Annotated in this window: 67 protein-coding genes, 1 tRNA gene and 1 pseudogene; 41 read left to right on the top strand and 28 right to left on the bottom strand. The window is 60.3% G+C overall.

Annotated elements, in window-relative coordinates:
• The 3 genes from FBR05_00880 to FBR05_00870 all read right to left on the bottom strand — a co-directional run.
• A partial coding sequence (locus FBR05_00880; protein MDL1870739.1) for a Nif3-like dinuclear metal center hexameric protein occupies window positions 1-382 on the bottom strand: 382 nt, incomplete at its 3' end.
• Between the two features lie 96 nt (window positions 383-478).
• Window positions 479-1,831 (bottom strand): hypothetical protein, encoded by a 1,353-nt coding sequence (locus FBR05_00875; GenBank protein MDL1870738.1) that lies wholly within the window; start codon window positions 1,829-1,831, stop codon window positions 479-481.
• Window positions 1,832-2,044: 213 nt separating this feature from the next.
• On the bottom strand, window positions 2,045-6,532 hold the full coding sequence (locus FBR05_00870) for a tetratricopeptide repeat protein (protein MDL1870737.1): 4,488 nt from the start codon (window positions 6,530-6,532) through the stop codon (window positions 2,045-2,047).
• Between the two features lie 348 nt (window positions 6,533-6,880).
• Between FBR05_00870 and FBR05_00865 the strand changes: the two genes are divergently transcribed.
• The 4 genes and pseudogenes from FBR05_00865 to FBR05_00850 all read left to right on the top strand — a co-directional run bounded on the left by FBR05_00865 (window position 6,881) and on the right by FBR05_00850 (window position 10,443).
• The gene (locus tag FBR05_00865) at window positions 6,881-7,150 is read left to right on the top strand and encodes a hypothetical protein (GenBank protein MDL1870736.1); all 270 of its coding nucleotides are present in this window, start codon (window positions 6,881-6,883) and stop codon (window positions 7,148-7,150) included.
• Between the two features lie 740 nt (window positions 7,151-7,890).
• On the top strand, window positions 7,891-8,343 hold the full coding sequence (locus FBR05_00860) for a hypothetical protein (protein ID MDL1870735.1): 453 nt from the start codon (window positions 7,891-7,893) through the stop codon (window positions 8,341-8,343).
• Between the two features lie 51 nt (window positions 8,344-8,394).
• Window positions 8,395-9,378 carry an aldo/keto reductase gene (locus FBR05_00855; GenBank protein ID MDL1870734.1) on the top strand — a complete coding sequence of 328 codons (984 nt, stop codon included), beginning with the start codon at window positions 8,395-8,397 and terminating at the stop codon, window positions 9,376-9,378.
• Between the two features lie 873 nt (window positions 9,379-10,251).
• A pseudogene (locus FBR05_00850) lies at window positions 10,252-10,443 on the top strand (Fis family transcriptional regulator).
• Between the two features lie 870 nt (window positions 10,444-11,313).
• Here FBR05_00850 and FBR05_00845 read toward each other — a convergent pair.
• The 9 genes from FBR05_00845 to FBR05_00805 all read right to left on the bottom strand — a co-directional run bounded on the left by FBR05_00845 (window position 11,314) and on the right by FBR05_00805 (window position 20,129).
• Window positions 11,314-12,996, bottom strand: coding sequence for a hypothetical protein (locus tag FBR05_00845; protein MDL1870733.1), 1,683 nt, complete (start codon window positions 12,994-12,996; stop codon window positions 11,314-11,316).
• Window positions 12,993-13,784, bottom strand: a complete 792-nt coding sequence (locus FBR05_00840; protein MDL1870732.1) for a vancomycin resistance protein — start codon at window positions 13,782-13,784, stop codon at window positions 12,993-12,995. The genes FBR05_00845 and FBR05_00840 overlap by 4 nt, the downstream gene beginning before the upstream one ends.
• Window positions 13,768-14,400, bottom strand: coding sequence for a hypothetical protein (locus FBR05_00835; protein MDL1870731.1), 633 nt, complete (start codon window positions 14,398-14,400; stop codon window positions 13,768-13,770). The genes FBR05_00840 and FBR05_00835 overlap by 17 nt, the downstream gene beginning before the upstream one ends.
• 69 nt (window positions 14,401-14,469) lie before the next feature.
• Complete coding sequence (locus tag FBR05_00830; protein MDL1870730.1) at window positions 14,470-16,173, bottom strand: hypothetical protein; 1,704 nt, start codon at window positions 16,171-16,173, stop codon at window positions 14,470-14,472.
• A 237-nt stretch (window positions 16,174-16,410) separates the two neighbouring features.
• Entirely contained in the window at window positions 16,411-16,914 is a 504-nt protein-coding gene (locus FBR05_00825) for a hypothetical protein (GenBank protein MDL1870729.1), read from the bottom strand.
• 161 nt (window positions 16,915-17,075) lie between these two features.
• Window positions 17,076-18,710: a chaperonin GroEL gene (gene groL, locus FBR05_00820; GenBank protein ID MDL1870728.1), complete on the bottom strand. Its 1,635-nt coding sequence runs from the start codon at window positions 18,708-18,710 to the stop codon at window positions 17,076-17,078.
• 56 nt (window positions 18,711-18,766) lie between these two features.
• Window positions 18,767-19,066, bottom strand: coding sequence for a co-chaperone GroES (locus FBR05_00815; GenBank protein ID MDL1870727.1), 300 nt, complete (start codon window positions 19,064-19,066; stop codon window positions 18,767-18,769).
• A gap of 163 nt (window positions 19,067-19,229) precedes the next feature.
• Entirely contained in the window at window positions 19,230-19,502 is a 273-nt protein-coding gene (locus FBR05_00810; GenBank protein MDL1870726.1) for a DUF507 family protein, read from the bottom strand.
• A 345-nt stretch (window positions 19,503-19,847) separates the two neighbouring features.
• The gene (locus tag FBR05_00805) at window positions 19,848-20,129 is read right to left on the bottom strand and encodes a DUF507 family protein (GenBank protein MDL1870725.1); all 282 of its coding nucleotides are present in this window, start codon (window positions 20,127-20,129) and stop codon (window positions 19,848-19,850) included.
• Between the two features lie 43 nt (window positions 20,130-20,172).
• On the opposite strand from FBR05_00805, the gene aroF reads away from it, so the two are divergent.
• The 3 genes from aroF (at window position 20,173) to FBR05_00790 (ending at window position 24,572) form a co-directional block, all read left to right on the top strand.
• The gene (gene aroF, locus FBR05_00800; GenBank protein MDL1870724.1) at window positions 20,173-21,192 is read left to right on the top strand and encodes a 3-deoxy-7-phosphoheptulonate synthase; all 1,020 of its coding nucleotides are present in this window, start codon (window positions 20,173-20,175) and stop codon (window positions 21,190-21,192) included.
• A 105-nt stretch (window positions 21,193-21,297) separates the two neighbouring features.
• Window positions 21,298-23,148 (top strand): uroporphyrinogen decarboxylase, encoded by a 1,851-nt coding sequence (gene hemE / locus FBR05_00795; GenBank protein ID MDL1870723.1) that lies wholly within the window; start codon window positions 21,298-21,300, stop codon window positions 23,146-23,148.
• A gap of 287 nt (window positions 23,149-23,435) precedes the next feature.
• Entirely contained in the window at window positions 23,436-24,572 is a 1,137-nt protein-coding gene (locus tag FBR05_00790) for an alpha/beta hydrolase (GenBank protein ID MDL1870722.1), read from the top strand.
• A gap of 57 nt (window positions 24,573-24,629) precedes the next feature.
• Here FBR05_00790 and FBR05_00785 read toward each other — a convergent pair whose 3' ends face one another.
• Genes FBR05_00785 through hemN form a run of 4 tightly spaced genes read right to left on the bottom strand, consistent with a single transcriptional unit; the run spans window position 24,630 to window position 28,197 of the window.
• Entirely contained in the window at window positions 24,630-25,274 is a 645-nt protein-coding gene (locus FBR05_00785; GenBank protein MDL1870721.1) for a hypothetical protein, read from the bottom strand.
• Window positions 25,275-26,306 (bottom strand): ferrochelatase, encoded by a 1,032-nt coding sequence (locus FBR05_00780; GenBank protein MDL1870720.1) that lies wholly within the window; start codon window positions 26,304-26,306, stop codon window positions 25,275-25,277.
• 40 nt (window positions 26,307-26,346) lie between these two features.
• Complete coding sequence (locus FBR05_00775; protein MDL1870719.1) at window positions 26,347-26,778, bottom strand: CopD family protein; 432 nt, start codon at window positions 26,776-26,778, stop codon at window positions 26,347-26,349.
• A gap of 24 nt (window positions 26,779-26,802) precedes the next feature.
• Window positions 26,803-28,197 carry an oxygen-independent coproporphyrinogen III oxidase gene (gene hemN / locus FBR05_00770; GenBank protein MDL1870718.1) on the bottom strand — a complete coding sequence of 465 codons (1,395 nt, stop codon included), beginning with the start codon at window positions 28,195-28,197 and terminating at the stop codon, window positions 26,803-26,805.
• A gap of 155 nt (window positions 28,198-28,352) precedes the next feature.
• Between hemN and FBR05_00765 the strand changes: the two genes are divergently transcribed.
• The 7 genes from FBR05_00765 to FBR05_00735 all read left to right on the top strand — a co-directional run bounded on the left by FBR05_00765 (window position 28,353) and on the right by FBR05_00735 (window position 38,892).
• Window positions 28,353-30,746 (top strand): PAS domain-containing protein, encoded by a 2,394-nt coding sequence (locus FBR05_00765; protein MDL1870717.1) that lies wholly within the window; start codon window positions 28,353-28,355, stop codon window positions 30,744-30,746.
• Window positions 30,747-30,921: 175 nt separating this feature from the next.
• Complete coding sequence (gene kdpF, locus FBR05_00760; GenBank protein ID MDL1870716.1) at window positions 30,922-31,005, top strand: K(+)-transporting ATPase subunit F; 84 nt, start codon at window positions 30,922-30,924, stop codon at window positions 31,003-31,005.
• Window positions 31,006-31,025: 20 nt separating this feature from the next.
• A complete protein-coding gene (gene kdpB / locus FBR05_00755) occupies window positions 31,026-33,089 on the top strand; it encodes a potassium-transporting ATPase subunit KdpB (protein ID MDL1870715.1) in 2,064 nt (687 codons plus the stop codon).
• 115 nt (window positions 33,090-33,204) lie between these two features.
• Window positions 33,205-34,872 carry a potassium-transporting ATPase subunit A gene (gene kdpA / locus FBR05_00750; protein MDL1870714.1) on the top strand — a complete coding sequence of 556 codons (1,668 nt, stop codon included), beginning with the start codon at window positions 33,205-33,207 and terminating at the stop codon, window positions 34,870-34,872.
• A gap of 15 nt (window positions 34,873-34,887) precedes the next feature.
• Window positions 34,888-35,445, top strand: a complete 558-nt coding sequence (locus tag FBR05_00745; protein ID MDL1870713.1) for a potassium-transporting ATPase subunit C — start codon at window positions 34,888-34,890, stop codon at window positions 35,443-35,445.
• A 49-nt stretch (window positions 35,446-35,494) separates the two neighbouring features.
• Window positions 35,495-38,203 (top strand): sensor histidine kinase KdpD, encoded by a 2,709-nt coding sequence (locus tag FBR05_00740; GenBank protein MDL1870712.1) that lies wholly within the window; start codon window positions 35,495-35,497, stop codon window positions 38,201-38,203.
• Window positions 38,200-38,892 carry a response regulator gene (locus FBR05_00735; protein MDL1870711.1) on the top strand — a complete coding sequence of 231 codons (693 nt, stop codon included), beginning with the start codon at window positions 38,200-38,202 and terminating at the stop codon, window positions 38,890-38,892. The genes FBR05_00740 and FBR05_00735 overlap by 4 nt, the downstream gene beginning before the upstream one ends.
• Here the strand turns inward: FBR05_00735 and FBR05_00730 are convergent.
• The gene (locus FBR05_00730; GenBank protein ID MDL1870710.1) at window positions 38,889-40,709 is read right to left on the bottom strand and encodes a long-chain fatty acid--CoA ligase; all 1,821 of its coding nucleotides are present in this window, start codon (window positions 40,707-40,709) and stop codon (window positions 38,889-38,891) included. The two genes, FBR05_00735 and FBR05_00730, sit on opposite strands and share 4 nt — an antisense overlap.
• 453 nt (window positions 40,710-41,162) lie before the next feature.
• On the opposite strand from FBR05_00730, the gene FBR05_00725 reads away from it, so the two are divergent.
• The 7 genes from FBR05_00725 (at window position 41,163) to FBR05_00695 (ending at window position 47,566) form a co-directional block, all read left to right on the top strand.
• A complete protein-coding gene (locus FBR05_00725; protein ID MDL1870709.1) occupies window positions 41,163-41,639 on the top strand; it encodes a hypothetical protein in 477 nt (158 codons plus the stop codon).
• Between the two features lie 266 nt (window positions 41,640-41,905).
• Window positions 41,906-42,310 (top strand): DUF2384 domain-containing protein, encoded by a 405-nt coding sequence (locus FBR05_00720; GenBank protein ID MDL1870708.1) that lies wholly within the window; start codon window positions 41,906-41,908, stop codon window positions 42,308-42,310.
• Window positions 42,301-42,987 (top strand): RES domain-containing protein, encoded by a 687-nt coding sequence (locus tag FBR05_00715; protein MDL1870707.1) that lies wholly within the window; start codon window positions 42,301-42,303, stop codon window positions 42,985-42,987. Before FBR05_00720 ends, FBR05_00715 begins: the two co-directional genes overlap by 10 nt.
• A gap of 232 nt (window positions 42,988-43,219) precedes the next feature.
• Window positions 43,220-43,843, top strand: a complete 624-nt coding sequence (locus FBR05_00710; protein MDL1870706.1) for a hypothetical protein — start codon at window positions 43,220-43,222, stop codon at window positions 43,841-43,843.
• The gene (locus FBR05_00705; protein ID MDL1870705.1) at window positions 43,836-44,852 is read left to right on the top strand and encodes a nucleotidyl transferase AbiEii/AbiGii toxin family protein; all 1,017 of its coding nucleotides are present in this window, start codon (window positions 43,836-43,838) and stop codon (window positions 44,850-44,852) included. The genes FBR05_00710 and FBR05_00705 overlap by 8 nt, the downstream gene beginning before the upstream one ends.
• Before the next feature lie 614 nt (window positions 44,853-45,466).
• Window positions 45,467-46,639, top strand: coding sequence for a DUF4263 domain-containing protein (locus FBR05_00700; GenBank protein ID MDL1870704.1), 1,173 nt, complete (start codon window positions 45,467-45,469; stop codon window positions 46,637-46,639).
• A gap of 18 nt (window positions 46,640-46,657) precedes the next feature.
• The gene (locus tag FBR05_00695; protein ID MDL1870703.1) at window positions 46,658-47,566 is read left to right on the top strand and encodes a restriction endonuclease; all 909 of its coding nucleotides are present in this window, start codon (window positions 46,658-46,660) and stop codon (window positions 47,564-47,566) included.
• A gap of 17 nt (window positions 47,567-47,583) precedes the next feature.
• Here FBR05_00695 and FBR05_00690 read toward each other — a convergent pair whose 3' ends face one another.
• Entirely contained in the window at window positions 47,584-50,916 is a 3,333-nt protein-coding gene (locus tag FBR05_00690; protein ID MDL1870702.1) for a hypothetical protein, read from the bottom strand.
• A gap of 1,021 nt (window positions 50,917-51,937) precedes the next feature.
• Window positions 51,938-52,008 (bottom strand) — tRNA-Gln (locus FBR05_00685).
• Between the two features lie 72 nt (window positions 52,009-52,080).
• Between FBR05_00685 and FBR05_00680 the strand changes: the two genes are divergently transcribed.
• Window positions 52,081-52,332 (top strand): hypothetical protein, encoded by a 252-nt coding sequence (locus FBR05_00680; GenBank protein ID MDL1870701.1) that lies wholly within the window; start codon window positions 52,081-52,083, stop codon window positions 52,330-52,332.
• A 64-nt stretch (window positions 52,333-52,396) separates the two neighbouring features.
• Window positions 52,397-52,777: a hypothetical protein gene (locus FBR05_00675; GenBank protein MDL1870700.1), complete on the top strand. Its 381-nt coding sequence runs from the start codon at window positions 52,397-52,399 to the stop codon at window positions 52,775-52,777.
• 1 nt (window position 52,778) lies between these two features.
• Here FBR05_00675 and FBR05_00670 read toward each other — a convergent pair whose 3' ends face one another.
• Window positions 52,779-54,149 (bottom strand): hypothetical protein, encoded by a 1,371-nt coding sequence (locus FBR05_00670; protein MDL1870699.1) that lies wholly within the window; start codon window positions 54,147-54,149, stop codon window positions 52,779-52,781.
• 185 nt (window positions 54,150-54,334) lie between these two features.
• Between FBR05_00670 and sulP the strand changes: the two genes are divergently transcribed.
• Window positions 54,335-56,059, top strand: a complete 1,725-nt coding sequence (gene sulP / locus FBR05_00665) for a sulfate permease (protein ID MDL1870698.1) — start codon at window positions 54,335-54,337, stop codon at window positions 56,057-56,059.
• Window positions 56,060-56,071: 12 nt separating this feature from the next.
• Here sulP and FBR05_00660 read toward each other — a convergent pair whose 3' ends face one another.
• Both FBR05_00660 and FBR05_00655 read right to left on the bottom strand, forming a co-directional pair.
• Entirely contained in the window at window positions 56,072-56,644 is a 573-nt protein-coding gene (locus tag FBR05_00660) for a GNAT family N-acetyltransferase (GenBank protein ID MDL1870697.1), read from the bottom strand.
• Between the two features lie 36 nt (window positions 56,645-56,680).
• A complete protein-coding gene (locus tag FBR05_00655) occupies window positions 56,681-57,322 on the bottom strand; it encodes a hypothetical protein (protein MDL1870696.1) in 642 nt (213 codons plus the stop codon).
• Between the two features lie 141 nt (window positions 57,323-57,463).
• On the opposite strand from FBR05_00655, the gene FBR05_00650 reads away from it, so the two are divergent.
• Complete coding sequence (locus FBR05_00650) at window positions 57,464-58,852, top strand: UDP-N-acetylmuramate--L-alanine ligase (GenBank protein ID MDL1870695.1); 1,389 nt, start codon at window positions 57,464-57,466, stop codon at window positions 58,850-58,852.
• Between the two features lie 386 nt (window positions 58,853-59,238).
• On the opposite strand, the gene FBR05_00645 is transcribed toward FBR05_00650, so the two are convergent.
• The 3 genes from FBR05_00645 to FBR05_00635 form a co-directional block, all read right to left on the bottom strand.
• Entirely contained in the window at window positions 59,239-59,769 is a 531-nt protein-coding gene (locus FBR05_00645) for a hypothetical protein (protein ID MDL1870694.1), read from the bottom strand.
• Window positions 59,770-59,793: 24 nt separating this feature from the next.
• On the bottom strand, window positions 59,794-60,573 hold the full coding sequence (locus FBR05_00640; GenBank protein ID MDL1870693.1) for a hypothetical protein: 780 nt from the start codon (window positions 60,571-60,573) through the stop codon (window positions 59,794-59,796).
• A gap of 258 nt (window positions 60,574-60,831) precedes the next feature.
• Complete coding sequence (locus FBR05_00635) at window positions 60,832-61,248, bottom strand: hypothetical protein (protein MDL1870692.1); 417 nt, start codon at window positions 61,246-61,248, stop codon at window positions 60,832-60,834.
• Window positions 61,249-61,603: 355 nt separating this feature from the next.
• Between FBR05_00635 and murB the strand changes: the two genes are divergently transcribed.
• The 4 genes from murB (at window position 61,604) to ftsA (ending at window position 65,582) form a co-directional block, all read left to right on the top strand.
• Entirely contained in the window at window positions 61,604-62,584 is a 981-nt protein-coding gene (murB, locus tag FBR05_00630; GenBank protein MDL1870691.1) for a UDP-N-acetylmuramate dehydrogenase, read from the top strand.
• The gene (locus FBR05_00625) at window positions 62,571-63,503 is read left to right on the top strand and encodes a D-alanine--D-alanine ligase (protein MDL1870690.1); all 933 of its coding nucleotides are present in this window, start codon (window positions 62,571-62,573) and stop codon (window positions 63,501-63,503) included. The genes murB and FBR05_00625 overlap by 14 nt, the downstream gene beginning before the upstream one ends.
• Window positions 63,500-64,288 (top strand): FtsQ-type POTRA domain-containing protein, encoded by a 789-nt coding sequence (locus FBR05_00620; protein MDL1870689.1) that lies wholly within the window; start codon window positions 63,500-63,502, stop codon window positions 64,286-64,288. Before FBR05_00625 ends, FBR05_00620 begins: the two co-directional genes overlap by 4 nt.
• Window positions 64,289-64,355: 67 nt before the next feature.
• Window positions 64,356-65,582 (top strand): cell division protein FtsA, encoded by a 1,227-nt coding sequence (ftsA, locus tag FBR05_00615; GenBank protein ID MDL1870688.1) that lies wholly within the window; start codon window positions 64,356-64,358, stop codon window positions 65,580-65,582.
• A gap of 21 nt (window positions 65,583-65,603) precedes the next feature.
• Here the strand turns inward: ftsA and FBR05_00610 are convergent, their stop codons facing one another.
• Complete coding sequence (locus tag FBR05_00610; GenBank protein ID MDL1870687.1) at window positions 65,604-66,431, bottom strand: hypothetical protein; 828 nt, start codon at window positions 66,429-66,431, stop codon at window positions 65,604-65,606.
• 528 nt (window positions 66,432-66,959) lie between these two features.
• Here FBR05_00610 and ftsZ point away from each other — a divergent pair.
• The 4 genes from ftsZ to FBR05_00590 all read left to right on the top strand — a co-directional run bounded on the left by ftsZ (window position 66,960) and on the right by FBR05_00590 (window position 72,154).
• The gene (ftsZ, locus tag FBR05_00605) at window positions 66,960-68,282 is read left to right on the top strand and encodes a cell division protein FtsZ (GenBank protein MDL1870686.1); all 1,323 of its coding nucleotides are present in this window, start codon (window positions 66,960-66,962) and stop codon (window positions 68,280-68,282) included.
• 118 nt (window positions 68,283-68,400) lie between these two features.
• Window positions 68,401-70,803 (top strand): DNA translocase FtsK, encoded by a 2,403-nt coding sequence (locus FBR05_00600; protein MDL1870685.1) that lies wholly within the window; start codon window positions 68,401-68,403, stop codon window positions 70,801-70,803.
• Between the two features lie 6 nt (window positions 70,804-70,809).
• On the top strand, window positions 70,810-71,547 hold the full coding sequence (locus FBR05_00595; protein ID MDL1870684.1) for an RNA methyltransferase: 738 nt from the start codon (window positions 70,810-70,812) through the stop codon (window positions 71,545-71,547).
• Window positions 71,548-71,851: 304 nt separating this feature from the next.
• A complete protein-coding gene (locus FBR05_00590; protein ID MDL1870683.1) occupies window positions 71,852-72,154 on the top strand; it encodes a hypothetical protein in 303 nt (100 codons plus the stop codon).
• A gap of 86 nt (window positions 72,155-72,240) precedes the next feature.
• Here FBR05_00590 and FBR05_00585 read toward each other — a convergent pair whose 3' ends face one another.
• Together FBR05_00585 and FBR05_00580 are read right to left on the bottom strand one after the other, a co-directional pair.
• Window positions 72,241-73,149, bottom strand: a complete 909-nt coding sequence (locus FBR05_00585; protein MDL1870682.1) for a DUF4114 domain-containing protein — start codon at window positions 73,147-73,149, stop codon at window positions 72,241-72,243.
• A 544-nt stretch (window positions 73,150-73,693) separates the two neighbouring features.
• On the bottom strand, window positions 73,694-74,140 hold the full coding sequence (locus FBR05_00580; protein ID MDL1870681.1) for a peroxiredoxin: 447 nt from the start codon (window positions 74,138-74,140) through the stop codon (window positions 73,694-73,696).
• An 80-nt stretch (window positions 74,141-74,220) separates the two neighbouring features.
• Between FBR05_00580 and FBR05_00575 the strand changes: the two genes are divergently transcribed.
• From FBR05_00575 to FBR05_00540, 8 genes are all read left to right on the top strand, one after another.
• Complete coding sequence (locus tag FBR05_00575; protein ID MDL1870680.1) at window positions 74,221-75,474, top strand: glutamate-5-semialdehyde dehydrogenase; 1,254 nt, start codon at window positions 74,221-74,223, stop codon at window positions 75,472-75,474.
• Between the two features lie 15 nt (window positions 75,475-75,489).
• Window positions 75,490-75,975, top strand: a complete 486-nt coding sequence (gene rsfS / locus FBR05_00570) for a ribosome silencing factor (GenBank protein MDL1870679.1) — start codon at window positions 75,490-75,492, stop codon at window positions 75,973-75,975.
• On the top strand, window positions 75,972-76,445 hold the full coding sequence (gene rlmH / locus FBR05_00565; GenBank protein ID MDL1870678.1) for a 23S rRNA (pseudouridine(1915)-N(3))-methyltransferase RlmH: 474 nt from the start codon (window positions 75,972-75,974) through the stop codon (window positions 76,443-76,445). The genes rsfS and rlmH overlap by 4 nt, the downstream gene beginning before the upstream one ends.
• Window positions 76,438-77,994, top strand: a complete 1,557-nt coding sequence (locus FBR05_00560; protein MDL1870677.1) for a 2,3-bisphosphoglycerate-independent phosphoglycerate mutase — start codon at window positions 76,438-76,440, stop codon at window positions 77,992-77,994. Before rlmH ends, FBR05_00560 begins: the two co-directional genes overlap by 8 nt.
• Window positions 77,871-78,749 (top strand): ComF family protein, encoded by an 879-nt coding sequence (locus FBR05_00555; protein MDL1870676.1) that lies wholly within the window; start codon window positions 77,871-77,873, stop codon window positions 78,747-78,749. The genes FBR05_00560 and FBR05_00555 overlap by 124 nt, the downstream gene beginning before the upstream one ends.
• Window positions 78,746-79,525, top strand: a complete 780-nt coding sequence (locus FBR05_00550) for an inositol monophosphatase (GenBank protein MDL1870675.1) — start codon at window positions 78,746-78,748, stop codon at window positions 79,523-79,525. Before FBR05_00555 ends, FBR05_00550 begins: the two co-directional genes overlap by 4 nt.
• Window positions 79,526-79,712: 187 nt before the next feature.
• Window positions 79,713-80,300, top strand: a complete 588-nt coding sequence (locus FBR05_00545; GenBank protein ID MDL1870674.1) for a hypothetical protein — start codon at window positions 79,713-79,715, stop codon at window positions 80,298-80,300.
• Window positions 80,301-80,365: 65 nt separating this feature from the next.
• Window positions 80,366-81,037, top strand: coding sequence for a hypothetical protein (locus tag FBR05_00540; GenBank protein MDL1870673.1), 672 nt, complete (start codon window positions 80,366-80,368; stop codon window positions 81,035-81,037).
• Window positions 81,038-81,560 lie beyond the last annotated feature (523 nt).

Below are 81,560 nucleotides of genomic sequence, written 5' to 3'. Positions count from 1 at the left end.
GCTTCACCCCCTTGAGGCCGAGGCGTGCGGCCAGTTGGTCGTTGAGGCCGCGCTCGGTCGCGTCGAGGTTGGTATGGAAGGAGACGACGTTCACCCCCATCTGGGCGGCGAGCCGCGCGCAGCGCGAGACGGGCGTGCGGTCGTCGAGGCGCTTGAGCGGCTTGAAGAAGAGCGGGTGGTGGGTGACCAGTAGGTTGCAGTCGTGCTCCACCGCCTCCCAGAGCGCCGCCTCGGTCACGTCGAGGGAGATAAGGACGCCGTGTAGCTCTTCCTGGAGGCTGCCGACTTGGAGCCCGACGGGGTCCCATTCCTCGGCCAGCGAGGCAGGGGCGAGCTTTTCGAGGAAGTCGAAGGCGTCTTGGACGCGAAGCGGTTTTTTCATGGGAGGATTTTTATCGGGAAGCGGCCCGCGAGAGAAGAAAAAAAACCGGCCTCCCTCCGGGAAGGCCGGTTTCGCTCCGCGAAAATGGGTCGAGATTCAGTCTTTGCTGTTGTCCGGATTCATGAAGCGGATGCTGTCCGCGGGAGCGGACATAAATTGGAACGAGTCTTTGGTGTTGGCGCCGTTGACACCTTGCTCGGCGGCCGAATCGGCGCGGAGTTTTTCGTATTCGCGGATCAGGCGGTCGTACTCCGCCTGCAAGGAGGCCTTTTCCGCGTCGCTGCTGGCTTGTCCCATCTTTGCCTTGACGTCGGCGATCTGCTTCTCCAGCTGTTCCATACGGGTCGTTACCGTGCTGTTCGTGCCGAGCGTGGCGGTGGCGTCGACGGCCCTGGCCCGCGAGTATTCTGCGCGGAAGAAGGTTTCCATCAGGTATTTGTTCGCCGTCACCGCGACGTATTGATCTCGTAGGGCGGTGACTTGGTTTTGGTATTCCACCGGATCCATCGTGGCCTGCTTGTCCTTCAGGGCCGTGTATTTCGCCTCGAGATCCTTGTAGGCGACCTCGTTGGCTTTCATCATCTCCTTGGCCGCGACATAATCGGACTCCGTCAGCTTTTGATGGTTCGCGTAGAGCATGGTCTCGGCGGTGACCGGGAGTAACTGCACCTCGATCATCTTGCGAGAGGCGTTGAAGGTGGTGGCCACCACGTAGTCCTTGTTTTCCACCCGGGAGACCGTGAAGCGGGCCGATTCGATCATGCCGTACTCGATCTCGGCCTTCTGAACTGCGGTCAAGGAGGTGGAGGCCGTGACGGCGTCGCGATAGGGTTTCATCGCCGCGGCGATCTCGCCGTCGAGGTCCTTGCCCTCGTACCAGGTGATGCCTCCGGTCATTCCGAAGATGTTGGCGTAGAAGGCGAAGAGCGTCTTCCGCGCCTGCAACATGGTTTGAAGATTGTTGTAGCGAGTTTGGACCTTCGCCCACTCTCCCGCTTGGGCGGCGGTCTGATATTCAACCATCTTCTTCTCGATCTCCACGTTCAGGATTCCGTAGACCCGCTTGTCGGCTTGGACGAAGTAGGTGTGCATCAGCGCCACGTCCTTCGCGGTGTATTGCGCGGGGTTGGCCTGGTAGAGGGAGTGAAAGCCCAAGTCGTTGGAGGTTTTGAAGACGTAATCCCGGGAATTATAAGTGTAGTGGGCGAAGCGAGCGTAGGCGTCGCCCTGACGGTCGCAGATGTCGTTCTCGTTGCCGGTGCCGGAATCCTTGACGTCCAAGCCCGAGCCCGAGCCGCCGCCTGCGGTTGAGACCTTTTCGATGTTGGCCTGCACGTCGGCTTGAGTGGCCTCGCCGCCGCCTTTTTTTCCTCCACAAGCCACCAAGGCGAGAAACACCAAGGCGGGGACGATCGAATTCGCCCAATTTTTTGAGAACCGTGCTTTCATGGAAATCCTCCTGCTGTTGCGATGAATCGAAGGGTGGGGCGAATCCCCGGCAACCCAAGCAGAGGAGATGCAAAAAGAATTCCAATCAAGGAATTGAAAATATAAATAATATTAAACAGTTAAGTGAACTGTTTTAAATGCAGGATTTTCATTTTGATAATTTTCTCAGTTTGAGAGGCCGCGAGGGAGAAGGTACGGGCTCGCCGGGGACATTTAAGAGCGGGGCGCCTTGGTTTTTTCGGGCCTTTCGGGATTGAGTTGGCGGTAGACCGTGCCGACGTTGATATCGAGTTCCTTCGCCACTGCGTAAGGGCTCTCGCCGTTGCGTCGATAGGATTCCAAGATCACCTGTCGTTTGATCGATTCGAGGTCGGCCTTCGGCGCGGCGAGACCCGCGTCCGCGAACTCTGCGGCGCGCGCCTTCAAGCCGTATTTGCGAAGCTTAACGTAGACGGTCGCGACGCCGACGCCCAGATCGGCCGCGGCGCGCTCGCAGTTCATGCCGTTGCGCAGCAGGGCCGAGGCGTAAAGCGACTGCTCGTAGCGCTCCCAGGTCCAGCCGGGGCGGTAGAGGCCGTCCGGCTCGGCGGCGCGGGCGGGCGGCGGCGTCGCGGCCGATGCGGAGCCGGGCTTCGGGGCGGCTTCCGCGGCGGCGCCCTTCTCCTGCAGGCGGCGGCGGAGAAATTCGGGCAGGTCCTGCAGGCGGATCAGGCCGCGCTCGGCGAAGGCGGCGGCGGCGCGCAGGAAATTCTCCAGCTCGCGCACGTTGCCCGGCCAAGGGTAGGCGGCCATCGCCATCATCAGCTCCTTGGACAAGCGCGGCGTCTTCCCTGCGTTCAGCTCTTGCCCGGCGCGCTCCAGAAAATGCTCGGCGAGCAGGAAGAGATCCTCCTTGCGCTCCCGCAGTGCTGGCAGGTTCAAGACCATCTGCGCGACGCGGTAGAAGAGGTCCTCGCGGAATTTCCCCTCCTTCACCCAGCCCTCGAGATGCCGGTGGGTGGCGGCGACGATGCGGATGTCGAGCGTCAGGACCTTGGTGTCGCCCAGCCGGACGATCTCGCGCTCCTGCAGGGCGCGCAGCAGCTTGGCCTGGGTGTTGAGCGGCAGCTCGGCGATCTCGTCCAGGAAGAGCGTCCCGCCGTTCGCCTCTTCCAACAAGCCGCGCTTGTCGCGCGTCGCGCCGGTGAAGGCGCCCGCCTTGTAGCCGAACAGCTCGCTCTCCATCAAATTTTCCGGGATGGCGCCGCAGTTCACCGCCACGAAGGGGCCCTTGCGGCGGCGCGAGTGCTCGTGCAGCGAGCGGGCGATCAGCTCCTTGCCGCTGCCGGTCTCGCCGAGGATCAAGACGCTCAGGTTGGTGTCGCTCACCCGGTCGAGCAGCTGGAGGATTTCGACGATGGCGCGGCTTTTGCCCAGGATCCTCGCGTAGGGGTTCTTCACCTTCGAGCGCAGGTCGGTGTTTTGCAGCCGGGCGTTGAGGGTCTTCAGCTGCTCTAAGTAGCGCAGGTTTTGCAGGGCCAGCCCCGCCTGGTCGCCGTAGGCCTCGAGCAGCTCCAGCGTCTCCGGGGAGAAGAGGCCTGTCTTGTAGCGGTGCGTGAGGTACAGCAGGCCGATCACCTTTTGGTGGGCGCGGATCGGGACGCAGGCGATCGAGCGCAGGTGCAGCGCGACCACCGATTGAAATTGATTGAATCCCGAATCCACTTGCGCGTCGGCGGTGACCACCGAGGCGCCGCCGGTCAGGACCTTGCGCGCGATCTGCTGGCTGATCTCGATCTGTTCGGCGTCGACCTCGGTGTTGAAGGCGTCGCGCACGGCCAGGGCCCCGCCGTCCTCCTCGACCAAGAGCAGCGCGGTCTCGGCGTCGCAGAGCTCGGCGGCGTGTTGCAGGATCTTTTGGAAGAGGAAGCGCGGGTCGTGCTCGGTCAGCAGGGCGCGATTGATGCGCAGGATATTGGCCAGGGCGCCGCCGGCGCCGGACGGCGAAGGCGCAGTCATCGCCGTCGCCTCGCCGCGGCTCGCCGCCGCCCGCGGCGCGGGCCCTCGGCCTTGGCGCAGCTCCTCGGGCGCCTGCGCGAGCAGGTCCGCCAACGCCTTCTTTTCCTCCTCGGTCTCGGCCAGGTAGATCAGTTTCGGCGATAGCTCGCGGAAAGCGGCGAAATCCTCCTCCGCCAGGGCCAGGGTGGCGAGTGCGGCGATGGGGTAGAAGCGGAAGGGCTTGAGGTTGGGGTCTTCCTCCGAACGGTTCTGCGCCTCGGTGTAGGCGGCCCGCGCCTTGGCGAAGTCCCCCTGCTTGCGATAGACCTCGCCCAGCTCGAGGGTGGCCCGCGCCATCAGGCTGCGGGTGTGCGAGGAGGGATGGATCTTGCCGACCAGACGCTTGGAGAGCTCGAGGTCGTGGATCGCCTCGTCGAGGCGGTCGAGCTCGCTGAGCAGGACGCCTCGGTTTTGGGCGACCGTCGCGGCGCTCATGTAGTCCCGCGAATATTCCGCGAGCGAGAGGCTGCGCTGATAGTAGTCGAGGGACTCCAGCGGGCGCTGCTGTTGGGAGCGCACGTTGCCCAGGCCGTTGTAGGCGCGGATCAGATATTCCCAATGCCGCTCGCCGCGCGCCAGCTCCGCGACGCGCAGGTAGGCGTCGGCCGCGGCGGCGACGTTCTTGTCCTTCAGATAGGCCTCGCCCAGGTTGTAGCCGACCTTCATGCGGAAGGAGGGGTTGGCGTGGGTGGCGAAGAAGTCGAGGTCGGCCTCGAGCTGCCGGATCCCCTCGGAGACGCGGCCGGCGGCGAGATAGGCGTTGGCCAACTCGTTGTTGGTCACGCGCCGCCGTTCCTTGGGATCGAGCGCGGCGGCGCGGGCCGCGGTGTCCTCGAAGACGGCGATGGCCTCGGCGAGGCGGCCCTCCTGCAGGTCGAGAAAGGCGATGAAGTTTCTCAGGCGCAGCTCCAGCACGGCCGAGGGCTGTTCGCACTCCCGCAGCAGGGAGAGCCCGGAGGCGAAGTCCGCCCGCGCCTCCTGGTAACGGAGCTGCTTGGTGTAGATCCAGCCGCGGGCCTCGAGGAGGCGCGCGCGCTCGAGCAGGCGTCCGGGGCGCTCGAAGACCGCCTCCAAATCCCCCTCCAGCTTGGCGAGCAGGGCCAGGGCCGCGTCGAACTTCCCCTGCAGCGCCAGGGCCTCGGCGCGCCGCAGCTCGAGGCGCCAGTGTTGTCGGGGATCCGCGCCGAGCTCGCCCTCGAGGGCGTGGGCCAGGGCGCCTTCGGTGAGCTCGAGGCGGGAGAGGTCGGGCCCGGCCTCCTCGAAGACGGCGAGCCGCCACTTGCCGGAGCTGTCGACGATCAAGGGGTCCTTTAGGAGGGAATGCAGCGCCTCGCGCAGCGGGCCGGGATAGCCGCGGCTCCACTGGTGCAGGCCCTGCAAGAGGGGTGCGGGGATCTTCGGATTGCGAGTGACCTCGCGCAGGTAGGCCTCGGTCTCGTCCGCGTTCAGGGGACGCAGGCGCAGGCGTTCCGGCCGCCGGGCGCCGAAGGCCTTTTCGGCCTCCGCCTCCTGCTCCGGCCTTAAGGCGGCGACGAGGGAGGTCTGGGCCAAAAGCTTGTCGAGCGCCCCCGTCTCGCGGTGGGCGGCGAAGGCCTCGGCGCCGAGGAAGCTGACCGCCGGGCGGCGTCGCGCCGCCTCGCCGGGGGCGACCACCTCGATCTCGCGCAGCTCCGCGTCGTATTTCAGCTCGGTGAGCAGGGCGCTCTTGCCCAGACCTTTCTCGCCCGTCACCAGCAGGACCCGGTTCTCATCGGCCCGCGGCAAGCCCTCCAGGAAGGCCTTCGCCCGTTCGAGGATCTCCTCGCGGCCGATAAAATGGTCGGGGAGGTGCTTGGGCGGCGCGGCGCCCAGGGGGATCTCGCCCTGCGTTTCGAGGAAGCGGAGCCCGTCCTCGGCGGAGGCGAGGCGTTGCCGGGGATTCTTCGCGAGCATGCGGTCGAGCAGGGCGCTCCAGACCGGGTCGACCTCTTTGCGCAGGGCCGTCGCGGGGGGCGGAAAGAAATGCAGGTGCGCGCGCAGCGTCGCGAAGACGTTTTTCTGCAGGAAGGGATTGGCGCCGGTGAGCAGCGCGTAGAAGACGACCGCGAGCGAGTAGAGGTCGCTGCGCGCGTCACTGGGCTCTTTCAGGATCTTCTCGGGGGCCATGTAAGGCGGCGTCCCGCCGGTGCCGGCGAGGCTGGGGTGGGAGATCCCGAAGTCGATGATTTTGAGCTGGGGGGCCTCTCGGCCGGCGCCGGTGACGAGGAGGTTTTCGGGCTTGAGGTCCCCGTGCAGCACGTCCTGGGCGTGGAGATAGGCCAGGCCCTGCAGGGCCTGGACGAAGAGCTCGCGCATCTGCGCCGGCATCGCCTCGGCTGCGAAGCGGTCGAGACTGCGGCCGGCGATCAGCTCCTGCGTGAAATAAAAGCGGCGCAGCGCCGTGTCGTAGCCGAAGTCGAAGATGCGGACGATGTTGGGATGCTGGAGGCCCTTCAGCAGACTGAATTCGAACTTGAAGGTCGCGATGCGCTCGTCGTCGGCCAGCCCCTCGACCTCGTGGCGCAGCAGCTTCAGCGCGGCCCGCCCCTCCGGCCCCTCCACCTCGAAGATCTCCCCGGTCGCCCCGGAGCCCAGGGTGGAGAGGACGCGGTAATGTCCGTCGATGAGTGCGGGCGCGGGCATCATAAATTAGGAGTGTAGGCGTCCCGGGAGAAAAGCCAAGCGGATTATTATTGAAAAAGATTAGAATCTAAAAATTAGAATAATTATTATCAAAAATAGATGTAAATGAGATGTCCGGCATCCCTCGCTCCGGGTGGCCCCGGTTCCATTTTATTTCCATGAAGTAAATTAATTAAATAAATTCAATATATTAAACACGAAATGGAATCGGGGGGCCGGGGCTTTTTTCCTTTGGCACTCCCCTTGCTTGATAAGCGGCAAGGCTATCCGGGAAGGACGATCGCAGGATCGACGACCCGGGGACACACAAACTAAAGGTTCCGCGAGGATCCAAACAAGGAGGAGGGTTTCATGAAGGCTGGATGGGTAAAGAAGATTTCGATGGCGCTGATGTTGGCTCTGACCCTGGGGACGGTCGCCTGCGGTTCGGGGCAGGGCTCCGACGAGGGCGAGGTTTTGGAGAATTCCTTGAACGGCGAGAACGCCGGCGCCCGCGAGGAGGGCTCGGTCGAGTTCTTCGACGACGGCGGCAGCATCACGCGCACCGACGATTTCGTGTCGGTCAACACCGGCGACGGCGGCAGCTTCGTGTGCGAGAACGGCGAGTGTAATTTGTTCTAAGGCTTTCTAAACGCGCTGAAAGGCCGAAACGAGGACGGGAACCGTCCTCGTTTTTTTTTGCGTCCGCCCTAACGGGCCGGAGCGGGGACAAGCGCGAACGGCCCCTACGGCGGTCGCGACGAAACCCTATTCCCAAAAATTGTCATGTATCCCCTGGGGGGCGGACAGTGTGAATAGAAAGCGGTGGCGCTTCTAAAAGATGACTATGAAAAATAAATGGAATAACAAATTCAATAATAAATTATTATTAAAAAAAGATCTAAATTTAATACCTAAATTTTGGCATAGCGCCTATTTGGAATCGTCAAGATCATTTTTTAAAAAATTTTTTAATAAATTCAATTAATTATAAATTTATTTTATTTTATCGAAAATAATAACAGGTTTGGCATCCAGCTTGCTTTAGTATCTGGTCAGAGGATGCACAAGGGCCGGAAGCGAAAGCGAAAGGCCGATAGGGGACGGGACGAGAGAAGGAGAGAGCTCGAGTCCCGGCACTGAAATGAAAGAATTAAAAGGCCGCGTTCATAAGATTTCTGTCGAGGTGTATGGAGTGCCCCTTGATCGATTTCGGAGGACGCGGCCTTTTATTTTGGAAAGCCTCGGGATTCCCTGCATAATCGGGGACTGCGGCGGTTTTCCAAAGGGCGCGCCGGCAACGGCGGTCCAGATCCCTTGGAGTCATCGGACTGTTTCCCTTGTGGATGGGCCCGGATCGTTTCATATTTAGGATAGTCTTTATGATGGGAACCTGGCTGAAAAAATCCTTGGTCGTGTTTTTCCTGGCGCTGCTCTCCGCCTGCGGCGGGGCCTCGCCTCCCTTGGGGATCCCGGCGCCCGTCTCCAGCCTGATGACCCTCGAGGGCCCGGACGGTAGCGGCATCGTGGCGATCTTCGGTGCGCCTGGCGCCGTTCTGCCCGACGCGGTGGTAACGGGGACCAATATCAGCGTCGCCTATCGCCCCAAGCCTTGGGAAGGATTGCTGCTCGGCACCGCTTATGCCCAACAGGGAGTGACACTTCCGCGCAACGTCGTCGCCGCCTCGGACGGCTCCTTTCGCATGCGCGTGCCCGGCAAGACCGGAGACATCATTCGCATCACCCAGACCGTCGACGGCGAGACGAGTCCGGGCACCGACCTGGTCGTCCCGGAGAGCCAGACGGTGGTGACGCCCGGCGGGACCCTTCCCTAAATCTATTTCCTTCGAAATTATCCCTTTGCTCGCTTCAGGCCCTGGGCCAGAATGCCGCGCATGCGTCAGAGAACCTTTGGACGCGGAGGACCGCTCGTCTCGGAGATCGGCCACGGCACCTGGGCCATGGGCGGCCACTGGGGGCCCCGCGACGATGCGGCCGCCTTGGCGGCCTTGCGAGCGGGGCTCGAGAGCGGCATCCATTTCCTCGATACCGCCCACGGCTACGGTCACGGCCATTCGGAGCGCCTGATCGCCCGGGCTCTGCGTGAGACCGGGGCCCGGCCCTTCGTCGCCACCAAGTGTCCGCCGAAGAACCTCGCCTGGCCGCCCAAGCCGGGCGTCCCCGTTCAGGAGGTCTTTCCCGGCCGCCACTTGATCGAGGTGACCGAGTACTCGCTGAAAAATCTCGGCACGGAATGCCTCGACCTGCAGCAGCTCCACGTCTGGGAAGACGCCTGGCTCACGCAGGGGGATTGGCTGGAGGCGGTGCGGCTCCTCAAGGCGCAGGGCAAGATCCGGCGCTTCGGCGTCTCCCTCAACGACCATCAGCCGGAGAACGGGCTGAAGCTAGTCGCCAGCGGCCTGATCGATTCGGTGCAGGTGATCTACAACCTCTTCGACCAGCGGGCGCGGGAGCGCCTCTTTCCGCTGTGTCGGGAGAAGGGCGTCGCGGTGATCGTGCGCGTCCCGCTCGACGAGGGCGGCCTGAGCGGCGCGCTGACGCCGCAGACGCGTTTTCCGAAGGGGGACTGGCGGGCGCACTATTTCCAGGGAGATCGTTTGCGCGAGACCTGCGAGCGGGCCGCGGCCTTCGAGTTCCTGCGGCGGCCGCCCTTCACGAGCCTGGCCCAGGCCGCGCTCAAGTTCTGCCTGATGGAGCCCGCCGTCTCGACCGTGGTCGTCGGGATGCGGAGCCTCGAGCACGTCCGGGCCAACGTCGAAGTCTCGGATTTTGAAGGTTTTTCGGAAGAGGAACTGAAAAAGGCCTATACCTTTTCCTGGCCGAGGAATTATTATCCTCATTACGGCTAGGTCATTCCGGGCAAGGCGCAAAACAGGGCAACTTCTGGGTAGGAACGCCGATCTTTTCTCATCGGCACGGCGGTTTTTGCGCTGGGAAGGCTTCTCACTTTCTCACGCATGGGGCGCCCCGGAGCGATCCGGGGCGTTCTTTTTTTCCCTCCTTTGTTTTGATCTCGTTACGTTTGTGTTTTTGCCCGATCCCCCGAGCCCCGGGCTATACCCTCTTCACTCTTTTCTCCCGGCCTCAAGCCGGCCGGGAGAAAGGTCGAAGAGGCCCTGATATATAGGCTTCAAGGGGAGGGCCTCTTCGAAACCCGTTCCGAGGGTATAGCCCGGGGCTCGGGGGATCTCCCGCTGTAAAAATTTGATTCTAAGATTTTCGGAAAAAGAAGCGCCCGAATCCCTAATTTTTTTATTTTTTTGGCAGGGCGGGGAAGGCTTCGTCTGGGTCTTCGGCGTGCTTGGGATACAAAAAGGCCGGGCGGTGTTGGGAAGGATTTTGCGGGCTTTCCCAGACTCGTTCGTAGAGAGCGGCGTCGTCTTCTCGGCGGATTTTTTTTCGAAAATCTTGCCAACAATCCTCTCGGATCAAAATATAGCTCGGCGTGGCGAGGCGAAGGATCCTTTCGCTCTCCCAATTGCATTCTTCGGACAGCCGGTAATGTAATTCGTCCGGCGTGACGCCGTAGGCCAGGCGCCAGATGCGCGTCTTGTCCCAGTGGCGCTCGGGTTCGTAGGGGAAGGCCTCGCGCATCCAGCGGTACTTGTAATAGAAGACCAGGCCCTTGTGCGCGATCAACATCGGGATGTCTCTTCCGGCTAACTCCTCGCTGACTTGCCGGTAGGCCTCGAAGTCGGGGTCGAGGGACTTCGGGTGCGCGGCCTCGAGGCGCGGACCGGCCAGCGCGCCCGGCACCCAGGCCAGGAGGGCCAGGGCGGCGAACTGCCATTTTTTCCAGGGCGGTGCCGCCTCCGTCGACAGGAATACCAGACAGGCCATCAGGCCCAGCGCGGGGAGCAGGATCGCATAACGCTCGCCCCCCCCGAAGACCTCCGCGCCGCCGAAGGGGAAGAAGGCGGGGAGCCATAGGGCAAATAATGGGAGCAAGACGATTCGGCGCCCGGCTTGGCGTTTCCATAGGCGCCACGCGAGTCCCAGGGTCAAGATCGGGACGAGGATCAGCTCCGCCTTCACGGCGAGCGGGAGCTGGGCCCGGGAGAGCAGGCTGAAATAGCCCGCGCGCGGGGCCTCCCAGGCGAGGCGCTCCAGGTCCAAGAGACGAAAGCGATCGGGCAAGAGGAAGAGCGCCGCCAGGCCCAACAGCGAGATCGCGGCGAGTCCCAACCAGAAAGCTCGGCCCAGGCGGAGGCGCCTTTGGGTTTGGACGGCGAGCGCCGCGAGGCCGAAGAGCCCCGCCAAGGGGACCGCGCCGCGGTGGAGGAGACAGGCCAGGGGCAGGGCGGACCAGGCCCATCCCGAATGCCTTCGCTCCGCGTTCAGCGGCCAGGGCCAAAAGGGCAGCAGCAGGAGCGCGGCGAAGAATTTCGGGAACTCGGTCGCGACGAACAAGAGCGAGGGCGAGAGGCCAAGGTACAGCAGCAGTAGGGCGGCCGGAAAGGCGAGGTTGGGATTCCACCACCGCGCCAGGGCGAGCATGCCTAAGCAAAAGAGGAAGAGGGAGGCGGTCTGCCAAAGCCGCAAGGCGCCCTCCGAGCTTAGGCCCGTTTTTCTTAACGAGCCCGTCAGGCGGTGAATCGGCGAGGAGTCGGGAATCTTGACCGCGCCGGTCTTCGCGAAATACTCGGACTGCAGGGCGTAGTAATAGGCGTCCGCGCCGCGCAGCAGGTTTTCTTGGGCAAGGCGCCGGGCCAAGGCCAGCGAGGCCCCCGCCGCGGAGAGGCACAAGATCGCGACGATGAGGATCCGCTGCGACTTCATTCGCGTTACGAACGGCTCGACCAGCAGGCCTGCGTCTCGTCGGTGGGCAGAAAGAGATCGGTCAGGACGGAGGAGCTGAGATAAACGGGATTGAGTTCTTGCAGGATCGGATCGAGATTTTTAACCAAGGCCTCGAAGCCGGCGCCCTCGACCTGGGACTTCTTGTAGGCGTCGGTGCCGTTCCATTTCGTCGCGCCCAGGACCCAGAGGAGGTTTTGATTGCGGTTGGCGGGCCCCTGTTTCTTCGCCCAGAGGAAGGCGAAGAGCTTCTGCTTCTCCTCGGGAGTCAGCGAACGATAGGGCTTGGCCTCCACCTCGCTTTGGAAGATCTGCACCCGCGGTTCGCCCGAGCTTGCCTCTTGCAAGTACTCCGATTTTTGCAAGGCGCTGACGTATTTTTTTCCGAAGATCCTGAGCTTGTCCCCCTTCGGCTCCCAGTTGCCCTCCAGGATCCCCGCGTTGATGCTGGTCGGCTTCGTGGCGCTGTCCGCTTTTCCGTAGTTGAAGTCCTTGTAGACGACGAAGGTCCCGTTGTCGCGCAGGCGGATCCGGGCGTTGTCGCAGCGGGCGCCGAGGGAGAACTCGAGATCGTAGTCCTCCGGCAGCTTACCCGCAATGGGCTGGTGGAGGATGGAGGCGTAGGACCGGTTGACCATGGCCTGGAAGGTCGCGGGCGCCTGGGTCCGCGGCAGCTCCACCTGCGGCAGCATGAGCCTGCCTTGGTCGCTGATCAGGCGCAGCTCGGAAATCAGGACGTCCTTGTAGGCCTTGCCGGGGGCGATGGCCTTGATCGTCAGCCGCAGCTTGCTGACGGCGGGCAGGTTTTTCGGAAAGGCGATCTCCTGGGCGCCCATCCGGTCGGCGAGTTGGATGCGGAAAGGGACCATGCCGTCCGCCTGCAGCTCGGCCTCGAGGACGCGGCCGTTCGCCTTGAAGTGTTCGGCGGAGCGCTGATAGCCGTTCCAGACCATCATCCCGGCGATCGTTTGCGGATTCTTGAAATTCAGCGTGAAGGACTCCTCCTTGCCGTCGTTTTTCTTTCCGTCCGTGGACCAGGCGATGTCGTAGGCCGAGTCGAAGAGGTGGGCGGGGTGATAAGCCGAGACGGGCTCGAGGATCGAGGTCGCCGAGACCTCGGCGGGAATCAAGGCGGGAAGCTCGGGGCGTATCGGCGCGGCCTCTCCCTTCAGGATCGCTTGGGGGTCCGACACCGCCGGGTAAAGCAGGAGCTTGCGAATCGGGAGGGCCTTGCGGTCCGCCTCGAAGGGCGCCTCGACCTTGAGGAAGAGCGACTTGATTTCGATCTCCGACCCTCCGCTCAATTGCAGCAGCTGGTTTCCGTCGGCGTCGCTCGCCACTTGGCCGCGGGCCTGCGCCGCGCTGGTGTTCCCGTTGATGTAGACGCGCAGCTCGGAGTTGGCCTTGGGGTTCTTGCCGGCGCTCAGGATCATCAGATATCCCGCCCGGATCGGCTGCTCGAATTGCAGGTAAATGCCCTCGTCGGCGCCGGCGTCCGCGGCCCCGGAGACCCAACTGCCCTCGCATTTCGGATCGAGCAGGCAGGTGGCCGGCGCGGATCCCGGCGCGCTGCTGGTGACGGCGGCGGCGAGCAGTCGCGAAGCGGGCTGGGCGGAGGCGTCGAGGGGTAACAAGGCGACGCCTAAGGCGAGGATGGACGCGAGTTTCATGAGGCCTCCTGGAGCGAGTATTGGCACTTCGAAAAATTTCGGAACAAGGTTTCGGTGCGCAGGGGCCGGCCCGCGGCGTCCGCGACCTCGCGCAGGATGAGGTTGCGGCGGTACAGGCCTTCGGGCGTCTGGACGAAGCCGTGCTCCGCCTCGCATACCCGGAATCGGCTCGCGGGCTCGGCGTCGGCGAGCAGGCGGGCGACCAGCTCGTCTTGGGTCAGGCTCAGGCGGAATTGGTAGCATCGCGCGCCTTCGTTGGCGAAGCGCAGGTCCTTGAAGTTGTAGACGATGCTCGCGCCCGTGCCGAAGGGCACCCGACGACCATCGTCGGGGAAGAGGTCGAGGCTGTGATGGTGGCGCTCGACGATCTTGAGCTCGGAGTGCAGGGCCAGCCAGAAAAGGGCGTTGGCCAGCTGGCAGAGGCCGCCTCCAATGCCGCGCGCCGGACGGCCGCGTTGCAGGACAAGGCCCTCCACGTAGCCGCGGGCCGCGCTGGGCGGGCCCACCAGCCGCCACAGGGAAAAGATTTTGCCGGGCTTAAGCAGGACGCCGTCGAGGCGGGCGATGGCCAACTCGAGGTTGCGGCGCTTGTTCTCGAAAAGAACCGGGTCCACGCCGGCGAGACGCCGGCGGAGGGGGAGGCGGTGCTCCAGGATCGCGACGGGAAGGTCGCGATCGGCGCGTTCGACGGCGAAGCTCCCGCTGCGCAGCGCGTTTCGGCAGGCCCGAAGCCGGCGCCGCCAGGCGAAGGCGAACCAGTTGCGGGCGGCTTCAAGGTTGCTTCGCATCGTGGGCCTCAACGATCGGGTAACGGTTGGCGTTGGGGAGTTGAAAGTGCCACCACTCGCTGGCCAGCGGCCTGAGGCCGACCTGCGCCATCAGCTCGAAGAGCAGGTCGCGGTTGGAGCAGGCGGAAAGCCGCTCCGGCTTGCAGTGGGCCTTCGCGGCCGCCACGGGCGTGAAGTCGTCGAAGGCTGTCGGCATTTCGACGGGCGTCCCGTCGGCCTTGGCCAGGCTCACGTCCACGGCGACGCCGCGGTTGTGGTTGGAGCCGGTCTTGGGATCGGCGACGTAGCGCGGGTCGGGCACGAGGGCCCACATCGCGCGCTGCACGGCGAGGGGGCGCCAGCAGTCCCACAGCACCAGCTTCAGCCCCTTCGCCTCCAGGAGGGGGGCGAGTCGGTTCAGCTTGGCCGCCAGGTCGGGATGCACCCAGCAGCGGTCGAGGCCGAAGTCGCGGTAGACGTTCTTTTTGAGGAAATTGACCTCGGTGGCGTAGCGAAGGTCGAGTTGGAAGGCGGGTCCCTCCAGCGGGACCAGGGAAGGCTTGGGTTTCGCCGCGCCGGGAGACGCAGCTAGGCAGCAGGTGGCGAGCAGAAAGTAAATCCAAAACCTTTTTCCCATGCCCGCCGCCTTTATAAAAAAGTAGGGGCTCAACACCTTGAGCCCCTACGAGGAAAAATCATCTTGAAATTAAAACTCGATGAACAAGGTCGAGCGCACCGCGTAGGCCGGCGAGGCCCCGTCGAACTGGATGGCGTTGATCGGGTTGCCGTCGAGGACCCCGTTGGCGAAGTCGTCGTTCTTGATGTCGAAGACGCCGCCGGGGAGGAAGATGCCGCCGGTGATGTTCCAGATCAGGTGGTCGAAGAACTTCGCCTCGAGGATGATGTCGGTCTCGAGCCCGTACCAGCGGCTGTTGTTGACGACGCGGGGCAGGCCGGCGATGCCGGTGATCTCGGCGAAGTCGATGTCGAAGACTCGCGAGGGCGCCCAGGCGGTCAGCAAGTGGATACCCGCCTTGAAGTACTGGGCCTGCGGGATGGCGTTGGAGATGTCGAAGGTGTGCAGGTAGGTGCCGCCGACGTAGATCGCGTTGTTGACGCGGTTGGAGGTGATCGGCTTGTTACCGAGCTTGGTCTCGCCGTTGACCTGGATCGCGGGCGAGGTGCCGAGCGGCATGTTGAAGAGCATCAGCGCGACCTCGTAGTCGGGCCTAAAGCCGAACTGGGTGATGCGGCTGGAGAGGGGCGAGGAGTCGCCCGTCGCGAGGCCCGCGATAAACTTCCACTCGCCGCCGAAATCGTACTTGCCGCCGGCCTCGAGGGCGCCCAAATGGACGCGCAGGTCGTTGCTGCCGTCGAGGCAGACCGGGTTGGGCAGCGGGTTGGTGAAGCCCGCCGGGACCGAGATGGCGTTGATGCAGACGTCGGTGCCGATCTCGCCGCCCAGAAAGACGTACTCGGCCGCGACGCGGTAGGGGCCCTTCTCGTACTTGCCGTAGAGGTCGAAGAAGAAGGCGCGGGTGTTGCCGTCGATGGCGCCCGGCACGGCGTTGCCGTTGGCGTCGAAGGCGATGCCTTCGCGCTTGCCGGTGCCGTCGCGCAGCCGCACGCCCGAGTAGGTGCCGATCTCCCAATCCTGGCGCTTGTAGACCAGGGCCGCGGTCAGCTGGTAGGTGCCGTTGCTGACCGTGCCGATTTGGTCTTCCAGCAGGCCGATCGTCGGGTCTTGCTGGTCGTTGAAGACGAAGTCGGCCAGGAAGGCGAAGGCCAGGCTGCTGGAATCGGCGAAGTCGTACTTGCCCAGGTAGAGGAAGCGATCGAAGGTGTCGCCGAACTTGGCGTACATCCCGTTGCCGTCGTTTTGGAAGATGCCTAAGCCCCAATTGCTGGGCTGGCGGCCGACGCGGAATTTGCCGATGGGCGTGAGGATGTCGACATAGAGCCGGCGCACGTTGAGGCTGCCGCCCCCGCCGGTGACAATGTCGCCGGCGTCGGGACCGGTGACGCCGAAAGCGCCCGCGCCGCCCGGCAGCGTGATGGTGCCGGTGACGGGGTTGAAGACGGTCAGCTCCGTGACGTCGTTGGTGCCGAAGATGACGTCGTCGAGCATGTCGATCTGCGAGTGTATCGAGATGTTGTCGTTGATCTTGAGGACGGGCTCGATGCGGAAGCGCTGTTGCCCGAAGAGGATGTTGCCGAAGCGGTCGTTGCCGAGCTGCTTGCCCTGCGCGATGTTGGAGGGCGTCTGGGTGTCGAGATCCAGGGACCAGTCGACGAAGAGGCGGTAATAACCGTGGGCCGAGAAGCTGAGGGCCTGGGCCCGGCCGGCGAAAGCGGCGGCGATGACGCAGGCTCCGAGAAGGGCCAATAGACGGGTGCGGGCGCGTTTCATGATTTCTCCTCCCTTCAACAACAACAGGCGATTGTGCCGCTAAACCGAAGGCTCTTCGGCGAATTCATAGCGGGGAACCGGCGAAAAAAAAATTGGAGTGTGTTAGGAAAAAGCCAGGCGAATCAATGCCTTAACTTCATCCCTAGTCCGAGGGCGACTCTAGCACTTCGGGGAAAAAGGTCAAAAGAAAAAAGGACTTAGCGCAGTCAAAATAAAAGGCCCCGAGGGTGTCCACGCTTAGCGCGCCTTGGTGAATTCCTTCACCAGCGGCGCGTCGAATACGACGTCGACCTTGGGGCCGCCCGCCGCGCTGGCGTCGAAGGCCAGCTTCCCGGCGAGGTGCTTAGCGTCGTCGGCGGTTTTTTGAAGGGCGGTGGGCTCTTGAGTACCGGAATATTGGACTAACTGGTTGTTGAGCACCATCCAGTAGTTGAGCCGTGGCCCGGCGTCGAGTTCCACGGTCAGGCCGGCATCCAATCCCCCCTCCACGCAGCTGAGGGTCGTGCAGGCCAGAATCTTCGCGCCGATGTCGGTCGGAGAAAAAATAAGTTTGCGGATCATCTTAGTGGCGTCAAAAGAATCGGGGCCCTTTACCAGGTAGGCATTGGTCAAGGTGGCGCTTCCTTTGGTGTAGGTGAGGGTTCCCTTCGCGGTGCCGGCCTGAGCGGACGCCGCGGTCGCCACCGTGAGACCCAAGGCCAGAACGAAGTAGGTGTTTCGGATGCGCGATTGAAAGGACATGAAACAATCTCCTTTTATAGATTCCTGGATGAGCCCACAGGTGAGATAAAACAGAGTACGTTTTTTGGCAAAGAAAAGCCGATGGCATTGGTCGGCTGGAAAAAACGAAGGCCCCGTGGGCTTTTCCCACGAGGCCTCGCAAAATAGGAATGGGACCTAGCTTACATCATCCCGCCCATGCCGCCCATGCCGCCGCCGTGGCCGCCGGGGATCTCTTTCTTCTCTTCCGGCTTGTCGGCGATCAGGGCCTCGGTGGTGATCATGAGGGCCGCGATCGAGGCGGCGTTCTGCAGCGCGGAACGCGTCACCTTGGTCGGGTCGATGATGCCGGCCTGGAGGAGGTCTTCGAACTCCTCGCTGGCCGCGTTGAAGCCGAAGGCGTTCTTGCCGGCCTTGATCTTGTCGATCACGACCGCGCCTTCGACGCCCGCATTCTCGGCGATCTGGCGGCAAGGCTCTTCGAGGGCGCGACGGACGATGTTGACGCCCGATTGCTCCTCATCCGAGGCCTTGATCTTCTCGAGGGCCGGGATGCAGCGGATCAGGGCCACGCCGCCGCCGGGCACGATGCCCTCTTCGACGGCCGCGCGGGTCGCGTGCAGGGCGTCCTCGACGCGGGCCTTCTTTTCCTTCATCTCGACCTCGGTGGCCGCGCCGACGTTGATGACGGCGACGCCGCCGACCAGCTTGGCGAGGCGCTCTTGGAGCTTCTCTTTGTCGTAATCGGAGGTGGTTTCTTCGACCTGGGCGCGGATCTGCTTCACGCGGCCTTCGATGTCGGCCTTCTTGCCGGCGCCGTCGACGATGGTGGTGTTGTCCTTGTCGATGACGATGCGCTTGGCCTTGCCCAAGTCGCTGAGCTGCACCTGCTCGAGCTTCAGTCCCAGCTCTTCAGCCAGGCACTTGCCGCCCGTCAGGATGGCGATGTCTTCCAGCATGGCCTTGCGTCGGTCGCCGAAGCCCGGGGCCTTGACGGCCGCGACCTGCAGGGTGCCGCGCAGCTTGTTGACGACCAGCGTGGCCAGGGCCTCGCCCTCGACCTCTTCGGCGATGATCACCAGCGGACGGCCCAGCTTGGCGATCTGCTCGAGGACGGGGAGCAGCTCTTTCATCGAGCTGATCTTCTTTTCATGGATGAGGATGTAGGGGTTTTCCAGCACCGCCTCCATGCGCTCGGGATCGGTGACGAAGTAGGGCGAGAGGTAGCCGCGGTCGAACTGCATGCCCTCGACCACGTCCAGGGTGGTCTCCATGCCCTTGGCCTCTTCGACCGTGATGACGCCTTCCTTACCGACCTTGTCCATCGCCTCGGCGATGATGCCACCGATGGTCTCGTCGTTGTTGGCCGAGATGGTGCCGACTTGGGCGATCTCTTTTCGGTCTTTGGTGGACTTGCTGAGCTTCTTCAGCTCGTCGACGCAGACGGCCACGGCCTTCTCGATGCCGCGCTTCAGCGCCATCGGGTCGAGGCCCGCGGCGACCATCTTGGCGCCTTCGCGGAAGATGGATTGGGCGAGGACGGTCGCGGTGGTCGTGCCGTCGCCGGCGACGTCGCTGGTCTTGCTGGCGACTTCCTTGACCATCTGCGCGCCCATGTTCTCGAACTTGTCTTCCAGCTCGATCTCCTTGGCGACGGAGACGCCGTCCTTGGTGATGGTGGGGCTGCCGAAGGACTTCTCGAGGACGACGTTGCGGCCCTTGGGGCCGAGGGTCACTTTTACCGCGTCGGCCAGGGTGTTGACCCCGGCGAGGATCTTGTTTCGTGCGGCTTCGTCAAAAGCGATAATTTTAGCCATTGTGGAATCTCCTTTATAGGTGGGGCGAACACAAGGTTCGTCCCTGCAATTAATTTTTAGAGGACGACCGCCTGGATGTCGCTCTCTTGGAGGATCAGGTAGTCTTCATCGTCGATCTTGATCTCGGTTCCGGAATACTTGCTGAACAACACCTTGTCGCCGACCTTCACCTCGACGGGCACGGTCTTGCCGCTGTCGTCGACCCGGCCGCTGCCGACCGCGACCACCTCGGCCTCTTGGGGCTTTTCCTTGGCGGTGTCGGGAATGATGATGCCGCCCTTGGTCTTCTCGATCTCCTCGAGCCGTTTCACGATGATTCGGTCCCGGAGGGGACGAATGTTGAGCTTCTTGGCCATATGTACATCCTCCTGATGTGTATCTAATTGAAATTATTTAAAATTTATATTTAAATGAAGTCGGCTTAGCACTCCAAACGGACGAGTGCTAAGGACGGGGAGACATATAGGACTTGTGGATAAGGTGTCAAGGGAGGGGAGGTAAAAAAGGAGGGGAAATTTCTTAAAAGCGCTTCTTGGCGGCCTCTTCCTCATAATATTTTCGGTACAGGATGTCCCATTCGCGGCTGCCCTCCTGGATGCCGCGCTTTTGGGAGAGGATCTTTTGGCGGGCCAGGTCGTCGATCTGGTCGTCGGTCTTCAGGTAGTCGAGCATCGCCCGCTTGATGGCCTTGAGGGCCTCCTCGTCGTTGGGATAGTCGACCAGGTCCTCGTCGTAGAGGGCGTCCCAGACCAGGTGGGCTAGGTGGGAGACTCTTTCTTCGCTCAGTTTCATGGGGGCCTCTTGGGGATGCCTTTGGTGTTTTGCCTTGGTTCGGTGTCTTTGCGACCGCCCCGCTTTCAGAGGGGTTTTCTCCCTTGGAGCACCGGGGTCTCCCCTTAAGCCGGGGAGACCCCTGCGGTTGAAAAATCCGAAGGAAGATTAGAAGGCTTTAAGGACGGATTTTTCAAAGGCTGCTCCAAGGGAGAAAACCCCTCTGAAAGCGGGGCTGTTCCGTAGTAAACATTACCTAATTAAAGATTGCTACAGATAAGCCCCCACTCTCGTTAGGGTTGCTCCGTGGAAATCATTAATCGTTAGCCCTTCTCGTTAGGGGTGCTCGGTAATGATTCTTAGTTTTCAAATCACGAACTTCTTGTCCTTGGCCAATTGCTTCTTAATCTTTTGAAACATCTCATGCTCGTTGATCGAGCCGGCCGGGACTTGGCGGCGGAATTTATCCAGCAGGCCCTTGGCCTCCTCGTCCAGGCGGTCCTCGGCCTGGAAATTGGCCGTGATCACCTGCTCGATTTTCTGTAGCAGGGTGGGGCGGTCGGCTTTGGCGACGATCTGCTTGGACTTCTCCAGTTGGTCGAGGACCCGTTCGGCGATTTTTTGGATTTGTTCTTTTTTCAGCCGCATGAATAGAAGATAGCTTTAAACCAGAAGCCAGGGAGTGACAACCATGATCATCGTGATGCGGACCGACGCCACCAAGGACCAGCTAAAAGAGGTGGTTCGGCACATCGAGAAGATGGGCTTCAAGGCCCACGTCATCCACGGCCAGGACCGGGACGTGGTCGGGGCCGTCGGGCACGAGAAAAAGAAACAAGATTTGATGGTCTTGACGACCTTGGTCGGCGTCGAGGCGGTGATTCCCATCTCCAAGCCCTACAAGCTGGCCAGCCGCGAACTGCGGCCCAAACCCACCGTCGTGAAGGTCGCCCCCGGCGTCGCGGTCGGCCCCGAGTCCTTCATCGTGATGGCCGGCCCCTGCAGCGTCGAGAGCGAGGCGCAGATCGTCAAGACCGCCAAGGCGGTGAAAAAGGCCGGGGCCCAGGTGCTGCGCGGCGGGGCCTACAAGCCGCGCACCTCGCCCTATGATTTTCAAGGTCTGGCGGAGGAGGGGCTGCGCCTTTTGGAAATCGCGAAGCGCGAGACCGGCCTGCCGCTGGTCACCGAGGTTTTGAGCCAGCGCGACGTCGAGACCGTGGAGCGCTCGGCCGACATCCTGCAGGTCGGGGCGCGGAACGTGCAAAACTTCGCCCTGCTGAAGGAATTGGGCCAGGTGAAAAAGCCGGTGTTGCTCAAGCGCGGGATGTCGACGACGATCAAGGAGTGGCTGATGAGCGCGGAGTACATCCTCGCCGAGGGCAACCGCGAGGTCATCCTCTGCGAGCGCGGGATCCGCACCTTCGAGACGGCGACCCGCAACACGCTCGACCTAAGCGCCGTGCCGGTGCTGCGCGAACAGACCCACCTGCCCGTCATCATCGACCCCTCGCACGGGACGGGGGTGCGCCATTACGTCCCGCCGCTGGCGATGGCGGCCGCGGCGGTGGGCGCCGACGGCCTGATGGTCGAGGTGCACCCGACGCCCGAGCAGGCGCTGAGCGACGGGGCGCAGTCGCTCACCCTCGAGATGTTTGCCGAGATGATGGAGAAGCTGAAGCCGCTGATTGCATTGATGGGGCGTTCCCTGTAGGGGCGAACTTTGGCTTCGCCCCTACATTTTACTATGGATTCAAAAACCGCGAAAAATTTCTCTGGCCTCACGGTCCTATCCCTCGAGAGCCGCATGGCCCTGCCCATGGCGAAGCTGGTCGAGAAGGCCGGCGGCAAGGCCCTGAGCGCCCCCTCGATGCGCGAGGTCCCGCTGGAGGACAATTCCGACGCCTTCCGGTTTTTTGCAGAGCTCGAGGCCGGCGCCTACGACCTCTTCGTCCTGATGACCGGCGTCGGCCTGCGCACCCTGCTCGCCGCCCTCGAGACCAAGTACCCGAAGGAGCGCGTCCTCGCCGCCTTCGAAAAAACCAAGGTCGTCGTTCGCGGGCCGAAGCCGCTCGCGGTCTGCAAGATGCAGAATATCCCCGTCGCCGTGACGGTGCCGGAGCCGAACACCTGGCAGGAGATCCTCGCCATCCTGCGCGAGGAGGCGCTGCTCGCCGGGAAGAAGATCGCGGTCCTGGAGTACGGCGCCTCCAACGCCGACTTCCTCGAGGGCCTGCGCGCGGGCGGCGCGACGGTGCGCCCGGTGAAGATCTACCAGTGGGCCCTGCCCGAGGACCTGGGGCCGCTGGAGCGCGGCATCGAGGCGATCCTGCGCGGCGAGGTGCAGGTCTTGCTTTTCACCACCGCCACGCAGGTGCACCACCTCTTGCAAGTCGCCGGCCCGCGCGAGTCGGCCCTGCGCCGCGCCCTGCACCGCGTCGCGATCGGCTCGATCGGGCCCACCACCAGCGAGGCCCTGCGCGAGCGGCAGCTCTTCGCGGACTACGAGGCCACGCCGAACAAGATGCCGGAGCTGGTGGCCCAGATGGCGGCCGTCGCCGGGGAGATCGTCGCGAGGAAGAATGAGCGGGCGGATGAGGCTTGGGTGAGGACCGTAGGGGACGGGCGAACACAAGGTTCGCCCCTACCGGAATCCCGTATGCTACGGGCCTGCCGCAAGCAGCCCGTCGACCGCATCCCCGTTTGGCTGATGCGCCAGGCCGGCCGTTACATGGCGGAATACCAGCTGGTGCGCGGCGGTGTGGACTTTCTGACATTGTGCAAGACCCCCGAGCTCGCCGCGCAGGTGACGCTGGACGCCGTCGAGCGTCTCAACGTCGACGCGGCGATCATCTTCGCCGACATCCTCCTGATCGTCGAGCCGATGGGCGTGCCGCTGGAATTCAAAGAGAGCCTGGGTCCCGTGATCGGGCGCCCCGTGCGAAGCGTCGATGACATACGTAAACTCAAGCCCGTCGATCCCGAATCGGGCCTGGGCTTCGTCCTCGAGGCGATCCGCCAAGTCCGCGCCGCGATGCGGCCCGACATCCCCCTCATCGGATTCGCCGGCGCGCCCTTCACCGTTGCCGCCTACATGATCGAGGGCAAGGGTTCGCGCAACTACATCCCGACCAAGACGCTGATGCACCAAGAGCCCGGCGCCTGGCACGAGCTGATGGAGAAGATCACGACCGCCTCGCTGTCCTACCTGAAGGCCCAGGTCGCGGCGGGCTGCCAGATCTTACAGATTTTCGATTCCTGGGTGGGCTGTCTCTCGCCGGCGGATTACCGCGAATACGTTTTTCCCCACATGCAGCGGCTCTTCTCCGAGCTGCCCAAAGATATCCCCTCCATCCATTTCGGCACCGACACGACCTCCCTTCTCGATCAAATCAAAGGGGCGGGCGGCGACGTGATCGGCCTCGATTGGCGGGTGGACATCGCCCAGGCCTGGCGGCAGCTCGGTGACGTCGCGGTGCAGGGAAATTTCGATCCGGTTCTCCTCTTTTCGGAACCCGATGTCATCCGCGCCGAGGCGCGCAAGATCCTCGAGGCGGTGGGTTCGAAGCCCGGCTTCATCTTCAACCTGGGCCACGGCATCCTCCCCGAGACTCCCGTCGACCACGTCATGGCCTTGGTCGATTTCGTGCACGGATGGAAAATGAAATAGAATTTCATTTTTCGATTTTGTCTTGTCATCGTCACGGGAGCTACGGATAATCCCCTCTACATCAACATCGATCAAGGGGCTTCATCCGCCGAAGTTTGGGGCGGTGAAAGGGGCGTGTCGTGGGACCGGACAGTTCTTGATTCTCCGCGCGGTCGCGCGGTCGTTTTTTGTCGTATTCATTCCATCCATTTCCTTTAAGCAACCCCCGGGCTCGGCGCCGCCGTCTGCGGTAGGCAGGGTCGTGTCGCGGATTGCACAACTCTTTTTTTATTTTTACGGAGGGTTTTATGAAAAAAATTCTTATCGCCTGTTTCCTCGTCGCATTGACGGCTTGCGGAGGCAATGCCTTGGACGCCGTGGGGGACTTTTCTGAGGGCTCGCTCGAGGACTTGGTCCGGCAAGGCGAAGCGCTTGCCTTGGGGAGCCCGGAGGGCGAGGCCAAAAGCCTCGGCCTGACCGACGGCGTCGCGATCGCCGACGGCATGGTGAGAGTCGCCTTAAACGTCCCCACGGCGGCGGGCAACGTCGCCGCGCGCCTCTACCTGAGCCGCGAGTGCCTGCTGAAGCGAGACCGCCGTCTGGTGGCCTTGATTCCCGGAACTTTGGCGAACGGCGGCGGCTACTATGAAGTCGCGGTTCCCGGCCGCGAGGGCTTCCATACCGTGCGCGTCCTCGCTAAATCGGGCTACTGCGCCTTGTCGGTGGATCTCTTGGGGACGGGCGGGTCCTTCCGCCCCGAGGTCGGACAGGAGCTGGACAGCGAGGAAAGCGCTCTCGCCGTCGCCGCAGTGGCGAGGCCGGTGGCGACCATCTTGGGAATTCCGCGCTGGGACGTCTACGGGGAGACCGGCGTGGGTACCAACGGCGCCCTGCTGCTGGCCCGCCGCTCCGACGTCCGCTCGGTGGTCGTCTCCGCGGCGTTCTACCTTCGCTTCGGTCCCGTTTCAGGCCAACTGTTCGATCCGGCGTTCCGCGCCTTCGTTGCGGCAACTCCTTATCTACCGGGGGATCCCGCGTTGCTTAATCTCTTTTTCGGGGCGGCCTATCCCGATGTCCTGGCCGCGGCCGTCGCCGCGACACTGGGGCCGCCGCCGCAAACCGTGCCGTCCGGGCCCTTCAACGAAGTGGCCGCGGTGCCCTTCGGCTTCGATCCGGTCGCTGGCGAGTTTGTCCTGGAGGCTCCGATCCAGGATGCCGCTCCCGCGCGGGCGGACGCCCTCTTCATTCAGGGTTCCCCCGATCCGATCGGCAGCGAGGCCGGCACGGCCGAGTTGGTGGCCGCCTACGGCGCTAGCGGCGGAGGCCAGGCGGAGAGCGTGACCTTGCCCGGAGCCTCGCACCTGATGCGGTTCGACGCGCCGATCAGCGACGGCCCCGACAGCGCCTTTTGGGAGCCGTTATTGAGTTTCTTGGCCACGCATTGACGCAGCGCGAGTCGCGGAAAGTTCCGGCCGGGGCGGAGACGCCCCGGCATTTTTTTCTTAGGCGATGACTTTGTCTTGCAGGGGCTTGAGCCGTTCATAGAAGCGGAGGCTGTGGGCCAGATAGGCGAGGGCGGCCGACAGTTGGAATAGGGCCGGAAACCAATGCCCTCCGCGCTCCAAGAAGAATCCCGGAAAATAATGGATGAGCAACGTCGCGCCAAGCGTGAAGCCAAGGGCCGCGGGCATCAGGAACCGGATGTTCCGCAGCTGGTCCTTCTGCACGACCGCATAGAGCTGCTGCCTCGCCGGACTGCGGTCCTCCCCGGCGCGCTTGCGGATCAGACGCAGGTCCCAAATGAAGAGCAGCCAGATCAAGGCGGCGTAAACGGCGTTCAGCGCGAACCAATTCCGCGGATTGCCGACCTGCGTGAAGGCGACGCACTCGACCAGGGTGAGGGCGACGTAGAGGAAATTGTGGCCGAACTCGAGGGGCCAACGGATGACGGTGAGTCCGTGGATAATCGAGCGCGACCAGAACAAGAGGATGATCACCAGCCCACTAGCGATGTAGGGCCAGGCCGCGTAGTGCCGATCGACGATCGGGATCCGCGAGGACTCGACCAGGAAGTAGAGCGCGACGCCCTGGATGATGCTGATGAGCGTGAGTTCGATGTTCAGCACCAGGGAATCGCGTTCCGTCATTCAATCTCCCTTCACCATCGCGCAGACCGTCTCGACCCAGGCCGGCTCGGTGTTCAGCGAGGGAATCAGGAGCAAGTCTTCGCCGCCCAAGGAGCGAAACTGCTCGCGGGCCCGCATGCCGATCTCTTCCAGCGTCTCCAGGCAGTCGGCGACGAAGGCGGGGCAGAAGACGGCGAGGCGCTTCTTTCCGGCCTTGGCCAGCTCGGGGATCACCAGGTCGGTGTAGGGCTTGATCCACGGCGTGCGGCCGAGCCGCGATTGGAAGCAGATCGTGTATTGCTCCGCCGGCAACTCCAGCGCGGCGGCCAGGGCCCGCGCCGTCGCGTAGCTGTGGGCGCGGTAGCAAAGCCCGTTGGCGGGGATGATCTTGTCGCAGCAGTCGGGCTTCTGCAGGCAGTGATTTCCACCGATGTCTCCTTTAAGGATCTGCCGTTCGGGCAGTCCGTGGAAGCTGAACAAGACATGGTCGGCCCGGAAGTCGCGCAGCCGGCCGCGCCCGACCTCCGCGAAGGCCCGGATGAAGCCGGGATGGTCGAAGAAGGGCAGGAGGAACTGCAGCGGGGTGATGTTCCACATCCGCTTCGCCACGCGGAAGACCTCTTCCTGCGTCGAGCCCGTCGCCGAGGAGGAGTACTGCGGGTAGAGCGGCAGGATGCGGACCTCGCGGACGCCCCGGTCGAAGAGGCGCCGCAGGGCGGACTCGATGGAGGGCTCGCCGTAGCGCATGCCGATCTCGACCGCGTAGTCCTCGCCCAGGCGCTCGGCCACGGCGCGGCCCAGGTCTTGGGTGTGGAAGAGCAGCGGGGAGCCCCGCTCCGTCCAGATCTTGCGGTAGGCGGCGGCGGACTTGGGCGAGCGGAAGGGCGCGATGATGAGGTTCACCAAGAGCCAGCGGCCCACCGGGTTGATGTCGATGACGCGGGGGTCGGAGAGGAATTGCCGCAGGTAGCGGCGGACGTCAGCGGTCGTCGGAGCCTTCGGGGTGCCGAGGTTGATCAAGAGGACGCCGATTTTATTTTTCGAGTCTTGCATTTGTATTGTAGGGGCGAACCTTGTGTTCGCCCCTACTCCCCTACGCCCAAGGCTTGATCACCACTAGGATGACGATCGCGAACAACAGCAAGGTCGGCACCTCGTTGATAAACCGGCAGGCCCGCTCCGATAAAAAGAAATCCCCCCGCGCGAAGCGCTTCGCCGTGATCCCCGCGAAGATCTGGTAGCCGATCAAGCCCGCCACGCCCAGGAGCTTCGCGTGGAACCAGGGCGCCCGCAGCACGGCGGGGTTGAGGGCGATCAACAGAATGCCGAGCAGCAAGGTCAGCAGCATCGCCGGGTGCATGATGACATAGAGCAGCTTACGCTCCATCAGGGCGTAGGCCTGGCGCATGTTCGCCTGGTCTTGATACTTCACGTGGTAGACGAAGAGGCGGAATATATAGAAGAGCCCCGCGAACCAGGCGACCATGAAGATGATGTGGAAGGCCTTCAGCCAGAGGTAAAGCATGGGCGCCTGCCTAGCAAATTTCCCTCAAACCGTCTTGGAGAAAGTTGGGGTGGCGGATTGGCTGCGGATGTCCTCGAGGTAGCGGTCGAAGACCATGGCGATATTGCGCAGGAAGAGGAAGCCTTCGCCCCGCACGCGCAGGGCCCTTGCGTCGTTTTCGAGGAGGCCGTCGGCGACGAAGGTCTGAAGCTCGGGCAGTTCCGCCTCGAAATACTCGCCGTGCTTCAACCCCCATTGCGCCTCGAAGTCGGCCCAATCCACCAGGCCGTTGCACATGATGCGGGTGATCAGGTCGCGGCGGATCGCGTCGTCGCGCGCCAGCAGGAAGCCCCGGAAGGCGGCCAGACCGCCGCCGCGGATCGCCGCCTCGTAGTCGGCCAATTCCTTCAAGTTTTGGAAGTAATTCCCGCCGACGTAGGAGATGGCGCTGACCCCGAAGCCCAGCTGGTGGGCGTCGGCCTTGGTCGAGTAGCCCATGAAGTTGCGGTGCAGGCCGCCGCTCTCCGCGGCCCGCGCGAGCTCGTCGTCGGCCCGGGCGAAGTGGTCCATCCCGATCGAGCGGTAGCCCTTGGCGGTAAAGGTCTCGTAGGCCCGCTGGAAGAGCTCAATCTTCATGCCCGGGGGCGGCAGGTCGGAGTCCTTGAAGGAGCGCTGCACGGCGCTCTTCCAGGGGACGTGGGCGTAGCTGTAGACGGCGAGACGGTCGGGCCTAAGCTCCAGAACTTGCGCCAAGGTCTTCTCCCACCCTTCGAAGCTCTGGCCGGGCAGGCCGTAGATCAGGTCGAAGTTGAAGGAGCGAAAGCCTAGGCTGCGCAGCAGCGCGACCATCTCCGCGGTCCTTTCATAAGTCTGGTGCCGGTTGATGAGGGCTTGAACCTTGGGGTCGAAGTCCTGCACGCCCAGCGAGATCCGGTTGAAGCCCAGTTCGGCCAAGACCTTGCAGAAGGCCGGCGTGCTGGTGCGGGGATGCATCTCGATGGCCAGCTCGGCGTCGGGCATCAGGCGGAAGCGGTTGCGGATCCGCGCGACGATGGCGCGCATCTCCTCAGGTTGCAGGAAATTGGGCGTGCCGCCGCCGAAATGCACCTGGCTGACCTCGCGGACGCCCTCGGGCAGCGCCGCGACCACCCGGTCGAGCTCCCGCAACAGGACCTCGACGTAGGGCGCCGAGCGGCTGTGGTCGGTGGTGATCACGCGCATGCAGCCGCAGAAATGACAGAGCCGTTCGCAGAAGGGGAGGTGGAAGTAGAGCGACAGGGGGTCGCCGGGACGCAGGCCCTCGAGGCTCCGGAGATAATCGGCCGGGCCGACGGACTCCGTCCAGGCCGGGACCGTCGGGTAGCTTGTGTAACGGGGCCCGGGTACGTTGTACTTGTTGAGCAGCGCTGCAAGGCGTTCGTTCAGCATCTCTTCCTTCATAGCCCCGCGATTACCAGGACTTCAACCCGGAAATGCCGCCGCGCCGGCGGGGAAAAAACTATAGACAACTTATCCGAAAATCGGGTGATAATCCGGATCTCGACGGAAATTCATGATTTTTGGTGGGCACGGGTCAGGACAGGGCAGGTAGCCTCATGCTGGGACGGTTCCAACCCGCGGGATTCAGGGTAGACGCGCCCCCTCGGCTTCAACCTGATTTTGACGCGCCGCGACTTTCCCCCGCCGAGCGCCACGCCGCCTTCGTGGCGGCCCTCCTCGAGGGACTCGCCGATTGGCACGAAGCGAGGCCGATCTCCCGAAATCTGGATGCCGGTCCGCAGTCTCTGGCGCGAAGCCTCGAGGCCCTGCCCCTCTATCGCCGCTCTGAATTGGCCAAGCGCATCGGGCCGGCCGCCTTGGTCGAACTCAGCGCGCTAGCCACGGAGTCGGACCCGGAATTATTCCTTCAAGGCCTAATGAATCTGGCGCGGCGTCTGCACGGTGCCGGCGATGCGGCCCTGGCCGCGGCCCTCCCCTTGAGCCTGCGCCGCAGCCTGCAGGACCACCCCGAATGGCGTGGCGCGATTTCTCCCGCCGCCTGGGCGGACTTGAACCGCGAATGTGATGTCGTGCAAGGGCGCGGCCCCATCGCCCCCCGCGTGGAATTCCTGCTGCGTCACTTCGCCCGCGAGGTCTCGCACCCCGCGACCCTGGCCAGCTTCGCCGCCGGCGCGGGCGCCTTCCAAAGCCTTCGACTGCTGACCCTGGCCCGGCTGACCGCGGCGCCGGCGGGCCTCGCGACCCGCGCCTGGCGGGCGCGCGCCTTGGCCTCCCTGGCCGGGCTGGGCGGCGAGACCTTCGCCCTAACCCTCAGCCACCGCTCGCTGCGCGAGGCGCTCGGCGAGCGACAGGCCTGGGACGCGGAGTCGATCCGCCGCGAATTGCTGGTCAACGGCATCACCCTCGGCCTGATGCGCGGCGCGGGCGCGGCCTCGGAATCGGCCTTCCGCGGTCTGCACGGCGTCGCCCCCGGCGCCTCGCGCGTGGCGCGACTCTCGGGATTCACCTCAATTTCGCGGCTGGCGATTCCCCAGACGGCGATGTTCGGGGCCCTGCTGCTCGCCCACCGTGCGGAGAGCGCCCTGGGCCTGAGGCCCGCCGGCGACGGCGCAACCGTCCTGTTCGACTCTCTTGCCACCCTGTTGCACTTCAACATCGGCGGCCGGATCTTCGAGTCCGTCCAGCCGAGGGGCTTCGGGGCCTGGACCCGAGGGCTCGAGGCTCAATCCCGCGCCTTGGCCTCCGTCTCCGCGCCGCGGTCCGGGGGTGGCGGGGATCTCGGCGCTTGGCAGCCTCGGAGCGACTTTGCTTGGGCCGTCGCGGGCCGCAGGCCCCGCGAGCCGAGGCGGGCCTTCGAGGATTTTTGGGCGATGAACGAGCGGCCCAAGGACGAGGGCGGGGTCCCGCGCCCGGCCGGTCCCCGCTTGGAGTCCGTGACCGCGCCCAGCCCGGTGCGCTTCCGCGAAGTCCTCGAGGCCTCGCCGCATCCGGTCTTGGTCGTCGATCCGCAGGGCGAGATCCGCTACGCGAACGGCCCGGCCCGCCGGATCTTCCAGCCCACGCTCCTCGATTTCGCCAATATCCGCATCATGGAGGTCTTCGAGCCGCACCCCAGCGAGCCCGGGCTCTTTGTCTGGTCGCGTGGGGAAAACGATGTGACTTACTGGCGGATGGAGCGAAGAAACCTCGGCGGGGAAGAGGGCTTTATCGCGCATTTTCTGAGCGACGTGACCGAGCTGCAAGTGCTTAAGGAACGCGCCTCCGCCCTGCAAGAGCAGAACGTGAGGCTCGAGGCGAAGTCGCAGCTGGCCGAGCGCTTCCTGCACGACGGCGGGAATCTGCTTTCGGATCTTTCCTTCCGGGAAGGCCTCTTGGAGCGTTTGGTCGGGGCGCCGGGCGCCGCGGGGGAATCCTCGCGCTGGGGAGCCTTCGCGGACCGCGTGCGGGACCTGGGCAGCTCGGTCGGAAAGGTGATGGACTTTTATCGAAGCTGGCGGCGCATCGCCGCGGGGAGCCCGCGGCAGGTGACGGTCCTCTCGATGGAGCCGATGCTCAACGAGGCCCTGCGCCTCAACGAGGGCGCCCGGCAGAAGCAGGGGATACGCCTGGAGACGGATTTTGGTTCCGAAGCCCTGACCGTGCGCGGCGAGGAGGCCCTGCTGATCAATGCCGTCTTGAATCTCTTGGTCAACGCCTGTCACGCCATGCCCGGGGGTGGGACCCTGCGGGTGCGCACCTATCCTCACGACGCCTTCGTGGTGATCGAGGTCTCGGACACCGGTATCGGCATTCCGCCCGAGCATCTCCCGCACATCTTCGAATTCGGTTTCACCACCAAGCAGCACTCCGGCGGCACCGGCCTGGGCCTGCCCAATGTCCGGACCGCGGTCGAGAATCTGCACGGCGGCCGCGTCGAGGTAGAGAGCCGCGTCGGCGAGGGCACGACCTTTCGGCTGTTTCTTCCCTCAAGCTCGGTGGCCGGGCATTGACGCCTCGATTCGGTTTTCGCCGAGGGATTTGCCTCAGCGGATTCTTTTCCCTTCCTTGAATTAGCGCGGTTTCGCCCCGATTTTTACGAAAATTTTATACCCGGAACGGCCCTCTTTACTCCGTTTTTACGCGGCTTCGCTTACCTTAAGGCCTAATTTTACCGGAGCCCAAGCCATGGAAAACATCGTCGCCGGGGTTATTTCCCTTTTTGTCTTTGTTTACTTGTTCGTCGCCGTGATGCGGCCGGATAAGTTCTGATACCGATTTTCGGAGACGCTATGAGCACGCACAACCCCTCATCCTTATTCAGCCGGCACCTCATGGTGCCCGCGATCGGCAACGCCTTTAAGAAATTGAACCCGGCCGTGATGGTGAAAAACCCCGTCATGTTCGTTACCATGATCGGCGCGATCCTGACCACGGTCGGCATCTTCACCGCCTCGCAAGACCGCGTCTTCGTCGGGCAATTGGCCCTTTGGCTCTGGTTTACGGTGCTCTTCGCCAACTTCGCCGAGGCGGTGGCGGAGGGGCGGGGCAGGGCTCAGGCGGACGCCCTGCGCAAGGCGCGGAAAGAAACCATGGCCCGCGTCCTGCGCGACGGAAAGGAAGAGAGAATCCCCGCTCCTTCCCTCCAAAAAGGCGATGTGGTGGTCTGCGAGGCGGGCGACGTCATCCCCGCCGACGGCGAGGTGATCGAGGGCATCGCCACGGTCGACGAAAGCGCCATCACCGGCGAGTCCGCGCCGGTCATCCGCGAGAGCGGGGGAGATAGGAGCGCGGTCACCGGCGGCACCAAGGTCATCAGCGACCGCATTGTGGTGCGAGTCACGATGGAGCGGGGCAGGGGTTTCCTCGACCGGATGATTTCCATGGTCGAAGGCGCGAAGCGGCAAAAGACGCCCAACGAGATCGCCCTGACCATTCTGCTCGCCGCGCTGACCTTGATCTTTTTACTGGTCTGCGTCACGCTCAAGCCTTTCGGCTTGTTTTTCGAACTGAATTTTTCGATTCCCGTATTGGTCGCGCTCCTGGTGTGCCTGATACCGACCACCATCGGCGGCCTGCTCAGCGCCATCGGCATCAGCGGCATCGACCGGCTCATTCGGCACAATGTCATGGCCACCAGCGGCAAGGCGGTGGAGGCCGCCGGCGACGTCGACGTCCTCCTCTTGGACAAGACGGGCACCATCACCTTGGGCAACCGCATGGCCACGGCCTTCCTGCCCGCGCCCGGCGTGAGGCCGGAGCGTCTCGCGGATATGGCGCAGCTCGCCTCGCTGGCCGACGAGACCCCCGAAGGCCGCAGCATCGCGGTGCTCGCCAAACAGCAATTCAACCTGCGCGGCCGCGAGGTGGCGGAGCCTCATGCCAAATTCGTGCCCTTCACGGCTCAAACCCGCATGAGCGGCGTGGATTTCCCCGCCTTGGCGGGTCAGGCGGAGCGGATCATTCGCAAGGGCGCCGCGGACGCGGTCAAGCGGCACGTTGAATCGCTGGGGGGAAATTTCCCCAGAGAGGTGGAGAGGATTGTCGAGGAGATCTCCCGCGGCGGCGGGACACCCCTCGTGGTCGCCGAGAACCGCGAAGTGCTGGGGGTGGTCCAGCTCAAGGACGTGGTGAAGGGCGGGATCAAGGAGCGTTTCGCCAAACTTCGAAAGATGGGCATTCGCACGGTGATGATCACCGGCGACAACCCTCTGACCGCCGCGGCTATCGCCGCCGAGGCCGGCGTGGACGATTTCATGGCCCAGGCCACTCCCGAGGACAAGCTCAGGCGGATCCGCGAGGAACAAGCCAAAGGGCATCTCGTCGCCATGACCGGCGACGGCACCAATGACGCGCCGGCCTTGGCTCAAGCGGACGTCGGCGTGGCGATGAATACCGGAACCCAGGCCGCCCGCGAGGCCGGCAACATGGTGGATCTGGACAGCAATCCCACCAAGCTCATGGAGATCGTCGAGATCGGCAAGCAGCTCATCATGACCCGCGGATCGCTGACGACCTTCAGCCTGTCGAACGACGTCGCCAAGTACTTCGCCATTTTGCCGGCGATGTTTCTCATGCTTTACGCCAAGCCGGGCGAGGGAGCGGGACCCTTGGCCGCCTTGAACATCATGGGGTTGCATTCGGATAAATCCGCGATCCTGAGCGCCGTCATCTTCAACGCGCTTATCATCGTGGCGCTGATTCCCCTGGCCTTGAAAGGCGTCGAATATCGGGCGACCGGGGCCGCTGCGGTCCTCCGGCGCAACCTGTTGGTTTACGGGCTGGGCGGGATCCTGGCGCCCTTTCTCGGCATCAAGCTTATCGACGTGATCTTGGTCGCCCTGCGCTTGGTCTAAGCGGAAAGGAGTCGTTTGTGTGGATCTATATTTTGCTGGGACTCTCGGTCTTCGGATGGATGTTTTTGCTGACCTTCGAAGTCGATCGTTGGCAAAAATCGGATAGGACGCTCTTATGACCGTTTTTCTCTTTGTCCTTCTCATCGTCGGCGGCAGTGCCTTGCTCTCCTGGCCTTTGGGTCGATATTTGAAATGGGCCATGGATCCCGAGCCCGGGCAGGCGGGCCTTTTCGATCGCCTGTTTCGCGCCTTCGGCGGGAGCTTCGTCGGACGGCCGCAGGACTGGAAACAATATACCCTGTCCCTGCTCGCCTTCAACGTGATCCTGTTTCTCGTGAGTTTCGCCCTGTTGGCTTTGCAGCAGCGCCTGCCGCTCAATCCGGACGGGAAGTCCGCCTTGGAAGGCAGCCTGATCTTCAACACCGTGGCCTCCTTCGTGACCAACACCAACCTGCAGCACTACTCCGGCGAAGTGCACCTGAGCTATTTCTCCCAGCTGACCTTGATGTGGCTGCAGTTCGTGACGCCTGCCGTCGGGCTCGCCGCCTTGGCCGCCGTCGCCCGAGGCGCCGCCGGACGCAGGGAGATGGGGAATTTCTTCCTCGACCTGCAAAGGGCGACCTTTTTGGTGATGCTGCCGGCCTGCCTGATCGTCGGGTTTATCTTTGTGCTCGGCGGCATGCCCATGACCCTGGATGGGGTGGTCAAGGCGACGACTTTGGAGGGCATCGAGCAGGTCATCGCCCGCGGTCCGGTGGCGGCCTTCGTCGCCGTCAAGCAGCTCGGGACCAACGGCGGGGGCTTCTTCGGCCCGAACAGCACCCATCCCTTCGAAAACCCCAGCTTCTTCACCAATATGGTCTCGACGGTCAGCATCGTCGTTATTCCGATGGCCTGCGTTTGGATGTTCGGCCGCATCGTGAAGCGGATACGTCATGCGGCGGTGGTCTTCGGCGTCATGCTGGCCCTGATGTCGGCCCGCATCGCGACCGCCGTTCATTACGAATCGGCCCCAACCCGAGCCTTCGCGGGCCTGGCCGTTGAGCAGACGACCGGCAACCTGGAGGGAAAAGAGCTTCGCTTCGGATCCGCGGCCGGGCCGCTTTGGGCGGTCGCGACCACTTCGACCAGCAACGGGTCCGTCAACGCCATGCACGACAGCTTGAATCCCATGACCGGGTTGATGCCGATGGTCGGCATGTGGCTGAACGAGGACTTCGGAGGCGTCGGCGTCGGCTTTGTCAACATGTTCGTCTACATCGTTCTCGGCGTCTTCGTCGCGGGAATGATGGTGGGCCGTACGCCCGAGTATTTGGGCCGCCGCGTGGAATCGCACGAGGTCAAGCTGGCGGTGTTGGCGCTATTCGCGCATTCCCTTTTCATTTTGGCCCCGACCGCCCTGTTCGCCGCGACGGATTGGGGCGTCAAGGCGCTCAACAACGTCGGTTCGCACGGCTTCAGCGAAATCCTCTACGAGTTCAGCTCCGCCTCCGCGAACAACGGCTCGGGGTTCGAAGGCTTGGGCGACAACAACGTCCCTTGGAACGTCGCGACGGGCCTGGTGATGCTTCTGGCCCGCTTCATCCCGATCATCCTGCCCCTTGGCATCGCCGGCTCCCTGGCCGTCAAAAAGTCCGCCGCGGAGTCGGCGGGAAGCCTGGGCGTGGATAACCTTACCTTCGGGATCATGCTGTTCGCGACGATCATCTTCATCGGCGCGCTTACCTTTTTCCCGGTCGCGATCCTGGGACCCGTCGCCGAACATTTGCAATTCATGAGGTAGGAACGGAAAGCAAATATGAAATCCTTTGTCATCGGCATTCGACTCGCTATCGTTACCATCGCCATCGTCGTGGCGGCCTATACCGCCGTCCTGCTGGCGGTCGCGGGCGCGATCGCCCCTCAAACCGCCCAGGGTTCCTTGTTGAAGAATGCCGAAGGAATTATCGTCGGCAGCTCCCTGCTGGCCCAAAAATTCACCAGGCCGGAGTATTTTTGGTCCCGGCCCTCGGCGGTGGACTACAACGCGTCGGCGACGGGCGGCAGCAACAAATCGCCCACCAGCGGCGACTTGACCGACCGCGCCGCCAAGACGGTTGCGGCATACGGGGCCACCCGCGAGAAACCCCTGCCCGCCGAATTGGCCGCCGCTTCGGGAGGGGGCATGGATCCCCACATTACCGAGGCGGGCGCCTTGTACCAGGCCGGCCGTGTCGCTCAAGCGCGCGGCATGGCCTTGGCGGAGGTGGAAGCCCTGATCCTGAGGCAATCCTTTGTTTCCGGCGGGATCCTCGCGTCGGGCCGCCTGGTCAACGTCCTGGAATTGAACCTGGCCCTCGACGCCCTGAAAAAATAAAAGCTCCGGAGGCGATCTTCGCTGTTCCCCGCGCCCGGCGGCGTTTAAAATGGGCGCGACTGATTTTATGCCTTCCCCCTCGAGCGAAAACCGGCCCAATCCCGACGAATTGCTGGCCGCCATCAAGAAGGAAGAGGCCGAACGGCGGCGCGGCAAGCTGCGCCTGTTTTTCGGAATGGCGGCGGGCGTGGGCAAGACCTTCGCCATGCTCAAGGCCGCCCAGGCCCAAAAAATGGCCGGCGTCGATGTGGCGGTGGGGATCGTGGAGACCCACGGCCGCCAGGAAACCGCCGCCTTGCTCGAGGGGCTGCCGCTGCTGCCCCGCAAGCAGATCGAATACCGAGGGACGGTCTTGGAAGAGATGGACCTGGAGGCCGTTCTGGCCCGCAAGCCCCGTATCGTGCTGGTCGACGAGCTCGCCCACACCAACGCCCCGGGATCCCGCCATCCCAAGCGCTACCAAGACGTCCTCGAGATATTGGAAGCCGGGATCGACGTCTATTCGACGATGAACGTGCAGCATCTCGAGAGCCGAGTCGACCTGGTGCAATTGATAACCGCCGTGCCGGTTCGCGAGACGGTGCCCGATTCGGTCCTCGACCTGGCCGACCAGATCGAGCTGATCGACATTTCCCCCCACGAGCTGCTCAAGCGCTTTCGGGAGGGTAAGGTCTATCCCGCCGAGCGGGCCAACCGAGCCATGGAGCATTTTTTTCAAGAAAGCCACCTGACCGCGCTGCGGGAGATCTCGCTCCGGGCGACCGCGGAGCGCGTGGACCAAGACCTGCAAGAGATCATCGCGGAGGGCCGCGTTCAAGGACCCTGGGGAACCGGCGAGCGGATCATGGTGGCCGTCACTCACAGCCCCTTCTCCGAACGATTGATCCGGGCGGCCCGCAAAATGGCCGTGCAGATGGAGACCACGTGGATCGCGCTTTACGTGGACACGGGACGGGCGCTCGGCGAGCCGGAGCAGAATCTGCTGGTGAAGAACCTCGAGCTGGCGAGGGAGCTGGGAGCCGAGGTGGTGACGACCCAGGATACCGACGTGGCCGCCGCCATTCAAAGGGTCGCCGCCGCGAAGAACGTCGCCCAGGTCGTCATTGGACGCCCCACGCGTAGGTTTTGGCGCGAATTGTTTCAAGGCGGGTCCCTGATCGACCGCTTGGCGCGCGAGACGCGCGGCATCGACGTCCATGTGATCCGGCAACCCGACCCCGGAAAAAAACCGTTCCGATTTTTGTCGCCCCTGAAAGCGGAAGCGCCGATCTCGGCCTATTGGAAGACGGCGGCTTTCATCGCCTGTACGGCGGCGCTGGGCTGGGTGTTGCGGGACCTGATCGGTTATCAGGCGGTGGGATTCATATTTTTGCTTATGGTCATGGCCGTCGGCCTGGTGGCCTCCCTCGGCCCCACCCTTTTCGCCGCGACTCTCGCCTCCCTCATCTGGAATTTTTTCTTCATCCCGCCGCTCTTCACTTTCTACATCCGGCGCCCCGAGGACATCATGATGTTCCTCACCTTCTTCGTGGTCGCGGTGGTGACGGGCAGCTTCGCCTTCCGCTTGAGACGGCAGCAGCGCGCCCTGCGCCAGCGGGAAGAAAAGACGAACATTCTCTACGAAATCCTCAAGGCGATGACCTTGGCGCGCGGCGTCGACGCGGTGGTCAAGGCCGCCTTGGAGCGCATGGAAGAGATCTTCGGCGGCGAATGCTGCGTCTTGACCCGGGCGAACCTGGAGCACGACGACGGACCTTCCTTCGGCGCCATGGCCTTGGACGAGAAGGAGCGGGCCGTCGCGCGCTGGTCCTTCGAGCACGGCCGCATTGCGGGCTGGTCGACCGAGACGCTTCCGATGGCTTCTTCGCTGGCGGTGTCCTTGAAGTGGGGCGAGAGGAAGTACGGCGTGCTCCTGTTTCGGCCCCGTTCCCGCAGGGAGCTGACTCCGGAGCAGGAAAATTTCCTCTTCGTCATCGCCAACCAGATCGCGGTGGCCGTCGCCAAGAACGAATTCGAGGAGGAGCACAACCGGGGGGCCCTCCTCGCGGAGTCCGAGCGGCTTCACCAAACTCTGCTGAATTGCATCTCCCACGAGCTGAGGACGCCGCTGACCGGGATCATGGGGGCGGCGACGGCCTTGCAGGAGGAAAAGACCGCCGGCGATCCCGCGGCGCGGGGCGCCCTCGTCAAGGAGATGATCCGCTCCGTGGACCGGCTCAATCGCGTCTTTGAAAACCTGCTGGACATGACGCGGCTGGAATCGGGTATGCTGAAAATCAACAAGGAGTGGTTCGATATCCGCGATCTCGCGCGACAGACCTTGAAGAGCCTGCAACTCCCCTTGGCGGAGCATCGGGTGGTGTTCCGGGAGCCGGAACAGGGGCTTTACCTCCAGGGGGACTTCCAGCTTTTGGAGCACGCCGTTTCCAATATTCTCTTGAATGCGGCTTCTTACTCCCCGCCGGGGACCGTCATCACCGTGGAGCTGCGCGCCCGCCTGGGCTTCGCCGTCCTGTCCGTGGCCGACCAGGGGCCGGGGATTCCCAAGGAGATGCGGGAGCATATTTTTGAAAAATTCTATCGCGTCCCGGGAACGCCCGCGGGCGGCACCGGCTTGGGTCTGGCGATCGCCAAGAGCCTGGTCGAGACGCACGGCGGGAGGATCGAGGCCGGCGAGACGCCGCAGGGCGGCGCCGAATTCAGCGTTTGGCTGCCGCTCCCCGAGGCGCCCGCCGAAATTCGAGAGGCGACGCAATGACGGCCATCCAACGCATCTTGGTCATCGACGACGAGGCGGCCATCCGCAAGTTCCTGCGGGTGAGTTTGGAGAACCAGGGCTACAAGATCGAGGAGGTCGCGACCGGGAAGGACGCCTTGGCCGTCGCCATCGGTTTCCGCCCGGAGCTGGTGGTCTTGGACCTGGGCCTGCCCGACATGGAGGGATTAGAGGTCCTGAAAAGCCTGCGGGAGTGGTCGAAGGTCCCGGTCGTGGTGCTGACGGTCAGGGACTCCGAGCGGGACAAGGTGCAATTGCTGGATGCCGGCGCGGACGATTACCTGACCAAGCCCTTCAGCGTTCCCGAGCTGCTGGCGAGGATCCGGGTGATCGAACGCCATCGCGAGCCGGAGGTTTCCGAAAATCCCGTCTTTCGTGCGGGCGGCTTGGAGGTGGATTTCGCTACGCGGACCGTCAAGGTGAACGGCGATCCCGTCCATTTGACCGCCACCGAGTTCGGCATTTTGCGCCTGCTGTGGAAAAATCAAGGCAAGGTGGTCAGCCACCGGCAGATCCTCAAAGAGATCTGGGGACCTAATTCGGTGGAGCATACCCAGTATCTGAGGGTCTACGTGGGGCATCTGAGAAAAAAACTCGAGCCCAACCCCGAAACTCCCTCCCTGATCGTCACGGAGCCTGGCGTAGGCTACCGTCTGATCCTGGAGCCCTAATCCCCGCCCTTATACATCCCTGCGACCAAGGACTCGTAGCGCTCGAGTATCTTGCGCCGCTTCAGCTTGAGCGTTGGCGTCAGCATGTCGTTGTCCTGGGAGAACTCCTCCGGGACGATCTCGAATTTCTTCACTTGCTCGTAAGAGGCCAATTCCTGCTGGACCCGCGCCAACTCCTCCTTGGCCCGCTGCAGGACCTTGGGGTGACGGCAGAGCTCGGGCCAGGCGAGGGCGGCGTACTCGGGGGCGGAGAATTCGCGACGCACGATCTCTTGGTTGAGGACCAAGAGAGCGACCAGGTAGGCCTTGCCGTGGCCGAAGACCGCGGATTGTAGGAACCACGGGCTCTTCTCCAGCGCCTGCTCGACCACCGAGGGAATGACGTTCTTGCCGTAGGAGGTGACGAGCATCTCCTTGATGCGGCCCTTGATGTAAAGATAGCCGTCCTCGTCGATGTAGCCCTGGTCGCCGGTGTGAAACCAGCCCTCCTTGTCGATCGCCTCGCGGGTGGCTTGCTCGCTGTCGTAGCCCCGCATCAGGGTGCTGCCCCTCACCAAAATCTCGTCGTCGTCCCCCAGCTTGACCTCGACGCAGCGGAGCGGCAGGCCCACCGAGCCGATCTTGTTGCGGCGGCGCGGGTTGACGCTGACGGTGGGCGAGACCTCGGTCAGGCCGTAGCCCTGCAGGACCTCGATCCCGATGGACTCGAAGAACTCGACCACCTCCGGGTCGATGGGCGCGCCGCCGCAAATGATGCGGCGCAGGCGGCCTCCGAATTTCTGTCGGATCTTCTTGTAGAAGAGCAGCTCGCCGATGCGGTCGGCCGGGAGGTGGAAGAGGGCGGCGGCGCTTTTTTCGGATTTTTTCTTGTGCAGCTGGGCGCTCTGCTCCAACACTTTGAGAAACACGTTGTAGAGGCCCTCGGAGCGTTTCTTGAGATTATCCATCACGCCGGCGCGGATCTTCTCGAGCAGGCGCGGCACCGCGTTGATGCGGGTGGGGCGAAAGACCTGGATGTCCTCGACCAGCTGCGGGAGGCCGCGGCCGTAGTTGATCTGAGCCCCGAGGAAGAGCGGGCCTAAAAGCCCCGCGTTGCGCTCGAAGGCGTGGCTCAGCGGCAGCACCGAGAGGACGATGTCTTCCGCCGAGGCCTCGACCGGCTCGTTGCCGAAGATCGTGGAGTCGGTCAGCCCCCGGTGGGTGAGGAGCACGCCCTTCATCTCGCCGGTGGTCCCCGAGGTGAAGATGATGGTGGAGAGATCCTCGCCCTTGACCTTGGGCGCGTCCGACGCGGGCAGCGGCTGGGCCTGTTTCATCAGCTCGTCGAGGAAGTGGGCCTGCTTTCCCTTCGGCAGCTCGCCTTTTTTGAGCGATTTTTCAAAAAACAACACGGAGTCGGTGCAAGGCGGAAGCTTGCCGAGGAGGGCGGCGGTCTTGTCCTCGACCCCCGGGCCCAGGACCAGCATCTTGGAGCGGGATTGGTCGAGGACCTTGGCGATCTGGTCGACGGTCAGGACGGTGTGGATGGGGACGAGGACGATGCCGAGCTTGTTGACGGCGAGGTCGACGACCGACCAGTTGGGGTCGTTGGCTGAGATCAGGGCGACGTGATCGCCCTGTTTGAGCCCCAGCTTCCGGAGCACGGCGGCGCAGCGATTGGCGCGGTCGAGCAACTCCCGGTAGGTCCAGTGGACCTTTTCGCCGTTTTTAAGGAAGGCGATAGCCGGACGCAGGGTATTGTTTTTCGCGGACTTTTCGAAGGTTTCGAAAATAGCGGCCATGACTCCCCCCTTCTCCACCATCGAACGGAGAAACATTGTACAACCGAGGTTTCTCCAGGGGCCAGCGAAAAAAGGCGCAATGCGGCGCAGGGGGAAAGCTCTTGTCTGGATTAATATTTATTGGGTTGCTAGGATATCCCACAGGGGATTTGGGAATATTTTATCATCTATGCCGTTGCGTCCGCGCGCTTGGTCAAAGCTATTGCGTCTTCTTTCCTCCCTGTTGGTTGTTTCCCTTTTTATGGCGTCCTGCACGAATAAGAAGGGGGAGGAAAGGGGGGAGGGTTCTGCGCTTTTGCAACCGGCCGCGGAGGGCCGGAAGAGCCATCTATCCAATGAGGTTGCTGATGAGGGCCTTGCCCAGGGCGGAGGCGAAGCCGAAATCGGGTCGGGGGGAGTCGAGGGAAACAAGGATAGCGACAAGGGGGAAGGCAAGGCAGACGAGGACGATGCGGCATTTCGCGTGATTGTTAATTGAAGGAGACGGCGATGAAGCTTCGAAAATTTTTGCAATCCGCCCTGGGGGTGGGCGTATTTTTGTCCGTGGCGGCGACGGGGAATTTGTCGGCGCAAAGTTGGGTGATCGTTCCGGTATTTCTCGAGTCCGTTACCAAGGTGCAGCAACAGCACAATCCGGTCTATGGCGCGAATTCCCTGACGTTGAGCATCGAAGGCCGTTCGGCCGGCAAGCCGATGAACGTCAACATCAGCGTCAATTCCCCGGGCTGGGGGGCGCAAAAAATGTTCGATTCTTGCGAGAAGCATGCGATGCTGGCGCTGCACTACCCCGGCCGTTACGTATTCGAGGTCGTTTCGGGAGATGGCGGACAAGACGGGTCGATCACTCTCAACGTGAGCGACGGCAATTCGGATGCGGTGATTTGCTCCGTCAAGGCGAAGACTCAGGTGATGGATCCGCAGATTCCTTCGACTTCGATTATGAAAACGCCGAATATTTCTAATTGATCGGGGTTTGCGTCTTGTCTCCGCCGTGGTTGCGGGGCGGGCTGTCGGGTTGCGATGCCAATATATTGTTAAAGTCGATTTTTATTAAATTTCCTTCCAACACTTGGCCTGATCCATGTTTCCTCATAGAAAAGGGGGGGGCGCCGCCCCTCGGGTTGCGCAGTGAAGTGGCGATGCTCGGAAATGATTTCGCAACCCACGGGTGTCGCTTGACGATAATCCATATATGGAATATATATAAATTAAATTTTATTTATGGATAATTGATGAATGCCTTTCCCGTCGAAAAACCGACCCTAACGGATGAGAAGATGGCTCGCTCCGGTCTCAAGGCCTTTTTTAAGGTTGCGGAGTTATGGGGCTTAAATCCGCAACAGCAGAAGACCCTTCTGGGGGTCCAGCCCCAGTCGACTTTCTATAAATATAAAAATCTCGATGTTAAAAAATTGCCGAAGGACACCCTCGAGAGAATTTCTTATGTTCTCGGCATTTTTAAAGCCTTGCAGATTTTATTGCCGAACGAAAAATCCTCCGACGAATGGGTGAAAAAGCCTAACTCCGCGCCGATATTTGGAGGAGGCTCGGCCTTGGACCGAATGTTGTCGGGAAACGTGGGAGACCTCTACGAGGTTCGAAAATACCTCGACGCACAGAGGGGCGGATGGTCGTAAGAGTCCCTCCTATAAGGAAGGTCGATTGGGCGACCTTCCGCCTAATTCCTTCCCGCGATCCCCCCATCGATGTTTTTGATCGGGTCTCCGATCCCGATGAATTCGAAGTCCTCTATGAAATTGAGGCGATGACCAACGATCGGCTGCGAGCGGAACAGAATTTGCTTCGCTTGGTGCCCAAGGAAGAATGGGTTTTTGGCAACAACGCGAGTTATCTCATGGCTCCTTTCCTGCATCTTAATCCGGAGGGAAGCCGATTTAGCGACGGTTCCTTCGGAGTCTATTATTGCGCGAAAAACCTCCAAACCGCCCTTGAGGAAACCAAATACCATCGGGAAGTTTTCATGAAACGCACTCGGGAGAAGGCCATGCATCTCGAGATGAGGCTTATACAGGCGCGATTGAAGGGGATGTTTTACGATGTTCGGGGCGTATCCGGGACTCCTTCCGGCATTTACGATCCGATGTCTTATGGTGCCGGGCAAAAACTCGGCGGGAGTCTCCGGGCCCAAGGAGGCAACGGCTTACTATTTAAAAGCGTTCGGGATCCATTTCCGAAACGAAATGACTGCGCCGCGGTTTTTAGACCTAAAACCTTATCCAACCCGCAGGTAGGCGGGCATTTCATTTATGTCTGGGACGGAAACAAAATCGTTTCAGTTTATGAAAAACAATAGACGGGCTTGGAATATCAACTGGATGGCATATTAGCCGCGCGTTCAATAATGCTCGGGGACGTCGATGGTTATCGAACTTTTTTGATGAGCCCGCAAGGGAAAGAACTTTTCGAATTTGCGATGAATAGCCGAGTGGCTTAAGGTTTTCGACCTCTCTTCTCACCTGCATAAAACCCTCAAAAAAATCCCCCTTGTTTTTGTAACAAAAACATACTACTTTTTGTTACAAAAAATGCCTAAAAATAACTCAAAAGCTATTGAAACTATTATAAAAAATAGAATTTATGGCCATACTAGGGGTTGGTGCATGACCCCAAAGAATTTTAGAGGGCTTGGTACGGAAGGATCAGTTAGGCTCGCGTTATACCGCTTAACCAAAGCCGGCATGATCCGCCGCCTTGCCCAAGGCCTTTATGAATACCCTCGAACCCATGAAAAATTGGGTTTTCTTCCACCCTCGGTTGATAAGGTTGCTCAAGCCATTTCCGAGAGGGATAACATCAAGATTCAACCCTCCGGTGCATATGCCGCTAACCTCTTAGGTCTCTCTGACCAAGTTCCTTCTCGGGTTGTTTTTATCACGGATGGGCCTTCCAAAAAGATCAAGATCGGCAAGACTGAGATAGTCTTCAAAAAAACCACAGCCAAAAATATGGCCAATGCCGGAACTCTGTTGGGTTTGATCCTTCAAGCGCTGAAATACATGGGCAAAGATCATTTAACAAAATCCGAAACCCAGAAATTGAAAAAGCATCTCCTTGCCATTGATGAGAAAAGTCTTAACCGCGGTATCCGACATGCCCCGGCTTGGATCCGCAAGGTCACTATCGAATTACGTGGAAACATGAATGGATAAAATTCACCTCCTCACTCCAAAAGAAAGATTCCCTTATTTTGAAAAGGCCGCGGAACAAATGGGCGTCACCAGCCCTCTGATCGAGAAGGATTATTGGGTGGTCTGGGTTTTGGGGAGGCTTTTTAATATCACTGAAATCAAAGATCATCTCACTTTCAAAGGAGGCACCTCCCTTTCTAAAGTTTATAATCTCATCAGGAGGTTTTCAGAGGATGTTGACCTGTCCATCGAGAAATCATTTTTTGGTTTTTCTGAGGATAATTCTCCTGAGCATTTCTCGAGCCGCAAGCAAAGAAGTATTTCCTTGGAACAGCTTTCCCAAGAATGTGGGCAGTACGTTCAAAACAAACTTTTGAAATCCCTTTCTGAAGATTTTTCCAATGAGCTCAACTCGACCGATGGGTGGAATCTTAGAATTGACAAAGCCGACGATACAAACCAAACCCTGCTTTTTGATTATCCAGCCATTACGACTGCCCAAACCGGTTATATCCAACCATCAGTTAAGATCGAACTGGGTGCCCGGGCCGAGCATTGGCCTGTGAGTCAAAAGACCATTCGAAGTTACGTGAAGGAACTGGTAAATGATCAAGTTGAAGAACCCGCTGTCACCGTGAAAGTTTTGAATGTTGAAAGAACCTTCTGGGAGAAGGCGACCATCTTGCACCAATATGCAAATATTCCTTCCGACAAGAAGGTTCCTCCGCGTTTGTCCCGGCACTATTATGACTTTTCCTGCCTCCTCAACTCTTCGGCCAAATCTGAAGCTTTGGCCAACCAGGCCCTTTTAGAAAAAGTCGCAAAACATAAAGAAGTGTATTTTCCATCGACATGGGCCAAATACCAATTTGCAAAAAAGGGCACCTTGAAGCTCGCCCCTCCCGATCGCATTTCTTATGAATTGGGAAGGGACTACCAAGCCATGCGGGAAATGTTTTTTGAAGGTCCGGCCTCGTGGGATGAGGTGATGGAAGGGATTAAATTGTTTGAAACGGAATTTAACTCTTAACCGGAGGCAATTTTTTGTCCGCTTTTGTCGGACAAAAATAAATTTGAATTACAAAGACTTAAAATAGAGCGGACATTGTCGGACAAATTGAGGCCCCTTTAAAGTGGGGGCAGAAATTGAAATTCGTGAATTATTTTAAGCAATTAGTTTTCGAACGCGAATTGCGTAAGGTGTGTGCCACTTTAAAGGGGGCGTAGCCCATCGCCGAGAGGAGCGAGGATTTTCGAAATCGCAACAATCTGTCGAAAAAAGGAAAGACAGGAAACGAGCGCATTTAGAAAAAACACCCTTGAGAAAGATGAACGGTCTAAAACGAAAGTGCAGGATAGAAAATATGGGTGACAGTTGGTCAGTTACCTGACTTGAGGGAGTCACCTTACTGTGTCAGGCGGGTGGGATATAAAATTCGATGGGATCTGTTCCACAGTCCACTGGGTCATGGAAAAATCTGGGAAAGGTTTTGATCGACTCGGAAATAAAAAGCCTAATCAACACAGGTAAGGCGGACCACTTTGAGGTAAGAGCTTTCAAGAAAGCGGCATGGGACGCTCAACGGATTTAAAAATCTCAACTTTCTCAATATTGATATTTCCAATAGATAGAACGTTGCTATTATGTCTCGAACGCCACGCAAAAGAAAAAAGAGGAAATCCTCAAAAAAAAACTACGTCGTCGTCTCTACCAAGAGCTATGGAAACAAGCTAAAAGGCACGAGGATTTATTTCGAGGGGCGGAAACCACAGAAGTTGAATCCAGATGGCAGTATAAAGTTTGGAAAACATATTCTAGAAACTTTAAGTGCCAAATTCCAAAATTTCAAATGGATCATCACGCCTGCAACCAATTCGATTGAAACTAAATGGGGGGTTACCCGCATAAGAATATCGGAAAAGCTCCTCAGCAAAATGTATCAGGAGGAATGGTCGCGCAGCAGGGATATCAAAAATGACATTGTTCGCCGTTTTTTCTCCATAACTTTTCCCTCATATTTTAGTGATGGCATAACCCAAACCTATGTCCCAGGGACACTTGCCGGGATGTTAGATAAGAAAATTGTTTCGAGGCTATCCACTGAGGACCGGGATGTAATCAGAAAGTTCATTCCCGAATTTGTAGCAACAGAAGCTGTTGGAACCGTTACGCTTCTTAAGGCTTCTGCTGAAATAAAGACCTTGAAAGAATTAGCAACAGATTTCGAAAAGGAAATTGATAAGGACCATGGAGAATCTTGGTGGCAAGACTATATAAAAGCAAACATCCTCTTAATGCAACAGGGCTATATCAAAGCTCTGGACAAATTGAATTTGGCGATAGGTGAGACGAAATTTCCAGATTTTTCCTTAATAACTCACGACAATTATTTGGATATACTTGAAATAAAGAAACCCGATACGCAGATTTTAAAGGAAGATACCGGGCGGGGTAATTTTTTTTGGACTACTGAGGTATCGAAAGCCATAATCCAGACTGAGAATTATATTGATAATGTTAGTCGTCACGGTGATGCTTTACGCTCGCATCTCAAGGATAAGTTTAATTTAGAGACCAAGGCTTTACGGCCACGGGGAATAATCCTAGTTGGTGACACACGACGCTTTGCCTCGCAGAAACAACGCGACGACTTGCGACTTCTCTCTCAGGGAATTAAGAATATAACTATTCTAACCTATGATGAATTACTAACCCGACTTAAAAATTATATAGTAGTGCTTGAGCAATTTAGTAAAAAATTATCGAGACCTAGGCTCCCACTAAAGGCCACCAAAAAGAAAAAACCCGGCAAGTAATCCATATTGATATTTCTTATGCCTATTCCAGATTATCAATCTACTATGCTTCCCTTGTTGCAGTTCGTTGCAGACGGGCAAGAACACTCTTTGCGCGAAGTGATTGAGGGTTTGGCGGACAAATTCAATCTTACGGAATTGGAGAGAAAAGATTTGCTGCCGAGTGGTCAGCAGCCAGTTTTTGATAATAGGGTTGCATGGGCTCGAACGTATTTAAGTAAAGCGGGATTGCTTGATTCCACTAGGCGAGGCTTCTTTAAAATTACCCCTCGGGGCCGTGAAGCCTTGGCGAAGAATCCGTCAAAAATCAATGTGAAATTCTTAGACCAATTTCCGGAATTCGTAGAATTTCGAACAAAAAAACAAGAACAAAAGGAAACAACTGATATACTTGAAGCTGAAAATCTTAAAACTCCAGCCGAGCTCTTGGAAACCGCCTATCAGAAATTACGTGAAAACCTTGCTTCGGAATTACTTAAAATCGTAAGCGAGTGCTCCCCGGCCTTTTTTGAACGACTCGTTATAGATCTATTGGTAAAAATGGGATACGGAGGGTCCCGAAAAGAAGCTGGAAAAGCTATTGGTCGGATGGGTGACGAAGGAATCGATGGAATAATAAATGAAGATCGGTTGGGTCTGGATGTCATTTATATTCAAGCTAAACGATGGCAGGCAACGATTGGAAGGCCAGAAATTCAGAAATTTGCTGGGGCCCTTCAAGGCCACCGAGCAAAAAAAGGAATTTTTATTACAACCTCTTCATTTACGAAAGATGCTCAGGATTACGTATCCAAAATAGATTCTAAAATTATTCTAATCGACGGAGAGCAACTAGCTCACTTCATGATCGACCACAACATTGGGCTTACGCCCATATCCACTTATGAAACCAAAAGGATCGATTCTGATTATTTTAACGAAGAATAAAAGGGCGTTGGTAGCAATTAAAAAGCATCGTCTTCAACGGCTTGTTTAGCGGTTGTATGCTTGCCACGGCCATTTGGAATTAGATTATGCCTTCTCATCCAGCCCAAGGCCTTCAGAAGCCTGTCTTTGGGGAATCGACGTTTCTTGTGGTGCCAATTCTGAAGAAACTCTCTAATAATATCTTGGTCCTCCGCTCTTTTTTCTTCGATTAAGAGGTCATTCCAGCAAGCATATAAAGTGGCCACAATTTCACATTGATCAGTATCGAGTTTCCGACATATCTCTGTAATTCGGTTTATTTCTGGGACCTTCTCATTTAGAAGGCTTTTGGCTCTTTCTACCAAATCAGGAAGGTGGTCTCCCGGAAGATATTTTACTCGCCGGCCAGAGGTTTGTTTAACCTGGAAATAATCATAACTCATACCTAAAGCTTCAATACCCATTTTGGAATTATAAAGGGCTCTTGCATCAAGAGGACCAGCGGCCTCCCGGTAATAATCTGTTCGAAGATCTATATTTTGCGTTGCATCCGCAAGATAAAAGAGTTTTGCAAATTTAGTTCGACCAAAATTAGGATCATTTGAAAGAGAATTAATTATCAATCCAGCAACGACTAAACGTTTTTCTAAGATTTTTTCAAATTTTGTAGAAGGAGTGAAAAGAGATACAATTTTTTTGGGCTGTTGCATTCCAAAATAATTCAATCCATTCTTATCGAGGAGAAGGTTATAAAATTCTTCCTTTGTTTGCTTTAGGAGTTTTTGAACGTCCTCGTAGACCCCCAATAAAGCTTTATCATCCGTTTCGTTCGCATAATCTTTAATTTGGACAATGCCCGCCGTTACCCTAAGAGCCCCTTTAGTAATAAAATAAGGTCTTTTAAATGGAGCGATTATTTCTGGTCTGCCGTGGAAATTATTTTTCCAAACTGAATAAAGATTTTCGACGGATTGAACAAGTTTATCTGGAGTCGATTTCGATTCTGAAAATACTTGAGCCATGTTTTTTGACCAAAATGACTCAGGACTTGTTGGGGCCATTGGATTAGACACAATTATTTCTGGAGCTCCGTTAACGGGATTATTTGCAGGAAATATTGTTTCAACACATTCATTTTCTGAGAACCCAATGGCAAACGAATATTTTAAGACTTCATTGGAAAATCTTTGTGGTATAATAGGAGTCCAAATTTCAAGAGCATCCACCCACAGTGGATATGAACAATGTGCGAAAGTTTTCCCAAGCGAGAACCAGAGAAACAGCTTTTTCGCTTCTTCCATTGAATTAGCCGCAAATGATCTATTATCAGCGTGTCCCGAAAAACAACGATAGGCCCTTACTCGCATGAATCTAACGTCAAGATGAAAATGAGGCACATTAAAAGATTCTTTATTGATTCGGCATGGAGTTAAATCATCCATGAAACCAATTTTTCCGCCCAGACTATCGCCATAGGCTTTTTTATTTTCCATACGAGGATCGCCTAAAGGTAAACCTCCCACAATGGTCAATCCAACCTCGTTTCGGCGTCGATCTCTTTTAAAATCAGTCATTTTTTGTTCAACCCACTCCCTAATTGTTTGTCGTTCTATGCCCAGTCCAACCCTAATGGACCTTGGATTAGAGAGAATCGTTTTGCATTGATCATCTAAGGCCTTAATATCAGTCCAAGATAAATTGGCGAGTTGATCTTTTTTTACCCAAGTAAGGTCGATAAGAGAAATATTTCTTTCTGGATCGAGCATTTCTCTATTTGTGTTGTATGCCCAAATCGTAAAGGCCACTGGGAATTTTCCCTTAACATCAAAAAATTCCTTACCATTAATCAAAATCCCATCAATGTCTTTGAAACTGGCGAGGACTTCTCCTCTTAATTTTTGAAATATTGGCCGCTTGGTCATCCAGGCGGCTTTAGTAAATACAAGTAAAAGTGAATCACCGGGCAGCCCACTTTCCTCTGCAATTTTACAAATCTGCTTCATTTGTGCCAAGAAACAGCAATAGCGTTCAGAACTGGCGTCGTTACCGGTAAGTTCTACAATGGAAGGATGAATATTATATTTTATTGCTTCGGCTGTCTGGTCATCGTCACTTCTATATGGAGGGTTGCATAAGAAGGCTAATGGCTTATTTGGCTTGTGTCCTTTTTCGATTAAATATCTTTTTAAAATCTCAAGATAATCATCTGCACTTTTATCCAAAAAATTTAACCCTTTATTTTCATTTACCTTTGGAACAACTGTGAATTTCCCGTTGTGCCATGCGTCACCTTTCATTCTCTGTTCCACGGAGAAAAGTAATTCAGGCTCGATTTCACTTACTACCTTGTGTCTTAGTTCAAGTGGGGAACGCCAATTTGTAACAAGATTTCCGCTTCCACAGGCCGGATCAATAACCAGATAATTTTTCCCTAGATCCGGCAAGTGTTGTTTCACAAGCCACATCACAAACTTTGATAAATCTAAATCTGTAAAAAAAATTCCATGACCGATTCGGAAGTTTTTATCTACGGCGTCAAGAGCCTCGTCATAATGTGCAAAGAAATCGTCATTATTTTCGCCCTCACCCAACTGCACCGCATGATTTTCTACAAATTCTTTGAATAAAAGCCGTTTGCTGGAAATGAGGTTTTCTATTTTCTCACCACCGAGGGTTGCTTGGTCATCAACACGTTGGCTTATCTGTAATACGGACGTTTCATTCCAACCGAACACCATACTGTAAAAAGCCCGCACGGCTTTGATTGGTTGGGCAGGGTCAAAAAACTGGGGCATCTGTTTTAAAATGGTAATGAAATTTCTTGGAGTAATCTTCTGCCGAACCTTCTTGGCTTTACGGAGAGTATCTTCAAATGATTTAAGTTTCGTGAAGACAATATCGGATTGTGAACTAAATAAATCTCCAAAAAGTTCATCTCCCCCTGTCCAAATGGCCTTTTTATAAAGACTCTTTTTTTCAGTAGAGTATTTTCTCGCTAAATCTTTACCGAGAGTACTGGCTGCCTTTTTGCTAGATAGGACTTCCTGGATAGCTTCTTCTGGAAGATCATTAACTTGCCAGACTGCAAGAAACTGTTTCGCTGCTACAACGATCAATGAGAAATCAAGTTCACGCTTATATGCGAGGCCTTGGAAAAGGCCACATAACCAATCATTAGTTTTTCCTTTTAACTCCAAGACAAAATGACTAGGGACGTATCCATCAGATCTCTTGGCTTCGGATTGGCGAGTAAATGTATCGGGATAGAGTTTCCTAAAATAAGCTAAGGCAAGATCCTCGTTTGCTTTTTCTTCAGGACGAGAAACATATTTGAGCAGACCTTCTATGTGGCTGGGAAACTTCCTGCTCATTTAATGAATTTTAGGCTTCTTCTCTAAGCCATGCAAATAAATACATTTATGCTAAAAACCCTTTAAAAACGGGGTGTATCCCGGTGGCTGAATTGGGAACTTGTCCGCATTTGTCCCTGACGTGTCTGCTTATGTCCGTTGAATGAAAACCTCGTTTAGGACATTGTTCTCAAAACTTTGAGAGGTACCTTATGGACGAGGGAAGTCTTTTTATAACCCCGACTGTCAAACAAGCTCCTGGCTCATCGACGACCTCACCTGCCGAATTCAGACTTCTGACTGAAAAACCGCCCAGCAAATCGAGTCCTGGTCCTTCGCGAAATTAGTGGGACGATGCATTGTTGGGCCGACCTGAATATTTTCTAGTCCCCACCCAAAATGGAGATGGGCTTTAAAAACCCTTAGAATCGACCTTTCGTAAAAAAATCTAATCGCGTGATTTTATTCAAGCACGAATGCAAAACTTCAAAAGGGGGCTGAGGTCCCGGCTAAAAAAAATATTGCCCCTAAAATGAACGATTTTAGAGAAACTAGGGGCTAAGACTACCTCGATTGCGATCGATAGCTATAAGTACAAAACGACCCGAAAAAATGAAGGCCGTTAGACAGACTCCCCATTTCTTGTCCCAACCCAGACAAGAATTTTAATTGATGACGCTTTCGCAAAAAGGTCGATACCTTACCGGCCCGCATCGACCAGTCCTATATCGATTAATTGGATGGAAGGATCCGGGAAGAGTTTTTGGTTATCCAATACCAATCGCTGGCATGAAGAGAAGCTAATCCTTGAGGCCCAACTCAACGCCTACGGTTATGCGGACATCCCATATTATGAGAGCGGGAAGAAGATACTCGAACTCGGCAAACACATACATCAACTGTATTTAAGAACAACGGACCAAGAAAACGGGAACTCCTCAATCCGATCAAATCGAACTACTTTCTCAAGAACGGAACCCTCGAATATTCCTTAAAAAAGCCCTTCAACTGGACGGCCCAGTGGATCGCGCGTCCAGCAATGCTCGGGGACTTGGATTCGAACCAAGATTGACGGAGTCAGAGTCCGTAGTCCTACCGTTAGACGATCCCCGAAAGAATAAGATTTCGCATTCGCTTAATGAATTCGGTAAAATCTATCAACTCCAAAATCCAAGCGAGGGATTTATGAAATGGTTTGCCTTATCCGCCCTGTTTTTATCCCTGGCCGCAGGTCCCGCCCTGGGGGCCGAGGCCCAGGCCCTGCCCGAGAAGGTCCCGGTCGAGCTCTACGACGCCAAGGGGGCCATGATCGCCGAGATCAAGGTCGAAAAGGACAAGCTCGACCAGTACACCCAAGAGCAAAAGGCCAAGGGCATCGTCGTCAAGCCCCTGCAAAAGGCGCCGCCGCCCGCCGCCGCGACCCCCGCGCAAAAATAATTTTGCCGTCGGACGGGATTCGGTTAGTCTAGCCGTCTTCAGGGCTCAATAAAGGAGCTTAGCCATGATGACGGGTCTCATCCTCACGGCCGTTTCCCTGCTGTTCACCTTCGGCATCCTCGCGGTCGTCTTTTATTTCATCTACGTCAAGGTCATCAAACCCAACCAAAACGCCAAGCGCATCCTGCAAACCGGCGAGCCCGGCAAGGCCAAGGTGCTGGCTTTGGCCGATACGGGGGTCCAGATCAACAACAACCCTCAGGTCCTGATGACCCTCGAGGTTACCCCCGACCGCAGCCGCCGTCCTTACCAGGTGCAGACCAAGATGGTCATTTCCATGCTCCAGATTCCGCAATTCCAGCCCGGCGCGCGCCTCCTAGTGCGCATCGACTCGGCCGACCCCAATCAGGTGGCCGTCGCGGGCATCGACACCAGCCCCGCCTAGCTCAATCCGATTTCGCCTCGGTGTTCGGGAAGGGATCCGCCTGGACTGAGTAGGGCTCCGGAGCCTTTCGCGGAACGGGGGTGTTCGAGCGCAGATAATGGTATTCCTTGCCCGTATAGACGTTGACCGCCAGCGTACGCAGCTCCTGGCGCTTCCAATCCCGAGGGAGGCGCCGCGACTCTTTGCGGTCAAATAGGTCCGAGGCGCGCAGCACCTTGCCTTGGACTCTCTTCCACGCGGTCCAACTGATGCGCTCGGGAACCCTCCCCAAGGGGAAAAATTCCCGCAGCAACCAACGCTCGCTGGCCGAGGGGGTGTAGAAATATTCTCCGGGCCTCGGAGGAGGCACCCGCGCCCAGCGCCACAATCCGTAAACCCCCAGGCCGGTGAGCGCGAGCGCCCCCAGCAGACGAGGCAGATCCACCGAGGAACCGTTGCCGGCGGACGCATGTAGGTCGAAGGCGAGGCAGGCCAAGCCCGAGCGTCTCGACGGCGAGAAAGCGGAGAAAAGCGCGTCCAGCCGCAAGGCCTCTTGTCTTGGAATTGCCGGGCTCCGCGGTTCCAGAGACGGCCCCAAGAGGCGCTTTCCTAAGCCGGCGCCGAGGCGAAGCCCAAGGTACGAGGCTAGGGCATCCGTCACCCAAGTGGCGTTTGCCCGGCGCTCGCGCAGGCCGACGGCCTCTTCCGCGCGCCGCGCGGCCAGCAGGCCGGAGAAGAGCGAGGTCTGGAAGAGGGCGGGCCGGGCGAAGGCCAGCCGCGCGGGCAGGCGGGCCGCCGCGCCGTGGCCGAATCCGCCGAACAACTTCATGACTCCAAGTCCCAACAGGGCGCTCGTCCAGGCGCGGTGGAGGGGAGGCGCGGATTCGGGAGCCAGGAGCCGCTGAACGCCGACGAGGACCGGCGTCTCCGCCAGTAGGGCGGCCCCGCCCGCCAGCAGGCGCGTCGCAAGGGCGGATCGGCCCGCACCGGCGAGCCGAGACAGGGCCGCGGCCCCGGCGATCTCGCCCGCCCAGCCGGCGGCCAGCATGGGCAACAGTTGGCGGTAGTCCGTGAGGTCGCGGGCGAAGCGGGAGGCGAGGTATTCGAATCTCGGACCGAAGCTCCCCGTTCCGGCGACGGCGGCCAACTCCCGCTCGGCTGTCGCCGCGGTGTTTCCGGAAGCGTCCTCCTCCCGCAAGGCAGCGAAGAGCCGGGCCGCGCGCTCGTCATGGCCCTCCGCCCGCCAACGGCGGCCCAGCCGCAGCAGGTCTTCGTTGCGGAGGTCCTCGCGGGGATCGGAGACAAGGGCCGCAAGCTCGGCGGCGGAGGCCGCGTTCAGCGAGGCCGCGAGTCCGGGCGGCGGCGAGAATGGCTTTGTCGAAAGTCGGTTCATGGCCCTGGGCGCGCGAATCTTCCGGTGCGGCCGCCGCGCGGGGAGCGGCCTCCGGTCCCGAGCCTAAATGAAGGAAATGCGCCGGGTTTTTCGGGATGGGCCGGGAAAGGTTGTGTCCTTAGGGGGCGGGGCGGGAAGAAAAAAACTCGAAAAATCGTCGCAAAGGCCTTATAGGGCCCTTCGCAATGCCATCGATTCCCGAATCGATCCGGTCTCTTAAAGACTACAGCCTTTCGCAATTCCTCAAGGACCTCATGGCCGGAGGCATTGTCGGCGTGGTGGCCCTGCCCCTCGCCATGGCCTTCGCGATCGCCTCCGGCGTCCCTCCCGAGCGGGGCCTCTTCACCGCCATCGTCGCGGGCTTTCTGATCTCGGCCTTGGGCGGTTCCCGCGTGCAGATCGGGGGCCCGACCGGGGCCTTCGTCGTCATCGTCTACGGCATCGTTCAAAAATACGGCTACGACGGGCTGGTGATCTGCACCATCCTCGCGGGCCTGATGCTGATCGGCTTCGGCGTCGCGAAGCTGGGCGGCTTCATCAAATTCATCCCCGTCCCCGTCACCACCGGCTTCACCAGCGGGATCGCCGTCATCATCTTCAGCGGGCAGATCAAGGACCTGTTCGGCTTGAAGATTCCCAGCCTGCCGGCGCATTTCACCGAGCAGTGGCGGAGTTATTTCGAGCATTTCGGTTCGGCCGACCTGACGACCATCCTGCTCTCCGCGCTCTCCCTCGCCATCATCGTGTTGTGGCCGCGCGTGACCCGGCGAATCCCGGGCTCGATCGTCGCGATGCTTGTAGTCACCGTCTTGGTGCAGGTCCTTCATTTGCCCGTCGAGACCATCGGCTCCCGCTTCGGCGACATCCCCGCGACCCTGCCCAAGCCCGCCTTTCCTGAGCTGAGCTTCGAGAAGATCCGCATGCTGCTCAGCCCCGCCCTCACCGTGGCGCTGCTGGGTGCCATCGAGTCGTTGCTCAGCGCCGTCGTGGCCGACAGCATGACCGGGATGCGGCACAAGTCCAACACCGAGCTCATTGCCCAGGGGATCGCCAACATAGCGTCCCCGCTCTTCGGCGGCATCCCCGCGACCGGCGCGATCGCGCGCACCGCCACCAACGTCCGCAACGGAGGCCGCACGCCGGTGGCGGGGATGGTACACGCCTTGGTGCTGTTCCTGATCCTCCTGCTCTTCGGCCGCTGGGCCAAGCTGATCCCGCTCTGCGTCCTGGCCTCGGTTCTGGTGGTGGTGGCTTATCACATGAGCGAGTGGCACGCCTTCAAGACCCTGCTGAAGGCGCCCAAAAGCGACGTCGCGGTGTTGCTGGCGACCTTCTTTCTGACCGTCTTCTTCGACCTGACCCTCGCGGTGCAGGTAGGAATGGTCCTGGCGGCCTTCCTCTTCATGAAACGCATGGCCGACGTCACCAATATCGGGATGATCACGCGCCAGATCGCCGACCCGCAGAGCGCCGGGGTCGACCTCGAGGACCCGCTTTCGATCCACAGCCGCGAGGTGCCGCCGGGCGTCGAGGTCTTCGAGATCAGCGGGCCGTTTTTTTTCGGGGTGGCGGAGAGCTTAAAGGATACCCTCGACATCGTCGAGCAGCCGCCGAAGGTATTGATCCTGCGCATGCGCCACGTCCCCGCGATGGACGCGACCGGCCTGATGGCCTTGGTCGACCTCAAGCGGCGCTGCGACCAGCAGGGGACGACCCTGATCCTCTCGGGGGTGCATGCCCAGCCCTACCTGGCCATCGACAAGGCGGGAAAGATCGAGCTGTTCGGGGAGGCCAATGTCCTAACCAACGTCGATCTCGCGCTCAACCGCGCCCGGGAGATCCTGGGCCTGCCGCCGGCGCCCCCGCCGGAGAAGTTCGTCCCCAGCGTGGCTCGGGAGGAAAAGGGGTGAGTCGGGGGAGGCTTATTTTTTCGGCTTCCACTCCGGCTTGATCAGCTCGTGGGGGAGCATGTCGGAGTAGTGCACGTCGATCACCTTGTCGCCGATGCGGCGCGATTGGCGGCGGGTACCGAAATATCGCAGGCCGATCTTGCGGGCATTGCTGATCGCAATGGGGTTGTCGGCGTAATTTTCGCCCAGGATGTTGTGCAGCTTCAGCTCCTCGAAGCCGTACTTGCAGAGCAGCCATAGCGCCTCGGCGCCCAACCCCATGCCCTGATACTTCTTCTCGCCGATGGCCAGGCCCACCTCCGCCTTACGGTCCTCCCAATTGATGTGCATGAAGCCGCCGTCGCCGATCAGCTGGTCGTCGGGGATGTAGAAGATCGAGAAGACCCGCTGCGTGGGGTCGCGGTTGGTCTCTTCCACCCAGCGGATCTGCTCTTGCAGATTGGTCTGGTAGGTCATGTCGCGGAGGTGGCCGAAGATCTCGGGGTCGTTGAACCACTTCATGAAATACTCGGCGTGTTCCACGCTCAATGGGGAGAGGTAGAGGCGCTCGCTGCGGTAGAGGACGGGGTTCTTTCCTTTGGGCATGGGGGCATTCTACCCGAAGCGCGGGCGTTCAAAAAATCAAATTCCCGAGGGCAGGAAGTCGAGGCTCCAGCTCGAGCCGAACTGTAGCTCCCAGCTCAAGGGCAGGGAGGCGGCGGAGCCGTCCGCGTCCCGAGTGACTGTCGCCGGGGGCGAGATTAGGAACCTAAAATACGGAAAGATCGAGGCTTCCTGGGTGAGTTGGATATTGAGGGAGACCTGGCCTCCGACCGCGAAGAGCGAACCGGAAAAATTCGCCTCGCCTCCGCCCAAATCGTGGGGTTGGCTGAAGAGCTGCCTGAGGCCCGCGAGCGCGGCGATATCGAGGCGCAACATGCCGTAGCGGTGCAAGGGGATGCTGCCCTGCGCGCGGCCCAACAGATTTAGCTCGTTGAAGACCCAATTGCTGTCGAGCTGGGCCCCGATCCCCAGCCAGGGAATGGGGCGGAACAGGGCCCCGGCGCCGAGGCGGTAGAATTCGGGATAGCCGGCGTCCAGGCCGCGACTGCGGCCGGAACGGACGCTGAAGCTCAGTGGAAAATCCACATTCACCGAAAGCATGCGAAAGCGGCGCTCGGGCGGATGGTAGGGCTGCGTCATGTCGGCGCAACGGTCGCCGGGCAGCGGATTGGCGCGGATTTCCGGGGAACAGTGCTGGTTGGAGAGGACGGGGGGCGTCATGAAATCCTTCGGTCTTTCATGTGCCCCGGCGAATGCCTAACGGGATTATCGGCAAAAGTCCAGAAAGGGTGCGTCCGGGCGTTTCGGCGGAAATTCCGCATTTTCCTTGAAAAAATACCCCTTGGTCTTTAGGGGAAGGGCGTGTTCCAGCGCTACCAAAACCTCCACTTCGTCGGGATCGGCGGCATCGGCATGTCGGGGATCGCCGAGGTCCTGCTGAACCTCGGCTACCGCATCTCCGGCTCCGACCAGAAGCGCAGCCCGATCACCGCTCGGCTCAAGAAGAAGGGCGCCCGCATCCATTACGGCCACAAGGCCTCGCACATCGAGGGGGCCCAGGTGGTGGTGATCTCCTCGGCGGTGCGGCCGAGCAACCCGGAGGTCGTGGCGGCCAAGAAGGCGGGCATCCCCGTCATCCCCCGTGCCGAGATGCTGGCCGAGCTGATGCGTCTGAAATACGGCATCGCGGTGGCGGGCTCGCACGGCAAGACGACGACGACCTCCCTGGTGGGTCAGGTGCTGTCCGGCGCGGGCATGGACCCGACGATGGTGATCGGCGGACGCCTCAACAGCCTGCGCAGCAACGCCAAATTGGGCAAGGGGGAGTTTCTCGTCGCGGAGGCCGACGAGTCCGACGGCTCTTTCCTCAAGCTCAACCCGACCATCGCCGTCATCACCAACATCGACCCCGAGCACCTCGACCACTATAAGGACTTCGAGGCCCTCAAGGAGACCTTCGTCGCCTTCGCCAACAAGGTTCCCTTTTACGGCAGCATCGTCGCCTGCGCGGACCATCCCGTGGTCCGGGAGCTGTTGCCGCGTTTCCAGCGCAAGGTGGTGACCTATGGGCTCGAGTCGCCCGCCGACTACGGCGCCGAGAAGATGGTCCAGGAAGGCCTGCGGCAGCGCTTCACCGTTCTCTACCGCAAAGAAAAGTTGGGGGAAGTGGTCCTGCAGTCGCCCGGCCGGCACAGCGTCGCCAACGCCCTGGCCGCCATCGCGGTGGGGCGCGAGCTGGACATCCCCTTTCGGAAGATCGCCGCGGCGCTGAAGGGCTTCCGCGGCATCGAGCGCCGCTTCCAGGTGCTCTGCGACAACGGCGTCACGGTGATCGACGACTACGGCCATCACCCGGTCGAGATCCGCGCCACTTTAAAGGCCCTGCGCGAGGCCTTCCCCGAGCGCCGCCTGATTGCCTTGTTTCAGCCGCACCGCTACACCCGCACCCGCGACCTCTTCCACGACTTCGCCCAGTCCTTCGGCGACGCCGACAAGGTCTTTCTGACCGAGGTCTACCCCGCCGGCGAGGACCCGATCGTCGGGGTCTCTTCGCGCGCCCTACACGACGCGATGGACCAGGCCAAGACCGTCTTTCGCGCCGACAAGCTCTCCCTGATCCCCGCGGTCCTCGAGCAGGTCCAACCCGGCGACGTGGTCCTCAGCCTGGGCGCGGGGGATATCACCAAGATCGGGCACGAGCTGGCCCGTCAGATCAAAAAGGCCGGCGGCGCGAAGTCTCCCGCTCCCTAATTCACTCAACCCTTGGGCAAAAAAATACCCGGACGCCTTGCGGCGTCCGGGCTGTTCCGGGTTCTCCCCGTCCCCGAATCCGATAGCTTGCGCCCCCGGATTGCAATTCCTTGCGGAATGGGAACGGGATGAGTGTGGGTGGGTAGACTTTTTTCGGCCGAAGACAAACTCCTACGTCGCGAAAGCAGGTCGAAATTAAACCTGTCGCCGGGTTGGAGTGCCTTGTGTGGAGTGCGTTCTTGGATGGGGGATTTCGCGATGAAGCGAAGGAAACGACCCGAGCCCCCGTTCTTAATTCTATTTTCGGATTAATCCGGAATAGGTTGCTCCGTCAATCGAAAGCTAGACTATTTTTTTTAGGTTCTTTGGTATTCCCATGGGGTACACTAAAAATCCTCAAGGCCTGTTTCCTCCGAGGGCGGGAGGCTCTCTGGGCCGTCGCCGAGCACGATGCCGTCACCGCCGCATTCCTCATCCTCCATGCTCGGCTCAGTGAGGAGAAAACCGGAGTTGAAATTCACGATGGCAGGAGCATCGCCTTCCCTGAAATCCTCCCTCGGCTCGAAGCGGGGTGTTAACAAAATATTTCCCTCCGCTAACTTCACGTAAAGAAAATCCGCGCTCGGAGGCATGGTGCCCTGGATGTAGACCAGGACTTCACCGACTTTCATTCCCGACAAAGTCGGCAGGTCGACCGGCTCTTCATCCAACCTGGCCTGCAATTCCGGGTCAATGCTGAAGTTCACGCCGGTAAGCGAGGTTAGATCCTCCGCGACCTGATTCAGGGTGGCCTCCGCCGTGACGTCGTAGGAAAGCCCGGTAAAATCGGGATCCGGGTTGTCTGAGCCGACCAAACCCTCCGAGCCGCACCCCATGGCGCTGAGCAAAAGACCGATAGTCATCCACTTCCATTTCATAATTCCACCTCTCATTTCCGCTAATTATTCGCCGGGACGATCCGGCTGAATTTCCGTGTCATTGACTTTAAACATGTCCGCATAAGCGTCGTACTGTTCTTTTGTAATGTCGTTTTGCTCGGCGATCTTGCGGGCTTCATCCTGGTCTGCCTTGCGCAGCAACATTTTCATCAAGCGGCGGCGCTCGAGCTCCTTTTTATCGGGATCTCCCTGGTACGTGAACAGGATCGTCGCCAGGTGGTATTTCAAAACCTTGGTAAAGGGCGGGCGGCCCATGAGGTTTTCGCGAGTCGGGCCCTTGGGATTGGCGCTGTATTCCTCGCCCAGCCCCATGAGGTGGCCAAATTCGTGGGCGATGGTTCGCGCATTGTTTGTCTCCCAAAAGTTGGCGGCATCCGCGTTCTTTTCCTTGGGCGGGTCGCCGGGATGCACCTTGACCCGTTTTTTCATGGGATCCTTCGGGGCCTTGCAATCGTCCAGGACGACGACGTCAAAGACGAAGCGGATTCTCTTTTCCGGTGCACCGGGCTTGATGCGCAGCTTGCTTCCGCAGGAGTTCCAAATCTCGGTGACCCGTTTAATGCGTTCGTCGATGAAGGTCTGCACCTCTTCCTTGGTGAGGCCTTCCTTTTCTTCGGTGGCGGGATCATCAACCGGGTCGGGACAGAGCTCGACTTTCAAGGTGATAACGGTTTCATCGGCGCCGGTATCGTCCACTGTGACGCCTTCAATGGCCCATAAGTTATTCAGGAAGCCAAGGCTGAGAAAGAAGGCAAGAAGTAAGCCGAAAACTTTTTTTTTCATAACCATCCACCATCTTCTATTGAATCGAATCGGGAGCGCATTCCTGTCCCCATACGGTGAGGGGGCCCCTTCCGGATGCAGCAAGCAGGTATCTTTATGAAAGGATGATGAGTTTTGGAGGCATTCTTTCAGCCGCCGACGATCTTCCCGGCCCGGGCACCTCCTCAAAGAGCCTGGGATTTCCGACTATCCGGAAACGATCGAGCCAAGGCCTGGAAATCAAAGCAGTGGATTAGGGCAGGGACGGGTCCCGGCACTTTAATAATCCTGGCCTGCGGTCCAATTGATAAAGTCGTATTTGATGTTGAGCGGACTCTTGACGGAACCCTTCTCGAGCGGGCCGACATATTTGAAGCAGGGTTTTTTCTCGACGCAATTCTGGCTTTGAATCAATTTATCCTTAAAGAACCCGAAGGAAAGGACCAAATCCGGAACTTTATACTCCCAAGTGCCGTTGATGTTTTTTTGATGCTCGATTTTTTTGTTATTCCTATCGTATTCGTAGCTGTATTCGGTAATAACCACGGCCTTGCCGCCGGCTTTAAGTTCGAAACCGACTCCCCAATCGGCCTCGGTATAGGACGTGTAGGTTCCCAATGCCGGGCCAATCGACGTATCTGCCGCCAGACAATTGAATCCGAGAAGTAACAGACAATAAGGAAGAATTTTGCGCATCCAAAGAAAGCTCCAGACGATGAGGTAAATTTTGCATTGTGCTCAAGTCGTGAGGCCTCCCCATTACGCTACAAAAGCAGCCCTCCGCATCTTCCGCAAACGGCCGACTTCATCCGCTTGAACGGAGGATTCTTGATTGAAAATTTTCCGCTGGAAGGGTGGGATTGGCAATACTTAACCCTCAGCCGTGGGAAGGGTGCTGGGGAGCCAATGTCAAAAAAGTGTTTAAAAACAATCTCTTCTCTTTACTTTACCTAAGAAACCCCTTAAAGGATCTCTAGGCCGCCGAACCGACAACCCGGTTTTGGAGGGTCTTCTATTCTGCCAACGGGATGATAGGAGTTCTCATCACATCATGGATGCCGCACTGATCGAATCCTTGCTTCAGGAACGGGCGCCGCAGCTTCCGGAGGAGGGTTGGCAGCAACAGCTGACCGGCCTCGCGCGCGGCGAGGTCCGCCTCGACGAGCCGCTCAAGAAACACACCACCTTGCAAATCGGCGGGCCCGCCGACGCCATGGTCTTTCCCGCCGACCTCGAGGACCTGCGCGCCCTCGTCGCCTTCGCCCACGACAAGCGCGTCCCCTGGATGATCCTGGGTTGGGGCAGCAACGTCCTGGTCCGCGACGGCGGGGTCCGCGGCATCGTGTTCCGCCTACAAAAGACCTTCTCGCGTTTCGAGGTCCTCGATCAGACCGAGACGGAGGCCCTCGTCGAGGCCGAGGCCGGCGTGCCGCTCCCCAAGATCGTCGAGGCCGGCAAGCAGAACGGCTGGCTGGGCGTCGAGACCCTCTACGGCATCCCTGGCTCGGTGGGCGGCGTCCTCAAGATGAACGCGGGCACCCGCGCCGGCGATATCTCGGCCTTCGTCGAGTCCATCACCGTGCTTCGGCCCGACGGCACGCTGCACACCTATCCGCGCAAGAAGATTCATTTCGAGTACCGCAGCTCCAACCTGCCTGGCAGAGAGATCGTCGTCTCCGGAAAGTTCCGCTTTAAGAAGGGCGAGCCCGCGGCGGTGCAGGAGGCGGTCGCCAAATACCAAAAGAAGCGCCACGATTCGCAGCCGCTGGACACCGCCAACGTGGGCTCGGTGTTCAAGAATCCCGAAAAGGGCTTCGCCGCCGAGATGATCGACGAGCTGGGCCTCAAGGGGGTGCGCGTCGGCGGGGCGCGCATCAGCCAAAAACACGCCAACTTCATCGTCAACGAAAACGGGGCCAGCGCCCGCGACGTGCTGGTGCTGATCGGCCTCATCCGCGACAAGGTGAAAGACGAGCTCGACGTCAAGCTCGAGCTCGAGGTGAAGGTGATCGGCGAAGATGAACCCGTTTAAAGACAAGATCGTCGGCGTCCTGATGGGCGGGCTCTCCAAAGAGCGCGAGGTCTCGCTGCGCAGCGGCGGCGCCGTGCTCGACGCCCTCTTGCTGCGCGGCTACGACGCCGTGCCCATCGACGTCGGGGCCGACATCGCCGAGCAGCTGAAGAAAAAAGAGATCGAGGTCGCCTTCCTCGCCCTGCACGGCCGCTACGGCGAGGACGGCTGCATCCAGGGCCTGCTCGAGATCGCGGGCATTCCCTACACCGGCTCCTCCGTCCTGGCCTCGGCCTTGGCGATGGACAAGCACCTGACCAAGGACATCGCCCGGCAGGAGGGTCTGCCGACGCCCGATTCGCTGTTCTTCGACGCCTTCCACGAGGACCTCGACGCCTTCCTGGCCAAGTTTTGCCTCTCCTTTCCCTTGATCGTGAAGCCCAGCCGGGAGGGCTCGACCATCGGCATCGCCAAGGTCGAGAACGCCCGCGAGCTGAAATCCGCCATCCACGAGGCGGCCCAGCTCGACAGCCGGGTCTTGGTCGAAAAATTCGTCCAAGGGCGTGAGGTGACCGTGCCGGTGCTCAACCAAGAACCCCTTCCGGTGCTTGAGGTCGTTCCGAAGAGCGGCTTCTACGACTACGCCTCCAAGTACACCGCCGGGGCCACCACCTATATATGCCCGGCCGAGATCGGAGAAGCGGCGACGAAGCTGGTGCAGGATTACGCCAAGCGCATCTATCGCCGCATCGGCTGCGAGGGGGTGGCGCGGGCCGATTTCATCATCGGGGAGGACCAAGTCCCCTATTTCCTCGAGATCAACACCCTGCCCGGCATGACGGCGACCTCCCTGGTGCCCAAGTCCGCCGCGGCGACGGGGATGTCCTTCGAGGATTTGGTCGAGAAGATCCTGGCGACGGCGAGGGTGAAGATCCAATGAAGAAGCGCGGCCCGCTATTGCGCAAGAAGAACGTCAAGAAAGAGGCCCGGCAACGGCGCTTCAAGTGGCTGGCGCGCGCCCTGTTCGTCGCGGCCCTGGTCGGCGGCTTCGTTTGGGGCGGCGGAAGGGCCCTGACCTACCTCGACTTCTTCGACCTGCAAAAGATCGTGGTCTCCGGCAATCCCCAAAGCCTGAGCGAGGCCGAGATCGTCCGACGCTCGGGGGTGCAGCTCGGCACCAACCTCTTCAAGATCAAGGTGCAGGACGTGCAATTTCGTCTCCAACAGCACCCTTATTTCAAATTTGTCTCGGTGCAGCGGCAGATCCCGCATACCCTGGTCCTGGAGATCCGCGAGCACCTGCCCGAATTCGTCCTCAACGCCGGCCGGCTCTACTACGTCGACAAGGAGGGGGAGATCTTCAAAGACATCACCGACTCCGACGAGAGCCGCGACTTGGTCGTACTCTCCGGGTTCAGCGACGAGAGCATCCTGACCGACCCGCAGGGCTCCCGCGAGGCGATGCGGGCGGCGGCCCAGCTGCAAAAGGCCTTCCGCGAGGCCTCCTTCGCGGCGGATTTGGGCTTAAGCGAGATCCATTATGAAAAAAATATTGGATTTACCCTCTACCCAGAAAAGAAAAAGTATAGTATCAAGGTAGGACTGAAGGATTTTCCCGATAAGATCAAAAAGTTCGAAGAGATCTGGGATAAAGTACAAAAATCCAGCGCGCGCATCTCATCCATCGACCTGAACTACCCCGGGAAGGTCTTGATGACGCTGTAGACGGGCCGTCCCCTGGACCGGGAAGGGCCCGCGAGGTGCGAACCGCTCGGGATGAGAGAGACAATTCATGGCCAAGAAAGAAGACCTGATCGTCGGCCTCGATATCGGCACGACGAAGGTGTGCGCCATCGTCGGTGAGGTCACCGAGGACGGCATCGACATCATCGGGATCGGCTCCCACCCCAGCAAGGGGCTGCGCAAGGGCGTGGTCATCAACATCGAGTCGACCGTCGACTCGATCAAGCGGGCCGTGAGCGAGGCCGAGCTGGTCGCCGGCTGCGACATCACTTCGGTTTACGCGGGCATCGCCGGCGGGCACATCAAAGGCCTCAATTCCCATGGCATCGTGGCGGTCAAGGACAAAGAGGTCGGCGAAAACGACTTGGTCCGGGTGATCGACGCCGCCCAGGCGGTGGCCATCCCGCTGGACCGCGAGGTCATTCACGTCATTCCCCAAGAGTACATCATCGACGACCAAGATGGCATCAAAGAGCCCCTCGGCATGTCCGGGGTGAGGCTCGAGGCCAAGGTCCACATCGTGACCGCGGCGGTGACCAGCGCGCAAAACATCGTCAAGTGTGCCAACCGTTGCGGCCTCAACGTCGCCGACATCATCCTGCAGCCCCTGGCCTCGGCCGAGGCCGTGCTCACCCCCGACGAAAAAGAGCTGGGCGTGGCCTTGGTCGACATCGGCGGCGGCACCACCGACATCGTCGTCTTCTCCGAGGGCGCGGTGGTCCACACCTCGGTCCTGACCCTCGGCGGCAACCACGTCACCAACGACGTGGCGGTGGGCCTGCGCACCCCGGCCGGTGAGGCCGAGCGCATCAAGCAGAAATACGGCTGCGCCTTGAGTTCAATGGTGCAGAAAGACGAGACCATCGAGGTTCCCTCGGTAGGCGGGCGCAAGCCGCGCATCCTCTCGCGCCAAATCTTGTCCGAGATCATCGAGCCGCGGGTCGAGGAGATCTTCTCTCTGGTCCGCCAAGAGATTATCAAGTCCGGCTACGACGACCGCATCGCCAGCGGCGTGGTCATCACCGGCGGTAGCACCATCCTCGAGGGCATGCCCGAGCTGGCCGAGCAGGTCTTCAACATGCCCGTCCGCCGCGGCACCCCCCGCGCCATCGGCGGCCTGGTCGACGTGGTCAAGAGCCCCATGTACGCCACCGGCGTCGGCTTGGTGATCGCCGGCAGCAAGGGCAACGACACCCACCGCTTCAAGGTCCGCGAATCCAACATCTACCACAAGGTGAAGGGGCGGATGAAAGAGTGGTTCGGGGAGATTTTTTAAGGATTTCATTTTAGAACGGCGTTATTTGGCCCATTCGAAGCATTTGTTGTCGCAGACCCTTGCGCCGTCCTCAATGGAGTAAGTTTTGTAGGCCTCGGTGACGCAAACACCCACGTATTTGGAGAGATCCAGATCCCAATAATCGTGTGCGAATATACTTTTTCCTTCCACGCAATTACCGGAGGGATCGGTCACGACGTCATGAAAGGTCTCTCCGAGATTGTCATTTATCTGTCCTGCAACTTTGGCGAAGTCGCACATGGCGGTCGGATTATCAATCAGGACGACCACGGCCTTTCCGTATTTTGTTGATAGGGGATTCATGCATTGCTTGGTGACAGGGTCGACCCAGTCTTGGGTCCGGGGGATGCCTTTCACGCATTCCGTCAAGAGCATGGAAATTTGGGCCCTTTCACCGGCATCTCTCCCCAGCTTATAACAATAGTGGGTGATGGTCCCCCCGGTGCTTAATGGGCCGACGGCTTTAAATACCGGGTCCTGCGAAGCCTTTAAATTGACTAGGTAGGAATATAAACTGCTGCACCATTCCATTTTTAGGAATTGGTCTTTGTTCTCTACGCAAGGATCTAAGGGGATCCTGATCCGTTCTAGCAGATTATCCTGGATAGTCCGCTGGATCGGAGTGCCCGATAATTCCTGTGGGCTGGGCTTAGGGGGTGCCGTCAATTCGCCACGGATAGGCTTAATGAGGTCGATCTGGGACGGGCGTAAGTCAGTTTGAATTTCTAAATTTTCCTGGGCGAGGGCCCGGGCGGAAAAAATGAAAAGGATCCCGGTTCCGACTACCCATGGATACATGAGTTTCCGTTTTTTTATTTTTTCAAGCATACACCCCCCTTTGAAACCGAAGGGCTTGCCCCAGACAAACCCGAAACCGGTCGCCAAGATTAAAAATTAATTGAGTCTTTTAATCCCAATAGAAAATCGAAACCCTATAAATATCCCCTTGAAATCCCCAGTCTAAAGGGACTTAGGCCGAATGACAAGGAGCGGGTAAGGACTTGTCATGGAAAGCTCTCTTTAAAAATAAAATGGGCATTCATTCCCAAACATAAAGGATCACTTTTAAACTATTTCGTAACAAGCTTTGCCGACGTAGGAAAATCTCCATGCCTGTTTTTGGTGGGCTTTGGAAAAAAAACGCTTGGAATTTCGATCCTCTCTGGTGAAATTTTTTAGTTGGGAATATATAAAAATTCAGTATAGGTTTTTTTGGAAAGACGGGGATCTCTTCCAATCCCTTTCTTCATCTCTTTCAGGTCCCTAAAAACGCCCCGGGCGTTTCCCATATCCATCGACAACATCAAGCTCATGCGTCCGCTTTGCGACGTCGGCGGCGCCTGGAGGAGAGATCCCATGTTCGAATTCGAAGAAAATCTCGCCCAAAACGCAAAGATCAAGGTCATCGGCGTCGGCGGCGGCGGCGGCAACGCGGTCAACACCATGATCCGGGCCAAACTCGACGGCGTCGATTTCGTGGCGGCCAACACCGACGTGCAGGCGCTCAAGTACTCCGAGGCCCCGATCAAGATCCAGATCGGCACCAAGGCGACCAAAGGATTAGGCGCGGGCGCCAACCCCGAAGTCGGGCGGAACGCCGCTATGGAAGACCAGGCGACCATCGCCGAGGTCTTGGGCGGCTCGGACATGGTCTTCATCACCTGCGGAATGGGCGGCGGCACCGGCACCGGCGCGGCGCCGGTCATCGCCAAGGTCGCCAAAGAGCTGGGGGCCTTGACCGTCGGCGTCGTCACGCGACCCTTCGCCTTCGAGGGCAAGAAGCGCTCCAAGCACGCCGACCTCGGCATCGAGTCGCTGAAGGAAAGCGTCGACACCCTCATCGTCATCCCCAACGAGCGCCTGCTGACCGTCGCGGGCAAGGACACGCCGATGATCGACACCTTCAAGATGGCCGACGAGGTCCTCCTGCAGGCGGTCAAGGGCATCAGCGACCTGATCACCATCCCCGGCCTGATCAACCTCGACTTCGCCGACGTCCGCACCATCATGGGCGAGATGGGCATGGCGCTGATGGGCACGGGCATGGGCCAAGGCGAGAGCCGCGCCATGGAGGCCGCGCAGAAGGCGATCAGCTCGCCCCTGCTCGAGAACGTCTCCATCAACGGCGCCACCGGCATCATCATCAACATCACCGGCCCCTCCGATATGACCCTCTTCGAGGTCAACGAGGCCAGCAAGCTCGTCCAGCAAGAGGCTCACGAGGACGCCAACATCATCTTCGGGGCGGTCATCGACGAGCGGATGAAGGACGCCTTGCGCGTCACCGTCATCGCGACCGGCTTCAATAAAGAGGTGAAGAAGTCCACCTACGCGCCCGCGACCACCCTGCCGAAATACAAGAACGTTCACAGCGCCGCGACCCACGCCGCTCCGCCGCCTCCCACCCCCGTCGTCATTCGTTCCCAGCCGGCCGCGCCGGTCGAGTCGGCGCCCGTCGCCGAGCGCCGCGAGATGCCGCAGGCGGACATCCGGGCCAAGTTTTTCTCCCGCGAGGCGGCGATGCACGAGGACGACGGCGAAAAGCAGTACGACCTGCTGAAAAGCCGGGCCGGCGGCGAGATGAGCGAGCTCAAGAAGCTGGTCGCGGAGATCGGCGTCGTGGACATGAGCCAAGACGAGTACGACATCCCGACCTTTTTGCGGAAGCAGGCTGACTAGTTTTGGCGAATTTGGGGCTATGATTTCGCGAATCGTATCTGTTTGCCGATTCGGTAGGGGCCGTTCGCGAACGACCCCTACGGATTCCGCAAAGACGCGGAACTGATAAGACAAGCGAATGGCGAAAAAAAACCCCGAAAAGGAAAATCTACCCGAATCCCGCGGCTACCTCCACGAGATCCTCGGCATCATCGCGATGACCCTGGGGATCTTCGTCCTGATCTGCCTCTATTCCTATTCGCCGCTCGATCCCTCCCTCAATTCGGCGGCGGGCAGCAAAGAGGTCCGCAACTACGGCGGGCTGATCGGCTCCTACTTGGCCGACCTGCTGATCTCCGGCTTCGGGTTGGGCAGCTTTCTCATCGCCTCCTTCCTCATCCTGGCGGCCTACCTTTGCTTCACCAAGAAGCGCGAGCGTATCCGCCTCCCGGAGGCCCTCCTGCTGGTCTTAGCCCTGGTCATGGCCTCGGTGCTCTTCCAGCTCAAATGGAACACCGTCTCCCTCTTCGGCCACAACACGCTGGCCGGAGGACTGATCGGGGCGGTGATCGGCGAGCAGCTGCGGCGCTACCTAAGCGACGTCGGATCCTATCTCCTGGTGATCTCGGTGGGCCTGCTCGCCTTCATCTGGGGCACCAAGATTTCCCTGGTCGATCTGGCCGAGCAGGTCCGGCTCTTTTTCGCCGGCATCGGCCGCAAGCTGGCCTCGCTCGCCACCATCTACCGCGCCCGCTGGGAGAAGTTTTTGGAAAAGCGCCGGCAGGAGAAGGAGCGGGAAGAGAAAGAGGCGCAGGTCCAGGCCCGCGCCGCCATGCCCGCCCCCAAGCCGAAGATCAACCTGCCGAAACGCATCGACGGTTCCGAGCCCAAGCCCGCGGAGGCTGCCGCGCCTCGCGCCCCCGAGGCGCCACCCCCGGCCCTGCGTCCCGTGGCGCCCCCCGCCCCGGCCGCGCCCGGCGGCGCCGAGCCGAAGATCTTCCAGCGGGCCCCGGTCAAGAACGACAGCAAGAAGGACGACCAGCTCCCCATCCAGAAGCTTTCCGGCGACTTCGAACTGCCCCCCATCGCCTTGCTCGATCCGGTGCCCCCCAGCGCCGCTGATCAGACCGTCGACGAGGAGAGCCTGAAGGCCTCCTCACTGCTGCTCGAGAGCAAGCTCCGCGACTACAACGTCGAGGGTCGGGTCACCGAGATCCATCCCGGCCCCGTCGTCACGATGTACGAGTTCGAGCCCGCAGCCGGCGTCAAGGTCAACAAGGTCACCAACCTGGTCGACGACCTCTCGCTTTCCATGGGCGGGCGCCCGGTGCGCATCGTGGCGCCGCTGCCGGGCAAGCCGGCGATCGGCATCGAGATCCCCAATCACGAGCGCGAGACCGTCTATTATAAAGAGATCGTCGCCGATGCCCGCTTCCAAAAGGCCGAGTCCAAGCTGACCCTGGCCTTAGGCAAAAACATCGAGGGCATCCCGGTCGTCGCCGACCTGGCGAAGATGCCCCACCTCTTGGTCGCGGGCGCGACCGGCGCGGGTAAATCGGTGGGCTTGAATTCTTTCATCTTGAGCCTCCTGCTGCGCAACACGCCCGAGGACGTCCGCTTTATCTTCATCGACCCGAAGATGCTCGAGCTCTCGATCTACGCCAACATCCCGCACCTCCTGCTGCCGGTCGTGACCCAGCCGAAGAAGGCGGCGATGTCGCTGCGCTGGGCGGTGGCCGAGATGGAGCGGCGCTACCGCCTGCTCTCGGACGGGCAGGTGCGGAACATCGCCGGCTACAACAAGAAGTTCGAAAAGGGAGGCTTCAAGGACCATCCGGCCGCGCCGGTGGCCGAGGGCGAGATGCCGATCGTGCACGACGCCAAGCTGCCTTACATCGTCATCATCATCGACGAGTTGGCCGATCTCATGATGGTCGCCGGGCGCGAGGTCGAGGAGTACATCACCCGCCTGGCCCAGATGGCCCGCGCCGCCGGCATCCACATGATCCTCGCGACGCAACGCCCCTCCGTCGACGTCATCACCGGCATCATCAAGGCGAACTTTCCCTCGCGCATCGCCTTCAAGGTGACCAGCAAGCACGACTCGCGCACCATTTTGGACTCGATCGGCGCCGAGCACCTCTTGGGCAACGGCGACATGCTCTTCATCCCGCCCGGCCTCTCCAAGCAGATGCGGGTGCACGGCGCCTACGTCAGCGACCAAGAGGTGCTGCGCATCGTCGACCACCTCAAGAGCCAGGGCCGCCCGGTCTACAACGAAGAGATCATGAACATGAAGGACCCGACCGAGGCCGGTCCCGACGGCATGGACGAGGAGAGCGACGAGCTCTACGACCAGGCCGTGGCCGTGGTCACCGAGACCGGCCAGGCCTCGATCAGCATGGTCCAGCGCCGCCTGCGCATCGGCTACAACCGCGCCGCCCGCATGATCGAACGCATGGAGGCCGAGGGCATCGTCAGCGCCCCGATGGGCGCGAAGGGCCGCGAGGTCCTGGCCCGCGGCTACGGGACCGAGGGCTGATCCGCCGTGGCCTCCTTTTCCGTGATCCTCGTCCGACCGCTCTTCTCCGGCAATCTCGGCTCCGTCGCCCGCGCCATGAAAAACATGGGGCTGAAAGACCTGCGCCTGGTCGCGCCCAAGGCCGACAGGGAGGACCTCGAGGCCCGCAAGATGGCGGCCCACGCGCAAGACGTCTTGAAAAAGTCCAAGGTGTTTTCCGATTTGAAAGCGGCGGTGGCCGGCTTCGACCTCGTCGTCGGCACCTCGCGGCGCAAGGGCCGCGAGCGGGGCAACTGGACCGAGCCCCGCGGCTTCGCCGAGGCCGCGCAGAAATTTCCGCCGCGCTACAAGGTCGCGCTGGTCTTCGGCCCCGAGGACAGCGGTCTGCTCAACGACGACGTCGCGCTCTGCCAGCGGATGATCCACATCCCCAGCCACAAGGCCTTTCCCTCCCTCAACCTGGCGCAGGCCGTGATGGTGATCGCCTACGAGCTGTATTTGGCGACCTCCGGCATCCTGGCGCGGAAGAGCTCCGTCCCCGCCGAGAAAAAGGCCGCCAAACTGGAGGCCCTCGAGGCCATGTACGAGGATCTGGGCGCGCTCTTGGGCGAGATCGGCTTTTTAAACAAGCAAAACCCCAAGCATCTCATGCGCCTGCTCAGGCAGCTCTTCAACCGGGCCCGGCCTACCGACAAGGAGGTGAGGATCTTCCGGGGGATCTGCCGGCAGGTCCGCTGGTGGCGGGGTCAAAAGGCTTTGACATAAAAAATTGGCATCTAGTATGAGTTTTACGCCGATAATCCCTGGGACGAATCTTTGAGTTCGCGGAGCCTAGGCCATGTACTGGTTTAACAATCAATTCAGCGAGTTAACCCGGTCAATCCTGTTCCCGGGCGGAGGCGGGGCCTCTGGCGGGGACAATTACGCCTCATTCAACCCCCGTTCCGCGCCCGATTATCACTCCCGATTGCCCGATGAGCCCTTCAGCGGCGGCAATTCCGCAGGGCGTAGAAGGGGAGGCGCCGGCGACTATGAGGGGGGAGACCACCACGCCGCTCGATCCTCGAGGATGAGGTCGGACGACGATGCCTGGCGCCGAAGCGCGGAACGCGACCAATACCTTCGCGACTCCGAAGACGTGGCCCGTCAGGCCAACCGCCCGGCGGCCCCGCGAAATCCCAACCCCCGGCCCCCCGAGGCGCCGCGCAGCAATCTGCCGCCGATTTTGCAGGGCCCCTTGCGCCTGCCGCCCATCTTCCGTCCGCCGGAGGGTCCGCGCCCCGATACGCCCAATCCTACGGGACCCTTGCGGCTTCCCAGTCTTCCCTCGATCCCCGCTCCCTTTCGTCGTCCCGGCGGCGGGAATCCCTAAGCGCTTTCGTAAGCCGATTATTTAGCGCCGGATAGCGTTCCGTGTTCTCGCGCGTCTTGGCGCTTACGCTTCCGCTAGCGCGGCCTTCAAGGCGTCTTGCCTCGGCGCTTGCAATACAGATAGGCGAGGCCCGCCCACTGCAGGCACCAGGCGTAGCGCTCGACCGTCTCCTGAGAGGCGGGAGAAAGCCGACAACCCAGGCCGCTCCCCTCCAGATAGGCGGGGGCGGAGGCGGTGGTCTCCAGCGACGGCTCGGGGATCCCCACGATTTTTTCCGGAGACTGGGGGAGATCCGGGGACGGCGGCGCGGGTTCCGGACTGCCGTCGACCGGGATATGACCCGAATCGATCGCCTCCTCCAAGGCCTCCCGCGGGTCGGCCCGGATGGTAAACAACAGGTCGTTGAAATCCCGGTCCGATCTTTCCCAGGGCAGGTCCTCGATGCCCAGGATGATTTGCCCGCGGTCTTCGGTGGCCAGCATCGCCAAGTGGCGGTGGCCGTCGGGATTGAGGCCGTCCAAGGTATAATACGTGGCGTTTAAGTCGCGAAATCCGTTCGCCTCGAGGAAGAAGCCCATCCGCGTCCCGGCCGGAAATTTTCCCAACACCGAGGTGTCCCCGCTGCGCAGCTCGCCGCCGCTGCCGGCCTGCGAGGCGTTCTCCCATAAGATTTTCCGAAGGGTGATCTCGGATTCCGAGATGCGGCCGTCAGCGTCGAGGTCCTGGTAGAGAAAATATCCGAAGGAATTTTGGAAGCCGGCGCCTTCCCAGAGAAAGGTCACCTCGATCTCCGCCTCGCGATACAGGTGGAGGTTGGGATCGATCCGGAAGTCCAGCAGCCGCGGCGCGACCTCCCGGCCCTCGGGGAAGAGCTCGCGGATCTCCTCCATGAGAATCGGATCGGGCTCCACATAACGGGATTCCAAGGCGGCAAGGGAGAGGGAAGGGGAGGCCAAGGTCGCGGCCCAGAGGGCCAGGAAAAGATAGTTTCGCATTGCAGGCTCCTTTCGCAACAGGTTCGCGGAAAGGGAATGCAAGGCGGAGGCCGTCGGGCCCCGCGGAGGCGCGCGGCCGAAATGCTTGGAGTTTTTTCGGCAAGGCCCCGGACCGCCCGGCGAAAGGGTCGCGATTTCGAACGCCGGGGTTCGAAATCGCGACGGTCGAAAAAAGCCCCGCCGAGGCGGGGCTGGGATCAATGCAGTTTCCTAGTCTGTCGGTTGTGGCTCAATAGGGGTAGGTACTGACTGGGGATCCATTCCTCCGGGGCTACTTGGTTGAAGGAGCGCAGCAAGCGGTCCATCAGGCCCAGGTGGGGGCGCTTCAAGTAGGCCCCTGGCGTTTTTCGTTTGGGTTTTCCGGCCCGGATGGGGGTCGGGGTTCTGCGGAGGATACCCTTGGTTTGAGTGTGTTTCACGGAGGACCTCCTTTCTTAGCCCGTCCTGCCTCGTGACCTTTTGGGTCACGGAGGAAGGTTGGGTTCCCTCGAAGGCCTTCGTATACACACCATAGGTATCGTAACGCGCCGTGTCAAGGTTGCGTTTATTTTTCTCCTAAGAGGTTTAGTATCTCGCCGGCGTGGCCAGCCGGGTCGACTTTGCGGAAAATCTTTAATATTTTTCCATCCTTACCGATGAGGATCGTGTCGCGGCTGGGGTATTTGTCGCCCTGCACCCCATAGGCCTGGGCGATCTTTCGGTCGCTGTCCACCAAGAGCGGAAAGCTTAAGTGGAATTTCTGCTTGAAGGCCTGGTGGCTGGCGGCGTCGTCGAAGCTGACGCCCAGGATCTGGGTGTCCTTGGTCTGAAACTGGGCATAGGCGTCCCTAAAGTTGCAGGCCTCGATGGTGCATCCGGGGGTGTCGTCCTTGGGATAGAAGTAGAGAACGACGTTCTTTTTGCCTTTGAAATCTTGGAGCCGGACGCTGTGGCCTTGATCGTCCGTGGCGCTGAATTCGGGGGCGGCTTGGCCCTCTTGGAGACTCGACATAGGACCTCCTTTTTGCTTAAGTGGTTGAACAGGCCGAAGTCTCGGACTTCCGCCGGGAAAGCGCAAGGGATTTACCGCTCATGGCCTTCGAAGAAATTCTGCAAATCACCCGGGCCGCGAAGGCCGCCGCCCGCGAGGCGGCCAACCTGCGCACGCCGCAGAAAGACGCCGTTCTCAGGCGCGCCGCCGAGCACCTGATCGCCTCGCAGCCGAGGATTTTGGAAGAAAACCAAATGGACCTCCGCGCCGCCGAGGCCAAGGGCCTCTCCAAGGCGATGCTCGATCGCCTCACCCTCAACGAAAAGCGCGTCGCCGAGATGGCCCAGGGCCTGCGCGAAATCGTCGAGTTGCCCGATCCGGTCGGCCAGGTGGTGAAGGGTTGGACGCGGCCCAACGGCCTGCGCGTCGAGAAGGTCCGCATCCCGCTGGGCGTCATCGCCATCATCTACGAGTCGCGCCCCAACGTCACCGTCGACGCGGCGGGGCTCTGCCTCAAGTCGGGCAACGTCGTCGTCTTGCGCGGCGGCTCCGAGGCCATCCACAGCAACCGCATCCTGGGCGAGATCCTGCGCGAATCGCTTCAATCCTCCGGCGTGAATCCCGACCTGGTGCAGGTGGTCCCCACGACGGACCGCGAGGCCTTGAAGGTATTGCTCGAGCAGGACCGCGAGGTCGACCTGGTCATCCCGCGCGGCGGCGAAGGGCTGATGAAGCTGCTCCGCGAGATCAGCAAGATCCCCGTCATCAAGCACGACAAGGGCGTCTGCCACATCTTCGTCGACTACAACGCCGACTTGGACCGCGCCGAGAAAATCGTCCTCAACGCCAAGGTGCAGCGGCCGGGCGTCTGCAACGCACTCGAGACCCTCTTGGTCGACCGCAAGGTCGCGCACGCCTTCCTGCCGCGGATGGCCGCCGAGCTGCAGCGCATGGGCGTCGAGCTCCGCGGCGACGCGGCGACCCGCGCCATCGTGCCCCAGGCCGCGGCCGCGACCGAGGCCGACTGGGACGCCGAGTACCTCGATCTCATCCTCGCGGTGAAGGTCGTTGAGGGCCTCGACGAGGCGCTGGCCCACATCGAGCGCCACGGCTCGCTGCACACCGAGTCGATCCTCACCAACGACGAGGCCCACGCCGAACGCTTCCTCCGCGAGGTCAACGCCTCGGCCGTGATGGTCAACGCCTCGACCCGTTTCAACGACGGCGGTCAGCTCGGTCTGGGCGCCGAGATCGGCATTTCCACCACCAAGCTCCACGCCTTCGGCCCGATGGGCCTCGAGGAGCTCACCACCCAAAAATACGTCGTGCGCGGCGACGGACAGGTCCGCGAATAAGCTTAAAAAAACATCATGGAAACTCTCGCCCTCGCCAAAGAAATCGCCCAAGAGGCCCTCGACACCAAGGCCCAAGACCTGAAGCTTTTGGACCTGCGCGACTTGGTCAGCTACACCGACTACTTCATCCTCGCCACCGGGACGAGCGACCGCCACGTCAAGTCGATCGCGGACCGCGTCCACCTCAAGGTGAAGAAAAAGCTCGGCCGCCTGCCGATCAGCTACGAGGGCTTGCAGAGCGGCCAGTGGGTGCTCTTGGATTACGGCGACGTGGTCCTGCACGTCTTCCTCGAGGAGCAGCGCAAGTACTACGGCCTCGACGCGATGTGGGCCGACGCCCCGGTGATCTCGCTGGACGGGCAGGGGCCCGCCGCCAAGGCCAAGCCTGCCAAGAAAGCCGCGGCGAAGCCGAAGAAAAAGACGGCGGCCAAGCGTCCGGCGAAGCCCGCCAAAAAGGCGGGGGGCAAAAAATCTCCCGCAAAAAAGAAGAAATCCAAATGAAGCTCAAGCTCCTCGCCGTCGGGAAGATCAAGCGAGAGGCCTTTCAAAACCTGGCCGACGAGTATGAGCGCCGCATCCGGCACTTTCACCCCCTCGAGGTGATCGAGATCCCCGACGAGAAGATCAACGACCGGGCCGACATCCCCAAGATCCTCGACAAGGAGGCGCTGCGCGTCGAGAAGCAGCTCAAACGCGATTCCTACTTGATTGTCCTGGACGAGAAGGGCGAGCAGTGGTCCAGCGTCGACCTGGCCTGGGAGCTGGGCAGGCTGTTTCAAGAGCCCGTCTCCGAGATCGCCTTCCTGATCGGCGGCGCCTTCGGGATCGCGGACTCGCTCAAGCAGCAGGCGAAGGTGCGCCTCAGCCTCTCCAAATTGACTTTGCCCCACCAGTTGGCTAGGGTCTTGACGCTGGAGCAGCTGTACCGCGCCCTGACCATTTTGAAGAACGTCCCGTACCACCATGAATAACGCCGCCAAACGCCCCGTCATGCTCGTCGTCCTCGATGGTTGGGGCATTAATCCTTCCTCCGAAAACAACGCCATCGCCCTCGCGCGCACGCCGCATTACGACGCCTGGCTGAAGGAATATCCCCACGCGGCGATCGACGCCTCGGGCAAGGCGGTCGGGCTTCCGGCGGGCGTGATGGGCAACTCCGAGGTCGGGCATCTCAACATCGGCGCGGGGCGGGTCGCCCTGGTGGGCCTGACGCGCATCTACCAGGCCATCGAGGACGGGAGCTTTTTTCAAAACGCCGAGCTGCGCTCCGCCTTCCGGGCCGCCCGCGAAAACGATTCCACCTTGCACTTGATGGGGCTGCTCTCCGACGGAGGCGTGCACTCGCACCAGGACCACCTCTATGCCCTGCTGGAGATGGCCAAGCGCGAGGGGGTCGCGAAGGTCGCGATCCACGCCTTCCTGGACGGCCGCGACACCCCGCCGACCAGCGGCTTGGAATATCTGCGGCAACTGCAGGCCAAGATCCGCGAGCTGGGCGTCGGCCGGATCGCCACCGTCATCGGACGCTACTACGCGATGGACCGCGACAAGCGCTGGGAACGCACCCAGCTCGCCTACCGCGCCATCGTGCAGGGCGAGGGCCTGGCGAGCGCGGACCTGGAGAAAGCCGTCGAGGCCTCCTACGCGGCGCATTTGGGCGACGAGTTCGTCAAGCCCATCATCCACGTCGACGCCCAGGGCCTGCCGGTCGCCAAGCTGCGGGACGGCGACGCCGTCCTCTTCTTCAACTTCCGCGCCGACCGCGCCCGGCAACTGACCTACGCCCTGACCGACCCTAATTTTTCCGGCTTCCCCCGCGAGGTTTTTCCCAAGCTCTCCCGCTTTGTCTGCATGAGCGAGTACGACCAGGCCCTCGCGCTGCCGGTCGCCTTTCCGCGGGTCCACCTGAAGAACACCCTGGGCGAGATCCTCGCGCAGCGGGGCTTAAAGCAGCTGCGCATCGCCGAGACCGAGAAGTACGCCCACGTCACCTTTTTCTTCAACGGCGGCGACGAGACCGTGTTTCCGGGAGAGGACCGGGTCTTGATCCCCTCGCCGCGCGAGGTGCCGACCTACGACCTCAAGCCGGAGATGTCCGCCCTGCAGATCACCGACGAGGTGCTGAAGCGCGTCGCCTCGGGCGTCTACGACCTCATCGTCCTCAACTTCGCCAACGCCGACATGGTCGGGCACTCCGGAAAGCTGCCGGCCGCGATCCGCGCCGTCGAGGTCTTGGACGAGCAGCTGGGCCGCATCCATCAGGCCATGGCTGCCCGCGGGGGCACGATGGTGATCACCGCCGACCACGGCAACTGCGAGCGCATGGTCGACGAGAACGGCCACCCGCACACCGCCCACACCCTCGACTTGGTCCCGTTCTTGCTTGTCGGAGAGGCATGGAAACAGGCCAAGCTCCGAGCGGAGGGACAACTGGAAGACATCGCCCCGACGCTCTTGCAGATCCTGGGGATCCCGAAACCTCCGGAGATGAGCGGCGAGAGCATGATCGTCTCGCCCTAAGGCCGGCGGATCGCCGACCTTTCTTCCCGCTCCTTCGCGATTGGCTCGCGGCCTGTTGGGCGCCGCCGCGCTGCGAGGCCTGCGAGGCCCTCGTCCCGCGTCCGCCGGCGCTCTGCTCCGGCTGCGCGGCCGGGCTTCGCCCCCTGGTCGAGCCGCAGTGCCGGGTCTGCGCCCTGCCGTTTCCCGCCGGGACGCCGCCGGGACGGCTCTGCGGCGACTGCCTGGAGCGGCCGTCCAGTTTCCAGCGGGCGCGCAGCGCCTGGGACTTCGAGGGGACCTTGCCGCGGCTCTTTCACGCCTTCAAGTTCGGCGGTCAAGTCCGGGCCTTGCGGCCGTTGCTCCCGGTCGCCGTCGCGAGCTTCGCGGCGGCCCTGGAGGACTTCGCGCCGCAGGCGCTCTTGCCCATGCCCTTGGGCTGGTGGCGGCGCCTCCGCCGCGGCTTCAACCAGAGTTATGTCCTCGCCGAAACCCTGCAACAAGCCCTGGGCACCCGGATCCCCTACGCGCAAGGGATCCGTCGGCGCGGCCGCCCGCCCCAGGCCCGCCGCGGACGTGCGGAGCGCTTCCGGGCGATGCGGGGGGCCTTCGTTGTGGTCCGGAAAAACGACGTTTGCGGCCGCCGGATCCTGGTCGTGGACGACGTGATGACCACCGGCGCCACCGTCGAGGCCTTGAGCAAAAGCCTCTTGCAAGCCGGGGCCGAAGCGGTGCAGGTGTGGACCCTGGCACGCAGAGGGCGAAAGGAGACCCCGTGAAGGAATTTTTACAGAGCGCCGAGGAGGCCTGCCGCATCGCCGGCAAACTGCAGCTGGAAGGCCTGAAGCGGGCGAAGCGCATCGAGTTCAAGGGCAGCATCAATCTGGTGACCGACGTCGACAAGGCCTGCGAGCTGGCCATCGTCGAGCTCTTGCAGGGGCGTTTCCCCGACCACGACATCCTGGCGGAGGAGGGCAGCGGCCGGCGCAAGGACAGCGAGTACAAGTGGGTCATCGATCCCCTGGACGGCACGACCAACTACGCCCACGGCTACCGGCTTTGGGCCGTCTCGATCGCCCTGGAGTACAAGGGCGAGATCGTCGTCGCCGCGGTCCACGAGCCCAACCACGACGAGATGTTCCTGGCCGAGAAGGGCGCGGGCGCGACGCTGAACGGCGAGCGGATCCGCGTCAGCGAGACCGCCGAGCTGGACCACGCGATGCTGACGACGGGCTTCGCCTACAACGTCCGCGAGGCCAAGAACAACAACCTCGATAACTTCGAAAATTTCCTGATGCGGGCCCGCGCGATCCGCCGCGACGGCGTCGCCGCCATCGACCTCTGCTACGTCGCCGACGGGCGCTTCGACGGATTTTGGGAGCTCAATCTTTTTCCCTGGGACGTCGCCGCGGGATTCTTGATGATCCAAGAGGCCGGCGGCAGGGTCAGCGACTTTAAGGGAAATCCCTTCGACATCTACTCGAAGGAAATCCTCGCCAGCAACGGCCACCTCCACGAGGCAATGGTCGAGGTGCTGGTGGGGGCGCGGCCGTAATTTTCGTAATTAGCATTTAATTTCAACGAGTTAAAATTCCGCCACCCGATCCTTTGCAACCCACCGAGTGCGGCGCCCCACCCGGGGCACCTTGGCCTAACCCAAGAGAATTTTTACTATTTTCCAAGAAACTTTTTGGGCGGAAGGGCGAGACTTGCTAAAATCACCCCACGCAGGAGTTTCGCCCATGAGCGCTTGGTTTCGAAAAGTCGCGGGAAGGCTTGGTTTGGCGTTGGCCTGTCTCGTCCCCTGGACCCTCGCGGGTTGCGGCGGCACCGGAGAGCCCTTCACGATGGTGACCACCGCGACGATCGTCATCGGCGACGCGGGGCCCAGCCCCTTTTCCTTTTTGGTCGACCCGGTCACGCAGACGGTGGAGGGCGGCCTGGTGGCCGACGTCGTCAACGAGCTCAGCGACCGCTGGGAGCTGACCGTGCTGGATCTGGACGTCACCGCCAATTTCGACGGCATCGGGCCGATCAACCTCGTGCTGGATCCCAACTTCGAGTCCACGGCCACCGTCTTCAAGCTCAACCGCAACAATCAGCCGTCGGGAACCAACACGATGACGCTCAGCCTGATCGTCGAGACCCCTGACCAAAACCTGACCTTCAGCACCCTGGCCTTGAGCAGCAACAATGCCATCCTGACCTTGGACCAGGACCTGCCGGAGATCGATTTCTTCTTCCAGGGCCAGGCCAAGGCGATCGATCTTTCTTCCCTGCAGATCCTGATCCCCTCGGAGCTGATCGTCTCGACCGAGGACCCCCAATAGGGGGCGCAACATTTAGCTGCCATTCGCCCGTTAATCTGTTAAAAAGGTCTCCGGGTTCGAAAAACATGGTGTTAAGCGTTCACGAAAAAGTAAAAAGCGAGCGGCTCTACAAGGCCTTCGACCTGATGGCCGCCAAGGACCTCGATGCGGCCGAGACCGAGCTGCACGCGGGCTTAAGCGACGCGGAGGCCCAGGAAGACAAGGTCCTCGCGGCGCTCTTCTATTCCAGCCTGGGCGTGCTCTACAAGATCAAGAAAGAATTCCCCAAGGCCTGGAAGTTCTACGAAAAGGCCGAGAAGCTCCTGCCCGAAGACCCGGCCCTCAAGCTGATCTCGGCCCGGCTGTTGATCGACGTCTTCGGCCAGTTCGACACGGCGATCCGCCGCTGCCAGAAGGTCCTCGAGATCTCGCGCAGCGATCCGCCTTTTTTGCACCAGGCCAACGTGACCATGGGCTTGGCCTTGTTAAAGAAGGGCGAGCGCACCAAGGCCGTCCAGTGTTTGGTCGAAGCTATGCAGGACGATTTCGAGGGGCTGCTCTCCGCGAGCAACATCGACCTCAAGCTGGTCGAGGCCCTGCTGCGCAAGCGCTCGGGCCTTGCGGAGTGCCGCGCCTACCTCGAAAAGGCCCTGCGCTTCGCCGAGTCCAAGCAGGAAGAGCGCCACGTCGAGCTGTTCCGCCGCCTGATCGAGGCCTTTCCCACCGAAGAAGCCACCGATATCAAGATACAAATGTAGTTTTTTTGCTGCGCCTACACATCGACCGGATTCGGTTTCTCCGGATCTAATCCCAAATCCCGAATCGCCTGCGCCACCACCCGCGGCTCGACCTTCCCCTCGCGGGATAAGGCCGCCAACGCGGCCACCGCGATGTGCTCGGCGTCGACCTCGAAGAAGCGCCGCAGGGCCTCGCGCGATTCGCTGCGGCCGAAGCCGTCCGTGCCGAGGCTCATCAGGCCGCCCGGCACCCAGCGCGCGATCTGGTCGGGCACCGCCTTGATCGTGTCGCCCACGGCGAGGAAGGGCCCGTGTTCCTTCTCCAAGACGGATTCCAAGTAAGACTTGCGCGGCGGCGCCTCGGGGTGCAGGCGGTTCCAGCGCTCGACCGCCAGCGCCTCGCGGCGCAGCTGCTGGTAGCTGGTCGCGCTCCACACGTCCGCGGCGACGCGGTAGTGCTCGTCCAGGATCTCCTGGGCCCGCAGGGCCTCGCGCAGGATCGAGGAGCTGCCGAAGAGTTGCACGCGCCGCTCGCGGCGATGCG

Source organism: Deltaproteobacteria bacterium PRO3, assembly GCA_030263375.1.
Taxonomy (GTDB): Bacteria; UBA10199; UBA10199; order DSSB01; family DSSB01; genus DSSB01.
This window is presented reverse-complemented; position numbering and strand designations above follow the sequence as displayed.

Bases quoted from the DNA above. Each gene is read 5' to 3' on its own strand.
- FBR05_00875 (MDL1870738.1), bottom strand. From the start codon at position 1,831: ATGAAAGCACGGTTCTCAAAAAATTGGGCGAATTCGATCGTCCCCGCC.
- rlmH (MDL1870678.1), top strand. From the start codon at position 75,972: ATGAAGCTCAAGCTCCTCGCCGTCGGGAAGATCAAGCGAGAGGCCTTT.
- kdpA (MDL1870714.1), top strand. From the start codon at position 33,205: ATGACCGTTTTTCTCTTTGTCCTTCTCATCGTCGGCGGCAGTGCCTTG.
- FBR05_00690 (MDL1870702.1), bottom strand. From the start codon at position 50,916: ATGAGCAGGAAGTTTCCCAGCCACATAGAAGGTCTGCTCAAATATGTT.
- FBR05_00675 (MDL1870700.1), top strand. From the start codon at position 52,397: ATGATGACGGGTCTCATCCTCACGGCCGTTTCCCTGCTGTTCACCTTC.
- FBR05_00725 (MDL1870709.1), top strand. From the start codon at position 41,163: ATGAAGCTTCGAAAATTTTTGCAATCCGCCCTGGGGGTGGGCGTATTT.
- FBR05_00840 (MDL1870732.1), bottom strand. From the start codon at position 13,784: ATGCGAAGCAACCTTGAAGCCGCCCGCAACTGGTTCGCCTTCGCCTGG.
- rsfS (MDL1870679.1), top strand. From the start codon at position 75,490: ATGGAAACTCTCGCCCTCGCCAAAGAAATCGCCCAAGAGGCCCTCGAC.
- FBR05_00575 (MDL1870680.1), top strand. From the start codon at position 74,221: ATGGCCTTCGAAGAAATTCTGCAAATCACCCGGGCCGCGAAGGCCGCC.
- FBR05_00775 (MDL1870719.1), bottom strand. From the start codon at position 26,778: ATGCTTTACCTCTGGCTGAAGGCCTTCCACATCATCTTCATGGTCGCC.
- hemN (MDL1870718.1), bottom strand. From the start codon at position 28,197: ATGAAGGAAGAGATGCTGAACGAACGCCTTGCAGCGCTGCTCAACAAG.
- FBR05_00835 (MDL1870731.1), bottom strand. From the start codon at position 14,400: ATGGGAAAAAGGTTTTGGATTTACTTTCTGCTCGCCACCTGCTGCCTA.
- FBR05_00860 (MDL1870735.1), top strand. From the start codon at position 7,891: ATGATGGGAACCTGGCTGAAAAAATCCTTGGTCGTGTTTTTCCTGGCG.
- aroF (MDL1870724.1), top strand. From the start codon at position 20,173: ATGATCATCGTGATGCGGACCGACGCCACCAAGGACCAGCTAAAAGAG.
- FBR05_00655 (MDL1870696.1), bottom strand. From the start codon at position 57,322: ATGACGCCCCCCGTCCTCTCCAACCAGCACTGTTCCCCGGAAATCCGC.
- FBR05_00580 (MDL1870681.1), bottom strand. From the start codon at position 74,140: ATGTCGAGTCTCCAAGAGGGCCAAGCCGCCCCCGAATTCAGCGCCACG.
- FBR05_00740 (MDL1870712.1), top strand. From the start codon at position 35,495: ATGGGCGCGACTGATTTTATGCCTTCCCCCTCGAGCGAAAACCGGCCC.
- FBR05_00590 (MDL1870683.1), top strand. From the start codon at position 71,852: ATGAGGTCGGACGACGATGCCTGGCGCCGAAGCGCGGAACGCGACCAA.
- FBR05_00745 (MDL1870713.1), top strand. From the start codon at position 34,888: ATGAAATCCTTTGTCATCGGCATTCGACTCGCTATCGTTACCATCGCC.
- FBR05_00780 (MDL1870720.1), bottom strand. From the start codon at position 26,306: ATGCAAGACTCGAAAAATAAAATCGGCGTCCTCTTGATCAACCTCGGC.
- FBR05_00845 (MDL1870733.1), bottom strand. From the start codon at position 12,996: ATGAAACTCGCGTCCATCCTCGCCTTAGGCGTCGCCTTGTTACCCCTC.
- FBR05_00680 (MDL1870701.1), top strand. From the start codon at position 52,081: ATGAAATGGTTTGCCTTATCCGCCCTGTTTTTATCCCTGGCCGCAGGT.
- FBR05_00720 (MDL1870708.1), top strand. From the start codon at position 41,906: ATGAATGCCTTTCCCGTCGAAAAACCGACCCTAACGGATGAGAAGATG.
- murB (MDL1870691.1), top strand. From the start codon at position 61,604: ATGGATGCCGCACTGATCGAATCCTTGCTTCAGGAACGGGCGCCGCAG.
- FBR05_00560 (MDL1870677.1), top strand. From the start codon at position 76,438: ATGAATAACGCCGCCAAACGCCCCGTCATGCTCGTCGTCCTCGATGGT.
- FBR05_00620 (MDL1870689.1), top strand. From the start codon at position 63,500: ATGAAGAAGCGCGGCCCGCTATTGCGCAAGAAGAACGTCAAGAAAGAG.
- FBR05_00700 (MDL1870704.1), top strand. From the start codon at position 45,467: ATGTCTCGAACGCCACGCAAAAGAAAAAAGAGGAAATCCTCAAAAAAA.
- FBR05_00600 (MDL1870685.1), top strand. From the start codon at position 68,401: ATGGCGAAAAAAAACCCCGAAAAGGAAAATCTACCCGAATCCCGCGGC.
- FBR05_00545 (MDL1870674.1), top strand. From the start codon at position 79,713: ATGAGCGCTTGGTTTCGAAAAGTCGCGGGAAGGCTTGGTTTGGCGTTG.
- FBR05_00555 (MDL1870676.1), top strand. From the start codon at position 77,871: ATGGAAACAGGCCAAGCTCCGAGCGGAGGGACAACTGGAAGACATCGC.
- FBR05_00865 (MDL1870736.1), top strand. From the start codon at position 6,881: ATGAAGGCTGGATGGGTAAAGAAGATTTCGATGGCGCTGATGTTGGCT.
- FBR05_00635 (MDL1870692.1), bottom strand. From the start codon at position 61,248: ATGCGCAAAATTCTTCCTTATTGTCTGTTACTTCTCGGATTCAATTGT.
- FBR05_00670 (MDL1870699.1), bottom strand. From the start codon at position 54,149: ATGAACCGACTTTCGACAAAGCCATTCTCGCCGCCGCCCGGACTCGCG.
- FBR05_00790 (MDL1870722.1), top strand. From the start codon at position 23,436: ATGAAAAAAATTCTTATCGCCTGTTTCCTCGTCGCATTGACGGCTTGC.
- FBR05_00855 (MDL1870734.1), top strand. From the start codon at position 8,395: ATGCCGCGCATGCGTCAGAGAACCTTTGGACGCGGAGGACCGCTCGTC.
- FBR05_00705 (MDL1870705.1), top strand. From the start codon at position 43,836: ATGGATAAAATTCACCTCCTCACTCCAAAAGAAAGATTCCCTTATTTT.
- sulP (MDL1870698.1), top strand. From the start codon at position 54,335: ATGCCATCGATTCCCGAATCGATCCGGTCTCTTAAAGACTACAGCCTT.
- FBR05_00540 (MDL1870673.1), top strand. From the start codon at position 80,366: ATGGTGTTAAGCGTTCACGAAAAAGTAAAAAGCGAGCGGCTCTACAAG.
- FBR05_00870 (MDL1870737.1), bottom strand. From the start codon at position 6,532: ATGATGCCCGCGCCCGCACTCATCGACGGACATTACCGCGTCCTCTCC.
- FBR05_00805 (MDL1870725.1), bottom strand. From the start codon at position 20,129: ATGCGGCTGAAAAAAGAACAAATCCAAAAAATCGCCGAACGGGTCCTC.
- kdpF (MDL1870716.1), top strand. From the start codon at position 30,922: ATGGAAAACATCGTCGCCGGGGTTATTTCCCTTTTTGTCTTTGTTTAC.
- FBR05_00765 (MDL1870717.1), top strand. From the start codon at position 28,353: ATGCTGGGACGGTTCCAACCCGCGGGATTCAGGGTAGACGCGCCCCCT.
- FBR05_00730 (MDL1870710.1), bottom strand. From the start codon at position 40,709: ATGTTTCTCCGTTCGATGGTGGAGAAGGGGGGAGTCATGGCCGCTATT.
- FBR05_00625 (MDL1870690.1), top strand. From the start codon at position 62,571: ATGAACCCGTTTAAAGACAAGATCGTCGGCGTCCTGATGGGCGGGCTC.
- FBR05_00715 (MDL1870707.1), top strand. From the start codon at position 42,301: ATGGTCGTAAGAGTCCCTCCTATAAGGAAGGTCGATTGGGCGACCTTC.
- FBR05_00660 (MDL1870697.1), bottom strand. From the start codon at position 56,644: ATGCCCAAAGGAAAGAACCCCGTCCTCTACCGCAGCGAGCGCCTCTAC.
- groL (MDL1870728.1), bottom strand. From the start codon at position 18,710: ATGGCTAAAATTATCGCTTTTGACGAAGCCGCACGAAACAAGATCCTC.
- FBR05_00640 (MDL1870693.1), bottom strand. From the start codon at position 60,573: ATGAAAAAAAAAGTTTTCGGCTTACTTCTTGCCTTCTTTCTCAGCCTT.
- FBR05_00735 (MDL1870711.1), top strand. From the start codon at position 38,200: ATGACGGCCATCCAACGCATCTTGGTCATCGACGACGAGGCGGCCATC.
- FBR05_00710 (MDL1870706.1), top strand. From the start codon at position 43,220: ATGCCTAAAAATAACTCAAAAGCTATTGAAACTATTATAAAAAATAGA.
- kdpB (MDL1870715.1), top strand. From the start codon at position 31,026: ATGAGCACGCACAACCCCTCATCCTTATTCAGCCGGCACCTCATGGTG.
- FBR05_00815 (MDL1870727.1), bottom strand. From the start codon at position 19,066: ATGGCCAAGAAGCTCAACATTCGTCCCCTCCGGGACCGAATCATCGTG.
- FBR05_00825 (MDL1870729.1), bottom strand. From the start codon at position 16,914: ATGTCCTTTCAATCGCGCATCCGAAACACCTACTTCGTTCTGGCCTTG.
- hemE (MDL1870723.1), top strand. From the start codon at position 21,298: ATGGCGAAGCTGGTCGAGAAGGCCGGCGGCAAGGCCCTGAGCGCCCCC.
- ftsZ (MDL1870686.1), top strand. From the start codon at position 66,960: ATGTTCGAATTCGAAGAAAATCTCGCCCAAAACGCAAAGATCAAGGTC.
- FBR05_00785 (MDL1870721.1), bottom strand. From the start codon at position 25,274: ATGACGGAACGCGATTCCCTGGTGCTGAACATCGAACTCACGCTCATC.
- ftsA (MDL1870688.1), top strand. From the start codon at position 64,356: ATGGCCAAGAAAGAAGACCTGATCGTCGGCCTCGATATCGGCACGACG.
- FBR05_00585 (MDL1870682.1), bottom strand. From the start codon at position 73,149: ATGCGAAACTATCTTTTCCTGGCCCTCTGGGCCGCGACCTTGGCCTCC.
- FBR05_00810 (MDL1870726.1), bottom strand. From the start codon at position 19,502: ATGAAACTGAGCGAAGAAAGAGTCTCCCACCTAGCCCACCTGGTCTGG.
- FBR05_00695 (MDL1870703.1), top strand. From the start codon at position 46,658: ATGCCTATTCCAGATTATCAATCTACTATGCTTCCCTTGTTGCAGTTC.
- FBR05_00830 (MDL1870730.1), bottom strand. From the start codon at position 16,173: ATGAAACGCGCCCGCACCCGTCTATTGGCCCTTCTCGGAGCCTGCGTC.
- FBR05_00645 (MDL1870694.1), bottom strand. From the start codon at position 59,769: ATGAAATGGAAGTGGATGACTATCGGTCTTTTGCTCAGCGCCATGGGG.
- FBR05_00610 (MDL1870687.1), bottom strand. From the start codon at position 66,431: ATGCTTGAAAAAATAAAAAAACGGAAACTCATGTATCCATGGGTAGTC.